Genomic DNA, 112,569 nt, shown 5'->3' with positions numbered 1-112,569 from the left:
CGCCGAGGGAAAGCTGCCGGTCTTCGTCGGCGGCACCGGTCTCTATTTCAAGGCGCTGACAGGCGGGCTCTCGGAGATGCCTGTCATCCCCGAGGCGATCCGCCAGCGGCTGCGGGGCCGACTGCTGCAGCAGGGGCCGGAAGCTCTCTATGCGGACCTTGCCAAGGCCGATCCCGCCGTCGCCGGAAGCCTCAATCCGCAGGACGGGCAGAGGATCGTGCGGGCGCTTGAAGTCTTCGAGGCGACGGGCCAGTCGATCGCCGAATTCCAGGGGCAGGCGGGGCCAGTCATCGTCGATCCCGAGACGGCGCGCAAGATCGTCGTGCTGCCGGATCGCGCCGTACTGCACCAGCGCATCAATGGCCGTTTCGAGAAGATGCTGGAGCAGGGAGCAGAGGAAGAGGTGAAGGCGCTGCTGGCGCTCGATCTTCCCGCCGAGATGCCTGTCATGAAAGCGATCGGTGTATCGCAGATCGCGGCGATGCTGCGCAGTGAGATGAGCCGCAGCGAGGTGATCGAGCGCGGGGCGGCCGCCACGCGGCAATATGCCAAGCGGCAGATGACATGGTTCCGCAACCAGATGGATGAAAGCTGGGAGCGGTTGACATGAAGTGTTCCAGGAATGCGTGAAATATATCTTGTTCGCCATGCAGAGACGATGCCCGATCCGGAGCGCCCTCCCGCCTCCTGGGCGTTGACCGAGGCTGGCCGTACCGTGGCTGCATCTCTCAAAGGCCTATTGCCCGAACTGGTCTTCAGCAGCCCCGAAGCAAAGGCAATGCAGACGGCAAGACAGTTGACGCACCTGGAGGTGACGGCTGTCGAGGAGTTTCGCGAGCATCGAGCCGACAAAGTGGCGTGGATATCAAGCGACGATTTCGCGATATCGGTCGAGCGCTATTTCAGCGATCGGGAGAACCGGGTCTGGGGCGATTCCCATGCCGAAACGGCAGCGCGATTCAGAGCCGGTCTGAGCCATATTGCCTCGCAGCTGGACGGAGCGACGCGATGCACCGTTGTTTCCCACGGCCGCATTCTCTGCAGCTTCCTCGGGAATCTCTCTGGGACGTCCGGTTACGAATTGTGGAAGCTCCTCACCATGCCAACCGTGATAAAGCTGGCGGTCGCAGACGAGACCATGCGGATCGAGGCAATCTCCTATTTTCACTGAGCCACCGCTCAATCCTTATTGTAGAGGCTGCTCAGCGGCTTCTTCAGGATGCTTTCGCGCAGTGACATGCCACCCTCGCGGCGTGGCTGTGACGTCTGTTCGCCGAAGGCCGGCTTCGGCTGCTCGTCGCGGCGCATTTCCCGGCGCAGCGCTTCCAGGCGCGCGTCGATGGAGGTTTGCGGCGAGAGCGGCGGAGGCTCGGGCAGTGGGGCCCGGGTCTGTGGCAGGAGTGCTGGCCGATAGGGCTCGAGCGGCGCCTCGGTTGCCGACGGAGCGGCGTAGGGCTGGGCGGCGTCCTCGTCCTCGAAATCCTCGTCCGGCTCGTAATCCGTCATCGCGGAGCTGTAGCTCTGCTGGAAGGTCGAAATATCGGGGCCTGATGTGATCGCCCGCATGCGGGTGACGATGCGGCGCAGGTCGACGGTGTCCGGGTCTTCCTCGGCATGTTTGCTGGTGGCACTGTGAGCCTTTGGCAGCAGGCTGTCATCGACGCGCAGGAAGCGCATGCGCATCGGCACGCGGATCGCCTCACCGAAGGCGATCGCCTCGCCATTTCCGATCGAGGAGATGAAGCTCGTCGTCGAGATCGAGGAATTGGGGATGGCCGAGCGGATGATTTCCTGGTCGCGGTCGTTGGCGAGGCGCATGGCAAAGAGTGTCGAGCACTGCGACAGGATCGTCTGGTCGAGCTCTCCCGGGCGCTGGGTGATGATGCCGAGCGAGACGCCGTATTTGCGGCCTTCCTTGGCAATGCGGGCAATCGCCTGGCGGGTCGGAACGAAGCCGAGGTTCGGATCCGAGGGTATATAGCGGTGCGCCTCTTCGCAGACGACCAGCATGTGAATGGCGCCTTCGCTCCAGAGCGCGATTTCGAAGGCCATGCGGCAGAGCACGGACGCGACCGAATTGACGACTTCGGAGGGGATGCCGGCGAGCTGGAAGGTGCAGATCGGCCTGTTGTCGCCGGGGATGCGGAAGATCTGCGCGATGGTCTCCGTGATCGTGTCGCTGATCGTGTTATTGGAGAACATGAAGTGGTAGCGCGGATCGTTGATCGCGGCGATGATGCGCATTTTCAGCGAGCGCAGGAACGGTTTTTCGGTGCGGCCTTCCAGCCGGCCGATGCGCTCGTCGATGAGAGCAAGCAGGTCGGCGATGCGGTACGGCACCGGCGTATCGGCAGTGATCGAGCTCTTTTCCGTCTGTCGGCGCACAAGCGAACTGTCGCTGCCGCGGAAGGCGCGCTTGGCCTCCGGCAGGATATCGCGCAGCATGTCGAGCTCTTCCGGTACCGGCGGGCGGCCGCGGAAGACCACTTCGGCGAATTCCTCGAGCCGCATCAGCCAGAAGGGCAGGTCGAGTGTATCGGTATCGATGGTAACGGCGTGTTTCGGGAAGGCGGCGGCAAATTCGTTGTGCGGATCGAGGATCAGCACGCGCAGCTTCGGATCGGCCTCAATCGCCTTGTGCAGGAGCAGCGAGACGGCAGTCGATTTGCCGACACCGGTCGAGCCGACCACGGCGAAGTGCTTCGACAGCATCGAGGGCACATGGATCGCCGCTTCGATGCTTTCATCCTGTGTCAGGTTGCCGATGACTGCGGTGGCGCCCTTGCCGGCATCATAGATGCGCATCAGGTCCGCGGCGCGGATACGATGGGCGATGGCGCCGAGATGGGGATAACACGAAATGCCGGTCGAGAATTCCTCGCGGCCGTCTTCGTCGACGCGGACTTCGCCGAGCAGTTCCGTCTCGATGCGGAAGACATTGTCCTGGCCTTCGCCCCAGCCCTGGTTGCCGGTATTCATGGAGAAGACGAGGGCGACGACACGATTCCTGCCGACGCTGATCGAAATCAGCCGACCGACGGACCATAGTTCGGTGAGATCGGTGCCACCGGCTTCCGCCACGGCGGCGATGGTGGCGCGCGAACCGCTGCACGCAACGACACGCCCGAGGAAACGGTTCCCCGGCGTAAGGCTATCGCGGCGATCCTGTTCGCCTGCCTTGCCTGTCGTCATCATGTCGTTGTTCAGCAAAGGGTTACTCCCCGCAGTAAAGGACAGGATATGACCGATCCTTTAATAAATCCTTCAGCCCCAGAATTGGACGGGCTATGGGAGAAGTGATCGGCTGACCGGCCGCGGATTTTTTATTGCGGAATGCGTTGACGCTGCGAAATTTTCTGTCTATCAATTCCGCCCATGACAATTTCGAACGTTCTTATCGTGGTGGGAAAGCGCATGGGCAGGATGGTGTAACCATCCGGCGGTAGCCACCCATGCGCAAGACGAAGGCTCCTCAGGGGCCTTTTTTTATGCCCGAAATCAGGGCTTCCGGCACGAACCTCAACTCCTCAGCATCAAACGGAACAGATACATGGCGAGCACGGACAATCAAGCGGACAGCAATCGAATGACGGGAGCGGAAATCGTTCTCCGCGCGCTGAAGGATAATGGTGTCGAGCACATCTTCGGCTATCCCGGCGGCGCGGTTCTTCCGATCTATGACGAGATCTTCCAGCAGGAAGAGATCAAGCATATCCTCGTGCGCCATGAGCAGGGTGCCGGCCATGCGGCCGAAGGTTATGCCCGCTCCACCGGCAAGGTCGGCGTCATGCTGGTCACGTCAGGTCCGGGTGCCACAAATGCCGTGACACCGCTGCAGGACGCCTTGATGGATTCGGTTCCGCTCGTCTGCCTCTCCGGCCAGGTTCCCACCTCGCTCATCGGTTCGGACGCCTTCCAGGAATGCGACACCGTCGGCATCACGCGCCCCTGCACCAAGCACAACTGGCTGGTCAAGGATGTCAACGAGCTCGCCGCCGTCATCCATGAAGCCTTCCGCATTGCGCAGTCCGGCCGCCCCGGTCCCGTCGTCGTCGATATTCCGAAGGATGTTCAGTTCGCCACCGGTACCTACACGCCGCCGGCCGATCACGCGATCCAGAAGAGCTACCAGCCGAAAGTTCAGGGCGACATTAACCAGATTCACGCAGCAATCGAGCTGATGGCGAATGCCCGCAGGCCGATCCTCTATACGGGCGGCGGCGTCGTCAATTCCGGCCCGGAAGCTTCCCGCATGCTGCGCGAACTCGTCGAGCTGACGGATTTCCCGATCACCTCGACTCTGATGGGCCTCGGCGCCTATCCGGCCTCAGGCAAGAACTGGCTGAAGATGCTCGGCATGCACGGCTCCTACGAAGCCAACATGGCGATGCATGATTGCGACGTCATGGTCTGCATCGGCGCACGCTTCGACGACCGCATCACCGGCCGCCTGAATGCCTTCTCGCCGAATTCCAAGAAGATCCATATCGACATCGATCCGTCTTCGATCAACAAGAACGTTCGCGTCGATCTCGGCATCCGCGGCGATGTCGGCAATGTCCTGGAAGACATGATCCGCCTGTGGCGGGCGCTGCCGAAGAAGCCGGAGAAGGGACGCCTGGACGCGTGGTGGGCCGATATCGCCCGCTGGCGCGCGCGCAATTCCTTCGCCTATACCAAGAGCAACGACGTGATCATGCCGCAATATGCGCTGGAACGTCTCTATGAACTGACCAAGGATCGCGACACCTACATCACGACCGAAGTCGGCCAGCACCAGATGTGGGCAGCCCAGTTCTACGGATTCGAGCATCCGAACCGCTGGATGACTTCGGGTGGCCTCGGCACGATGGGTTACGGCCTGCCGGCAGCCCTCGGCGTCCAGATCGCCCATCCGGAGAGCCTCGTCATCGACATTGCCGGCGATGCCTCGATCCAGATGTGCATCCAGGAAATGTCGGCGGCGATCCAGCACAATGCGCCGATCAAGATCTTCATCATGAACAACCAGTACATGGGCATGGTGCGCCAGTGGCAGCAGCTCTTGCATGGCAACCGCCTGTCCAACTCCTATACGGAAGCGATGCCCGACTTCGTGAAGCTCGCCGAAGCCTATGGCGCGGTCGGCCTGCGCTGCGAAAAGCCTGACGATCTCGATGCGACGATCCAGGAGATGATCGATGTCAAGAAGCCGGTCATCGTCGATTGCCGCGTTGCCAATCTCGCCAACTGCTTCCCGATGATCCCCTCGGGCAAGGCGCATAATGAAATGCTGCTGCCAGACGAAGCCACGGACGAGGCGGTCGCCAACGCGATCGACGCCAAGGGCCGTCAGCTCGTATAAGAACAGATAGGTAGGAACCCCAGGATTATGAACGCACACCTTCAACCCACCGGCTCTGCCTATTTCATCTCTCCGGAAACGGCGGCCGTCGAGAACCATACGCTCTCGGTGCTCGTCGATAACGAACCGGGCGTTCTCGCCCGCGTGATCGGCCTGTTTTCCGGCCGCGGCTACAATATCGAAAGCCTCACGGTTTCCGAGACGGAGCATGCAGCGCATCTGTCGCGCATCACCGTCGTGACGCGCGGCACGCCGCAGGTCCTGGAGCAGATCAAGGCGCAGCTGGAGCGTATCGTGCCTGTTCATCGTGTGGTGGACCTCACGGTGCGTGCCCGTGAACTCGGCCAGGACCGGCCGATCGAACGGGAAGTGGCGCTTCTGAAGTTGATTGGCAGCGGTGAGACCCGCGCCGAGACGCTACGGCTTGCCGATGCGTTCCACGCCAAGGTGGTGGATGCAACGATCGATCATTTCATCCTGGAGATCACCGGCAAGTCTTCGAAGATCGACCAGTTCATCGCGATCATGAAGCCGCTCGGCCTCATCGAAGTCTGCCGCACCGGCATTGCCGCGATGAACCGCGGCGCGCAGGGCATGTAGGACTACAGCCCGGGCATGTAGAAACTACAGCCGGGGCATGTAGAAACTGCAACACAATAGCAAAACGATTGCGCCGTTGGAGATCAGAGCATTTCCAGCGGCGTTTTCCTTGCCGGTGGCGGGAAGGCGGCATCGAGCGCCTCCCAGTCCTCGTCGGTGATGTCGAGGGAGACGCAGTCGCGGTTTTCGCGGGCGCGCTCGATGTTGGAGGTCTTGGGTATGACGAAGACGCCGTCGCGTTCGAGCACGAAGGCGAGCGCCAGCTGCGCCGGGGTGGCCTGATAGGCCTTGGCGATATGGATCAGGTCCGGATGGTGCAGGATGCGGCCCTGTTCGATCGGTGAATAGGCCATGATGGGGATGTTGCGGCTCTGGCACCAGGGCAGGAGATCGTATTCGATACCGCGACGGGCGATATTGTAGAGGACCTGATTGGCGGCGACGTTCTTTCCTCCGGGAACAGACAGCAGCTCCTGCATGTCGTCGGTATCGAAATTGGAGACGCCCCAGGCGCGGATCTTGCCCGAAGCCTTCAGCGTTTCGAAGGCCTCGACGGTCTCGGCGAGCGGATAGTTGCCGCGCCAGTGCAGCAGGTAAAGGTCGATGCGGTCAGTGCCGAGGCGGTCGAGGCTATTTTCGCAGGCGGTAATCGTGCCGGTGCGGCTGGCATTCCAGGGATAGACCTTGCTGACGATGAAGGTCTCCTCACGGCGGCCCTTGATTGCCTGTCCGACGATTTCTTCGGCGCCGCCGTCACCATACATTTCGGCGGTATCGATCATCGTCATGCCGAGATCGAGGCCGGCCTTGAGGCTTGCGATTTCTTGCCTCGCGTGGCCGGCATCCTCGCCCATGCCCCAAGTTCCCTGGCCGAGAGCGGGGACTTCGGTGCCATCGGGGAAACTGATGGTGGGGATCGGGTCATCCATGGCGGTTCTGGTCCTTTGCGTCTCCGGCAGACTATCAGGTAATCCTGTCACCGTGACAATCATGTTATGGTGACAAGGGTTTAGGACAGTTATGCTGACCTAAATCCAATAAGTCGGCCACATCATCGACACATGCTTTCCGGGAGGTTTCATGCCGCTGGATACGTTTCTGGCTCTGCTGCTCTTTGCCTTCACGACGTCAATCACGCCGGGGCCGAACAACATGATGCTGTTTGCCTCGGGCGTGAATTTCGGTTTCCGTCGCACCATCCCGCACATGTTCGGCATCGGGGCAGGTTTCCTGTCGCTGCTTCTTGGCGTCGGGCTTGGGCTCGGTGCGCTGCTGCATATGGTGCCGGCGGTCTATACCGCGCTGAAGTTCGCAGGCGGCGCCTATCTCGTCTGGATCGCCTGGAAGATCGGAACGTCGCGCTCGCTGGGCGAGGGCACGAGCGGCGTGAAGCCGATGTCGTTCCTTGGTGCTGCGGCCTTTCAGTGGGTCAATCCGAAGGCCTGGGTGATGGCGGTGACGGCCATGGCGACCTATACCAATCCTGAGCTTTATCTGGCCAGCGTGCTGCTCGTCGGTCTTGCTTTTGCGGCGGTCAACGTGCCTTCTGTGTCCACCTGGGCTGGCTTCGGCTCGGCGCTTCGGGAGTGGTTGTCCGATCCGGTGCGGCTGAAATGGTTCAATATCACCATGGCATTGCTGCTCGTTCTCAGCCTCTGGCCGATGCTAAAATAGCGTCGGCTTCGTGAGCATCAGCCAGAGAATGCCTGTTACCGCGAAGAAAGCCGGGAAGCCGAAAGCGAACCAGACGCGGTAAAGGCTGAAATAGGCCGATGGCAGGGCGGCGCCCGAAGCCGCTGCGGCCCGCGCCAGATTGCGCAGCCGGATCTGGATCCAGACGACCGGCAGCCAGAAGATGCCGGTCACGACGTAAAGCAACAGCGAGAGCGCAATCCAGCTTTCCGTCAGGTCCCAGCCGATGATGCGGGCGAGAAGATAGCCTGTCACGGGCTGCAGAATGGCGGCGGTGGCGGTAAAGATCGTGTCGGCGATGACGACGGTGCCGGCGACGTGTGCGATAAGCCCGGGATCACGGGTGCGATGGGCCATCACCATGAAGAAGGCGATGCCGGCGCCGGTGCCGAAGAGCACGGCGGCACCCACCACATGGGCAAGAAGCAGCAATTCGGCGAGCATCAGCGTTCATCCAGGATGGCGAGTGCCGCAAGCGTCAGCAGCAGCGATGGCAGCACCTTGACCAGCGGCCCGAGCGGATCGAGCCAGAGCGCCGGTTCCAGAATGGTGCCGCCGGCGAGATAGGCAAGCGAGACGATGAGCATGCCGCCAAGGGCGCGACGGGCGAAGGGGCGCACGAGGACTGCGGCGCCGAGCGCGATATCGATCAGGCAGGTGATGATTGTCATCGCCATGGCCGCATCGGCTGGCATGACGCGCAGGAAATGGGCGCTTGCCTGTTCAGGTGCCAGAAGCGGGATGAGGCCCGATAGCAGCCAGAAGAGCGACAGGCCGGCAATGATGGGCGCCTTCAGGAGATAGAGGCGGGCAAACCACAGATCCTGAACGCCGGAGGGGTTGGCGGCAAGCGTCTCTGCGGCCGAAAGCGTCGGCAGACGCTGCCGGGTGGGGCGGTCCATCCTGACGCCCTCGGACATGACGGTCATGGCGGTGGAGCGCAGCGGTGAGCGCCAGCCGAGATGGCCGACGAGATCGGCAAGCCATGAGGCGGGCCGTGCGAGTGCCGGCGGGATCGAGATAACAGGCGCATCCGGCAGGCCAAGCCAGGCACGATGCAGTTTGACGAGGCTTGTCAGCGTGTGCCGTTCGGTGGCAGCCAGTTCGATGTCGCTGCCGGAGGGAAGCGTGCCTGAAATCGCAGCCGAGACTGCAGAGGCGACATCTTCGGCGGCGACCGTTTCAACCGGGCTGTCGGCATGGATGAGCGGCAGGGCAAACGGGAAGGATGCGAGTGCGCGCAGAAGTGCGGTGCCGCCATGGGCATTGCGGCCGAGCACGAGGGACGGGCGAAGGATGACATAAGGCAGGCCGGATGCCGCAAGCGCGATATCGGCAGCGCGCTTGGTGGCGAGGAAGGGCAGGTCGCTGCCGGCGCCATCCGTTCGGGCGGATATCTGGACGATGAGCGTCACGCCGGCCGGTCGCGCCGCTTGCTGGAGCGCGATCATTGCGCGTTGCTGGGTGGCCGCGAGATTGTCAGAAAGACCGTCCTGGAGGGCGCCGGCACTGTTGACGACCACGTCCTGGCCCTCCAGCACGGAGGCCCAGTCGGCCACATTGGTCATCCTCTCCAGGTCGGCCCTGATCCAGCGGATAGCGGGCTGGCGAACCCGCGCCCGGTCGGGATTGCGGGCAAGCCCGGTCACTGTGCAGCCGTCCGCAAGCAGCCGTGCTGCGATCGCCGAGCCGATGAAGCCTGTGGCACCGAGAATCAGGATGTTCATGATGGGAGACTACCCAAAAACGGCATGTCGGGCAGGGCGGGCGGTATAACGCCTGCAAGAAATTGTCTGCCTTTCATGCCGGATAGCTCAAGCGATCAGGCGGGGATCGAGTCTCGCCATGGGAATAGCGCATTCGGTGACGATCCGGGCCGCCAGAGACGGGTCAAGCGGCGGCCTGACGTGGAAGAAGGCAAGTTCCAGCGCCAGGCCGATCGCGAAAGGTCGCCTGCTGAGGGGTACGCGATTTCGATCGAGAGCATCGGCCAACTTCGGCCACAGGCGGCGAACGTAGGCAACGGGCGTCTCGGCTGGACGGTTCTCATCCGTCAATCGCGGTATTCCGAATTGCGGATGTCCGATTGTTGAGACCACGTAACGAAGCGTTTCCATCGCCATCTCTTGCGAGATCAGAGCACCGGACCTTCTCGCGGCGCCGTATGTCAGGTTGAGCAGGGAATCGTGGCTTTCCAGAAGGAAGGCATTGGGCAGGTTGCCGGTATAATAGCGGGAGCCGTCTTCGGCTTCCATGGCGATGAGATCAGCGTCGTCGCTGAGATCTCCTGCGGAAGCAATATCAAAGGCGGTGAGGACGCACGAAAAACCGCCAACCGATCCCAGGGCTCCAAACAGATCGATCGGCTGAACATGGCCGTCCGTCGCCATTTCCTGAATCACATGATCCAGCAGGGCGCGTGCAACCAGCCCTGGGCTCTCGACAGTATCTTCGGTCTCCTGCCGGCGCGGATCGACAGAGGCCGAGCTATCGGCAAGGCTCTCCATCTCGTCTCGCGGAGGCGCGGACGGAGGCGCGGGTGATCTGGTGCTGCGGCCGAATGTCGGAAGTTTCATGTGTGCGATGTTGAGATGAAGCCGTTAACGTTTGGTTAGGATCACGGCGAAAAATAAGGAGTTGCTTAATTAGCTCCATCTTCAGTCATCCCCGACGGCATTCATTTGGGACACTTCTTGACGAGAAATGCGCTTGGCGCTCCTCCGATCGCCGCATAAGATCGAGCGCTCTAGCCTGGAGAGCGCGCCATGCGGCACAGAGACGACCACGCAGATCATGACCACGATCACCATGATCATCACCACGACAACCATTATTCGGACATGCAGGCGCGTGTGAAAGCGCTGGAATCGCTGCTGACGGAGAAGGGGCTGATCGATCCGGCGGCGATCGATGCGATTGTCGAAACCTATGAGACAAAGGTCGGGCCGCGCAATGGTGCGCGTGTCGTTGCGAAAGCCTGGAGCAATGCCGACTTTGCCGAATGGCTGAAGCGGGACGCGACGGCAGCGATTGCGAGCCTCGGTTATACTGGTCGGCAGGGCGAGCACATGCGCGCCGTCTTCAACACGGCTGACACGCATAACCTCGTCGTCTGCACGCTTTGCTCCTGCTATCCGTGGTCGGTTCTCGGCCTGCCGCCGGTTTGGTACAAGGCTCCCGCCTATCGCTCGCGTGCCGTCATCGATCCACGCGGCGTGCTGGCTGAATTCGGGGTGACGCTGCCTGAGAGCAAGAAGGTTCGCGTCTGGGATTCGACGGCGGAGCTGCGTTATCTCGTCATCCCCGAGCGACCCGAGGGAACGGAGGGCATGGATGAGGAGGCGCTTGCCGATCTCGTCAGCCGCGATGCGATGATCGGCACTGCAATTGCGGGAAGCGCGAAAATTTCGGGCGCCGGCAACCCGGAGGTGGCCCGATGAACGGCCCACACGATCTCGGGGGCCAGATGGGCTTCGGCCCCGTCGCGCCGGAAGTCAACGAACCCTATTTCCATGCCGAATGGGAGAAGCGGGCGCTCGGCATCACGCTCTCCTGTGGCGCTTTTGGTGCCTGGACTATTGACGAGAGCCGGCATGCGCGCGAAAGCATTCCGCCGGCCGATTATCTTGCGGCAAGCTATTACGAGATCTGGATCCGCGGCATTGACATGCTTCTGGAGCGCCATGGCTTTGCGAACCGCGAGGAATTGCTGTCCGGCTCGAAGCTGCAGGATGGCTCGGTGCCGAAGCGAGTGCTGAAGGCCGACATGGTCGCCGGCGTGCTCGCCAAGGGTGGGCCTTGCGACCGGCCTGTCGAGGCGGCGCCGCTCTTCGTCGTCGGCGAAACTGTAAAGACCAAGAATTTCAATCCGGCCACCCATACCCGGCTGCCGCGTTATGCCCGCGCCAAGACCGGCACCATCGAGGCGGTGCAGGGCTCATTCGTCTTCCCTGATGACAATGCGCATGGCAAGGGCGAGAACCCGCAATGGCTCTATACCGTGGTCTTCGATGGTGGTGAGATCTGGGGCGAGGGGGCAGACCCATCGCTGACGGTCTCGATCGATGCGTGGGAGAGCTATCTTGAGCGTGTGTGAGGTGCCCTCTCAACTGGCCCAATCGCCCAGCCTGCCGAAGTCACCGGAAGGTGATCCGGTTTTCCCGGAGCCCTGGGCTGCGGAGGCCTTCGCCATGACCGTGCATCTGCATGAGAAGGGGCTGTTTGCCTGGAACGAATGGGCTGAGGCCCTGTCGAAGGAGTTGCACAAACCCGGCCGCGCCGACGACGGCAGCGACTATTTCGACTGCTGGGTGGCTGCTCTTTCCGAACTGCTCGTCAGCCGCGGCGTTGCGGATGCCGCCGTGATCCTCGACCTGCAGAAGAGCTGGCAAAGGGCGGCGGAAGCAACGCCGCACGGCAAGCCGATCGAGCTTGCGAACGATCCGCTGCGCTGAGTTTCAGATGCAGTTCCCGTCTCAGGATGGGAACTGCCTATAACATTCCTCTGCCACCTTGCGCAGCATGTCGCGGGAGATTTCGCCCGTCACCGCATAGCCGAGTTCGCCGTCGATCCAGTAGAAGGTTTCCACATCCTTGGCCGAGGCGAAGCGGAAGCTCGTCGTCCTGTTTTCCTTGTTGCGGCCGACGATGACCGTCAGGCGCTCGCGGCCCTGATCCTCGTACATGAACATGGCGCCCGGCCTGTCATCGACGGGTAGCAGGCGACCACCGACAAGGTGGAAGCCGAGGGATTTCAGGTCCGGAACCTTGAGATCGGGGATCGCCAGACGCTTGCCGAGCCAGGTCGCCAGATGGGCTTCCTCATTGGCGAAGACTTCGACCGGGTGGCGCACTTCGCTCGCATAGACAAGGAAGGCGGTTTCGGCCTGCTTCGGCAGGGTCTCGGATTCGGCAAGCTGCAGCGGTGGGCGCTCAAAGAGCGGCGGGATGAAGCGGTCGCTGACGGCGCCAAGCGCAAAGAGGATCACGGCGGCTGCGGCGAATGCCGAGCGTATCTTCCAGGGGGAGGTTGGCTGAACTACTGATGTCACCATCCGGAGATCGGCATCGCGGCTCTTCTCATAACCTGCAAAAAGCGACTTGATGCCGGCATTCTGCGTCTGCCAAGCGGCGACCATGGCGGCCTCCTCCGGGTTTTCCGCGAGGTAGGCTTCGACGCGGGCGCGGGCAGCTTCCGGCAATTGCCCGTCGGCGTAGGCGTGCAGGTCCGCTTCGGTCACGGCTCGATTGGTTTCGTTCATTTCGGTCTCCGAAGCGTAATCACGTTGTCGGCTTTCATATGTTCGCTCATGCGCTGGCGTGCGCGCGACAGGCGCGACATGACTGTGCCGATCGGGATCTCCAGCATGGCGGCGACTTCGCTGTAGCTGTAGCCTTCGATGACCACGAGCATCAGTACGGAGCGGTAGTCCTCGGACAGGCTGTTGAGAGCCTGTTCCAGCCGCAGGCGCTCCAGCGGATCGGCCTGAGTATCGGAATTGGCGATATCCTCGGCGGCATCGAGTTCGACCAGCCGGTCGCGGGGGCTTGCGCGGCGGGCGTTGCGGTAAAGATTGGTCATCGTCGTCAGGACCCAGCCGCGCAGGTTGATGCCGCGCCACTGGCCGCGCCGGGCCAGGACCTTTTCCACGCAATCCTGAAGCAGATCCTCGCCTTCGGCATCCGAGCGGGTGAGGCTGCGGGAATAGCGGCGAAGCGAGGGGAGGAGGGCCAGGATCTGGCCCTCGAACGTATCGGGTGGGGGCGTCTTCACGCTGGCCTCATCAGGGCTTTGCGACATCCCAGGAACCGCCGACGCCATCGCCGGTGATATCGCCGGACTTCGTGTCCTTCACCCAGTAATAGAGCGGCATGCCGTCCTTGGCCCACTGCTTCTTTCCATCCTTGCGTTCGACGAGCGAGTATGCACCATCGGCTTTGGCGTCGCTAGCAGCGAGGAAGGGCGGCCAGTTGGTGGCGCACTTGTCGTAGCAGTTCGTGACGCCTTTTTCGTCCTTCTTGTAGGTGTAGAGCGTCATGCCCTTTTCGCCGGCGAGGACCTTGCCCTTGGCCGTTTCGACCTCGGTGATGGCGGGGGCGGCGAAGGCTGCAGTGGCGGTGGCAGCGACGACTGCAAGCACGGACAGGAATTTCACGGACTTCATGGTCTCTCTCCTCGGGTTAGGCACGCATTTTTGCGATACCTGACATGAGACACGTCAGGGCTTGGTTTTATTCCCGTCTGTTTTTCAAACGTCAGTTCGGATTGAAAACAACATGGCAGTCCCGTCCGGCCGCCTTGGCGCGATAGAGGGCGTTATCGACGTTACGCAGCAATTCGGCGCGGCGGCGGCCGCCCAGCGGAGCAAGTGCCGCACCGATGCTCAGGCGGGCGCGGATGATGTTTCCTTCGATGGTAAAGGGGCTGCGGAAGGTCGCGAGAAGACGTTCGGAGACGGCGACAAGCGCTTCGGTGTTCGGCGGGTTCGGAACGAAGATCGCGAATTCGTCGCCGCCCATGCGGATGACGATATCGCCGGAGCGGATGACCGAGCGAATACGGCTTGCCGCTTCGCGCAGCACTTCATCGCCGATATGATGGCCGAGCGTATCGTTGATCGACTTGAAGCCGTCCATGTCGAGATAGAGGGCGCCGAAGGTCTGGCCGGAGGCAAGGGCTGCTTCCAGCGCGCGGTCGACGATGGCATCGAGCGCTGATCGGTTGAGGAAGCCCGTCAGCGGATCGGTCATGGCGGCGGTGCGCAGGCTGTTTTCGGCAAGGCCCATGACGAAATTCGCCTTCTGCAGCCGCAGAAGCGCGCTGGCCACACGGGCGAAACGGCGAAGATTGGTGGCCTCCTGTTCGGTGAACAGCCGCGGCTTCTGATCAAGGATGCAGAACGCGCCGATTGCCAGGTCGCTTTCAAGTTCCAGAGGTGCACCGGCATAGAAACGGAAATGCGGCGGGCCTGTCACATAAGGTGCGGTGCTCAGTTCCGCATCCTGTTCCAAATCGGGAACGACGACCATGTCGTTGGCGAAGACGACGCGGGTGCAGAAGGAGAGGTCGCGCGGGCATTCGGAAAGCTGCATGCCCGCTTCGCCGGCAATGCGCAGCCAGTCCTCATCGACGATGTTGACGGCGGCATAGGGCATTGCGAATGCATTCTTGGCGAGCTCGGCAAGCGCTGCAAGCTCGGGCGTCGGGCTGCTGCTGATGGCGCTCAGCGAGCGCACGGCAAGCAGTCGCTGCGGTTCGTTGACTGGAATTCGGATAGTCTGCCCCACTCGGATCTCCGTCTCTGTCAAAGACAGGGGATAGAAATGGCCCTATTGAAAATCTCGGCAAGGGCTAAAATTCGCCAGCGTTAACTGGCAGTTGCCGTGGGCGGTGTCGCGGCCGGGCGCTGCCGATGACGCTAGCGAGGCTAGGCAGGGCGATGGAAAGGTTCTAGTGTCGGTTCGCCTGCGTGACTGGCGAGACAGATGGAGAACCATCGGGAAGCGCAGGCTGCCGCTGCCGCTCGCCTGGGCACCAAGATAGTAACTCCTGTAACCTGTGCCATGCCCCATGCAGAACCAGAATCCCCGCCTTATCGAAGCCCTTTCGCAACTTGATCAGCTCACCAATTGGGAACAACGCCCGCGCGGCGAAATGCGTGTCGGGCTTGAACCGATCCTCGATCTCTCGGCGCGTCTCGGCAATCCGCACCGCGCCTTCCGCTCGATCCATGTGGCAGGCACCAAGGGCAAGAGCTCGACCTGCGCACTGCTTGAAGCCGGATTGCGCCATGCCGGCATTTCCGTCGGGCGCTATGCCTCGCCGCATGTGGAGCATATTTCCGAGCGCGTCAGCGTCAACGGCCAGCCGGTCGAAGAGGCCGTGCTCGCCGAGGCGCTGTTCCTGGGCCTTGATGCGCTCAGGCAAGCAAGGACGGAAGGGACGGCAGCCGAGGCTGCAACATGGTTCGACATACTGACAGCGGCGGGTTTCCTGATTTTTCGCGATGCGGGCGTTCAATGGGCCGTTGTCGAGACAGGGCTCGGCGGCCGGCTGGATTCGACCAATATCGTCGACAGCGATGTTTCGATCGTCACCAATATCGGCCTCGAACATACGGAGATTTTGGGCAAGACGCGGGCGGCGATCGCCTTCGAAAAGGCCGGCATCATCAAGCCGCATACGACTGTCGTGACACCGCTTGAAGCGGATGACGAGGCGGGGGCGGTGATAGCCAGGCGGGCAGCCGAGATCGATGCGCGTCTGATCCGGCCGGATCTTTCGCAAGCGTCGACGATAGCCGGGCGCAATGCCGCAGTCGCGGGTGCCGCGCTCGATGTGCTCGGTGAACTCGGCGTCAGGGCGCGCGAGGGCAAGGCGGTCGGCGGATGGCTTGTTGATGCCGAGGCCGAGCGGGAATCGCAGCTGCCGGGGCGGCTGGAGCGATTTACCGTGCCTGTCCCGGGCCGTGCCGCGGCCAGCAATGTTGCCGTTGCGCTCGACGGCGCGCATGTGCCGTTCAATCTCGAAGCGGTGCTCGACGATCTCTCCGGCATGGAAGGATTTGCCGGATCGGGCATTGCTGTCGTGGCGATCGCGGCCGACAAGGATGCAGCGGGGCTTCTCGAGGTGATGGGCCGCCATGGCGTCTCGCCGATCTTCACCTCGGTCTCCGATCGTTTCCGTTCTCCTGCCGAATTGCAGAGGCTTGCCGGTCAGATCGGTCTCGCGAGCGACGTGATCGAGGATCCGCAGACTGCCTATGAAAAGGCGCTCGAACGGGCAGCCCGCTCCGGCGCCTGGGTGATCCTGACGGGATCGCTCTATCTCGTCGGCCTGCTGCGTGAACGGGTCATCAACGAGGCGGTGAAGAGCTAGCTCGCCTCAAGGAAAATTCCGCCTTGCCTATGCGAGGCGAATCCTGCCAAGTCGCTTCCATGCAATTCGCCCCGCAACAGGATGAAGCCCTGAAGGCCGTTTCGAACTGGCTGAAGGAGGGCAGGTCGCCGCTCTTCCGTCTGTTCGGCTATGCCGGAACGGGCAAGACGACGCTTGCCAAGCATTTTGCCGAGCATGTGGATGGCGATGTGCTGTTTGCCGCATTCACCGGCAAGGCTGCACAGGTACTGCGCTCGCGCGGGGCGTCGAACGCCAAGACCATCCACTCGCTGATCTATCGGCCGCGCGGCGAGGAAGAGGTGGAGGACGAGGAAACCGGCAAGACTTCGATCGCACCGATGTTTTCCATCAACCGCCAGAGTCCGGTCGCCAAGGCTGCGCTGATCATTGTCGACGAATGCTCGATGGTGGACGAGGCGCTCGGCAAGGACCTGATGAGCTTCGGCACGCCGATCCTGGTGCTCGGTGATCCCGGCCAGCTGCCGCCGGTCACGGGCGGCGGTTTCTTCACAAACCAGGAACCGGATTATCTGTTGACGGACATCCACCGGCAGGCGCGCGACAATCCGATCATCAAGCTCGCCATGCAGGTGCGTGAGGGCAACGAGATCATGTATGGCGACTACGGCAAGGCGCAGGTGATCTCGAAGAACGAGGTGACGCAGCCGCTGGTGATGGATGCCGATCAGGTGCTTGTCGGCACAAACAAGACGCGGCGGCGCTATAACCAGCGCCTGCGGGAACTCAAGGGTTTTACGACCGAACATCCACAAACCGGCGACAAGCTGGTCTGCCTGCGCAACGACCCGGCAAAGGGCCTGCTCAACGGCTCGCTCTGGCAGGTCATGACCTCATCCAAGGAAACGACCAAGCCGGGCATCAATCTGCTGGTGCGCCCCGAAGATGACGACATGGATCGGGGGGCTGCCAAGATCAAGCTCCTGAAACAGGCTTTCGAGAATGTGGAAGGCGAGATCCCCTGGAACACACGCAAGCGCTATGACGAGTTCGATTACGGCTATGCGCTGACGGTTCACAAGGCACAGGGTTCGCAGTGGAACAATGTCGTGCTGTTCGACGAAAGCTGGGCTTTCCGCGATACGCGCGAGCGCTGGCTTTACACCGCGATTACACGTGCAGCAGAAACGCTGACGATTGTCCGCTAAACTTGGCGTTCCCTAAAGTTTGGCGATCACGGTCGTGCGGGATGCGGTGGCGGCCGCAGCCGGCGTGGGGAGAATCAAGCCTGAACGATGCCGAGGAGAACCGCCTTGGCGATTGCCTGGAAGCGGTTGTTGGCATGGAATTTCAGAATGATGTTGGCTTCCAGTCCGCGCGCTTCCTCATGCTTGAGGTCGAGGGCGCGGGCAATGCGCTGCGTCGAATAGCCCTCTGACATCAGCTCCAGGCATTGGCGCTCCTGATCGGTCAGGCTTGCCGGATCCCTGTTGTCGTTGATCGGTGGCAAGTCGAGACTGCTGTCATATTCGAGAAGATCGCTCACCTGCTGCAACTGCCGGTGCAAGGTCGACATCTCGGCCGTCAGCTCGCGCTTGCGCTGGGAAAGGGCCTCGCGGAAGATCGACTCGGCCTCTTCCTGTGAGACTGCGCTGCGCAGGACCTCCATCAGCTCCTGTATGACCGCGATCGGCATGCCGGTTTCGCGGCAAACGGTGATGACCGCCATACGCATGACGTCATCCTGATCGTAAACGCGCATCAGGCCGATGCGGTTTGCGGAAATCAGGCCCTTCTCTTCGTAGAAATGCAATGTCCTGTGCGTGACGCCGAAAGCGTTCGCCATGTCGGCGATGGCAACGGGACCTTGTGGAATATCCGGCGGCAAAGCAGCCGAAGGCAGGAACCGGTATTTCGACCGGGCCTCCGAAGCAATACCGGCGGCAGCAAACAAACGTTTGGAACCGTCTGGCATGAACCCTCCTGGGGCAGGTAGTTGCACCTGATGCGGCTTTGCCAGTTGCTTCCGGAGCGCGGCGAGTGGGGTTTCCTCTAGCGTTCTTATCGTTGGAAGAAGCAGTACTCGGCGTACTTGACTCGTTTACGCAGCGCTCACTTTATGCGCGGACGGTTTCTTTTGTAAGTGCTAAAAATAACCGTTTTTAAATGGGATAGCAATGTCAGGGCATCCCGGTCCACCTCTTGCTCGGGTGTGTGGTATAGAGGAACCACAGTGTTTTCCGCCATTCACGAATGATCTTCGAAGGGAACGGAAATTACTGTTTCCGGTACGCTGATGATGCCGGTCGTCATGGGAGGCGTGGCCATCAAGGCCAGGCATGAATGCATACGCGAATCTGATTGGCCTTCGCTGCCGCCTTGGCTTAAAAGCAGGGCCAGTCCCCACCCCAGACGGATATCGCCATGCCCGCCAAACTCTCCGTGAACCTCAATGCAATCGCCATGCTGCGCAACCGGCGCGACCTGCCCTGGCCAAGCGTGGAAGGGCTCGGGCGCATCGCGTTGCAGGCCGGCGCTTCGGGCCTGACCGTGCATCCGCGGCCGGACCAGCGGCATATCCGCTTTTCCGACCTTCCCGTCATTCGCAACCTGATCGACGACGAATTTCCAGAGGCCGAATTCAATATAGAGGGCTATCCGACGGAGGAATTCCTGGAGCTTTGCGCCAAGGCCCAGCCCGAGCAGGTGACGCTCGTGCCTGACGATCCCTCGCAGGCGACCTCCGATCACGGCTGGGATTTCCGCAAGCATCAGGCATTCCTGACCGATGTCGTGGGACGGCTGAAGAAGATGGGATTCCGCGTTTCGCTTTTTGCCGATGGCGATGGCGACGCGGAGGCTGTGAAAGCCGCGAAAGCGACGGGTGCTGACCGGATCGAACTTTATACCGGCCCCTATGGCGGCTGCTACGATGCGCCTGAAAGGGCGGGGCCGATCCTCGAAGGGCTCGGCAAGACGGCGGATGCGGCGCTTGCCCTCGGCCTTGCTGTCAATGGCGGCCATGACCTGACGGTGGACAACCTGCCAGCGCTGGTGAAGCGCATTCCCGATCTCGCCGAGGTTTCGATCGGCCACGGGCTGACGGCCGATGCGCTGGAATATGGCATGGCGGAAACGGTGCGCCGCTTCTGCCGGGCATGCGGCCAGAAAATCTGACAAGAAAGGCCCGCCCTCTGTGGATGAAAGGGCGGGCATTCGAGCGGCGCGCGTCCATTCGGACGCACAAAGGCCGCTCTTACGAAAATCGATTCCGATCTTCGGGCCGATGCTGCGGGCCGGCTCAGGCGATGAGAGCGGCCTTGTTGGCGATGAAGTAATCCTTCAGCGACTGCGGTTCTTTGCCCGTCAGCTTGGTGAAGTCATCGGTGACGATGTCGAACTTGCCAGCGCGGATATTGGCGTCGGCAGAGACGAGCATGTCGGCAACGAAGCCCGGCAGGCCGGCGCCGCGGAGGCCCTGGCCGAGCTGCTCGTCGGTCACGGTGACGACGTCCAGCGGCTTGCCGGTGGCCTCGGTGGCGATGGCGGCGATCTCCTTTGATGTCAGCGACTGTTTGCCGGTCAGCGTGTAGATGGCGCTTGCCGAGATGCCGGCTGCAAGAGCCGAGGCAATGGCGAGCGCGCAGTCGTCACGCGAGATGGTCGAGATCTTGCCGTCACCCGCCGAGGTGAACCATTTTCCGGCCTGCAGATTGTGCGGCATGCTGTGCATGTAGTTGTCGTGATACCAGGCGTCGCGCACGATCGTGTAGGGGATGCCGCTTTCCTTGATGGCATTTTCGGTGCCGAGGTGGTCGGGCGCGAAGGTGATGAGCGAATTATCGGGGGCCGGCATCGAGGTGTAGGTAATGTGTTTCACCTTGGCCTTGACGGCGGCGGCGACGGCGGCCTTATGCTGGATCAGGCGCTTGCCGGGTGTGTCGAGCGCGTCAGTGCTGATGATCAGCAGGCGGTCGACGCCGGCAAAGGCGGCTTCGAGGCCGGCGGCATCATCGAAATCCGCCTTGCGGGTGACGACACCCTTGGCAGCGAGACCGGCGAGCTTTTCCGGGCTGCGGGTCGCGGCGATGATGTTTGCCGGAGCGACCTCGTAGCTTTCGATCAGGTGATGGACGACACGCTGGCCGAGCTGGCCTGCTGCGCCGGTGACGAGAATGGTTTCGCTCATGATATCCTCTATAGTGGTTGACAGGTGGTCTCAAAAAGAGAGTAACACTAGAATAGGAATTGACCCGATGCTGTAAAGAAGGCAGTTTTTCGGGAGTTCGTTACCAAAAGGGAACCAGCTCATGGCCGGAACCATCGTTAGCCTGAAGGAAAGAACGCGCCAGTCGGCAGTGCCCGCCGATGGGCAGGGCGGCGCGCGGCGCGAGATCGACCTAGCCAGTCTGGATTTTACCAATTGTCCGGTGCGGGACGTGTTGCAGCAGATCGGCGGCAAATGGTCGACCCTGCTTCTGGAGGCGCTCGCCAAGCAGCCCTATCGCTTCGGCGAGTTGCGCCGGATGATCCCGGATATTTCCCAGCGCATGCTCACCCAGTCGCTGCGCGACCTGCAGCGCGACGGCTATATCGAGCGGGAGGTTTTTCCGACGAAGCCGCCGAGCGTGGAATATCGTATGACCGATTTCGGCCGCTCGCTCTATACGGCGCTGTCGCAGCTTCTGAACTGGGCCGAAGCGAACCATGACGGAGTTCGGGCCGCCCGGCTTCGCTTCGACGCCGATGCTGTGTAGAGCGCAATTCCGGACGCAAAACCGCTGCACACTTTTGCTGGAATTGCTGTAGAGGATCAGGCGGACAAGCCGCCTGATCCTGAATGATTACTTCTCGCGGCCTTCCGTCAGGAAGAACAGGAAGGCGACTGCCGGGAAGCAGAAGCCGATCCAGGCCGCCATCGTCCAGCCACCCGTTGCATAGGCCCAGCCGCCGAGCGCCGAACCAATGGCGCCGCCGGTGAAGAAGGTCGCCATGAAGAGGCCGTTCAAGCGGCCACGATGTTCCGGGCTCAGCCCGTAGATGGCGCGCTGGCCGCAGACGAGATTGGTGGTCACGCCGAAATCCAGGAGGATCGCAGCAGCCGTCAGCAGGATGAGCGCCATCAGCGAGCCATCGGTGGCGAAGTGGCTGATGAGGAAGGAGCCCATGCCGAGCAGCATGGCGAGCGTGGATGCGACCTTCGTCATGCCGCGATCGGCCAGACGGCCGGCAATCGGCGAGGCAATGGCGCCGGCGGCACCGGCAAGCGCAAAGAGAGCGATGCCGCTCTGCGAGATGCCGAAGGCGGGGCTGGCGAGCAGCAGCGGCGCAGTCGTCCAGAACAGGCTGAAGGCGCCGAACATGCCGGCCTGATAGAGGGCGCGGCGCTGCAGCACGCGCGAGTTCACCGCAAGATGGCCCATGGAGGCCAGCAGTTCACCGTACCGCAGCTTGGTGTGGGGGACGCGGACCGGCAGGTTGGCGCGCAGCACGATGCCGAGGGCGATCATGACCGCTGCAGTGACATAGTAGACCATATGCCAGGACGAGGCTTGGGCAACGAGGCTCGCGAAGGGGCGGGCGAGCATGATGCCGCAGAGCAGGCCGCTCATGACATTGCCGACGACCTGGCCGCGCGTCGCGTCCGGCGCCATGCTGGCGGCGAAGGGGACGAGGACCTGCGCTGCGACCGAGGCGAGACCGATACAGAGCGAAGCCGTCAGGAACATGCCGGGCGTGGAGGAGAAGGCCGCGCCGACGAGGGCAAGGGCGGAGCCGACCGTCAGTGTCAGGATGAGACGGCGATTTTCGAAGAGGTCGGCAAGCGGCACCAGGAGCAGAAGGCCGAGACCGTAGCCTATCTGCGTGAGCGTGACGATGAGGCCAGTTGCGGCAGGCGAGAAACCGAGATCGGCGCTGATCAGGCCTGCCAGTGGCTGGCCGTAATAGAGGTTGGCGGCGACGAAGCCGCAGGAGGCTGCAAAAAGGAAGGTTAGCCAAGGGGATAGGGCGCGAGGCAAGGCCGCATCCTGAGTGGTGGCTGAAACGCTCATCAGAAACTCCAATAGGCAATGATTGGGAGGATTGAATGCAATTTTATCGTTTGCCGCCACCCGATCCCTGACCGGATGACGGTATTTCTGTCATCAAGTTACGAGACGCATTGCGGCCTCGGCCGCAGCCATCATCTCTTTCTCGCCGCGTCCCGTCCTCCCGATGACGCGAAAGCCCTTCGTCAGGCAGAGAAATGTGAGGGCGGTCGTATCGGCATCCACAGTTGACGGGATCGTGCCATCGGCCTGGCCGATGCGGATGAGATCGGCCATCAGCTTTTCATCAGCGGAAAAGGCGGCGGCCACATGTTCCGCAGTCTCCTCGTCGAGCAGCGAAATGTCGTTTGCGCCACCGACGACGAGGCAGCCCTTGAGGCCCGCTTCGCCGTGGGAAAGCTCGGCGTAATACAGGACCATCTGGAAGACCTTTTCGCGGCCCGTCTTTACGGATGCGATCTTCGCCTCCAGCCGGCCGCGGCCGAGCTGGCGATAGCGCCTGAAGGCGGCAAGAAAGATGCCGCGCTTATCCTTGAAAGCCTTGTAGACGCTGCCGGAGGCAAGGCCCATGGCCTCGGTCAATTCGCTGATGGAGGCGGCATGGTAGCCGCGCTCGGAGAAGACGCGCAAAGCCGCATCGAGTGCCGAGTCCATGTCGAACTCGCGCGGGCGGCCGCGGCTGCGGGTTTTCGGGTCAGGTGTGAGGGTGTCAACGGTCATGGCGCCTAATTAGGGAATGACCGTTTCCAAATCAAGTAAATTTTCTGCCAGGCAGCAAAATCAGAGGTCGAGCACCCAGGTCTGGCCGTTCGCTTCCGGGCCGAACATGCGATGTCTCTCTTCGGAGACAAGCCGGAAGCCGGCCTTCTGATAGATGGCACGGGCGGTGTGGAGGAAGTCGTTGGTCCAGAGCGAAATCTGCCGGTACCCCTTCCGGCGGGAGAAGGCGATGCACTCGTCGACGAGTTGCCTGCCAAGGCCGAGACCGCGGGCGGCCCTGTCGACATAGAGCAGGCGGAGCTTGGCAATGCCATCGCCACCATTGGTGATCAGCACCGAGCCGAGATTGATGCCGCCGCGCTCGGCGATCCAGCAATATTCCATCTCGGGATCGAAACTGGCGAGGAACTTGCCGGCGACGTCGGCGACCAGCCCCTCGAAGCGCAGGTCCCAGCCATATTCCTCGGCATAGAAACGTCCCTGGCTCTGGACGATCCAGCCGATATCGCCGGCGCGATGCGGGCGGATGACGGGGGCTGCCGGTTTTGCCTGAGGATCGAGGATCGCGCGGATCGTTCGCATGGCGGCAATGGCGGCCTGCGGCTCGCCATCGGCGAGCGTATTGAAGCGGGCGGCGATCTGGGCGTTGGAGCGGCTGCCGAGCTCTTCGAACTGGGCGCGACCCCTGGCGGTGACAGTCAGAATCTGGCTGCGCTGATCGGCCGGATCGGGCGTTGCCTCAATGAAGTGTTCTTCGCGAAAGCGCTTGAGGATGCGGCTGAGATAGGCGGGATCGAGCTGCAGGTCGCGGGCGAGGGCGCCGGCATTGACGCCATCATGGGCGCCGATCTCGAAGAGCACACGCGCATCGGTCAGCGTGAAGGGGGTATCGAGATAGGCCTTGTTCAGAAGGCCGAGGAAGTTCGTGTAGAAGCGATTGAATTCGCGGGCGGACTCGATGAGGGCAATATCGGTCATGGCAGGGTCTCCTACAGCACCGGCCCGAAAATCCGTTTCGATTTTCGGTAAGCCTGATGCGCAGATTCAAAGAGATAGAACACCGTGCGTCAGAATGGACGCACGGCGTTCTATCGAAACCCTGCTGCTTTTATTTGACTGAGTCAACTAAATTGATGGCTCAGGCCGCGTCTTCTTCTTCGTTTGGGAGCTCTCCCTCGAACGCGAAATCGACAGCGGCGCGGGCGTGGATTGTCGTCGTGTCGAAGCCGGGCAGGGGCAGATGATCGGGATCGAGGATCAGGCAGATCTCGGTGCAGCCGAGGATGATGCCATCGGCGCCCTTGGCGTGGGCGCGTTCGATCACGGCCATCAGTTTTTCCCGCGAGCTGTCGAGCACCTTGCCGGCGCAGAGCTCGTTGAAGATGATGTCATGGACGGTGGTGCGGTCGGCGGCATCAGGCACGACGATGTCGAGGCCGAGGCTCTTCATGCGCTCGGTATAGAAGCCGTGCTCCATCGTGTATCGCGTGGCGAGTAGCAGCGGGCGCTTGCAGCCTGCTGCGTGAATCGTCTTGGCGGTCTCGTCGATGATGTGGATCAGCGGCACGGAGATATGTGTCGCAACCTCGGGCGCGATCAGATGCATGGTGTTGGTGCAGATCAGCACGCAATCGGCACCGGCAATCTGCAGACGCAACGCAACATCGCCGAGGCGCGAGGCAGCCTTGTCCCAGGCGCCGGCCTTCTGCAGGGCAACGATCTCTTCGAAATTCACCGAATGCATGGTCAGTTCGGCAGAGGCTAGGCCGCCCAGGCGCTCACGCACCATTTCGTTGATGAGACGATAGTAAACTGCCGAACTTTCGAAGCTCATGCCGCCGATGAGGCCGATTGTTTTCATGGATGCTCGCTCCCTGGAGTGTTTTCTGATGTCCTGATGATGCTGCAGATCGGGCGCGATGTGTTTGCGTTGTTTGTTCTTTTGCATCGTTCTGTGCTATACTTTTGCACCATTTTCGATTTCTCTGCAAAATTTCAGCGTGGACTTTTCATGATCGACGATCGCGACAGGCGGATTCTCGATATCCTGCAAGAGAATGCAGGCATCTCCGTGACCGAGCTTGCCGAACAGGTGGCGCTTTCGGTTTCCGCCTGTTCGCGGCGCATCCAGCGGCTGGAAGAGACCGGCCATATCGCGCGGCGCATCGTCGTGCTCGATCGGGAGAAGATGGGCGTGCCGACGACCGTCTTCGCGCTTGTGAAGACCGCACATCATTCCGACGAGTGGACCGAGAGTTTTCGGCGGGCGATCAGCGATATCCCCGAGATCGTCGAGGCGCACCGGCTGACCGGCAACTACGATTACATCCTCAAGATCGTGCTGCCTCGCGTCGAGCACTACGACGTCATCTACAAGCGCATCGTACGCCGCATCGAGCTTTTCGATGTCTCTGCCTCGATCTCCATGGAACTGATGAAGAGCGGCAACTCCATACCTGTCTCCTATGCCTGAAGTCGTGGGCAGGCATGCTGAAACGGCGGTTGAATCCTTCCTGCGAAAGGCGACATTTGCTGCAGCGAAATGACGAAAGGGTAGGGTCATGAGCGAACATCATGTCGTCGTTGTCGGCGGCGGCTTCGGCGGGCTGCAGCTCGTCAACGGGTTGAAGGGGGCGGGCGTGAAGATCACGCTGATCGATCGGCGCAACCATCATCTCTTTCAGCCGCTTCTCTATCAGGTGGCAACCACGATCCTGTCCACTTCCGAGATCGCCTGGCCGATCCGCCACCTCTATGCCGACCGGCCCGAGGTGACGACGCTGCTCGGCGAGGTCAATGGCGTCGATGCACAAGCAAAGACCGTTACGCTGCGCAGCGGCATGGTGCTGAACTACGACACGCTGGTGCTGGCGACCGGCGCCACGCATGCCTATTTCGGCCATGACGAATGGGAACCGGTCGCACCCGGCCTGAAGACGCTGGAAGATGCGACGACGATCCGCCGCCGTGTGCTGCTTGCCTTCGAGCGGGCGGAAGTGGAAAGCGATCCCGCGGTGCGCGATGCGCTCCTGACCTTTTCCATCGTCGGCGCAGGCCCGACTGGTGTCGAGCTTGCCGGCATTATTGCAGAGCTCGCGCATTTCACGCTGCCCAAGGAATTCCGCAATATCGATACGCGCAAGACCCGTGTCGTGCTGATCGAGGCAGGACCGCGCGTGCTGCCTGCCTTTGCCGAGGATCTCTCGGCCTATGCGCGGAAGGCGCTCGAAAAACTCGGTGTCGAGGTGCTGACGGGAACGCCGGTGACACAGTGCACTGCCGGTGGCGTAACCATGGGTGAGGCCTTCATTCCGAGCCGGACCATCGTGTGGGCGGCGGGCGTGCAAGCCTCGCATGCGGCGCTCTGGCTTGGCGTGCCGGCCGACCGGGCAGGGCGCACCATCGTCGAAAAGGATCTGACGGCACCGGGCCTGCGGGATGTCTTCGTGATCGGTGACACGGCCTCCGTAACCCAGGAGAATGGCAAGCCGGTGCCGGGTATTGCGCCGGCTGCCAAGCAGCAGGGCGGTTATGTCGCGAAGGTGATCCGGGCGCGCATGTCCGGCAAACCCGCGCCTGCGCCATTCAAATATTTCCATCAGGGGAGCCTGGCAACGATCGGCAAGAGTGCGGCGATCATCGATTTCGGCCCTTTCAAGCTCAAGGGCTGGCTTGCCTGGTGGATCTGGGGTCTTGCCCATATTTACTTCCTGATCGGCACCCGCTCGCGTTTCAGCGTCGCTTGGAACTGGTTCTGGATCTATATGAGCGGCCAGCACAGCGCTCGGCTGATCACCCAGCGCGAGACGATGCGCGACGACGGCTAGCAAAAGGCGCACCCGGTCGCGACAGCCGGCGCTGACGAAATATCGTCCACTCCGGCCGGATACGGATGTTCCCGAGCTATCCGGAAATTGCGCGGCTGTAGGGGCATGACTGTACGTGTCGCGAGGGCGGGAATTCTATCCCGCCCGTTCATACCGGCTTATTGCCAGCTGCCGTTGGGCAGGCGGCCGTGATAAGGCGTGTCGCGGCAATGTCCCCACGGGCCGAGCCAGTAGCCGGGAGGGCAGGGGTTGGCTTCGACCGGCGGATAGTACGGAGGGGGATAGTAGGGCGCTGCATAGCCCGGACGGGCCGCCAGACCAAAGGCGGCGCCTGTCGCAAGGCCCAAGCCATACCAGCCGGCATTGTTCCAGCCGCGCCAATGATCGATGAAGACGGCGGCAGGTCCGGAGGAGCCGGCAAGGCTCCCTTCCAGCACTGAAACGTCGAAAGTCAGAGTCGTGCCCTCAAGCTTGGGCGATTTCAGCGTGACGACAGCATCGGCAATGTTTGAGCCACCGCCGAGGACTGAGACGGTGGCATTGGGTGGATCCGCATCGAAATTGTCAGGTCCGGTCCCCCATTGCTTGACGAGTTCGTCCGTTGCCAGATGGCCGGCTGCCCGGACGGGCCGGTCTGCGAAGATGATGGCGTTTGAGGAGACGCCCGTCTGGGTCAGCTTGTCTCCTTCAAGCTTCGCGCCATCCGAATTGACGACGATCAGCGATGCGACCGGTCCCTGGCGACTGACCTGGCCGATAGTCTTCTCGAGCGGAACATGCGGCTTCGGGGCTGCGTCCTGAGCGAGAGCGCTGCCGCCGAGCAACGCTAGAGTAGCTGCAAGCAACAGTTCGATCGTTGATGTGCGTGTCATCGATACCTTCCTTTTGGGGATGCTGATTGCCACTGGTCGATGCGGTAGCCGCCTAGCCGCCACCATGCTCGGCGGCATAGGCGATGCCTGCCTGCACTTCGGCCATGGCCTGCTCGATGAGGCCGACGGCCCGCTCCTTGTGCCCGCCCTTGTTGGGAGTGGCGCGACGCAAGGCAGCGAGGGCGTTTTCGAGGGCACGCATCGCCGCGTCCATATTGCCCTGGTTAGCCATGGCAGGTGAGGCCGCGAGCGTTGCCGCCGGTCCGGCAGCCAAGGCGACGCCCATTCCGGCAAGGAGATTTCGGCGTGCGAGAATGAGTTCAGGCATGTCATTTCCTTTCGCTGCGGTTGGGTTGTCTATTCGGAGGCGGTCAGTGTTACCCGGAGCACGCCGGTTGCGATGTTGATGCCGGTTTCGCCGTCAACGGAAAGCGGCTGCAGAGAGAAAGACTGATCATTGCCGCCGACGAGCGCATTGGCCCCGACGCCGACGCCCACGGATGCGCCTGCGCCGACGCCGACATATTTGCCGGCAAGCGCGCCTTTCGGGACGCCGCGCATTGCGGATGCGACACCCCAGATCAGATGGCCCTGATCCACCTTGCCAAGCTCGATGCCATATTCATCGATGCTGCCGGTGTAGTTTTCGGGCTGTCCGCCATCGGGCTTGAACTGACAATTGAGTGACTGCTTGCGGCTCAATATCTCTCCGACGCCCTTCGAGACGTCGCAGGAGAGGATGCCGATCTTTGCAAGATCGGCATGGCCCGGCCCTGCAGTCGCGGCCAGTATGGCCATGACAAGCATTATTCCAGCGGTGCTTTTCGAGATATTCATGATGAAGTCCCCTTTTCCATCAAGTTGCGACAAGGCAGGACGCGCAGCTACTGTCAGGCAGGCTGGCCGTCGTAGGGAGTGCTGCGGCAATGTCCCCACAGGCAATGCGAGAAAGTAAAGGTACGACGGAGGTCTAGATCGTCGTTTTGAGCATCGATCTTCTAAAGTTGCAGATATGCGAAATCGACGGCCCGACGTATGTACGCAGCCGGATGCTACTACGGATACTTCAATTATATCCGCCCATTACTGACTACTTTATGAGGCATCGCGAACATACATTGGCTTTGATATGCCGAAATATGCCTGAGCGACATAATGAGTCGTAAATAGAACATTTATCCAAGCAGTTACTTATTGCGCGCGCTGGATAGACTTGGGGAGTTCGGTCTTTGGGAAGGGTTGGTTGTGATCTTCCCATCGCTGCAGCCTCAGCGAGAATGCGTGGGGGAACGGGGAGAATCTCGCGTTCGGGAGCGGATGATCGGGCATTCGCTCATGCCGCCGCACCCAGCTCCACGGGCAGAGCCTGTCGGGCAGTTGCTCTGACGATGCTGTCGCCATCAGTGCAGGATACGGACATGAAAAGGGCGGCTCGAGAGCCGCCCTTTTGTTTCATCAGGCTGCCAGCGAGGCGATGTCGATGACGAAGCGGTAGCGCACATCGCTCTTCAGCACGCGCTCATAGGCCTCGTTGACCTGCTGGATGTTGATCTTCTCGATTTCGGAGACGATGTTGTGCTCGCCGCAGAAGTCGAGCATTTCCTGGGTTTCCTTGATCGAGCCGATCATCGAGCCGGAAATGCTCTTGCGGCCGGGGACCAGCGAGAAGGCGTGGACCGGGATCGCATTTTCGGGAACGCCGACCACGACGAAGGCGCCGTCAACCTTGACGAGACCGAGATAGGCGTTCCAGTCGATCTCGGCGCTGACAGTGCAGATGACGAGGTCGAAGGCGCCGCGGAGCTTGGTGAAGGTCTCCGGATCGTTGGTGGCGTAATATTCCTTGGCGCCGAGCTTCAGGCCGTCTTCCTTCTTGGACAGCGTCTGGGAGAGCACGGTGATATCGGCACCCATGGCCGCACCGAGCTTGACGCCCATATGGCCGAGGCCGCCCATGCCGACGATCGCGACCTTCTTGCCGGGGCCGGCATTCCAGTGGCGCAGCGGCGAATAGAGCGTGATGCCGGCGCAGAGAAGCGGTGCGGATGCATCGAGCGGAAGGTTGTCCGGGATGGACATGACATAGCCTTCCTTGACGACGATCGAGTCAGAATAGCCGCCCTGGGTGCGGGTCTTGCCGTCGGCTTCGAACTCGTTGTAGGTGCCGACGAGGCCCGGCATGTACTGTTCGCGGTCGACGTCGCGGGTGGCGCAGCCGACGCAGGAATCGACGAAGCAGCCGACGCCGACGCGGTCGCCGACCTTGAACTTCGTCACTTTGGAACCGACAGCCCTGACGATGCCGGCAATCTCATGGCCCGGAACGATCGGGTAGACAGCGTTCTTCCATTCGTTGCGGACAGTGTGTATGTCCGAATGGCAGATGCCGGCAAACTTGATGTCGATGACGACATCATCCTCGTTAGGATCGCGGCGTTCGAAGGTAAAAGGGGTCAGCGGCTTGGAAGCGTCAGTCGCGGCGTAACCTCTGGCAATAGGCATGGGTGCCTTCCTTTCCGATTTGGGAGGGTGGGGTGAAAGGGGTGGCTGAACTATTGCGCGGAACCTTGCAGCAGCGTTAGAGCGATACTCTCAGCTTTTTGCACGATCCTGCAAAAGTGAGCTGGCCACCTGTTTGCGAAATGGAAAAGCAGTCTTAAATTGGGATCAGATCGCAGGCCTGAGACAGAAAGAGTTGCCGCATGACATTGCCCTTCAGCCCCTATCGGGAAATCGTCGATATCGCGATGCGGTTTGCGCCTGGTGACGGTGAGTTTCGTACATCGATCGGCAATCTTCACATCAGCCGCCGCTCCAATCCCAGCGATCCGCTGCACAGCAGCTACAAGCCCTGCTTTGCCTTTGTGCTGCAGGGCGCCAAGAGCCTGCGCCTTGGCGATGAGTTCATCAGTTACGGAACCGGGGACTATCTGCTGACCTCGCTCGATCTGCCGGTTGCCTGGCGCATCGCCGAGGCCAGCCCCGAGGTGCCGCATCTCTGTCTCGGGCTCGCAATCGATTCCGAAAAGCTGCTGGAGCTCTTGAGCCGCATCGACATTCCGCGTCCGGCCGCCCATACCGACGGGCAGCGCGGCATGACGGTCAACGTCGCGCCGCCGGAGCTTCTGGATGCTGCCGTGCGCCTGCTGCGCTTGCTCGATCGTCCAGGCGAAATTCCAGCCATGGCGCCGTTGATCGAGCAGGAAATCCTTTATCGCATCCTGACCGGCCCCGATGGCGAACGGCTGATCAATATCGCGACGGCCGACAGCCACAGCAACCGGATCGCGCGCGCCGTTGCCTGGCTGAAGGAGAATTTCGCCCGGCCGCTGCGTATCGAGGAGTTGGCCGAGCATGTCAGCATGAGCGCGTCGTCGTTTCACCACCACTTCAAGTCGGTGACGGCGATGACGCCGATGCAGTATCAGAAGCAGCTTCGCCTGCACGAGGCGCGCCGGCTGATGCTGGTGGAACGGCTCGATGCCGGCACTGCCGGCCACCGCGTCGGCTATCAGAGCCCGTCGCAGTTCAGCCGTGAATATAGCCGTCTCTATGGCGCGTCGCCGTCGCGCGATGTCGACGGCGCGCGCGAGATCATGGCAGCAGCCGAGTAAGCCTCAGCCCGGAAATTTCAGCGCCTTGTCGTTGCGGCACTTGGCAAGTGGCAGCTGGCGGAAGGAGAGGATCTGCGTGATGCGTTCCTCGCCGTCGGTCTCCACACTCATGCAGGCGCAGGCATAGCCGTAATTGCCGTTGGTCTTGACATAATCATGCTCGGAGATGTCGGGGATGAGGTCCATGCCCTCGGGCTCATCGTTGCCGCCCTGCGTCATGATCGTCCAGGTGTTTTGCGCATCGTCCAGCCACCAGTTGCCGGGCGTCGGGTTCTGGATCCAGCCGCAGCGCGTCTCGGCGGCAAGGGTCGGAAGGGCAAGCGCAAGCGACAGGGCAACGGTGAGGGCTGTTATTTTCATGAGCGATTCTCCTTGGCTTTCAGGTTCAGCTATTTGCCTGCCTTCGAACAGCCGAATTCCGCTGTTTCATATGACATGAAAAATCTCCTGATGGCTCTTGACGAGGGCCTGCCATCTGGCGCATAAACGCCACGAACCGTACCGTACGGTACGTAAATTGGGAGTTGAAACCGTGTCAGTCGATGTCGCAGAGCCGAGCGAGTTTTCGCCACGCCAGAACGCTGTTCTGGAGCAGGCGCTGCAGCTTCTCGTCGATGGCGGGGAGAAAGCGCTGACGACCTCGGGTGTGGCGCGCGCCGCCAACTGCTCCAAGGAAAGCCTCTATAAATGGTTCGGCGACCGTGACGGTCTTCTGTCTGCAATGATCGCCTATCAGGCGAGCAAGGTGCGCACGTTCGAGCGCAGCGGCGAGCGGCTGACCTATACGAGCCTGCACGACCATCTCGTGATCTTCGCCCGCGACCTGCTCGAGGTTCTGGCCGGCGACGTGTCGCTGGCGCTCAACCGGCTGGCGATCGGCCATGCCAGTGCACATGATTCGCATCGCGACGGCTCCAAGCTCGGCAAGCTCTTGCTCGAACGCGGCCGCCGGCAGATCGACCGCCGCGCCATGGCACTGATCGATGCCGGCAAGAGGGCAGGGCTGCTGCGCTTCCATGATGCCGACGAAGCCTATCATACGTTATACGGCCTCATCGTTTCCGACCTGCATGTGCGCATGCTGCTCGGCGAGCCGGGCCTCAAGGATACCGCGCGTCAGGCGGAGAAGGCGGTCACCGCTTTCCTGCGCCTTTACGGCACGGAGAAAGTTCTGGCGGAGATGCCGATCCTCGGCTGAACCGCTTTCTGACAGTCAATAGGACAAGCAAAAGGGAAGGAATTTCAATGCGCGTCTATTACGATCGTGATGCCGATCTCAACCTCATCAAGTCGAAGAAGGTCGCCGTCATCGGCTACGGTTCGCAGGGTCGCGCCCATGCGCTGAACCTCAAGGATTCCGGCGCCCAGAACGTCGCTATCGCGCTCAAGGCCGGTTCGCCGACCGTCAAGAAGGCCGAAGCCGACGGCTTCAAGGTCATGACGGTGGCCGAAGCTGCCGCCTGGGCCGACCTGATGATGATGGCGACCCCGGACGAGTTGCAGGCCGATATCTACAAGGCCGAGATTGCTCCGAACATCCGTGACGGCGCAGCGATTGCCTTCGCCCACGGCCTCAACGTTCACTTCGGCCTCATCGAGCCGAAGGCTTCGGTCGACGTCGTCATGATCGCCCCGAAGGGCCCGGGCCATACGGTTCGCGGCGAATACCAGAAGGGCGGCGGCGTTCCCTGCCTCGTTGCCGTTCACCAGAACGCTTCCGGCAATGCGCTTGAACTCGCTCTCTCCTACGCCTGCGGCGTCGGCGGCGGCCGTTCGGGCATCATCGAAACCAACTTCCGTGAAGAGTGCGAAACCGACCTCTTCGGCGAACAGGTCGTTCTCTGCGGCGGTCTCGTCGAACTCATCCGCGCTGGTTTCGAAACGCTGACCGAAGCCGGCTACGCTCCGGAAATGGCCTATTTCGAATGCCTGCACGAAGTGAAGCTGATCGTCGACCTGATCTATGAAGGCGGCATCGCCAACATGAACTACTCGATCTCCAACACGGCCGAGTGGGGCGAATATGTCTCCGGTCCGCGCATCATCACCGCCGAGACGAAGGCCGAGATGAAGCGCGTCCTGACCGATATCCAGACCGGCAAGTTCACGTCGGATTGGATGCAGGAATACCGTGCCGGCGGCGCACGCTTCAAGGGCATCCGCCGTCTGAACGACAGCCACCAGATCGAGGAAGTCGGCACCAAGCTGCGCGCCATGATGCCCTGGATCGGCAAGAACAAGCTGGTCGACAAGTCGGTCAACTAAGCGGTTCTGAGATTGAGATTATGAGAGGCCGGGGCGAAAGCTCCGGCCTTTTCATTTGCGGGTGGCAAGATGCAGCCAGCGGGTCGGTTTACCGTCATAGCCGCTGCCATCGACCTCGATGATCGAGACATCCCTCCAGCCGCCCGCGTCGAGCAATGCCTGCAGCCATTCCATCGAAGGATAGTTGTAATAGCGCCCGAAGCTGTCATGGCCTTCGGTGGTACCGGCCTTGAAGCTCGCATGAAAGACGCCGTCCTGCTTCAGGGCGCTACGGATGAGAGTGAGGATGCCGGGCAGATCTGCGCGAGGTACGTGCAGGAGGCTCGCTTCGGCCCAGACGCCATTGAATTCCTCATGTGCGGACAGTTCCTCGAAACGCATGATTTTGACGGGCCTGCCGATCAGCTTCTCGGCCTGGCGAGCAAGCTCAGCCGAACCATCCGTTGGCGTGACGTCGAAGCCTTTGGACAGCATATGGGCGCAATCCTGCCCGCCACCGCAGCCGAGTTCGAGGATGCGAGCCTTCTCGGGCAGGGCGGCAAGGAATGCATCGAGCCTTGCGGTCGGCGGCTTGCGATCGCGGGCGGCGTAAGTTTCGGCGTTGTCGTCGTAGAAGGAAGTGGTCATGGATGCTTCCCGATATAGACCACGCGGTCCAGATCCTTGAAATGAGCGTCCAGTGTAAGGACATCGGCATCGTGCAATTCGGCCGTGGCGTAAATGATCGCATCGGCAAGCGCGAGCTTGCGCTTGGCCGACACTTCGGCGGCGCGGCGGCCGAGGGCCGTATCAAGGGGCGCGATGACGCAGGTGGCGGTATATAGGCGAAAAAGGAATCGACGGCGTCCTCACCGCGTTCGCGCTCCAGCCATTTGGCGAGCTCGAGCTGGACGATCGTGGGGACAATGCATTCTGTTCGCGCGGGCATTTCACCCTGCAGGCGATCCGCTGCAGGGCCCTGGGTCAGCCATTCGATCCAGGCCGAGCTATCGACGACGCGCATCAGAAACGGTCTTTCCTGTCGCGATAGTTGGCGGGGTCGGCGCCTTTGGCGATGCCTTTGAGATCGGCGAGTTCAGGGACGGGGATGAGCAGAACGCCTTTGCCCTTCGGGATGAACACGAATTCCTGGCCCGCGGACCAGTGCTGCTGCTCGCGCACTTCCTTTGGAATGGAGATCTGGAACTTTGCAGAGAGAGTTGCTGTTGCCATTCTTACCTTTGGGTAAGAACATGGTTCGCTGCCGTCAATGGTGGGTGGTTTTCCGCAATAAAAAAACCGGGCGACAAGCCCGGTTTCGAAGTTCTGTTTTACGTGAGAATCGCGATCGGGAACGCGGCAGCATTCCCGATATCCAGGATTGAGATCAGAGAACGCGGCGGGTCCAGCCGCGCTCGTCGTTGGTGACGCCCTTCTGCAGGCCGACGAGCTGCTGGCGCAGTTCTGATGTCAGCTTGCCGGTCTGGCCGTCGCCGACCTTGAACTCGCCGTCGGCATGACGGACCAGGCCGATGCCCGCGAGCACGGCTGCCGTGCCGCAAGCGAAGGCTTCGACGAGCTTGCCGCTCGCCGCATCGGCCTTCCATTCCTCGAAGGAATAGGGGCGTTCCTCGACGCGCAGGCCCTTTTCCTTGGCGAGCACGATGACCGAGGCGCGGGTGATGCCGGGAAGGATGGTGCCGCCGAGCGGCGGGGTGACGATCGAGCCGTCATTCATCGCGAAGAAGACGTTCATGCCGCCGAGCTCTTCGACCCAGCGATGTTCTGCCGCGTCGAGGAAGACGACCTGGTCGCAATCCTTCTTGGCCGCTTCAGCCTGGGCGACGAGGCTGGCTGCATAGTTGCCGCCGCATTTTGCAGCACCGGTGCCGCCGGCGGCTGCGCGGGTATAGGCGGTCTCGACCCAGAGGGAGACGGCCTTGGCGCCGCCCTTGAAATAGGCGCCGACCGGGGAGGCGATGATGCAGAAGATATATTCCTGGGCCGGGCGAACGCCGAGGAAAGCCTCATTGGCGAACATGAAGGGGCGCAGGTAGAGGCTGGCGTCACCGGAGGGTATCCAGTTCTTGTCGACACGAACAAGTTCTTCGACCGCCTTCAGGAAAAGTTCTTCCGGCACGGCGGGCATCGCCATGCGGGCGGCCGACTGCGCGAAACGGCGGGCGTTTCTCTTCGGGCCGGAAGAGCAGGATGCGGCCATCGTCCGCCTTGTAGGCCTTCATGCCTTCGAAGATTTCCTGGGCGTAGTGCAGGACGGCGCTTGCAGGATCGAGCTCCAGCGGGCGGCGCGCCGTCACCTTCGCATCGTGCCAGCCCTTGTCGGCGGTCCAGCGTGCCAGGACCATATGATCCGTGAAGATCTTGCCAAAGCCGGGTGTTTCCAGTGCCTTGATGCGGTCGGCGTCGGAGACGGGAGACTTGTGGAATTCGATTGTGATTTCATGAGAGGTCGACGTCGCGGTCATGCTGGCACCTTGATAGTCCATTGAATAATGGCCGGCACACTACTGCCGCCGGGCCGGTTTTGGAAAGGTCTGAATGAGCCGATTTTGCTCGTGATCGGACGAATAATTCAGCGATGTGGCGAATGTTGAGCCAATGACGCAGACCATCGGTTTGGCTGCGTGAAATCCTGGAGATCGGCGCCAAGGCGTCGGACTGCCGGATCACCGACTTGTCACAGTGACAAGAAAATAGGTCAGTATTGTTGACATAAATTGCGCGGCATGGTGATCTGCGAACAACATAAAAAAAGATGAGGAAACCCCATGCTGAACTGGGATTCAATGTTTGCGACGCGCTCGTCACGGATGCGCGCTTCGGAAATCCGCGAGCTTCTGAAACTTCTCGACCGGCCGGATATCATCTCCTTTGCCGGCGGCATTCCGGACCCGGCACTGTTTCCGGATCAGGAATTCAAGAAGGCCTATGCGGATATTTTCGACAGTGCGGCGGTGAACTCGGCGCTGCAATATTCGGTATCGGAAGGCTACAAGCCGCTGCGCGAATGGCTTGTCACGCAGATGGCCGACTTAGGCATTCCCTGCGAACTCGAGAATGTCTTCATCGTCTCAGGCTCGCAGCAGGGCCTCGATTATCTCGGCAAGCTGTTTCTCTCGCCCAACGACACGGCGCTCGTCACCTGGCCGACCTATCTCGGCGCGCTGCAGGCCTTCAATGCCTATGAGCCCGCCTACGACCAGCTGACACCAGGCGGTAATCGCACGCCGGGTTCCTATCGCGATGCGGCTGCCCAGAAGGGTGGCAAGGTGAAGTTCGCCTATCTCTCGGCCGAATTCTCCAACCCGACCGGCGAAACCGTCGATCGCGAGGGTCGCGAGAAAGTTCTCGATCTTGCCGAAGAGCTCGACATCGCCGTCATCGAAGATGCCGCCTATCAGTCGCTGCGGTATGACGGCGATCCGATCCCACCTATCCTGGCGCTGGAAATTGCGCGGAAGGGACATATCAACGATACGCGCACGATCTATTGCGGCAGCTTCTCCAAGACGCTGGCGCCGGGCCTTCGCGTCGGTTTCATCGTTGCCAATGCGCCCGTCATCCGCAAGCTGGTGCTGATGAAGCAAGCGGCGGACCTGCATTCGTCGACCATCAACCAGATGGCAATTTCGGAAGTTGCCGAGCGTGGTTTCGACGCGCAGGTCGCCAAGATCAGGGCCGCCTACAGCCAGCGGCGGAATTGCATGCTGGCGGCGCTTGAAAAATACATGCCATCAGGCACAAGCTGGACGAAGCCGGAAGGCGGCATGTTCATCTGGGTCACCCTGCCAGAGGGCATGGACGGCGCGAAGCTTCTCGCCAAATCGCTCGAAAGCGCCAAGGTCGCCTTCGTTCCCGGCCGGGCTTTCTTTGCCGACGGTTCGGGCGCCAACACGTTTCGTGTCAGCTTCTCCTGCGCCAACGAGAGGATGATCGAGGAGGGCATTAGCCGTCTCGGCCAGCTGATCGCCAGCGAGGTCGGCTGATATGTCGAGATGCATGGGCGGCGATCAGAAGATCGTCGTCCAGCCTTCGTTGGCGGTTTCGCTCTTGCCGTAGCCGACACGGTCGGCGACCGCTCCATCGGCATTGACGAGCATGATGTCGCCGCCCTTGTTGGCAAGCTGCGGGCCGCCATTTTCCGGGTCGAGCGTCACGGTACGGAATTCGCCCGATGCGAGAGAGCCCGAGAGTTTTTGGCGGCGGCCTTCGCCATCTTCCAGCGACCAGCCCTCGATCGACATGGCGACATCCGACCGGTTGATGATCGTCACCGTCTCGTCCTCGGTGCCGTCAGGGTGGTTCACCGGGTTGATCATGGCGGCGATGATGCGCAGCGACGAGGCGACGATCGGTTGCGGGCGGCGGGTGCCTTCGCCGCGGCCCTGACCGCCCCTGTTGTCGCCGACCGGATGGCCGGTATTGGCGTCCGTATTCCAGTTCTGCGACTGGAAGCCGAGGAAGATCGCCGCCCAGTGATCCTCATCGGAAAAATGGATCAGCAGCGCGCCGTCCTGATTGGGGGCGTTGGTGGCGCGGAAGCTGCCGCTGTCACCCTGGTTCATGTGGATGTCGTGGATGCCGTTGCCGGGCTCGAAGCCGAAATATTCGTCCGGCTTGTTGTTCTCAGGGCCCCAGGCTTCACCGAAGGCGTAGAAATGGATGGACTTGTCGGCGATGCCTTCCTGTACGATGGGTTCGATGAAATCGCGCAGGTCGTTCTTCGGTCCGTCGAGCTGAAAAGGCGCGACATCCATGTCCTCGCGCTCGATGATGCCGCCGCGCACATAGTCGATCGCCAGATCCTGCCGGTCGCCCCTGATATCCGTGAGGCCCATCGGCAAGGCGGCGAGCTCTGCCGTCAGCTCCGTGTGCTGGAAGTCCATGACATTCGCATAGAGCAGATCGTGCGGCGATTCCTTCGAGCGCACGTTCATGGCGATGCGATAGCTGATGTCGCCGGCCTCGAGGCGGATTTCGATGTGGGGATCGTTGTCGTCGTCAAGGGCGAGCGCCGAAGCCGTACCCTTCAGCACCTTGTAATTCCGGAGCATGATGAACCTCGTGGTGGGGGCGAGGTTCACGATAGCATGGCGGAATTGCATCTTTTGTGACGCCGGTTACCCGCCATGCAACGTTTTGGAGAGTTTACTTCTTCACATGCGGGGCGAAGAGTTCCATGTCGGCTTCGCTCAGCCGCTCATTGGCCGTGTTGAGCTGGTGCCAATAGGGATAGATGACCGGCGGCACGCTGACATCGTCGAGACGCTTGCGCTCGTCGGCAGACAGTTTCAGCTCGGCGGCGGCGAGATTGTCCTTGAACTGGGCTTCGGTGCGGCCGCCGATAATGACCGAGGTGACCGCCTTGCGGCCGATCAGCCAGGCGAGCGCCACCTGGGCTGCGGAAACGCCGCGTTCCTGGCCGATCGCGACAAGCGTCTCGACAATGTTCCAGAGGCGGTTTTCGTCGCGGATCGGCGGTTCGGTCCAGCCGGCGAACTGGCGGGTGCCTTCGGGAGCGGCGGCATTGCGGCGGTGCTTGCCGGAGAGAAGGCCGCCGGCGAGCGGGCTCCAGACGAGCACGCCGAGGCCCTGGTCGATCGAGACCGGCAGCAGTTCATATTCCGCGTCACGGGCTTCCAGCGTGTAGTGGATCTGCTGGCTGACGAAGCGCTGGTACTTGTTTTCATTGGCAACGCCGAGCGCCTTCATGATGTGCCAGCCGGAATAGTTCGAGCAGCCGACATAGCGCACCTTGCCCTGCTTGATCAGCGTGTCGAGCGCTTCCATCGTCTCTTCGAGCGGCGTCTGACCGTCCCATTCGTGGACCTGGTAGAGATCGATGACATCGGTCTTCATGCGCTGCAGGCTTGCCTCGCATTCGCGGATCAGATGATAGCGCGACAGGCCGCGATCGTTCGGGCCGTCGCCCATGCCGAAGCGGGCCTTGGTGGCGAGCAGCACGCCATCGGGACGCTTGCCGCCGAACACTTCACCGATGATGCGCTCGGATTCGCCGTTGGAATAGACATTGGCCGTATCGATCAGGTTGACGCCGGCATCGAGGCAGATATCGACCATGCGGCGGGCTTCCTGCACGCCGAGATCACCAACGGTCTTGGCCCAGCCGACGCCGCCGAAGGTCATCGTGCCCATGGTCACGGTGGAAACTTTAAGGCCGGAACGGCCGAGCAAACGATATTCCATTGAAATTCCTCCTCTTGAAAATGGCCTGATTGACGTACCGCAACGGACTGCCGAGGCAAGCGCGATGCTGTTCACGCCTGCGTGAATTTACGCCTTTGCCGACGCCTGTGCGAGCGTATTAGACAACGGGTTTCTATGCGAGCGCGAGGCATGTTGCCCGCAACCAGCGCTATTTCCTCGTCCTCACAGCGATGATCATATCCGCTGCAACGAGCGGTTCGCTGTGCTCCATCCGGCGCGACAATTCGCGGATGAAACCCGGTCTTTCATTTTTGCTGACGGCGTCGAGCAGGGCCTGACGTGCGGAACTGCAGGAGTTGGCAGCGATCAAGCCCAATTCCAATGGCGAGCCGTTCTGCGGTGCATAGGCAACTGCGCGCGACCACATGCAGTCCCTGTAGGCTAAAGCCTCAGGATAATCCTTCAAATCTTTGGACGTTTTACCGTCTGTCGTCTGACATGCGGTGAGACTCGCACAGGCAAGCAGGGTTACAATTCGGATCTTCATGCAGACTCCAGGCTGTTGAAAATGGCTTGGTTTTATAGAGATCTATATCGTGCAATCTTAAGTTTAGATTATTTTGCGGCGCTATCGACAAAGACAGCAAGTCTCTCATCGAAAATTGTGTGAGGATATCGGCTTCGTCGGCTGGAGCCGAGTTGCAGTCTCCTGTCACACCGCTGTAAAACACCCCCAATAAGGAGGGGCATCATCATTCGAGGATTCCTTCCATGAAAACTCTAGTTTCCGCCGCAGCACTTCTTGCCGCGAGCCTTCTCGCTATCCCGGCATCCGCTGCCAACCTCGTTCTCTACACCAGTCAGCCGAACGAAGACGCGCAGGCGACCGTCGATGGCTTCATGGCCGCCAATCCCGATATCAAGGTCGATTGGGTGCGCGATGGCACGCCGAAGATCATGGCGAAGCTGCAGGCTGAAATTCAAGCCGGCAATCCGGTTGCAGACGTCCTGCTGATCGCCGATGTCGTGACGCTGGAGCGCCTGAAGGAAGACGGCAAGCTGCTTGCCTACAAGTCGCCCGAAGCCGCCAATTACGATGCCGCGCTCTATGATGCCGACGGCTATTACTATTCCACCAAGCTGATCACGACGGGCATCATGTACAACACCTCGGCCGCCATGAAGCCGACGAGCTGGAAAGACCTTGCCAAGCCCGAAGCCAAGGGCCTCGTGACCATGCCGAGCCCGCTTGCCTCGGGTGCCGCTCTCATCCACGCCCAGACGCTCGCTGCCGTTCCGGGTCTCGGCTGGGACTTCTACAAGTCGCTCGCCGACAATGCAGCTGTCGCTTCCGGCGGCAACGGCGTGGTGCTGAAGTCCGTCGCTTCGGGCGAAAAGGCTTACGGCATGGTCGTCGATTATCTGCCGATCCGCGAAAAGGCCAAGGGCGCTCCGGTCGAGTTCGTCTTCCCGAGCGAAGGCGTTTCGGCCGTCACCGAGCCGGTCGGTATTCTCGCCAGCGCCAAGAATGCCGATGCCGCCAAGAAGTTCGTCGATTACGTTCTCTCGGAAAAGGGCCAGGAAGGTTTCCTCAAGCTCGGCTATATCCCGGCTCGCAACGGCATGAAGCTGCCTGACGGCTTCCCGGCACGCGATACGATCAAGGTTCTGCCCATCAATGCCGCCGAGGCTCTCAAGAATACCGACAAGGATCTGAAGACCTTTACGGATCTGTTCGGTTCGAAATAATAGACCCATGCAGGGCTATATACGTGCAGGAAGCAGCCAGCCCGTCTGGCTGTTTCCTTTTATTGTTTCGGTGGTTCTCTTCCTCAGCGTGCTGCCCTTGGCGCGGCTCGCGATCGTCGGCATTTCCGCCTTTGCCAATGGCGGCGTCATGGTGGTCCTTTCGGACCCGATGGTCTGGTCGGCGGTCTATTACACCATCGTCACGGCGGTCCTCGGCACGGTCATCTCGCTCGTTATTGGCTGCGCCTTCGCCTATCTCTTGACGCTCACCGATATCCCGGCCAAGGGGTCGCTCAGCTTCTTCTTCGTGCTGCCGATGATGATCCCGCCGCAGGTGACGGCGCTCGCCTGGGTGCAGATGTCGGGGCCGTCGAGCCCGCTTCTGAAGGCACTGCATATCGCGCCGCCGCTGGGGTCTCCGCAGCCGCTCTATTCTATCGGCGGCATTGCGCTGCTCTACGGCGTGCAGCATGCGCCGCTCATCTATCTGGCGCTGAGGGCAGGGCTGATGACCCTGCCGCGCGACGGGGTGGAGGCGGCGCGGCTGTCAGGCGCGTCGAGCCTCAGGGTCTTCCGCGATATCATCCTGCCGCTGTCGCTGCCGGGCGTGATTGCCGGGGCTGCGATCTCCTTCGTCTCCTGCACCGGCAATTTCGGCATCCCGGCCATTCTCGGCATCCCGGCCTCGATCTTCACGCTGCCGACGCTGATCTTCTCGAAATTCACTGCCTTTACCGGCCGCACCTTCGGCGATGTGGCGCTGCTGTCGGCCATTATCGCGCTGATCTCGGTTGCGGGCCTGGCGATCCAGGACCGGGCGCTGCGCGGGCGCGATTATCGTGTCATCGGGCTTTCAGGTGCGACGGCCACCTTCGAGCTTGGCGGGTGGAAGCTCCTCTTCACGCCGCTGCTCTGGGTCGTGTTGTTCTTCATGCTGGCCGCTCCCTTCTTCGCGCTGGTCGCGGGGGCTCTGGTGCCCGCCTATGGCGTGCCGCTCACCTTCAAGACGATGACCTTTCATGCATTCGAAGAGATTCTCTTCCGGCAGGCGGTAACGCGTACCGCCTTCGTCAACTCGCTCTCGCTCGCAAGCGGGGCGGCGGTCGGGCTGCTCTTCGTCACGGTGCTGGCGGCCTATGCACTGACGCGGCGCAGGGACGGGCTGTCGCGCATCGTCTCCAGCCTCGTGGAAATACCCTATTCGCTGCCGGGCATCGTCATGGCCGTGTGTTTCATCCTTGTTTTTGCCGCGCCGATTCCGGTGCTGAACGTGACACTTTACGGCACGGTCTGGATCATTCTCATCGCCTATTTCTCTTCCTTCTTTGCCGTCAGCCTGAAGCCTGTCGTCAGTGCCTTTCATCAGCTCGATCCGGCGCTCGAAGAGGCGGCACGGCTTTCCGGTGCCGGCTTCTTCCGACGGCTGAAGGATATTATCGTGCCGCTGATCGCGCCGGCGGCCGGCGCATCCGTCATCCTCGTTTTCCTGATTGCCTGCAACGAGCTGACGATCTCGGCGCTGCTCTGGTCGGCGGGCACGCAGACGCTCGGCGTCGCGATCTACAATCTCGATGACAGCGGCAGTTCCGATCTTGCCTCGGCTCTCTCCGTGCTCGTCGTCTTCATGGTCGTTGCCATGATGCTGCTTCTGGAGCTTCTGGCGAAACATCTGCCCAAGGGAGTGGTGCCGTGGCGAAGCTGATCCTCAATCAGGTGGCCAAGGATTTCGGAACGGGCAGGGCGGCGGTCAGCGGCTTTTCGCTCGATGTGCGCGAGGGCGGCTTTCTCGCGCTGCTCGGCCCCTCCGGCTGCGGCAAGACCACGGTGCTGCGCATGATCGCCGGTTTCGAGACGCCGAGCGACGGATCGATCTATCTCGGCGAACGGCTGCTGGCCGATGCCTCGCAATCGCTGCCGCCGGAAAAGCGCAACATGGCGATGGTGTTCCAGTCCTACGCGCTCTGGCCGCATATGAGTGTGGCCGACAATGTGGGCTATCCGCTGAAGGTGCGCGGCATCTCCGGCGAGTCCTACAAGGCCAGGGTGCGGGAAGCGCTGTCGACCGTGCGTCTTGTCGATTATGCCGAGCGGCGTCCGGCCGATCTCTCGGGTGGCCAGCGGCAACGCGTGGCGCTTGCCCGCTGCCTGGTGACTTCGCCCGATGTCGTGCTGCTTGACGAGCCGCTCGCCAATCTCGACCGGCATCTGAAGCAGGAGATGGAAGAGACGTTCCGTGAGTTCCACCAGCGCTCGGGCGCCACGATGATCTATGTGACGCATGACCAGAGCGAGGCGATGGCACTGGCCACCGACATCGCCGTCATGTCCGAAGGACGGCTGCTGCAGGTGGCACCGCCGGCGGAGATCTATGCGCGGCCGGAAGGACGCATGGTCGGCGGGCTGATCGGCCGGGGCGCGATTATCACGCTGCCGGTCATGGGCGGCGAACGTCAGCTCGAGTGGGACGAGCTCGAGGGGGCGCTGCATGCGGCCAATATCGATGGCGCGGATATTCTGGTGCGGCCGGAAGATGTCGTCATCGGCGGCGAGGGGGCTCCGGCAACCATCGAATCCGTGCTTTTCGAAGGCGAGCGTTATGCCGTGAAGCTCACGCTCGGCAACGGCCAGGCGCTGCGCGCCTACAGCCGCGTGGCGGTCGTGCCTGACGAAGCTGTGCACGTCGTCATCCGCGCCGGCTGGCGGCTCTGAAGACGAATGGCTTTGCGAAGCGCGCTTTCGGGTCTAGGTGTCTTCATGCAATTCCGGGCGTAAAACCGCTGCACATTTTTTCTGGAATTGCTTTAGTTGTATCCGTGATTCCAACCGGGAATGCCCGATGTCGCTTCGCCTTGCCACTTTCAATGTCGAAAACCTGATGACGCGCTTCGATTTCACAGGTTATCGCAACCAGCTCCGGCAGGACCGCGTCATCAAACTTTTCGAGGTCAACAACGAAGGCGTCTACCAGCAGCTGGAGCAGGCGCGGGTGATCGCATCCACCGACGACACCAGGCAGATGACGGCGCTCGCCATTGCCGATGCGGATGCCGATATTCTCTGCCTGCAGGAAATCGACAACATGGCGGCACTTCAGGCCTTCGAATATGGCTATCTCTACCGCATGGTCGGCAATGGCTACCGGCAGAAATACCTGGTCGAGGGCAATGACAGCCGCGGCATCGATGTAGCAGTGCTGATGCGCGAGGAAACGCGCGACGGGCAGAAGATCGAGCTCAGGGACATCAAGAGCCACGCGATGGCTACCTATCGTGATTTCGATCTCTTCGACGAGGAGATCGGCAAGACCAACCGGCTCGACGACAAGATCTTCAAGCGCGACTGCCTGGAACTGGATTTGAGGATCGGCGGTGTGCCGATTACGCTCTATGTCGTGCATTTCAAGTCGATGGGCAATCCGCGCGACGGGCTGGACGGGCGGCAATCGACCCTGCCGATCCGCCGGGCGGAGGCGCGCGCCGTTCGCCGTATCATCGAGGACAGATTCGGCGCAGGCCATACGGCGAAAAAGAACTTCGTCATCTGCGGCGACATGAACGACTATCAGGAGCGGGTTGATGTCATCGGCCGGCGCGGGACAGGGTACCGGTTCGAGCATCGGGACGAGGCCGAGAGCGCGCTTGATGTCTTCAGCCAGGATGGATTTGCCGAAAATGTCGTGCGCCGCCGCGAGCCGCTCGACCGCTGGACACTCTATCATTCGCGCGGGCCGGAGGAGCAGTGGCTCTGCCAGCTCGATTATCTCTGGCTGTCGCCGGCACTTGCTGCCGCCAATGCGAAGCGCATCCCCGAAATCATTCGCCACGGACAGCCCTACCGCACCATCTTCCCGCCGGGGCAGGAGGTGGAGCGCTACCCGCGCGCCGGGTGGGACAGGCCGAAGGCGTCCGACCATTGCCCCGTCGTCATGACACTGGACCTCATATGACACCAATTTTTTCAGAAGACCTTTCAGCCTTTCCGCCGGAACAGACGGTTTTTCTGATCGCCGGCACCAATCTGCGTGTGCTCGACGGCGATCATCCGCTGCTTATTGCCAACAGGTCGGCGATCCGCGAGAACTGGGAGCGGGAAATTGCCGCCAATCCGGCGCTCTTCGATGGCCGCATGGTGCTGCAGCACCGGCTGAAGCTCTCCGAAGAAGGAATTTCGAGCGAGGCTCATACCGTTCCTTTCTCGACCTTCATGTGGTGGCGCAGGCAGCCGGATCGGAAGGGGGCCATCCATCTCTTCGCCTATCCCGTGCTGGAATCATCCGACGGCGCGCTGGTCGCGATTCGCATGGGGGCGCATACGGCCAATCCCGGCCAGGTCTATTTTGCAGCCGGTTCGCTGGAGCCCGAAGATATCGTCGACGGGCGCTGTGATATCGACAGCAACATGGCCCGCGAGGTGATGGAGGAGACGGGTCTCGATCTCTCGGATGCGGTTGCGGGCGAGGGGCTCTATGCCGGTCACGTCAGACGCTCGGTCTCGATTTTCAAGCTGTTTCGCTTCGACATGACGGCCGACGAGATGGTCGATTTCATTGGCAGGCATATGCTGGTCGCCGATGACAAGGAAATATCCGGCGCTGTCGCAATTCGTTCCGCCGATCCGGCAGCGCAGCCTTACAACGTCGCCATGCTTCCAATCATCGACTGGTATTTCAACAGGTAATCTTGCACTCAGGCGTGCGGTCGGGCAGGTTGGCGCTTCGATGACCATCCAGGGAGGCCGATGTGGCGTTAAGCTACAGCGTCTATGACGTGTTCACCGACACCAAGCTTGCCGGCAATCCGCTGGCCGTGATCTTTGATGGAGGGGGACTCGGGGACGAGGCGATGCAGGCTATCGCCCGCGAAACCAATCTCTCCGAGACGGTGTTCGTGCAGCCTGCGGACAATCCCGCCTATACGGCGCGCATCCGCATCTTCACGCCCGGCCGCGAACTGCCCTTTGCCGGCCATCCCACCGTTGGCACGGCGATCGCGCTGGCGGAGCGGGCACACGGGGCCGCCGCCCTCGACCTCGTTTCGGTGCTCGAAGAAAATGTCGGCCCGGTGCGCTGTGCCGTCAGGCTCAGGGACGGCGAGGCGAGCTTTGCCGAATTCGACCTGCCGCGCAAATCCCAGCAGATACCGCTGCCGCTCGACAGGCTCGGCATTGCTGACGCGCTGTCCTTGAAGACCACCGAGATCGGCTTCGAGAATCACGTGCCGTCGATCTGGAGCGCCGGCGTTCCCTTCCTGATGGTGCCGGTCCACGACGTCGGCGCAGCGGAGCGGCTGGAGTTCGATCCGCAGCTTTGGGAAAAGACCGTGCCCTTCGTCGATGGCGCTCTCGCCTCGGCCTATATTTATTGCCGCGGCGGCGTGAACCATGTCGCCAAGTTCCATGCCCGCATGTTTGCAAGCGGCATGGGTATTTCAGAGGACCCGGCCACCGGTTCGGCAGCGGCCGCTCTCTCCGGCGCGATCAACCATTTCGACCGGCTGACGGACGGGCATCATCCGATCCTCATCGAGCAGGGCGTGGAGATGGGCCGCCCCTCCTTCATCCACCTGCATATGGATATCGAAGGCGGGACGATTTCGAACGCCCGGATCGGCGGTCAGGCAGTGCGGATTGCAACCGGCACTCTCGACCTTTGATTTCATTGGATTTCCGGCCCCTGACAAAAAAACTTTGCAATTAACCAAAGAATTTTCGACAGGGCGCTAGACAAGCCGGACGATCCTATTTATATGCCCCGTCACACCGCGCAGCCAAGCACGGTACGGGTGATTAGCTCAGTTGGTAGAGCAGCTGACTCTTAATCAGCGGGTCGTAGGTTCGAGCCCTACATCACCCACCAAATTCTCCTTCAAAGAGAACAGAGTAGAGAAGCACAGCCTTTTATTTCAAAGGCTTGCTGGCTTTTTCTGTTTTTTTGATTCCGCCGCCTCCGCTGGCGGGAATCGGCAGCTTCCGTTTTCCAGACATTCTGCTCTTGCCCGACGACGCCCCCGGTATTTAACTCGCTGGAGCGAGGTCGCCGCTGCGGTATCCAGCCTCGCAGGCCTATCTCCGGGAGGAATGCCAATGAGCGATGACAAGCAGAGCAATGTCGGCGAACATCGGCCGGATCAGAAGGTGCTCGAAGTGCTCGGTGCCTATCACCAGCGGATCGACGAGGAGCGCGGCACGCTGCGCCAGGAGGCGCCGGGCGGACGCGACGGCGGGCAGGATCAGCGGATGCGGGCGGTGGGGCCGGAGACGGGGCGGTTTCTCAATATTCTCGTCAGAAGCCTGACGGCGCCGACCATTCTCGAACTCGGCACCTCCTTCGGCTATTCCGGCATCTGGCTTGCCGAGGCCGCGCGGGCGACCGGCGGTCGGCTGATCACCATGGAAGTGCATGGCTACAAATCCGCCTACGCGCAGACGATGGCCGAGAAGGCCGGGCTCGCCGAACATATCGATTTCCGGGTGGGCGATGCGGTCGCGATGATCCGCGAATTACGGGGCAAAGTGGATTTCGTGCTCGTCGATCTCTGGAAGGATCTCTACCTGCCGTGCCTCGAAGCCTTCTATCCGAAGCTCAATGCGGGCGCGACCATCGTTGCCGACAACATGATTTATCCGGTGACTGAAGATGTGAAGATCTATGCCCGGGCCATCAGGACCAAGCCGGGGATCACCAGCGTGCTGCTGCCGGTCGGATCGGGGCTGGAGGTCAGCCGCTATGAGCCCTGAGTCTCAGGCGGATTTTCACCAGAGGCCGGGAAACAGCCGGTACTTCACCTTGCGGCAATAATCTTCATAACCGGGCAGATCCCGGCGCAGATGCTTTTCTTCGTCCAGGAGCCGCAGGATCAGGCCGATAAAGATCAATGGCACGATAACGAGCCCCCACAGGGAGGAGAGGGCCAACGGAATGCCGGATGCGAGCGGCAGGACGGCGGCATACATCGGGTGGCGCACGAGGGCGTAAGGGCCGGTGGAGATGACCTTCTGGTCCTCCGATACCTGGATCGTGGCGGAGGCAAAGGTATTTTCCCTGAGGACGAACACGACGAACAGGAAGCCTGCCGAGATCAGCAGATTGCCGAGGATAACTGCCCAAGCCGGAACGCTCGACCAGCCGAAGCGGTAGTCGAGCGCTGAAACCACGATGAGGGCGATCATCACGACGCTGGTGAAGAGCTGGATGCGCTTCTGCACCGGTTCCGTCTCGGCGGCAGGGCCTGCGCGCATGCGCTTTTCCAGGAGTGCCGGGTCCCGATAATAGAAATAGGCCGATGAGCCGGCTGACCAGGCGGCGAAATTGAAGAAGAAAAGCCAGCCCTGCCAATAGGCGAGCGTGCCTGCCGCCAGGAAGACCATGACGGCGAGGGCGACGAGAAACTTGGCATTGGCTTCGGCGGCCCTGCGGCCGAGATCAGGTGCTGCATCCTGCATGACGCCTCCTTGCGCTTATGCCGCGCAATTCACTTTGTGGCTCTGCCTTTAGAATCTGCAAAGCAGACGCATGATATCAAGCCATTGCCGGAGGCGCAGGTTGCGACCATCAGGCCAGGGCGCGCTGCCTCTGTGCCTTCAGGTGATTGGTCATGCTGCCCTGCGGGGAGCAAGGAGGTTCGGTGGATATGGGCAAATCCGTTGATGGTGCCGAGACGAAGACGAAGCTTTCCATCGTGGCACCCTGCTACAACGAAGCCGAGGGACTGAAAGAGTTCTGCCGGCGGGCGAGGGCGGCTGCGCAGGCTGTTGCCGGCCAATCCTTCGAGATCATCCTCGTCGACGACGGCTCCAGCGACGATACCTGGGGCGTGATATCGCAGCTTGCGGCAGGCATTCCGCAGGTGCTCGGCGTCAAGCTCCTGCGCAATCACGGCCATCAGCTCGCGGCGACCTCGGGCCTTGCGGTGGCGCGCGGCGAGCGCGTGCTGCTTATCGATGCCGATCTGCAGGATCCGCCGGAACTGCTTTCCCAGATGATGGCGATCATGGATCAGGGCGCCGACGTCGTTTACGGGCAGCGTAGCGAGCGCAAGGGCGAGACGAAGTTCAAGCTCATCACCGCCTCCGTCTTCTACCGGCTGCTGACGCGGCTTACCTCCATCTCGATCCCGCAGGACACCGGCGATTTCCGGCTGATGAAGGCGCGCATCGTGCATATCCTCCTCAACATGCCGGAGCGGCACCGCTTCATCCGGGGAATGGTGAGCTGGATCGGCGGCAGGCAGGTGGCGCTGCGGTATACGCGCGATGCCCGCTATGCCGGCTCGACGAAATATCCGCTGAAGAAGATGATCCGCTTCGCCATCGATGCGATCACCAGCTTCTCGATCATTCCGCTGCGCATCAGCGCGTGGATGGGGCTGATTTCGGCGGTGTTTGCGGTCGGACTTCTGGTCTATACGCTCGTGCAATGGTTCGAGGGCAATGTCATCACCGGCTGGTCGAGCATCATGGCGGCCATTTCGGCCCTGAGCGCCATCCAGCTGATCGCGCTCGGCACGCTCGGCGAATATGTCGGCCGCCTCGTGCAGGAGCACAAGCGCCGGCCGATGTTCATGATCGACTGCGTGGTGCAGGGCGAAGTAACGTCTGAATTGGCCGACAACTTTTCCGAACTCGACACGGCCAGCCGCAGGTCCGAACTCGGCAAGCTTCCGGCAGCAAGCGTGACTGCAAAGCCGATTGAAACTGCCGTCGGTCGCTGATCCCGAATTGTTGCCGCACCGGGCGACAAAAATATTGGCCCTCGCGGCATTTTTCCTTTCCGATCCCGGATAAGGGGCGTATCCAGATCGGGTATCCCTCCGCGCGGCCTGCCTTTCGGTTTCCCGCCTTTTCTCCCGTAATCCGGAATTCGCACAGATCGATGACTGCAGTTCAGACGAGTGAGAAGACAGATGAGGCGTTCGGCGCCCGTCAGGCCAAGATCGTAGCGCTGGTCGTTGCCGTTTCATTCTTCATGCAGATTCTCGACGGCACGATCGTCACCACTTCGCTGCCGCAGATGGCGGCGAGTTTCGGCGTACAGCCGGTCGCTATGAGCATCGGCATAACCGTCTATATGCTGACGACGGCGGCCTTCATTCCGCTTTCAGGCTGGCTGGGCGACCGGTTTGGGGCGCGACGCGTCTTTCTCACGTCCATTGCCGTTTTTACTGTGGCATCGCTGTTCTGCGGCCTGTCGGGAAGCCTCACCGAATTCGTCATTGCGCGTGCGGTGCAGGGCGTAGGCAGTGCGCTGATGACGCCGGTGGGGCGTATCATCGTGCTCAAGAACGCCCGCAAGTCCGAGCTGGTGCAGGCGATCGCGCTGATCACCTGGCCGGCGCTGACGGCGCCCGTCGTCGGCCCGGTACTCGGCAGCTTCATCACCACCTATGCCAGCTGGCACTGGAACTTCCTGATCAATATCCCGATCGGCATGATCGGCATCGCGCTGGTGCTGCGCTTCGTACCGGAGCAGCGCGAGGAGAGGGTCGGACCGCTCGATGTAAAGGGCTTTTTCCTGAGTGCGGCCGGCCTGACCCTACTGCTTGCCGGGCTCGAACTATCGGTCAAATGGGAGGGCGGCTTACTGCCGCTCGTCGTGCTGCTTGGCGCCGGTATCGTGTTTTCCGTCATGGCGACGCGGCATTTCCGGCGGGTCGACAATCCGCTGCTCGATCTCGCCGCTTTCAGGGTGCAGACCTTCTCGATGACGACGCTTTCGGCGGGCACGGCCTGCCGCACGGCGATCAATGCGACGCCGTTCCTGCTGCCGCTGCTCTTCCAGCTGGGTTTTGGCCTGAGCTCGATTGCTGCCGGCACCTATCTCCTGGTCTATTTCCTCGGCAATCTCGGCATGAAGACGGTGACGACGCCGCTCTTGCGGCTTTTCGGCTTCCGTAACGTGCTCTTCTTCAACGGCGTCATTGCAGCTGGCTCGATCATTGGCTGCGGCTTTCTCACGCCTGATACTCCTGAGGTCGTCATTTCGGCGCTGCTCCTCGTTGCCGGGCTTTCCCGGTCGATGGAGTTTACGGCGCTCAACACGCTGTCCTTTGCCGATATCGGCCCGTCGCAGAGAAGTTCGGCTTCGACACTGTCGAGCATGCTGCAGCAGATTTCCATGCTGCTCGGTGTTGCCGTTGCGGCCGCCGTGCTCAACACTTCCTCCGGGCTTCGCGGTGCCGCCGGCCCTGAACTTGGCGATTTCCGCTGGGCGTTCTTCGTGGTCGGCATGATCGGCTTTTTGTCTTGTCTGCGATTCCTGCAGCTTTCTGCCGACGCGGGTGCCGAAGTTTCGCACCACCGCCGCTTTCAAAAAAGCTGATCTGTGGGCGGAACCATTTGCCTCTCCTTGCGTTTAGAACCTGGTTTTCAGTATTCGTGTTCGCAATTTTTTTAGAGGGGCTTCCGGCTGCAGCCGGGGCAGGGGTCGACATTTCCGATGGCATTTTCCTTCGATTCGTCTGGCATCAGGCGTCACATCATACCAAAGGCTAGGTGCTGTTTACGCGCGCCTGTCGATGCAATACGACAGTCACATGCAGAACGACTCGGCGGCCTCACAGCCGGTATTGCTGCGGGAAAACGCCCGGAGGCAGAATGAGCGAGTCCAATACGGATGCTGCAATCCGTATCCTTTATATCGATGATGACGAGGCGCTGGCGCTGCTGATGCAGAAGAACCTCGGCCGTCGCGGCTTTACGCTCGAATGGGCAAGCGACGGGACAACGGGCCTTGAGCGGCTCGCCAAGGGGGGCATCGATGCAGTCGTTCTCGACCATTTCCTGAAAGCCGAAACCGGCCTCGAAATCCTGCCGCGCATCATGGCGCTGCCCGATCATCCGCCTGTCATCTACGCCACCGGCTCCGGCGATACGAGCATTGCGGTTGCAGCCCTGAAGGCTGGCGCGGACGACTATGTGCTGAAAGGCATTTCGCCCGATTATTTCGATCTTCTGGCTGCGGCGCTGGAACAGGGGCTGGAGCGGGCGCGCTTCCGCCGCGATACGGCGCAGGCGCAGGAGGTGATCCGCCAGCAGCGCGATCATGCCGAAATGCTGCTTGCCGAAGTCAATCACCGCATTGCCAACAGTCTCGGCCTCGTCGGCGCCCTGATCCGGATGCAGTCCTCCATGACCAAGGATCAGGTGGCGGTCGATGCGCTACAGGAAACGCAGATGCGCATCAACGCAATCGCCAGCGTTCACCGCCGCCTCTACACCAACCGGCAGGTCGGCACCGTGCAGGTGGATGAATATCTGAGCAGCCTTCTGACCGAGCTCGAGACCTCGATCCGCGACGACAAGCGGCCGCACCGCGTGGTGCTGACCGCCCAGCCGGTCAATCTCTCAACCGACAAGGTCATCACGCTCGGCCTGATCGTCAGCGAACTCGTCACCAATGCCTTTAAATATGCCTATCCGGATGGCAGTTCGGGCGAGATCAATGTTATCGTCGAGCAGGATAGCGATGTGCTGAAAGTGACCGTCGAGGATGGCGGCCAGGGCTTTGATCCCTCCGGCCCGGCGAAGGGAACCGGCCTCGGCTCGAAAATCCTGACCGCAATGGCCGGCAGCCTGAAATCCGAACTTGTCTACGATCCGGAGCATCGCGGCACGAGGGCGATACTGGTCTTTTCCATAGGCTGACCTGACGCCTGGGGAGGCATCATGAACACGGATATCGTCTGCACGCCTGACGAAGTCTACGATTTCTGGTTCGTTCGCTGTAGCCGGAAGGAATGGTTCGGCTCGACCGCAGAACTGGACGAGGAGATCCGGGCCCGGTTCCGCGCAACCCACCTGTCGCTTGCCCGCAGCGTTACCGAGGAATGGCGCTCCACCCCGGAAAGCCGGCTTGCGGCCGTGATCGTGCTCGACCAGTTTCCGCGCAACATCTACCGGGCGACACCGCTTGCCTTTTCGACCGACGGACTGGCGTTGCGCGAGGCGAAGATGGCGCTTGCCGTCGGCGCCGACCACGCCGTCGAGGGCATCCGGCGGACGTTCTTCTACATGCCGTTCGAACATGCGGAAGACCTCGTCGAGCAGGATCGTTCGGTCGTGCTTTTCACCGCACTCGGCGACGAGGAGTTCCGCGATTATGCGCTTCGCCACCGGGACGTGATCGCGACGTATGGGCGTTTTCCGCATCGCAACGCTATCGTCGGACGGGAGTCGAGCGAGGCCGAACTGGCGTATCTGGCGCTTCCCGGTTCCGGTTTCTGAGCCATTACCTTGGAATTCCGCCTTTCTGTCGCCTTTCTTTCCTATAAGAAGCGGTCAATTACCTCTGATACGAATCCACCCGGGGGCTTCTTGCGCTTGACACACTGGCTGTTTCGCACCGTTCTTCTGCTGTCGCTGGCTGTTGCCGGCCTGCACCTCGATGGGCAGGCCGTCTTCGCGCAGGCCCCTCAGCCTGCGGCCGAGGCACAGACGCAGTCCGCTCCGGCCCAGGCAGCTCCAAGCCAGGCAGCTCCGGGCCAGGCGCCGCCAGCTCCGGCGGCTGCAACAGAGCCGCCCCTTGCCAACGGCGCACTCGATCAGGCGCTGAAGGATATCGACAAGGCGAAGAACCAGCTTGTCTCGCTGCAGGACCGCGTCAAGCAGAATGCCGACAATGACGATGCTCTCGTGGAGCTTGCCGGCCAGACGGATGAACTCGGCCGCGGCGTTATCGCGACATCCGTCAGCCTGCGCCCGCGTTTCGACCAGATCAAGAGCCGCCTGACCGAACTTGGCGAGCCGCCGAAGGACGGCCAGCCGCCGGAAGCGCAGATCGTCACCGACGAGCGCAATGCGCTGACGGCGGAACGCTCGCAGATCAATGCCGTCACGGGTGACGCGGAGAATCTGTCGATCGCGATCACCAAGCTTTCCAACGTGATCACGGCGACGCGGCGCCAGCTCTTTGCCGATACGCTGTTCCGGCGCACCGAAATTTCCGCCTCCGTCATCGACGATGCGGTCGGTGCGTTCGTTGATGAGGCGGGCGAGTTTTTGCAGACGCTTTCGAGCTGGATTACCTTCGTCTGGAAATTCAAGAGCCTGCAGCTGTTTGCAGCGATCTTCCTGTCGCTCGCGACGGCCCTTATCCTGCTTTCCGGCGGCTACCGGCTTTTCGGCCAGTATCTGCGGCGTGATCTCCATGTCGAGGAACCCTCCTATATCAGCCGCCTTTCCTTTGCCTTCTGGTCGACGCTGATCCGCACGGCTTCGCTGGATGTGCTGCTGGTGACGTCGCTGATCTTCCTCGACGGCTTCAATGTGCTGAGAAGCGATATCACGCCTGTGATCGGCGCGCTTTTCGGCTCGATCGGCCTCGTCTATTTCGTCGGCCGTTTCGTCAACGCGGTCTTTGCGCCGAATGATCCGTCCTGGCGTCTGGTGCGCCTTTCCAATCTCGGCGCCCGCTCGGTCGGCTACTGCCTGATCGCCATGGCCGTCGTCAACGCGCTCGATTATCTCTTCGGCGCCATCGGCGAGGCGATGGGATCGCCGTTGGTTCTGACGGTCGTACGCAGCCTGCTTGCGGCGCTGATCATCGGCCTCATCCTGATTGCCGTTTCCTTCGGCAAGCCGATGCTGGCGAAGAATGGCGATCCCGATGCGCCGGGCCGTCACTGGCCGCGCGGCATGGCGATCCTGCTGCGTGTTTTCGGTGCAGGCCTCATCCTTGCAGCGCTCTCGGGCTATGTGGGCTTGGCGCGATTCGTCGCCACGCAGCTCATCATCACCAGTGCCATCATCGTCACCACCTATATCGGCCTGCTGCTCGGCAAGGCGATCTCGCGGCAGGACAATTTCGCCGATACGTTCCTCGGGCGCTTCCTGCAGACCCGCTTCAAGCTTGGCGACGTTGCGATCGATCAGGTGGGGCTGGTTGTCGGCCTCCTGATCTACGCCGTGGCACTCCTGACAGGCATTCCGCTCATCCTGCTGCTCTGGGGCTTCCATGTGCAGGATCTGCAGCTGCTTGCCTACCGGCTATTCACAGAGGTGCGGCTCGGCGGCATCAGCATTTCGCTGCTCGGCATCTTCACGGGCATCCTGCTCTTTGCCGGCGGTTATCTCGCGACGCGCTGGGTGCAGAAATGGCTCGACAGCAATGTCATGGCGCGCAGCCATGTCGATCTGGGCGTGCGCAATTCCGTCAAGACCGGCATCGGCTATCTCGGCGTAGGCCTGGCGGCGATCTTCGGCGTTTCGGCTGCCGGCATCGACCTTTCGAACCTTGCGCTCGTTGCTTCGGCACTCTCGGTCGGTATCGGTTTCGGCCTGCAGAATATCGTGTCGAACTTCGTTTCAGGCCTGATCCTGCTGGTCGAGCGCCCCTTCAAGGTGGGCGACCATGTCGTTTCGGGCACCGCCGAAGGCATCGTCAAGCGCATCTCGGTGCGCGCCACCGAAATCGAGACCTTCCGCAAGCAGTCGATCATCGTGCCGAACTCGGATCTGATCAACGGGCTCGTCGGCAACTGGACGCATCGCAACAAGCTCGGCCGTTCGGAAATCCCGGTTTCCGTGAGCTACGAGGCCGATCCGCGCAAGGTGATGGATATTCTGCTGGAGCTGACAGCCGCCGTGCCGTTGATCCTGCGCAATCCCGAGCCCCATGTGGAGTTCCTGCGCTTTGGACCTTATTCGCTGGATTTCGAGCTGCGCTTCTTCCTGGCCGATATGGGCGACGGCCTGACCGTGCGCAACAATCTGAGGATCGAGATCCTCAGGCGCTTCAAGGCGGAGGGCATCGAGATCCCGTTGCCGCAGAGCGATCTGACCATTCACCGGCAGGCAAATGCGGAGGCGGAGAAGGTGCTCGTCCAAAAGCCGGATGAGCCCGAAGAGGCCGCGGCTGAAGACGAGGTCAAGGATATAGAAACGGTAGAAGACGAGCGGCCGGTGCGCCAATTGCGCAGCAAGACGGCAGACGGCAAGCTCAAAGGCTGAACGGGTCATTCAGCGCTCATTCACGGGTTTTGCGCTATAACCTCAGGCAATCGATCGCTGCAGGCGCAGCGACGAGCGCTCCAGGGGAGGGCGTAAAGCCTATGTCGCATACCGTGACACGATCCGCAGTCGCATTTCTTCTTCTCCTTTCCACGACATCTTTCGCACTGGCGGCCTCCGTTACCAACAAGGACGGGGCCCCGGTTGTGCTGACCGTCACCGAGGGCGGCAACCGCGTCGAAGTCGTCGTCGACGCCGGCGCTTCCGAACGGTTCTGTCCTTCCGGTTGCTTCATGACGACGCCCGATGGCGACCGTATCGGGCTTTCCGGCGACGAGACGATCGAGATCGTCAAGGGTTCCGCCGTCATCAAATGACGGCGGCTTGCGCCTGGCCACCATCGATTTTTATGAATTTTTGAGCCTCGTGGCTTTTGACGCTTGTCTATTTGCGCATCGTCGCGGCAAGCTTTTCCCATGTCGTAAACAGGCCTCTCATGACGCAGGCCTCGCTGCATAGTTCGCGAAGATGGTTCGTCCGGCTCGAACAGCCGGATATTGGGAGTTCATCCGGTATGGGCTGCCGGATATCAGGTAGAAGAGGGTATTTTCTCCATGAAGTCACATGCGCGGGCAGTGGTCATCGGCGGCGGCGTCGTCGGCGTTTCGACGCTCTATCACCTTGCGAAGAAGGGATGGGGCGACAGCGTGCTCATCGAGCGCAAGGAGCTGACATCAGGCTCGACCTGGCATGCAGCCGGCCTGCTGCCGCTCTTCAACATGAGCTACTCGGTCGGCCAGATCCACAAATATTCCGTGCGCTTCTATCAGGAACTGCAAGAGGAAACCGGCATGAATGTCGGTTTCAGCAAGGTTTCCAACATCCGTCTCGCTCGCACCAGGGATCGCTGGGACGAATTCATGTACTATGCCGGCATTGCCGAGACGATTGGCGTGAAGGTCAATATCCTGACGCCGGAGCAGGTGAAGGAAATCTGGCCGCTCTGTGAGACCGATGGGTTGCTCGGCGCGATCCAGCATCCCGATGACGGCTATATCCAGCCGGCGGACCTGACACAGGCGCTTGCAAAGGGCGCGCGCGACCGTGGTGCCACGATCTACCGCAACACGACGGTCACCGCCATCGAGCAGCAGGCTGACGGCCTCTGGAAGGTGACGACCGACAAGGGCGAGATCACCTGCGAACACATCATCTCCTGCACCGGCAACTTCGCCCGCAAGACCGGCGATATGGTCGGCATCAACATTCCCGTCATCCCGGTCGAGCACCAGTATATCGTCACCGAGCCGCATCCCGATATTCTGGCCCGCAAGGCCAAGGGCCTGCCGGAAATGGGCGTGCTGCGTGAGGCCGACAGCGCCTGGTACATGCGCGAGGAAAATGGCGGGCTGCTGCTCGGCCCTTACGAGCAGGGCGCACCGGTCTGTTATGTCAACGGTCCCTCCGATGACAGCGAGTATGAGCTCTTCCAGGAAGAACTCGAGCGCCTGATGCCGCATATCGAAACCGCGATCGCCCGCGTGCCGGCCTTTGGCGAAGTCGGCATCAAGAAGGTCTATAACGGCGCCATCGCCTATACGCCTGACGGCAACCCGATCGTCGGCCCGGCGCCGGGCCTCAAGAACTTCTGGCTGAACGAAGGCCATTCCTTCGGCATCACCGCGGCCGGTGGCGCCGGCTGGCAGCTTGCCGAATGGATCGTCGATGGCGAGCCGACGGTCGACATGATGGGTGTCGACCCGCGCCGCTTCGGCCCCTATGCGAAGGAAGGCTACCTCATCGCCAAGAACGAGGAGGCCTATGCCAACGTCTTCACCATGCATTATCCGGACGAGGAGCGCGCCGCCGCCCGTCCGCTGAAGACGACGCCGGTCTACGATCGCCTGAAGGCGCTCGGCGCCGTGTTCGGTTCCGTCTATGGCTGGGAGCGGGCCAACTGGTTTGCGCCCGAGGGCTATGACCTGCCGAAGGACCAGATCGGCGTTGGCGCTGATGTTCTCACCAACCACAATCATTCCGACCCGACCGAAGACGGCCGTATCCTGGAAAAGTGGTCGTTCCGCCGCTCGAACTATTTCGAGCATGTCGGCAACGAAGTCATGAACGTCAACAAGAATGTCGGCGTGCTCGACATGTCGGCTTTCGCCAAGGCGCTGGTCTCCGGTCCCGGCGCGCGCGCATGGCTGGAATCGATCTTCGCCAATGCGATCCCGAAGAAGCGCGGCCGCATCGCGCTCTGCCACATGCTGACCAAGGAAGGCGGCGTGCGCGCAGAATTCACCGTTTATGAAAGCGCGCCCGGCACTTTCTATCTCGTCTCGGCGGGCGCCTATGAGGCGCATGACCACGACTATATGCGCAAGCTCCTGCCGGCAGACGGCAGCGTCAAGTTCACGCCGATCACCCAGGGCTGGGGCGTGCTCGTTCTCGCCGGTCCGAAGTCGCGCGATGTGCTGAAGAAGCTGACGCGCACAAGCCTCGACAACAAGGATTTCCCCTGGCTTTCGGGCAAGGAGATCTCGGTCGGTGCGGCGAGCGCCCATGCGCTGCGCGTCAACTTCGTCGGCGAACTCGGTTGGGAGCTGCATCATCCGATCGAGATGCAGAACTACATCTTCGACAAGCTGATGGAAGCCGGCGCCGAATTCGGCATCAAGCCCTTCGGCATCCGCGCCATGCTTTCCATGTCGGTCGAAAAATCCTACCGCCTGATCCCGCGCGAAATGTCGATCGAGTACAATGCCTATGAATCCGGCCTCGACCGCTTCATCAAGCCGGAGAAGGAATTCCTCGGCCGCGAGGGCCTGCTCTCCTACAAGGACAAGGGCCTGAAGTGGAATTTTGCGACGCTGATCGTGGAGACCGGCAACGACGTCGACGCTCGGGGCTCGGAAGCGATCTACAACGAGGCGGGCGAGCTCGTCGGGCGCGCCACCAACGGTACGTTCGGCTTCCGCATCAACCGGTCGCTCGCGCTTGCCATGCTGCGGCCCGATTATGCCAAGGAAGGCACGAAGCTGAAGATCAAGATCCTCGGCACCACCTACAACGCCACCGTCGTCGGCGAGAGCCCGTTCGATACGGAGAACGCGGCACTTCGCGCCTGACCGCCTTGTAACCTGTTCTAGTTTCTTAAGCATATGAAGAAGAAAAAAGGCGGCCGCACCATCGGCCGCCTTTTTCATCGCTGGCCATGGCAGCTCGATTAATAATTATTCAAATGAATTCATGTAACCGTTTCGTTCGGGGACACAATTTCCACTTTAAAGGTTTGCCATGGCGTTTCTAGGTATTTCGGGAATGCAATATTCCGGAGAAATGTTTGCCGGCGCGCGTATTATCCTCGCTGAAGATTCCAATGTCTTCACTTCGATGATCGGAAAGCGCCTGAAGGAGCTCTTCGACATCGACGTCGAGATCTGCCGCAGCTTCGAAGAGCTGCAGCTTTCCTATGACAAGTCTTCAGACCCGATCACGCTGGCGATTTCCAACATCAACCTGCCGGGCGCCGAAAACGGTGAGGCGCTGGAATATCTGGTCGATCTGTCGATCCCGACGATCGTCTTTACCGGTACTTTCCAGGAAGGCATGCGCGACAAGCTGCTCGCCAAGGATATCGTCGACTATATCCTCAAGGACAATATCTTTGCCGTCGATCTGCTGGCGGAGTCGATCTGCCGGTTCCTGACCAATCACCGTCATCACGTGCTGATCGTCGACGACAGCGCCACGGCCCGCGCGCTGCTGTCCAGCCGCCTGAAGCGCTATAATTTCCGCGTCAGCACCGCCGAGAGCGGCGCCAAGGCGCTCGAGATCCTCAAGGCCAACCGCGATATCGGCCTGATGGTCACCGACTACAACATGCCCGATATTGACGGCTTCGAGCTGACGCGCCGCATCCGCGCCACGATCGGCTCGCACGAGCTGCGCATCATCGGCGTTTCCTCCTCATCGAACCGGCTGCTTTCGGCGCGGTTCCTGAAGGCCGGCGGTAATGATTTCATGCTGCGCCCGTTCATCGACGAGGAATTCTACTGCCGCGTCAACCAGAACCTGGATACGCTTCTGCAGATCCAGTCGATGCGCAGGGAACGCGCAGTTGCCTGACCCGGCCGCGAAGATCAGCGACAGGGAAGCGGCCCGATGATCGGTCTTCATCGGGGTGGCGCAAAGGCGGCGCATATTCTTGCAATCACAGGTATTGCGACCGCCATTTGTCCCCTTCACGGAGGAGGGGCTCTCGGTTATCGTCCAGCGCGTTATGAGAGAGGGCGAGTCGAGCCCTCCGGGCGCGTCGGGGGATAGGCAGCTGTGGCATTCCAGGGGGAGTTTCAGCGAGATGGTTCGGGTCCTCGGTTCGGAGGAGTTCGCGTACTACTGGTTGAAGATTCCCGGATGTTTTCGGCCGTGCTCCGCCATCGCTTCCAGACCGAGCTCAATCTCAATGTCAAATGCTGTTCGTCGCTGAAGGCGCTGCGAGAGGAGCTCTCCCAGGAAGGCCATGACTACGGCATGGCCGTGGTTGACCTGAACCTGCCTGACGCGCCCTATGGCGAGGCGCTCGACTGCATGATCGAGCACAATATTCCGGCCATCGTTTTCACGGCGACTTTCGATCTCAATACGCGTGCGCGCATCCTGGAACGCAATGTCATCGACTATGTGCTGAAGGATAACGAGTTCGCGCTCGACAATCTGGTCGCGACGGTGCGCCGGGCGATCATGAACCGCAAGACGCGCGTGCTCGTCGTCGATGACGTGCCATCGGCGCGCCAGGTGCTGGTCGATCTGCTGAGGGCGCAGCAATATATGGTGGTGGAGGCCAGTTCCGGCCTCGCGGCGCTCGCGGCACTCGAAGCCTTCGGCGACATCGAACTCGTCGTGACAGACCATCATATGCCAGATATGAGCGGCTATGAGCTGACGCGGCGCATCCGCCACCGGTTCGGCTCGGACAAGATGCGCGTCATCGGCGTTTCCTCGTCGAACGACCGCATGCTGTCGGCAAGTTTCCTGAAGGCGGGCGCCAGCGATTTCGTCTACCGGCCCTTCGTCGTCGAAGAGCTGCAGTGCCGCATCGCCAACAATGTCGAGACGCTGACGCAGATGAAGCAGCTGCGCGCGGCGGCCGCCTGCGATTACCTGACCGGCCTCTATAACCGGCGCTATTTCTACGACAATGGCCCGAAGCTGGTGAACGAATGCCTGCGCCTGAAAATGTCGAGCGCGGTCGCCATTCTCGATATCGACCATTTCAAACGTCTCAACGACACCTATGGCCACGAGATCGGCGACAAGGTGCTGAAGGCCGTCGCAGACAGGCTACAGACGATCTTCGAAGGAAGCGATAATCTTCTCTCGCGTCTCGGCGGCGAGGAATTCGCGATCCTCTTCCCGCAAATGGATTCGCTTGCGGCCACCAAGCTCTGCGACGAAATCCGCTCGGATATTTCCCGTCTCAAGGTGACCGCCGACGATGAGGAACTGTCGGTGACGGTCTCGATCGGCGTGGCCGAAATCGCCGGCTATGAGACCTTCGAAAACTATCTGAACGCGGCAGACCAGTTTCTTTACATGGCCAAGCACAAGGGGCGTAACCTTGTCTATTCCGATGCCAAGATGACGGAAGAGGCGGCGCAGTAAGGGCGCAATTCGCTTGCGCCGTCCTCCTCGGGACAGGCGCAACCATGACGGTGGCAGTGCCGCCGCAAATCAAAAAAGGCGGCCACCGAGCCGCCTTTCATGTTCCATCATCCTGCCGTCACTGCCTCAAGCCGCGACTGCCTGCTGGCGGGCCGTTGCCATGGTCATCTTGCGGTCGGCGCGCTCCTGTTGCGGGGAGCGCTGGTAGAGTTCGCGATAACACTTGGAAAAGTGCGAGGCGGAGACGAAGCCGCAGGCGACGGCGACTTCGACGACCGGCATGGAGGACTGCACCAGCAGGTGGCGGGCGCGGTCGAGACGGATTTCCAGATAGTAGCGGGCAGGGGACCGGCCCATTTCCTGGCGGAAGAGGCGCTCGATCTGGCGGCGCGACAGGCCGGCGCCCTCGGCGATTTCGAGCAGAGACAGGGGCTCGGCGAGATTGCCTTCCATCAGCTCGATGATCGACAGCACCTTGGCATTCTGGACACCGAGGCGGGCGCGCAGCGGCAGGCGCTGACGGTCATGCGGGTTGCGCACGCGATCGGTCAGGTGCTGTTCGCAGATGCGGTTGACCAGGCTTTCGCCGAAATCCTCGCCGACGAGGTTCAGCATCATGTCGAGCGAGGCCGTGCCGCCGGCGCAGGTATAAAGATTATTGTCGACCTCGTAGAGGTCGGCATAGACCTCGGCCTGCGGAAACGCCTCGGAGAAGCCCGGAAGGTTTTCCCAGTGGATCGCGCAGCGCTTGCCATTCAGGAGACCCGCCTGGGCAAGCACATGCGCGCCCGTACAGAGCGAACCGACGGCAACGCCGCGATTGTAGGATTCGCGCAGCCAGGCATTGACGGATTTATTGTTGAAGGTCTCGACATCGATGCCGGAACAGACGAGCACCATGCCCGGCCGGTTTTCCCCGCCGAGATGGCGGCGCTCTTCGGCGAGCGAGGAATTGGCCTCCACGCCGATGCCGCAGGAGGAATAGACCTTTTCGCCGTCGACCGAAGTCAGGCGCCACGTATAGGCCTGATAGCCGAGCATGCGGTTTGCGATGCGCAGTGTATCCACCGCCGCCGAAAAGGGCAGCATGGTGAATTGAGGGACCATGAAGAAGACTACGGAACGTTTCTTGAGCTGCATCTTGTTCATTGGAAAATCCATGCTCGAGGGCGACTGCATATTGGTCGCGTGGAATGCGTCGCTCCGATGTTCTAAAAGCGACACTGGCATGGAAAAATGCGGCTAGGAAGAGCAAATCTGCGACATGGCAGGAGATTTGCGGCGCGAGCGAAGCAAAAAGCGTCGCTGCAGCATAGCGGTTCTATGAAATTCACCGGGGAAAGGCAGGCGACGGACATGAAAAAGGCGGTGCTGCTTGGGACAGGCACCGCCTCTAGCTTGGGAGGTATGTCGCATTCATTGCATGATCTTGCATTCACGAGCCCTGTCGTTAGTGAGCTCGGTTCTTGCCAGTCTCATCGGCGCTCGGCCAGCCGATATCCTTGCGGATGTCTAGGGGCATGGATTCGATCTGACGTTCCGTCTGCCAGCGGCGCCATGCGCGCACGAGCTTTTCAGCATAGGAACCGAACGAAGAATGTGTGCGGTAGGATGACAGGCTCTTGCCGCCATCTCTGTAAGTGATCGAGGACATTGCCGTTTCCTTTCCTTGCGAGACACGGGATCGCCGTATCCTTGAGATGAAATATGCGCTTGCGGTACTCATCATTCAAACGAATAGATTTTATAAGTACCATAAGCGATTTTGAACTATCGCTGCTGCTCGTCCAGGGTGGGCAGGGCGCAGATATCGGCCGCGAGATGCGGCGGATAATGCTTCAATTCCTGCCTGATCCGTTCGCGTGCCGCCACCCGAAACATGCGGGCCCGAAACGCGAAGAAAGCCTGGAGAATGTTGAAGCCTGCCAGTTGCGACATGATCGGCCTCCTTTTCTTCAGCCTCATCGTCACAACTAAAATATAGGTACTCGGGCTGGTTCAAACAAATGAGATGAACTGGCCTTAAGGTTCAGCGAAATTGAAAGATAATAACCGCGCGCCATAGGCTGGCTTAAGCCCCGGCCGACGCCTTCTCGGTCGACATGTCGACGGAAGGGATGAGCTATGCGGCGGCCGTCAGATGACCATCTGCTCGCCAAGCTCCACCACGCGGTTGCTGGGGAGCTGGAAATAGTCCGAGGGGTCGATTGCGAAGCCGGCCATGGCGATGAAGAGCCGGTCCTGCCAGGCCGGCAGGCCGGTGTTCGGATCACCGACGAGCTTGCGTCTTCCGACATAGAACGAAGTCGACATGATCTCGAAATCGAAGCCGGCCTTGCGGCACAGCGGCAAGGCCCTGGAAACGTCCTGGTCTTCCATGAAGCCGAAGAGGAGCTGGATCTTGATGAAGCGGTCCGAGAGCCTCTCGATCGTTACCCGCTCCGCCTCCGGCACATAGGGGCGGGGAGCGGTCTTGATGTTCAGGATCGCGTTGCGGGCGTGCAGGACGCGATTGTGCTTCAGATTGTGCAGCAGCACCCCCGGAGCCATGTCGGTGAGGCTTGTCAGGAAGATCGCGGTTCCCGGCACCTGGACGGGAGAGTGGTCCGACTTGCGTTCGATCGAGGCGATGAACGGCACCAAGGGTATCTCGTTCCTTGCCGCCTTCTCGCGAACCAGCATGGTGCCCTTCTTCCAGGTCCACATCATGATCATCAGCGCACCGGCGATCAGCACCGGAACATAGCCGCCGTCGTGGATCTTCAGGAGGTTGGCGCCCAGGAAGATGCTTTCGAGCAGGAAGAGCGGCAGCAGAACGGCAGCGGCAGCGAGCACCGTCCACCCCCAGACGACACGGAGAAACTGGAAGGAGAGGATCGTCGTGACGACCATCGCGCCGGTGACGGAAATTCCGTAGGCCGTGGCTAGCGCCTCGGAGGAGCCGAAGGCGAAGATCAGGGCAAGGACACCGAGCAGGAGCGCGATATTGACGGCCGGCACATAGATCTGGCCCGTATTGGAAGCCGAGGTAAAGCAGATCTCAAGCCTGGGCAGGAAGCCGAGATGGATTGCCTGGCGTGCCAGCGAAAAGGCGCCGGTGATCACCGCCTGGCTGGCGATGATGGTGGCAGCGGTCGCAAGAATGACCACGGGAAGCAGCGCCCATTCCGGAAACATCAGGAAGAACGGATCGGAGACGGCTTGAGGATTGGCCAGGACGAGCCCGCCCTGGCCGAGATAGTTCAGCGCAAGCGACGGGAAGACCACGGCAAACCACGCAGCCTGGATCGGTTTCCTGCCGAAATGGCCGAGGTCGGCATAGAGCGCTTCGGCTCCCGTCACTGTCAGGAAGACGGCGCCGAGGACAATGAGGCCGACGAGACCGGCATGAGTGATGAAGTCGAAGGCATAGAGCGGATTGAGCGCTGCGAAGATCGCGGGATCGTCAGCGAGATGGATGAGGCCGCCGAGCCCCATCACGACGAACCAGAGCAGCGTTATCGGGCCGAAGAGTTTCGAGACGGAGGCGGTGCCGACCGATTGCACAAGGAAAAGCAGCAGCATGATCGCGATGGCGACCGGCAGGATGTAGGGCGTGAAGACCGGAGTCACGAGCTTCAATCCCTCGAGCGCCGAGAGGACCGACAGGGCAGGCGTAATCATGGCGTCGCCGATGAAGAGTGCTGCGCCGATGATGCCGGCGAAGAAGAAGATCGTCGCATGCCGGCTGGTCTTCTTCATCAGCAGCGCCAGCAGCGAAAGGGTTCCGCCTTCGCCCTCGTTATCGGCCCGCAGGAGAAACAACACGTATTTGAAGGTGACGATGATCGTCAGCGTCCAGATCATCAGCGAGATCAGCCCGATGACCTCGTTCGGGGTCACGCCGTCATGCGCGAAGGGCCGGAGCGCTTCACGGAAAGCGTAGAGCGGGCTCGTGCCGATATCGCCATAGACCACCCCGACAGCTCCAAGCAGAAGCGCGGCAAACTTCTGCTGGCCGTGATGAGGCCGGTCTGCTTCGTGCGTCGTCGTGGCGGACATTGAGCTTCCCTTGATTTGCAGGAATAGATATGGGGCGGCACGATGAGAAAGGCATGTCAAACGCGCGCCAAGCTGCGCGCGAATGCATCATGCAGACTGCGTCCGGACTGGCGACGCGCGGGTCATATCTCCGCCCGTGCCTCATCCTTTGCAAGCGCGCTCACGAGAACCTTGTCGACGCGCCTTCCATCGAGGTCGATCACCTCGAATTTCCAGTCGTTCTTGACGAAGGTCTCTCCGAGTTCGGGAAGATGCTTCAGTTCTTCCAGAACGAGACCGGCGACGGTCTGATATTCGACGTCTTCGTCGAGCGGGAAGTTCATGAATTCCGAGAATTCGTCGATCGGCGTCCATCCGGACACGAGGTAGGAGCCGTCATCGCGCCGCTTGATCGCTGGCTCTTCGCCGGAGGCCGCATCGCCGAAGACGCCCATGATCGATTCCAGGATGTCGCCCGAGGTGATCACACCCTCGAAGTGGCCATATTCGTCAAAAACCAGCACCATATGCTGCGACGACCTTCTGATCGCCTCGATCACCGAGGAGGCGGGAGCGAGGTCCGAGATGATCGGAACGTCCCGCACCAGCGTCATGATGTCGACCGACCTGCTGGCCTCGAGCGCGTCGTAATAATCCTTGACGGCGAGAACGCCGATAACCTCGTCGGAACTGCCCTTGCGGGCCGGCAGTCGCGTGCGCGACGTCGACTGGATGGTCTTGCGGATTTCCTCGGCGGAATCTTCGATATCGATCAGCTCGACGTCGCGACGCGGCGTCATCAACGCGCGGGCCTGCCGGTCGGCAAGGCGCATGACGCCGGTGATCATCGCGGATTCGCCGATCTCGATCACGCCGGCGCTCTGTGCTTCGGCGAGAACGGTCTTGATCTCCTCGTCGGTGACGCCATCGGCGTTCTTTCCGGACTGGCCGAGCAGGGCGAGAACGAGCTTGCCCGAGCCGTCGAGCAGCCAGACGAGGGGCAGAGCCGCCTTCGACAGGTAGGTCATCGTCGGTGCGACCCTGGCTGCCACGGCTTCCGGCGCACGAAGGGCCATCTGCTTGGGCACCAGCTCACCGATGATGAGGGAAAGATAGGTGATCGCCACGACGACGGTACCGACGCCGAGCCCGTCCGCCCAGGCATCGGGAAGGCCCTGCGCCAGGAGCCAGGTGGAGAATCGTGCGCCCAGTGTCGCGCCCGAGAAGGCGCCCGACAGCACGCCGACGAGGGTGATGCCGATCTGGACCGTCGACAGGAAACGCCCGGGATTTTCAGCCAGGCGCAGAGCCAGTCGTGCTCCTCTGCTTCCCTGGTCCGCCAGGACCTTGAGGCGTGCCGGGCGGGCGGAGACGATTGCGAGCTCCGACATTGCAAGGACGCCATTGAGAATGGTGAGAAGAATGACGATGGCTATTTCGGTATACAAACTTTGGCCTGTTTTGATGATAACGATCCGTCGAAACTATGCGATCTCGCATCGCTTTGCGAGAGTTCCGAGCGAAGATCATGGGCACTTGGCAAGATAATTATGGCGGACTTCTCGCTTCCGGCGCCGCCTCGGAAACGCAGGATGGCATCTGCCTGAAACCGAGCGTCGTATAATCGGCGGCTCATAAACCCCCTCTTAAGGATCTGTTGACCATAATGAAGGCTTAACGCCGCCCGCGTGTGCGGTGCCTGTGATGTTTTCGTGTCTCGCACCAAGGACGAAGCCTGTGTCCCTTCATCAAGCCATCGCCGCCATTCCGACGACCGCCTGTGCGTGGTTTCTGTCTGTCGTCGCCCATCGGTTGGCGGTCGTGGCGGCCTTTGTCTTTGCCGTCATAGCCGGAGCGGGCGAGGCAGCGGCCGAGGACAGGGCACTGAAACTGTACTTCACGCATACGGGCGAGCGGGCGACTATCGTCTTCAAGCGCAACGGCAAGTATGACCAGCGCGGCCTCAACCAGATCAACCGCTTCCTGCGTGACTGGCGGCGCAACGAGCCGGCCAAAATGGACCCGCGGCTGCTCGATCTCGTCTGGGAAGTCTATCGCAAGAGCGGGGCAAAGGAGACGATCCACGTCGTTTCCGCCTACCGCTCGCCGGCGACCAACAACATGCTGCGCAACCGCTCGCGCAATACCGGCGTCGCCAAGCGCAGCCAGCACATGCTCGGCAAGGCGATGGATTTCTATATTCCGGGCGTCAAGCTTGCGACGCTGCGCGGGCTCGCCATGCAGATGCAGGTCGGCGGCGTCGGCTATTACCCGACCTCGGGTTCGCCCTTCGTGCATCTCGATGTCGGCAACGTGCGCGCCTGGCCGCGCATGTCGCGCCAGGAGCTGGCGCGGCTCTTCCCGGACGGGCGCACGATCCACCTGCCGGCGGACGGCCGTCCGCTGCCGGGCTATCAGGTAGCCCTTGCCGAGCGCAAGAAGGGCATCCGCTCCGCGCCGATCGAGATCGTGGCGAGCGAGGATGAGGATGACGATGCGCCGGTAACGCCAAAGGCAGCGGCACCGACCCTGCTGACGGCGCGTGCGACAGCACCTGCCAAGGCACCCGATCCCGTCGTGACCGGAAGCCTTGTCACCGCCATGCTGCCGACGCCGCAAAAGCGGGCCGATATCGGACTTGCGTCGCAGCTTGCCAAGCCCGGGGACCGGGCGATTGCCGACCGCGCATTTGCCGATCTCGCCTCGCTCACCGTTCCGCTGCCGATGCTGCGCCCGGTCGAGGTCGAGGCCGTCGAGAGCGAGGCGCCGGTGCCGGTGCCTGCGCCGCCTGTGGCCACGCTTGCGCCGGTGTTCGCATCCGTCCAGCCGGCTGCGGCCGACTTCACGCGCTTCGTCGTTGGCCGCAAGCCCGCCAACACATCTGTCGTCGCCGACCGGCTGACCCATCCCGCACCGACGGCGGAGCAGATCGCGGTATTGCCGGTCTCCGCGTCTGAGCATGTTTCGGGCGGCGTCGGAGAAATGTCCGCACGGGCGCTGATTGCCTGGGCGGTGCGGTCTCCGGAAACGTCGGTTGAACTCACCGCGCCTTCCTTGATCGGCAACACCTATCCGAAGGGCGAGGGCAGGACGGTTGCTTCGGGTGCTGCTGGGGCCAGCTTCAAGACCAGCCGTTTCGGCACCGAGGGCTGAACTCTGATCGGCTCATGGCGATCGCCCTCAAAATAGGGGGCAGATTGACTTTCAATCAAATAGAATGATACACCTCGGTCATTCAGAAAAATTGAAAGATGTGACGATGACTATCCCATTTCGCCGTCCCATTCCTCTGCTCGATAATGACGTGTTGCGCACGTTCGTCGCCATCGCAGAGACCGGTAATTTTTCGACAGCGGCCGAAACCGTGTTTCGCACGCCATCGGCTGTTTCCATGCAGATCAAGAAGCTCGAAGAGCAGCTAGGCGTCACGCTGTTTCGCCGCGATGCGCGCTCGGTGACGCTGACGCAGCATGGTGAAATGCTGCTGTCTTACGCGCGCAACATCCTGGCACTCTCCAACGAGGCGGTATCGCGCTTCATCATGCCCGAGCTTAGCGGCGTGGTGCGGCTCGGCGCGCCCGAGGATATCGGCGAGCGCCTGCTGCCGCAGATCCTGAAGAGCTTTGCGCAGATCTATCCTGGCATCATGGTCGACGTGACGATCGACATGAGCATCTGCCTGAAAAAGCGGATGGAGGAGCAACGCCTCGATCTCGCGCTCATCAACTGCGCAACGCGGCCGTTCCCGACCAATGGCGAGGTTGTCTACCGCGAGCGCCTTGTCTGGGCGGGCGCCAAATGCGGTTCGGCGCATCGGCGCGATCCGCTGCCGATCTCGATCTGGGAAGACGGCTGCATCTGGCGGCAGGAGGCGATCACCCAGCTCGAGCGCAACAAGCGGCCCTATCGCGTCGCCTATCTCAGTGCCCACACGATGGCGCAGCGCGCCGCCGTGGTTTCCGATCTCGCCATCGCGCCGCTGCCGCTCTCCTATGTCAGTGAGGACATGGCGATCCTGGGCATCCAGGAAGGCTTGCCCGAACTCGGCTCTTTCGACATCCAGCTCCTGACCGCATCACAGACGACAGGGCCGATCGAGACGGTGGCCGACAGTATCCGCGCATCCTTCGCCGAAAAGTCCAAGGCGGCGGCAGCCTGATTATCCGGGAGAGCCGGGAACGGACGCACTGCGACCCTGGGTAGGGAACGATGAGCGCCTGCGAATGCAGGCTTACTAACCTGTTGCAGGGGGAGGTCAGGCCATGGATCAGCAAATCCGGCTTTTTGGCGCTGTCGCAGTCCGGCCGGCCGTGCTTGCCGTCATCCCCCGCTTCGAGACGGTCACGGGATACAAGGTCGCGGCCAGGTGGGAGCTCAATCCCGCCGTCAGGACGCAGATCGAAGCCGGTGAGCCTTTTGATCTCGTCATTACCAATCCGAACCTTATCGAGGAACTCGTCTCCCTTGGAAAGATCAGGACGGGAAGCCAGGTCACGTTCGGCCGGATAGCAATGGGCGTGGCGGCGAGGGAAGGCAGCCGGGCCCTCGGTATCGGCTCCGTCGAAGCTTTCAAACAGACCCTGAAGGGCGCGCGATCAATCGCCTATGCCAGTGATGGAACCAGCGGCGGCTACTTCTCGGGTTTGCTGGAGCGCCTGGGAATAGCCGATGAGGTGAAGCCGAAGCTGGTGCCGGTATCGGGAGGGCAGACGGCGGCGGCCGTCGGCCGTGGAGAGGCAGATCTGGGTGTCGTTCCCGTGACGTCCATCCTTGCCGCCGCGCCCGAGGCCATGCTGGTCGGCAGGTTTCCGGCAGAACTGCAAAGTTACATCGATTTTGCCATTGGCGTCAGCGCCGATTCAACAGATGCGGAGGCTGCGAGCCAGCTATCGGCGTTCCTGCTATCGGCAGACATTGACGAGACCCTGTCGGCAAGGGGCATCGAGCGCAGCTGAGATGCGCTTGAGGAGCGGCGATATCGAGGATGTCGGCCTTGTCTGGAGAAAGGCTCTTAGCCGGTGAACTTTTCGCTCACGAATGCGTTATCCCGCCCGGACGGCATCGGCCGTTCGGGGTTGAATTCACAAAGGGATTTCGCAAATGACGACCACGGGTAAAATCGCATCCGCCTTGATGATCCTTCTCGCGCTCTCTTCCTGCGCCAACACGATCCGTGGCGTGGGCAGGGATACGGCCAATGCCGTCAATGCCACGCAGGATGCCGGCCGCAGTGTCGATCGCGCAGCTAAGAGATAGTTATTTTCAGATTTTTGAAGTCGGATAGGCTTTTTCGAGGCCACCGGATCGGGTCAGCCCGGTCCGGAATGCGGCATAGGCCGGGTGCTGGCTCGAGCGCGCCGCTTCCATGAGCCTGATCTGCAGCCGGTCGGGCGCAGCTTCGCCGATCCACTTGCCGAGGGCTTCGAGCTTCAGCGAGTTTAGAAGACGCGAGGACGAGGCGACATCGAGATGCCGATGCAGGCCCCCGAGCAGGTTGTCGTCCTGCTGCGGATTTTCCATCAGCAGCGACAGGTAGGATTTGTCGGTTTCCGAGAGCGCCGCAAGTTTTTCCGCGACGGTATCGCGATCGGGGAAGGGCACCGTGCCAGTCATAACGAATCGTCCAATCCTTGTTGCCAGGAAGATTTATAGACTGGCCTTGACCTTCTCGGCTACATCGGCCGGAACCCAGCGGCTCCACAGTTCCTCATAATTCTCAAGGAAATAGAGGGCGGCATTCTCGTTGTCTTCGCCGTTCTCATCCTGCCAGGCCAGTACCTGGCTGATTGTTTCGTTGTCCCAGCTGCGGGCCTTCAGATAGTTCATGACGGGGCCGGCGCGATCGGCAAAAGCGCTGGTAATCAGCGTGAAAGCCTGGGACACGGGATAGGCGTTCAGCCTGGGATTGGCGCAGTGGGGCACTGAGGTACAGGCGTCCCATTCAGCCTGATCGTGAGGCACGCCGAAACCCAGCTGTTTCATGTCGTATTTGCCGAGAACCGATGTCGGCGACCAGTAATAACCGAGCCAGCCGACCTTGTTTTTGAAGGCGCGGGCGATCGAATTGTCGAAATCGGCCGGGGTCGGGCTGTCGATCAGCGCAAAGCCGAGCTTATCGGCACCGAGCGCCTTGAAGAGATTGCTGGTCGAGATTTCGCAGGCCCAGGCTTCGGGGCAATTATAGATCGCAGCAAGCGAGGGATGGTAGATATCGGGAAAGAGTTCCGGATGCTTCAGCGCATCCTGCACGGACAGGATGTCCGGATTTGCATCGGCGATGAATTTCGGAATGTACCAGCCTTCGACGGCCCCATCCGCCAGAATTTCGGCGCCCTTGACCAGGCGGCCGGCACTGATGGCGGTATCGAGCTGCGGTTTGACCGCTTTCACCCAGAATTCCGAGGCGATATCGGGCGTGCCGCTGCCATCCATGGAAGCGAAGGTCGGCAGGGTGTCACCATCGACAATGGTGACGGAGCAGCCGTAGCCCTTTTCCAGGATGAACTTGTCGAAGCTCGCAGCGATTGCAGCAGAGCCCCATCTCATCTCGGCGATCGAGACCTTGCCGCAGCCGGCGGCTTGCGCAATTCCCGCGTAAAAACAGACGGCAAGAATGAATGACGTGAAAAATGTCTTCATGAAAGTTCCCCGGATCTTTATGTGATCGAACGCGCATGCGCCGGGTCATTAGCCGACAAATCTCTCCGCCGCTTCAGGGTGCCAATGCCCGGCCGGAATAGGATTTCGCCAGGCTTTCCCGTCTGCGGCGCCGTTCGTCTCGTTTTCCGGCGGCTCGTCGCTGGCCATTTCTATCGATGGCTCATTATTAGCAAACCTACGGATTTGCGGCAGGAAATCAACTCTCTTTTGCGCGTTGCAATCTTACTAAATAATTGAATCCGAAGAATTTATGCGGCCGAGCGCGAAAGCGAGAAGTTTGACGCCGATCAGCAGGCTTGCGGGGGCCGCAGATAGGGCTAAATTCGAAAAAGTTCAAAAAAAGTCAAAATTCCCTTCAAGAGCCGTCTTCAATAACCATCCGGTAAGGATGTGCCGTTATCTGTTGTGACGCGGCGGGGGACAACCGCTGCTTTTCCGGATCAGGTAGTGCGTCCCGGAAAAAGCGAGCTTCATTGCGTAATGATGATGGCGTCAGCGTTTTATGGCAAACCGCGTAGGGTCCATGGCCCGATCGCGGTTTTCGCATTTCTGGGCCTTTGTCGGCTTTTCAACCGTCTGTTGACCTGACGTCTGCCCGCATTGTAGGCCTGCCGGAAACGCTTCACGGACAGGCACCAATGACCAGAGCCATCATGCTGCAGGGAACCGGCTCCGATGTCGGCAAGACAGTGCTGGTGGCCGGGCTTTGCCGGCTGGCTGCCAATCGCGGTCTGAAGGTGCGACCGTTCAAGCCGCAAAATATGTCGAACAATGCCGCGGTTTCCGACGACGGCGGCGAGATCGGCCGGGCGCAATGGCTGCAGTCGCTCGCTGCGCGGGTACCGTCATCCGTGCATATGAACCCGGTGCTCCTGAAGCCGCAATCGGAAAACGGCAGCCAGATCATCGTGCAGGGCAGGGTATTCGGCCAGGCAAAGGGGCGCGACTACCAGCGGCTGAAGCCGCAGCTGCTTTCGTCGGTTCTGGAGAGTTTCGCCAAGGTGTCCGAGGGGGCTGACCTCGTGATCGTCGAGGGGGCGGGCTCGCCGGCCGAAATCAACCTGAGGGCGGGCGATATCGCCAATATGGGCTTTGCGACACGGGCGAACGTCCCTGTCGTCCTCGTTGGAGATATCGATCGCGGCGGCGTCATCGCCTCGCTCGTCGGCACGCATGCGATCCTCAGCGAAGAGGATCGCGGCATGATTTCGGGTTACATCATCAACAAGTTCCGCGGCGATGTCTCGCTGTTCGACGACGGTGTCCGGGCCATCGAAGGTTTCACCGGCTGGCCGTGCTTCGGCGTCGTGCCGTGGCTGCCGGGTGCCACACGCCTTCCGGCGGAGGATTCGGTCGTGCTCGAACGGCTGGCGCGGGGCAGGCAGGGTGCGCTGAAGATTGCCGTGCCGGTGCTGCCGCGCATTGCCAATTTCGACGATCTCGATCCGCTGCGGACAGAGCCCGATGTCGAACTCGTCTTCATCAGGTCCGGTGACCGGCTGCCCGACGATGCCGCGCTCGTCATCCTTCCCGGTTCGAAATCGACGATATCGGATCTCGCGGACCTGCGTGCGGCCGGCTGGGATCGCGATCTCCTGGCGCATGTCAGGCGCGGCGGCCGGGTGATCGGCATCTGCGGCGGTTACCAGATGCTTGGCTGCAAGGTGCATGACCCGCTCGGCATCGAAGGCGGGACGGCCGAGACGCAGGGGCTTTCGCTTCTCGATGTCGAGACCGAGATGGCGCCGGAAAAGACCGTGCGCAACAGCACCGCCCGCTCGACCGAATACGACGCGCCGCTTGCCGGCTACCAGATCCATCTCGGCATTACTCGCGGGCCGGATTGCGTCAGGCCCTCTGCTATCGTCGACGGCGCACCCGACGGAGCGCTTTCGCCAGACGGCCGCATCATGGGCACCTATCTGCACGGCCTCTTCAGCAGCGACGCCTACCGCGCCCGGCTGCTTCAGAGCTTTGGCCTGTCAGGCGAAGCGAGCAACTACCGCGAAAACGTCGACCGGGCACTCGACGAGGTCGCAGGCGGCCTGGAACAGTATCTCGACCCGCGCTGGCTTGCCGGTCTGTTCGGCTAGACCGGATGTCGCTTGCCTGCCTCACGGTCCGGCAGAGTGGGCAGACGCAATCAGGGCATCGTTTGCTATTGCCAAATTAGTTGACTGAGTCCATTAGTTGTTTCAATGCACCCGGTCGAGGGCAATGAAAACCATGACCATACTGGATAGATTTTCGCTGACGGGCCAGGTGGCGCTCGTAACCGGCGGCGGCCGTGGCCTCGGATTCGAGATGGCGCGCGCACTTGCCGAGGCCGGTGCGCATGTCATCGTCACCGGGCGTACGGCGACGACGCTTGAAGATGCCGTAGGGACGATCCGCAGTAGCGGCGGCACGGCGCAGGCTGCCGCCTTCGACATCGTCGACCGGGAGGCGCAGCGTGCGCTGATGGCCGACATCGAAAAGATCCATGGCCGACTCGATATTCTGATCAACAATGTCGGCGCCCGCGACAGGCGACCGCTGGCTGAATTCGATGACGATGCCATTATCGAGCTGTTGCGCACCGATCTGGCGGCCGCGATGACGCTCTCGCGGGATGCCGCCGCGTTGATGAAGCGGCATAATCATGGCCGCCTGATCGCGGTCACCTCGATCAGCGGCCATGTCGTCATGCCCGGCGATTGCGTCTATCCGGCGGCCAAGCAGGGCCTGACCGGCCTGATGCGCGGCATGGCGGTCGAATTCGGCCCATACGGCATCACCAGCAACGCGATTGCACCCGGCTGGTTCGCCACCGAGACGAACGCGGCGATGGCTGCGAGCGAGGAGTTGATGCCCTTCGTGCGCCAGCGCATCCCGGTCCAGCGCTGGGGCCGCCCGGATGAGATCGCTGGTGCCGCGCTGTTTCTTGCGAGCGGCGCCGCCTCCTTCGTCAATGGCCATGTGCTGACCGTGGACGGCGGCATGACCGTCAGGATGTAAGCGGAAACCGGCGTTTCCCGCCGCTCCTCAAGGGGCGGAGGTGCGCTCGGGAAGCGGTTCTTCCGGTGCTGTTGATGAGGTCCGGGCGAGGACATTGCCGATATCGGTGAGGAAGGTCAGCAGCAGATTGAACTCGGCCTCGCTGTAGGTCTCCAGCAGTGCGGCCATCGCCTCGCCATGCTCCTCGTAGAGCGAGCTGGCGCGTGCCGAGGCCTCGGGACAGGCAACCAGGACAAGGCGGCGCTTGTCCGTCTCATCACGCTGCCTGACGACGAAACCGGTGGCCTCCAGCTTGTCGATCAATCCGCTGACCGTTCCGACCTTCAACCCGACCTCGCGCGACAGGGCCGTCATGGACAGCGGACCGAGCTGCTCCAGCAGCCGGAAACACTTGAATTCGGTGCCGGTCAGACCAACTTTCTCGGCCATCTTCTGATGGAACAGCACGAGCCTGGCTGAAAACAGCTGGACCGTCGGGATGTAGCGCGCGAGGCGGCCGGTTGACTTTTGCGGCAAAACGTTTAGATCCCCGAACTAATAATTGTTTCGATATTCTAAGGAACTGTCGGCGTCATGTCGATACTCTCGCATGGCTGCCCGGTCCTTGTCGGAGGCAGCGATCGATGAGCGCTTATTTCATTCTCGAAATCCATCCCGATATCGAAGATCAGACGATCGATGATTATCTCGCATGCATATCGCCCGACGTGACGTTCCATGGAGGCAATGTGCGATCCTGTGGCGGCGCGGTCCATCCGGTTCAGGGAGAGCGGCAGATGAACAGGCTGATCATCATCGAATTCCGCACTGCCTCGGTCGCCCGTGAATGGCATGACGAGGTGAAGCAGGCGATTGATGATGCCAGGTATCACTCTCTCCGTGCCTGCCCGGCGGTTGTCGTCGCCGGGCGCGATGGCTAGGAACCCCGGCTGGCGCGACGATTGCCGGATTTTGTGGCGGCACGGTCCGGCCTTGCCGCCCATTCGCCGGATTTCCCGATCATAGAACGGTTTCAACCATCTGGAGATTCCGAAATTAACGATCATATTCAGTGGCTTATAGAGCAGGGAATCGCGAGCGACAATATTGGCGACCTCGTTGGAGGCCTGTGCGACCGGCTGGTCGCTGACGGGTTTCCGATCTGGCGGGCCAGTATCATGATGCCATCCCTTCATCCGATGTACCGCGGCATCTCCGCCAATTTCGTGCGAGGCGGGGTAACGACCCTCGAAAATTCCGAGCACGGCGGCGTGGACGAGCGCAACTTCGAGAAAACGCCGACATTTCATCTGCTGAGCCGCGGTGAGAGAGCGGGGCGCTGGATCTTAGCCAAGGGAGAGGGTCTCGAGTACCCGCGGCTCAAGGAATTCGCCCTTGCCGGAGCGACCGATCACGTGGTCAGCATTTTCGAGTTTCCGAAGGAGGTCGCGTTGCGCGGCTTCAGCCTCGCGCTGACCAGCGACGCATCGGGTGGATTTTCCGACGAGCAACTGAGGACGGTCGCAGAGCTTATTCCGGCTCTGGGGCTCGCCTGCTACCGCATGGCCGCATCGAAAACCGCTGCCGATATTCTGGCCGTCTACACGGGCGCCAGGACAAGCGCACGCATCCTTGCGGGCGAGGCTCAGAGAGGCAAGGGCGGATCCATCAGTGCTGCGGTCCTGCTTGCAGATCTCAGGAATTTCACGGCATTGACCGACGTTTATGAGCCGGGCGAAATCGCCGGGTTTCTGGATGCGCATTTCGAGCTGATCGGCAGGCATGTCGAGGAAAATTCCGGGGAGATCCTCAAGTTCATGGGCGACAGCGTGCTGGCGATCTTTCCGACCGGCAGCGAAGAGGGGGATGATCCCGAAAAGGCTTGCCGCGCAGCACTCGCCTCGGCCCGGAACATGCTGAAGGCCAACGAGGCGCTGAACCGAGAGCGGGCAGGCAGGGGTGGCCCCGACATCGGCGTCGACGTCGTCCTGCATCTCGGAGAAGTGTTCTACGGAAATATCGGCGCCCGCGGCAGGCTCGACTTCACCGTGATCGGCAGGGCCGTCAACGAGGCCTCGCGGATCGAGAAACTCTGCGGCGAACTCGGCCAGTCGCTTCTGATGTCGGAAACCTTCGCGGCTGCCTGCGGTGTCGCCTGCGAACGCCTGGGATCGTTCGAGTTGCGCGGCGTTTCGAGGAAGGCCGACGTGTTCAAGCCTGCGGATTCGATTGTGGCATCGGCTCGAAAATCGTCGGCAAAGGCCTCAGATCTCGCCTGACACCTCGCGGCGCCGGCGGTCGAGTTCTTCGCTGTAGCGGCGCAGCGTGTGGCTTTCGCTGAGCTGGCCGATCACCTTGCGCTCGATGAGGTTGTTGACGACGGCAAGCGCTTCGCTTTCCGTCTTGTCGAAGATCGCGGCCGCCTGTTTGGCATTCATCTGCGGCTGCAGGAAATCGTTTTTATAGCGGATGAAATCACCGAGATTCTGGGCTTCGTCCTGCGCGCTGGTGGGGTTGGCGTAGATTTCCGGCACGAGCACGAGGCCGGCATATTTGTCGCCCTCATCGACGAGGATGACACGCTGCGTCGAGCCGATGGGGAAGGCCTCCTTGAATGCGTCCAGCGTTATTCCGAGTTTTGCGGTCTTCACGTCTGAACGCATCAGCTTGTCGACGGTGAGATTGCGGATCCAGCCGACATCATGGGCGCTGCGGATGCTTTCGCCGCGCAAGTGAAAGCGCCATGTGGCGAAGGAGTAGCCGAAGGTCGTGCGCACCACGAGCGAGGAGGTGATGACGGCGGCGAGCACCAGTGCGGTGATCGGAAAGTCACCGGTGATCTCCAGCGCCAGGAAGGTCATGGTCAGCGGCCCGCCGATGACGGCGACGGCGAGCGAGCTCATGCCGACCACGGCATAGATCACGGGCGTCAGCGTCGCATCGGCGAAATAGGGGGCGGAATAGGCAAAGAGCTTGCCGAGCAGCGCGCCCATGAAAAGCGAGGCGAAGAACAGGCCGCCCCTGAAGCCGGAGCCGATGGAGACGGCGGATGCCACCGACTTCAGAAGGAAGAGACCGATCAGCGCGGGGATCGTGATCTCGTGGGAGAGGTTCAGATGCAGCGCGCCGTGGCCAGCGGCCAGCACCTGCGGCGATACCAGCGCCAGCAGGCCGACGACGATGCCGCCGAGCGCCGGGCGGAAGGGCAGTGCGATGGCGCTCTTGCGCGCCAGTTCCTCTACGAAGGAGACGCCCTGCATGATGAGGATGCCGACGCCGGCGCAGAAGGCTCCGAGCGCGATGGCCGGCACGTAGTCTGCCGGCTGTACAGCGCCGAAACTGCCGACATCGATGATGAAATCGCTGCCGGCAAGAAGGCGCGCAACAAGAGTTGCGACAAGTGCTGAGACCACGACAGGCGTCAGCGACATAATGGTGTAGGTGCCGATGATCAGCTCGAAGGCGTAGAAGGCGCCGGTCAGCGGCGCATTGAAGGCGGCGGCGATGGCGCCGGCTGCGCCGCAGCCGACGAGCACACGCAGGTCCGCGCGGCGCAGCTGCAGCTTCAGGCCGAATTTCGAGGCGATGCCGGCCGCAAGCTGCGTATAACCGGCTTCCAGGCCGACGGATGCGCCGAAGCCATTGGAAACGAGGTTCTGGATCGCGACAAGGATGCTGTCCGTCAGCGACAGGCGGCCGCCATGCAGCGCATTGGCCTCGATCGGGTCGACCATCGGCTTTTTGCGCCATTTGGCGAGAATGAAGAGCAAGAGCCCGAGAAGCATGCCGCCGGCTACCGGGGCCGTCATCAGCAAAAACTTGCTGTCGATCTGCGAGGCGCTGAGCCTCGTCGTGCCGTCTATGCCGAAGATCAGGCTGTGCATCTCTTCCGAGGCATAGCTCATGGCTGAGACCGCAAGCCCCGATACGATGCCGACAAGCGCGCCGGCAAAGACCATGCCCATTTCGCTGTGGCGAATAAGCGCGCGCAGGCGCCCCGGATCGAAGGCGGTGCCTAGAGGGCCGAGGCGGCGAATGTGCATTCGGGAGAGCATCATGGGGAAATTAGGCGGCAAGAATAGGGGTCAAGGGCGGAGCCGGCATCCGCATGAGCGGCAATTGCGGCAAAAAACCGGCCGGGCCGTAAAGTTTTTGTGACGTAAGCCTTTGATTAAAGACGATAATATCGGTAGTGTAAGTCGAGATGAACATGAGCGGGATGCTGCGCGGCAATTGACATGGGGGTTGCACGCGCCTAACCATGAATCCACATAATGGATGGTTCCGGATTGGCAAACGCCTTCCGGATTAAAAGGGAATGTGACGGGGCGGACCCAAGCCGGGCGCCTTCATCACAGCCGACCCCGCGACTGTAGAGCAGTCAGGGTCTTCCATCCGGCATTTGGATTGCGGCGCCGACGGTCTTGCATTCTGCAAGCGGGCAAGGCGGACAAGTGCCGGAAAAGCCACTGGAAATGCATCGTGATCAGCCGGGGCAGGACGCCTCTAATTCTACGAATCGTCCGCCTTTTCACGAGATGCAGCCGGGAAGGCGAGGCAGATCCGCTGGCACGATAAGGGGCGACCGAGCGGTCGCCCCTGTCGCGGCCGATAACTGCGAGCCAGGAGACCTGCTATCCGTGCCGGGCATAATGCCCAATTTGGGCGCTTTGCCCGCTGCCAGCACGGAGGTTGTCTTGGCTGAAGGATGTTATTCAGCGTTGCCTCTGGTGGTGCGATATGGGCGCGGTGTTCCGCCGCCCCTTTGTGATGAGCTTCTGGCGCAGGCCGTTTTCTCTTCCCCGATTCCTGTGCTTGTCACAGGAAACCAGCCACGGCGCGTCTGCGCCGTGAATGAATCAACGTTATCGCGGAATGAGTCTCTCCTGCCCAAGGACTTGGTCAGGCTGGATTCCTGTGACAAGCACAGGAATGAGGGGTGTGGCGAAGGCTGTGCCCATCCTCTACGGACGGTGCTGTCATGACCGCCACCTTCATCCTCGGCGGCGCTCGCTCCGGCAAATCCCGCTTCGCCGAAAACCTCATCACCACGAGCGGTCTCGAGCGCCATTACATCGCCACCGGCCGGGCCTGGGACGACGAGATGCAGGCGCGCATCGACCAGCACAGGGCCGATCGCGGCCCCTCCTGGACCACGCATGAGGAAACCGCTCGATCTCACCGAGCGCCTGACCGCCATCGACGCGGAGGGCAGGGCCATCCTCGTCGATTGCCTGACGCTGTGGCTCACCAATCTGATGATGGAGGGGCGCGGTATCGCCGCCCAGTCCCGCCGCCCTTGCCGCCTTTCTGCCTCACGCAAAGGCGCGGCTCGTCATCGTTTCCAATGAAGTCGGCCTCGGCATCGTGCCCGAGAACCGCATGGCGCGGGAATTTCGCGACCATGCAGGCCGGCTGCACCAGATGATCGCGGCTTCGGCCGCGGATGTTTATTTTATCGCAGCGGGTCTGCCGCTGAAAATGAAGGGTTAGTTCCATGCAGCAGAAAATCCCCGCAACCGTCATCACCGGCTTTCTCGGCGCCGGCAAGACGACGATGATCCGCAACCTGCTCACCAATGCCGGCGGCAAGAAGATCGCGCTCATCATCAACGAGTTCGGCGATCTCGGCGTCGATGGCGACGTGCTGAAGGGCTGCGGTGCGGAAAACTGCACCGAGGACGACATCATCGAGCTCACCAATGGCTGCATCTGCTGCACCGTTGCCGACGATTTCATTCCGACCATGACCAAGCTTCTGGAGCGCGAGCAGCGCCCTGACCATATCGTCATCGAAACCTCGGGCCTTGCATTGCCGCAGCCGCTTGTCGCCGCCTTCAACTGGCCGGATATCCGCAGCGAAGTCACCGTCGATGGCGTCATCACCGTGGTCGATAGTGCGGCCGTTGCTGCCGGTCGTTTTGCTGATGACCACGATGCCGTCGATGCGCGCCGTGTCGAGGATGAATCGCTCGATCATGAAAGCCCGATCGAGGAACTGTTCGAGGACCAGCTGACCTGCGCGGATCTGATCGTGCTCAACAAGACCGATCTGATTGACGCGGACGGGCTCGGCCGCGTGAAGAGCGAAGTCGCCTCGCGCATTGCCCGCAAGCCTGTCATGATCGAAGCGAAGAACGGCGAGGTGCCGGCAAGCGTGCTGCTCGGCCTCGGCATCGGCACGGAAGACGATATCGTCAACCGCAAGTCCCATCACGAGCTGGAGCACGAGGATGGCGAGCCGCACGACCACGATGAATTCGACAGTTTCGTCGTCGAACTCGGCGCTGTCTCGGATACGGCAGGTTTCGTCGAGAAGCTGAAGGGCATCATCGCCGAGCATGACGTGCTGCGCCTGAAAGGCTTCATCGATGTCTCCGGCAAGCCGATGCGCCTGCAGCTACAGGCCGTGGGTGCCCGCATCGACCAGTATTTCGACCGTGCCTGGGCGCCGGGTGAGGTCCGCAATACGCGCCTCGTCGTCATCGGTCTGCACGAGATGGATCAGGACGCAGTGCGCAAGGCGATCGAAGCGCTCGTCTGAGGACATAACGAATGCATCTGCTTCTCGCTCAACAGGGGACGATCAGCGACGGGGACGAGGCGATCGACCTCGGCCAGTCGCCGGGCGATATCCTGTTCCTGTCTGCTGCCGATACCGAGCTTGCGGCGATTGCCGCGGCCCATAGCGGCGGAGAAGGAGGCTATTCGCTGAGGCTTGCGAGCCTGATGAGCCTGAAGCACCCGATGTCGGTCGATGCCTATGTGGAGCGGACGGCGCGGCATGCGAAGCTGATCATCGTGCGGGCGCTCGGCGGGGCGAGCTATTTTCCACTATGCGCTGGAGGCGCTGCATGCGGTCGCGGCGCGCAGCGGTGCGCTGATTGCGGTGCTGCCGGGGGATTCGAAGCCGGATGCCGGGCTGACGCCGTTTTCCAATGTGGTTCTGGATGATCTGAATGCGCTATGGGCCTATCTGATCGAGGGTGGCGATGCCAATGCGCGAGGCTTTCTTGCCTATGCGGCGGCGATGCTTTCGGGAGAAGAGAAGCCGGCGCCGGCCGCGCCGTTGATGAAGGCCGGGATCTGGTGGCCGGGGCGGGGGCTTGTTGGGGTCGAGGAGTGGCGGAAGCTCACCGGTTCTGTCGTCTCCCCAGCGGGGAGAAGATGCCCGGCAGGGCAGATGAGGGGGGCGAGCGACGGAGAGAGCGAGCAACAGGAGCACGATTTCGAGGTTTGTGGAGTGGCCCCCTCATCCGACCCTTCGGGCCACCGACCGGGGTCGAGCCACGGGTCTCGACCCGTCCTCCGGACCCCCGCTGGGGAGAAGGGACAGGCAGCACCCGTCGTTGCCATCGCCTTCTACCGCGCACTCGTGCAGAGCGGCGAAACCCGGCCTGTCGAGGCACTGATCGAAACCCTGGAGGCGCAGGGTCTTCGCCCATTGCCGGTCTTTGCCTACAGCCTCAAGGACCCGGTTTCCAAGGGCATCCTCGAAGCCATCTTCGCCGATCTCCAACCCGACGTGGTCATCAACACGACAGGTTTTGCCGTGTCCGCACCCGGCGCCGATCGCGAGCCGACGGTGCTGGAGGCCAACGACGCGATCGTGCTGCAGGCGATCTTTTCCGCCTCGTCGCGGGAGGCCTGGGCCGCCTCATCGCAAGGCTTGTCGGCCCGCGATCTCGGCATGAACGTCGCGCTGCCGGAGGTGGATGGCCGCGTGCTTTCGCGCGCCGTCTCCTTCAAGGCTGCCGCTCGCTACGATGCCGCGGTCGAGGCTAATATCGTTTCCAGCGAGCCGGATGCCGGACGCATGGCCTATGTCGCGGCCCTTGCCGCCAATTGGGCGCGGCTGCGGCAGCGACCGGTTTCAGAGCGGCGTGTCGCGCTGGTCATGGCGAACTATCCGAACCGGGACGGACGGCTCGGCAACGGCGTCGGGCTCGATACGCCCGCCGGGACGATCGAGGTGATGCGGGCGATGGCGGAGGCTGGTTATCCGCTCGCCGATATTCCCGATGATGGCGATGCGCTCATGCGGCATCTGATGGCCGGGCCGACCAATTCCGGTTTCGACGGCAAGGTCGTGCGCGAGCGGCTTTCCTTGAGTCGATACAAGGATTTCTTCGCCTCTCTTCCCAATCAGATTCAGGATGAAGTGAGCGCGCGATGGGGCGATCCGAAGGCCGATCCCTATATGCGCGAGGGTGCTTTTGCGCTCCCCTTTGCACGCTTTGGCGGGCTGCTTGTCGGCATCCAGCCGGCACGCGGCTACAATATCGATCCGAAGGAAAGCTATCACTCGCCCGATCTCGTGCCGCCGCATGGCTATTTCGCCTTCTATGCCTTCCTGCGCGAAGAGTTCGGCGCCGATGCGGTGATCCACATGGGCAAGCATGGCAATCTGGAATGGCTGCCGGGCAAGGCGCTGGCGCTGTCGGAAGCCTGTTATCCCGAAGCGATCCTCGGACCGCTGCCGCATCTCTATCCCTTCATCGTCAACGATCCGGGCGAGGGCACTCAGGCGAAGCGCCGCACGGCCGCCGTCATCATCGATCATCTGACGCCGCCGCTGACGCGGGCCGAAAGCTACGGGCCGCTCAAGGATCTGGAGGCGCTGGTCGATGAATATTACGAGGCCTCGGGCGTCGATCCCCGGCGTATCCGGCTGCTGTCCCGGCAGATCCTCGAGCTTGTTGCCGACATCGGGCTGGATCGGGACGCGGGGATTGCAAAGGGTGAGAGCGAAGGCGAGGCTTTGAAGAAGCTCGACGCCTATTTGTGCGATCTCAAGGAAATGCAGATCCGCGACGGGTTACATGTGTTTGGCGTGTCGCCCGAGGGCCGGCTGCTGACTGATCTCACCGTGGCGCTGGCGCGGGTGCCGCGTGGGCTGGGTGAGGGCGGGGATGCGAGTTTGCAGCGGGCGATTGCGGGGGATGTGTTGACTTTCCCCCTTCTCCCCAGCGGGGAGAAGATGTCCGTCAGGACAGATGAGGGGGCAAGCGACGTGAGGAGCGAGCGGCTGAGCGAAGGCGAGGCCGAGCCTATGGCCCCCTCATCCGACCCTTCGGGCCACCTTCTCCCCGCTGGGGAGAAGGGGAGTCGCGTGCTTCAGCGTTCCTTCGATCCACTTGATTGTGACATGGCCGGCAATTGGGTCGGCTCACGTCCGGCAATCCTGGCAGAAATCACCGATGCCCCCTGGCGCACGAACGGCGACACAGTCGAGCGCATCGAACTGCTCGCCGCCAAGCTCGTTTCCGGCGAACTCGCTTGCCCAACTGTCTGGTCCCAAACCAGATGCGTACTCGACGAGATCGCGGCCCGCCTCAAACCTTCCATCCTCGCCTGCGGTCCGGCCGAAATCACCAGTCTGCTGCGCGGCCTCGACGGTCGTTTCGTCCCGCCCGGTCCATCCGGTGCACCGACGCGCGGGCGGCCTGACGTGTTGCCGACCGGGCGGAATTTCTACTCCGTGGACAGCCGCGCGGTGCCCACACCGGCCGCTTACGAACTCGGCAAGAAATCGGCCGAATTGCTGATCCGCCGCTACGTTCAGGATCACGGCGAATGGCCTGTCTCCTTCGGGCTGACGGCCTGGGGCACGTCCAATATGCGCACCGGCGGCGACGATATCGCGCAAGCGCTGGCGCTGATCGGCGTGAAGCCGGTCTGGGACATGGCGTCCCGCCGCGTCACCGGCTACGAGATCATTCCGCCAGCCATGCTGCGGCGGCCGCGGGTGGATGTGACGTTGCGCATTTCCGGTTTCTTTCGCGATGCCTTTCCCGAGCAGATCGCGCTCTTCGACAAGGCGATCCGCGCTGTCGGCGCACTCGACGAGGATGTGGCCGACAATCCGATAGCCGGGCGCATGCGCGGCGAGGCGGCGCGGCTTGTCGCTGCCGGACTTGATGAGAAGACGGCGGCGAAGCGGGCGGGATATCGCATTTTTGGCTCCAAGCCGGGTGCATATGGCGCCGGGCTGCAGGCACTGATCGACGAGAAGGGCTGGGAGCGGCGGGCTGATCTTGCCGAAGCCTATCTCGTCTGGGGCAGCTATGCCTATGGTGCTGGTGAAGAAGGCAAGGCCGAGCGCGGCGTCTTCGAGGAGCGGCTGCGCTCCATCCAGGCTGTTGTGCAGAACCAGGACAATCGCGAGCACGACCTGCTCGACAGCGACGATTATTACCAGTTCGAAGGCGGCATGGCGGCGGCGGCCGAGGCGTTGGGCGGAGTGCGGCCGGCGATCTATCACAACGATCATTCACGGCCGGAAAAGCCTGTGATCCGTTCGCTCGAAGAGGAGATCGGGCGGGTGGTGCGCGGGCGCGTCGTCAATCCGAAATGGATCGAGGGCGTGATGCGCCATGGCTACAAGGGTGCTTTCGAGATTGCTGCGACGGTCGACTATCTCTTCGCCTTTGCGGCGACGACGGGGGCTGTCGGCAACCATCATTTCGAGGCGGTCTATCAGGCCTTCGTCGCTGATCCCAAAGTGCGCGATTTCATGGAGGAGAAGAACCCGGCGGCGCTCTCCGAAATGAAGGAGCGGCTGCTGGAGGCGATCGAGCGCAGGCTCTGGACGCCGCGCAGCAACTCGGCGCAATTCGATCTTACAGACATCAACGAAACCAAGAAAAAAGCAGGCAGCCAATCATGAGCGAAGAGCCAGTCGTACCAGCCGAAAAGGACGATGCCCGTCACAACGAGAAGATGGCGAAGAAGAAGGCCGCGCGTGACAAGATCATGGCGACCAAGACGGATGAGAAGGGCCTCATCATCGTCCATACCGGCAAGGGCAAGGGCAAGTCGTCGTCCGCCTTCGGCATGATCTTCCGCCACATCGCCCACGGCAAGCCTTCGGCCGTCGTGCAGTTCATCAAGGGCGCGATGTGGACAGGCGAGCGGGATCTGATCGAGAAGCACTTCTCCGATCTCTGCCAGTTCCACACGATGGGTGAAGGTTTTACCTGGGAGACGCAGGACCGGGCGCGGGATGTGGCGGCGGCAGGGGCCGCCTGGGAAAAGGCCAAGGAGCTGATCCGCGACGAGCGCAATTCCATGGTGCTGCTCGACGAGATCAATATCGCGCTGCGCTACGACTATCTCGACATCAACGAAGTCGTCGAATTCCTGAAGAACGAGAAGCCCTACATGACGCATGTCGTGCTGACAGGGCGCAATGCCAAGGACGAACTGATCGAGATTGCCGATCTGGTGACCGAGATGGAGCTCGTCAAGCATCCCTTCCGCTCCGGCATCAAGGGGCAGCCGGGGGTCGAATTCTAAAGCATTGCCAGCAAATATGTCCGCGGTTTTGCGTCCGGAATTGCGCGGAAAAGGTTTAATTGACCAGATGGCTGCGCAGGATCGCGGCCGTCTCCTCATCGGCGGGGAAGAGCGTTTCGATCGCGAGTTCTGACAGGGTGATATCGACGGGCGTGCCGAAGACTGTTGTCGTCGAGATGAAGGAGAGAAGGCCGGCTTTGGTCGAAAGCTGCAGGGGCACGGCGATGCCGGCGAGGTCGGTGTGGGGCTCGGCCGCCTCTTTGGGCGCGGGGTAGGAGAGCAGTTCCTTCAAGAGCTTTTCCAGCACGGGATCGCCCGAGACAGATATCTGTTGGCGCAGCCTATCGAGCAGGTGGGCACGCCATTCGGCGAGATTGGCGATTTGCGGTGCCAGGCCCTGCGGGTGCAGGCTGAGGCGGAGCACGTTGACGGGTGGTTCCAGCAATGTGGGATCGGCAATGGTTTCGAGCAGCGGTGTCAGGGCTGCGTTGGCGGCGATCAACGTCCAGTGGCGGTCGATCGCGATGGCAGGATAGGGCTCATGGCCTTTCAGCACCCTGTCGATGGCGCGGCGTGCAGGAAGAAGGGCGGGATCGTCCAGTTTGCGTTCGGCAAAGACGGGGGCGAAACCCGCTGCGAGAAGCAGCGGGTTGCGATCACGCAAGGGCACGCCGAGACGCTCGGCCAGATGCAGCAGCATTTCGCGGCTCGGGGTCGAGCGCCCGCTCTCGATGAAGCTCAGGTGCCGTTGGGAAATATCGGCTTCCAGCGCGAGGTCCAGCTGGCTCATGCGGCGGCGCTGGCGCCATTCGCGCAGATGATCTCCGAGAGAGCGGGCGGTCGGGCTCATCAGGCGGCTTCCGGCAGTTGGTCGATGAAGCCGCGGACGGATTTCAGCTTGCCGTCTTCGAGTTCGGCGAAATCCGTGCCCTTGATCAGCGCTTCGCCATTGTCGGGGCCGAGGCCCCAGGAGAAGCGCAGGTTGTCGCCGTAGCCATCGGCGGTGCCGATCAGTTCGAAGCGGAAGCCGGGGAAGCGGCTCTGCACGGCCTCGACCAGCGAATTGATCTGCTCATGGCCTTCGCCGCGCATCAGCGGGTCGATATAGGTTGCGGCTTCCGTCCAGCTCTCGGCGATCAGCGCACGGCGGCGGGTGGCATCCGTCTCGTTCCAGATCGCGAGATAGCGCTCGGCGTTGGTCCTTGCCTTGTTCATCTGGGTGTCGTTCATCGGGTCGTCTCCTTTTGATCGCCTGCCATGTTCAGGCAGGGCGATCATCGGCGAAAGCGGTGCAGCCTATCAATTACGCCTGACGTAATGGAAGCCTGATTGCCGGAATCAAATCCAGGTCGCGGCTTGGTGATTTGACAGGTGAGGAGCGAGCCCGAAGATTTGCGGCAACTCTTTTGCCCCGGGAGGAGAAACCCCATGAAAACCCGTTCCTGCAAGGCTTTAGCCGCCTTCGCCATCGCACTTCTCGGCGCTTCGGCCACGCAAGCGAATGTGATCGACGACTGGAATACGATCAAGGTGCCCGCTGCACCGGTGCTGAGGCCGGTCAATGTGAATTTATCGGATACGGCGCTGCTGCTGCTCGATTTCAACGGCGCGCAGGACCCATCGAAAGGCCCGTGCAACACGAAGACCAAGCCGCGTTGCATCGCCTCGCTGCCGAAGGTGGAAAAGCTCTTGAACGAGGCACGCAAGAGCGGCGTGCCCGTCATCTACAGCATCACCGGCGGCGCCACGAAGGGCGATATCGCCAGCGTATTGGCGCCGAGAGAGGGCGATCCGGTGGTGAAGGGCGGCGCCAACAAGTTCATCAACACCGATCTCGAAAAGATCCTGACCGAAAAGCATATCAAGACCATCATCGTGGCCGGAACGGCATCCGAAGGCGCGGTGCTGAATACGGCGGCCTATGCGGCGCTGACCGGCATGAACATCATCCTGCCGGTCGACGGCATGTCGTCGACCGATCCCTATGCCGAGCAATATGTCGCCTGGCATTTCGCCAATGCGCCGGGTGTTTCGGCCAAGACGGTGTTGACGACCATCGACGAGATCAAATTCTAGACGCCAAGCCAGACACGCAGCGGGTTTGCGGGGTCGGAGAGCAGCTTTATCGCAAAGGCGATGCAGACGATGACGAGCAGCGGCTTGATGAGCCTTGCGCCGATGCGCATGGCTAGCCGCGAGCCGAGCTGCGCGCCGAGGAACTGGCAGGCACCCATCAGCAGGCCGATCTTCCACAGCGTGGCGCCGAAGCTTGCGAAGACGACGAGCGCGCCGAAATTCGAGCCGAGATTGAGAAGCTTGGTATGGGCGGTTGCCTTCAGCATGCCGAAGCCGGCAAGCGTGACGAAGGCCAGCATGAAGAAGGAGCCGGTGCCGGGGCCGAAGACGCCATCGTAGAAGCCGATGACCGGCACCAGCGTGAGGCCGAAGAGGAAGGGCGTCATGCGGCGGTGCGTGTCGGAATCATTCAGGTTCGGCTTGACGGCGAAGAAGATGGCGATCGCCACCAGGAGCACCGGCATCACGGCCTGCAGAACCTGGCCGGGCACGAGCGTGGCAAGGGCCGCGCCCAGCGAGCCACCCATGACGGCCATCAGCGCCATCGGCAATTGTTCCGAAAGCTTCACATGGCCCTTGCGGGCATAGGCGATGGTTGCAGAGGCGGCGCCGAAGAGGGATTGCACCTTGTTGGTGCCGAGGGTCTGCAGCGGTGGAATGCCTGCAATCAGCATGGCGGGGACGGTGATGAGGCCGCCGCCGCCGGCGATGGAATCGACGAAACCGGCAAAGAAGGCAGCCGCGCAGAGCAGCAGAAGCAGATGGATGGCGATGTCAGGCAAGAGATTATTCCGGGAGGGGCTTTCGGGCGGCCTTGTTGCATTTCCGGCCATGAGCTGCAATGGCATGGCGGACACAGCGGGGCGCAATCGGCTGATGGGAATGAGCGACATCACCATTGATGAGACAAGGCGGCATGTGCTCGGGCTCGGCTGCGAGCGCGGGACTTCGCCTGCCGAGGTGATGGCCTTAGCAGCCCAGGCGCTGGACGCGGCCGGTATCGCGGGGACGGCGCTGGCTGCGGTTGCCTCGATCGACAGCCGCAGGCAAGAGCCGGCGATCCTTGCCGTTGCCGCGCATTTTTTCGTGCCTGCCGTGTTCTTCGATGCGGCGCGGCTGGAAGCGGAGACGCCGCGGCTGAAAAATCCCTCCGAGATCGTCTTTGCCCGCGTCGGCTGCCATGGGGTGGCGGAAGCGGCGGCCCTTGCGGCCCTGGGCGCGGATGCTGAACTCGTGCTCGGCAAGATCAAATCTCGACATGCGACAGCGGCCGTCGCCCGCATCGGGTTGCACAAAGCCTGACGGGCGCTATGGTGGCGGCACTTCGCGGCGCCATCCGGCTGCCGGCGACTCGCATCCGGAGCACTTCCGATCCTGATTCACGGATTTGCTCTATCCCTTTGTTTTTATGCAGTTTCGAGTACAAGGCCGCCGCACGGTTTTGCTGGAATTGTTCTGGAGGATACACATGCACAAGGTCATTTATGACACTGATCCCGGCGTTGATGACGCAATGGCGCTGCTTTTCCTGCACCGTCATCCGGAGATCGATCTGATCGGCATCACCACTGTCTTCGGCAATGCCTCGATCGAGACGACGACGCGCAATGCGCTGTTCCTGAAGCGGGAATGGGATATCGCGGCCCCCGTTGCCAAGGGTGCAAGCGTCACCGTCGATCCCAAGCGTCACGAGCGCCCCTGGCCGACCATGGTGCATGGCGAAAATGGGCTTGGCGACATGCCGGTGCCCGAGACGATCGACCTGCCGCTCGATCCACGTCCGGCATATCGCTTCATCATCGAGACCGTGCGGGCCAATCCGGGCGAGGTGACGCTGGTTGCCGTCGGGCGCATGACGAACCTCGCGCTGGCGCTGAAGGAAGATCCCGGCATTGCAGGCCTCGTGAAGGAAGTCGTCATCATGGGCGGCAATTTCTATGTGCCGGGCAATGTCTCGCCGGTTGCCGAAGCCAATATTCATGGCGATCCGGAAGCGGCCGATATCGTGCTGACCGCGCCGTGGAAGGTCGTCGTCATCGGTCTCGATGTGACCGCGATCACGACGATGAGCAGGGCCTATCTGCGCGACATGGCTGACAAGGGCGACAAGGCGGTCAAGCAGCTCGACGAGCTCTCGCAATCCTATATCGACTTCTACAAGCATGCGGTCGAGGACGGAATGATGGTGCATGACAGCTGTGCTGCCGTCTATGTCGTGGCGCCGGACCTGTTCAAGACGATTACCGGCGCGCTGCGCGTCGTCTGCGGCGGCATTGCCGATGGCCAGACGGTGATCAAGCCGGACGGACGTCGGTTCCCGCCGGGCGACTGGGATGGCCTGCCGAGCCAGGTGGTTGCAACCGGTATCGAGTCGGAAAAGGTGCTCTCCCTGATCCGCGATACACTGCTGCGCGTCTGATTGCCTCAGACGGGCCGGATGCGCGATCTGCTGCCGGCCCGTTTCTGATTCCGGAATCCAATCAATCGTTTATCTGGATTGCTTGCGAGCTTGATTCCGGTTCTTGCGGAGTTGATTCAATCGCGTTTTGTCAACTTCCAGTGCGCGGCCCTCGACGCCGTTGACCTCGTCATCCGGCGGGCCTAGATCAGCTGGATGATCGATGGTGCATTCTCACATCTGCCGGCGCTGGAGCCGGGCAGCGTCTGGCTTGTCGGTGCCGGTCCGGGCGACCCGGGCCTGCTGACGCTGCTAGCTGCGAAGGGATTGGCGGAAGCCGATGTTGTCGTCCACGACGCGCTGGTCAACGAAGACTGTCTGAAGCTCGCACGACGGGGTGCGGAGCTCGAATATGCTGGTAAACGCGGCGGCAAGCCCTCGGCCAAACAGCGGGATATTTCCCTGCGGTTGGTGGAATTGGCGCGGGCGGGCAAACGCGTGCTGCGGCTGAAAGGCGGCGATCCCTTCGTTTTCGGCCGTGGCGGGGAAGAGGCGCTGACGCTGGTCGAGCACAATATCCCGTTCCGCATCGTGCCGGGCATCACGGCAGGCATCGGCGGGCTGGCCTATGCCGGCATTCCGGTCACGCATCGCGAGATCAACCATGCCGTGACGTTCCTGACCGGCCATGATTCCTCCGGCATCGTGCCCGATGCGATAAACTGGGGCGCGATCGGCAAGGGTTCGCCCGTCATCGTCATGTATATGGCGATGAAACATATCGCCCAGATCAGCGCCAATCTGATCGCATCGGGCCGTTCGGCGTCCGAGCCTGTCGCCTTCGTCTGCAATGCTGCGACCGGTGAGCAGCAGGTGCTGGAGACCACGCTTGGAGAAGCGCCTGCAGCGGTTGCCGCTTCCGGGCTGGAGCCGCCGGCAGTCGTCGTCGTTGGCGAGGTGGTACGGCTTCGCGCTTCGCTTGACTGGCTCGGCGCGCTCGGCGGACGCCGTCTGCAGCCCGATCCCTTTCGTCATGCCGGCGGGCAGGGAAAGGAGACGGCATGAGCGGATTGCTGATCGCTGCGCCATCGTCCGGCTCCGGCAAGACCACGGTAACACTTGGGCTGCTCCGGGCGCTACGCAATCGCGGCGTCGCCGTTGCGCCCGGCAAGGCCGGCCCCGACTATATCGATCCGGCCTTCCATGCCGCGGCGAGTGGCTCGCTCTGCCTGAATTTCGATCCCTGGGGCATGCGGCAGGAGCTGATTTCGGCCAACGCGACACTGCATCGTTCCGGCGACCGCGTGTTGCTCATCGAGGGCATGATGGGCCTGTTCGACGGGGCGGCCGACGGGCGCGGTACGGCGGCGGAACTTGCGGCGCAGCTTGGGCTTTCCGTGGTGCTCGTCGTCGATGCCTCGCGGCTGTCGCAATCGGTGGCGCCCCTCGTCAGCGGAAATCCTTCAATCTCCTCATATCTCCAATCCTTCTACACCATCCCACTGACTTCCCTCTACCTTCCATCTAATCATCATCTCCCTTCCCCTATCCTTCCTCACCTCCATCCCCACTACCTCATACCACCTCCATTCATCTCATATTCCCGTCCCTATCTTCCACACTTTCATTATCCTTCTTCTCTCCATTTTCTCCCCCACTCTTTCCAACACTTCAAAATCTTTCCCCATCCTAAACCTCCTCTATCCCAAACCCTCTAACCCATCATCCCTCCCACCTTCCTTCCTTTTCATTAACCCTTCCCCAACCTTCATCCCCCCACACTCCCTCATAATCCACCCAACCTTTCCTTCCCACTCCCTAATCCTTCTCTCCTCCAAAATCCCAACATCACATATCCCCCCTTCCACTCACCCACCCGTCCGATGCAGAACTCGCCTCTACTTGCTGCCAGTCAAAACCCCAAAATCTCGCCTCATCCTAATACCTCACCTTGCAGCCGACCTCGCTTCCAACATTTCCCCTTCCTTCCATATCGTAGTGCATTCATGCACATCTGGGCCTGCCCTCCTCATAATTTTTGCCAGGTGCGATGAGGGCCGCGGCGGCCCGCGGCCTGCGCATCTACGGCGAATGCGGCGGCTACATGGTGCTCGGCGACGGACTGATCGATGGGGAAGGCGTGCGCCACGAAATGCTCGGCCTGCTGCCGGTCGTCACCAGCTATGAGACGCGCCAGCGGCACCTCGGCTATCGGCAGGTGACGCCGCTTGCGGGCGCCTTCTTCGACAAGGCGATGACGGCGCATGAATTCCACTATTCCACCATCGTCTCCGAAGGCGAGGGCGACCGGCTGTTTGCGACGCAGGATGCGCTTGGAAACGATCTCGGTGCGGCGGGCCTCAGGCGCGGGCAGGTGGCCGGCTCCTACATGCACCTGATCGATCTTGCCGGGACAGCCGCATGAACGCGCCCATCGTGCATGGCGGCGGCATTACCGCGGCGGCGGCAAGCTTCGGCGGCCGGCTGGAGGACTGGCTCGATCTTTCGACCGGCATCAATCCCATTCCGGCGGCCTTGCCGGAAATCCCTGCAAGGGCCTGGCATCGCCTGCCGGATCGGCATCTCATCGAGACGGCGCGGCATGCGGCGCGGGATCACTATCGCAGCGGCGGAATCCTTCCCTTGCCGGTTCCGGGCACGCAGTCCGTCATCCAGCTTCTGCCGCGCCTGGTTGCGGTCGACGGGCTTTCCGCCGAGGGCCGGCGCGTGGCGATCCTCTCCCCGACATATGGAGAGTATGCGCGAGCTTTTACGGCGGCCGGTTTCGTCGTCGATGCGGTTGATCATATCGATGATATCGGCGCGCAGCATGGACTGGCCGTCGTGGTCAATCCGAACAACCCGGATGGCCGGATCCATGCTGCCGACAGGCTGGAAGCGCTGCATGAACGGCTGAAGGTGGGCGGCGGTTTCCTTGTTGTCGACGAGGCTTTCGGGGACACAAGCCCGGACACGAGCCTTGCGCCGCGTGCAGCGAGGCTTTCGAACCTGATCATCTTCCGCTCCTTCGGAAAATTCTTCGGGCTGGCGGGGCTGCGGCTCGGCTTTGCCATTGCGCGGGGCGATATTCTCGCGCGTTTCGAGGACTGGCTCGGCCCCTGGGCCGTATCGGGGCCGGCGCTTTCGATTGCCGGTTCGCTGTTGAATTCTGATGTCTCCGGGATCGCCACCTCGATTGCCGAGCGGCAGGCGGGCCTGCATGCGGTGCTGGCCGGGGCCGGCCTCGTCATTGCCGGTGGTACACCGCTTTTTACGCTTGTTGCCGACGCCAGGGCCGGTGACATTTACACGACTCTCTGCCGCCATCATATTCTCGTCCGCCGGTTCGATTATGCGCCGGACTGGCTGCGCTTCGGCCTTGCCCCCGACGCTGCCGATGATGCAAGACTTGCCGCGGCCCTTCGGAGCATTGACCGATGAATTTCGATGAACATTTTCTGGTGCTGGTTCTGGCGCTGCTGCTCGACCGCATCATCGGCGATCCGCAATGGCTGTGGATGCGCGTGCCGCATCCCGTCGCGATCTTCGGCAAGGCGATCGGTTATTTCGACCAGCATTTCAACCGCGAGATCCTGAGCAAGGCACAACGCCGGCAGAATGGTGTTGTGGTGATCCTGGCGCTGTCGGTGCTCGCCGTCGTCACCGGGCTGGTGCTGCACTGGTTTCTCATGCTCTTCGGCCCCGTCGGCATCCTGCTCGAGGTTTTCTGCGTGGCGATATTCCTGGCGCAGAAGAGCCTGTCGGATCACGTCGCGGCTGTCGCAACCGCGCTCAGGGCCGAAGGTCTCGTCGGCGGGCGCAAGGCGGTGTCGCGCATCGTCGGGCGCGATCCGGAAACGCTGGACGAGCCAGGTGTCTGCCGTGCGGCGATCGAGAGCCTCGCCGAGAATTTCTCCGATGGCGTCGTCGCACCGGCGCTCTGGTATGCGATCTTCGGCCTGCCGGGCCTGTTCTTCTACAAGATGCTGAATACGGCGGATTCGATGATCGGCCACCGCTCGGAGAAATATGTCGATTTCGGCTGGGCGTCGGCCCGGCTCGACGATATCGCCAACTGGCCGGCTGCGCGCCTCTCCATCCTGTTGATCGCCGTCGGCGCCGGCATTCGCCGCGGCACAACCGCCTTCAGCCATGCCTTCCGCGTGGGTGTCCGCGACGGCAAGCTGCACCGTTCGCCGAATTCCGGCCGCCCGGAGGCGGCCATGGCCGGCGCGCTCGATCTCCAGCTTGCCGGCCCACGCGTCTATTCGGGCGTGGTCGTACGCGAGCCGATGATCAACGGAACCGGCCGGGACGTGGCGACCGCGGGCGATGTGGAGGACGGGATTTCGGTCTTCCAGGCCAGCTGCATGGCGCTGACGCTGCTTACCTTCGTGGCCTTCGTCTGCCTGCTGTGAGCCAGGAATGTCCTATCCGGAAGAACAGCTGTGGGAGAAGATCAATGATGGCTGGACTTCCATGTCCTTCCGGCAGCGGCGTTTCTGGGATGCGATCCGCCGGCCGCCCGAGGAATGGGAATTGCCTGGCCACGACCGGTGCTGGGTCGTGGCGCTGATCGGTTCGACGGTGATCTATTACAATCAGTTCGAACATGGCTTCAATCGATCGGCATGGACGCAATATGGTGTGATCGATCACTTCCAATCCCTGCAGGATGGGCTGGACGAGGCTGTCCAGCGGCAGCTCGATGTGCTGGATACCGGAAGTGATGTCGGCCCCTGGGGGAGCCCGCCGATCCCAGGCAAATATCCGAATTCCTAGGAACTTTGGGGGGCACGCCGTCCCTTAATCATCAGCAACATCACCAGCACTCCGCTCAACAGGCCGAGCGACAATGGCAGGCCTTGGTGGCCTGCCAGTTGCATCGCCATGCCCGTCGCGGGCGAGCCGACGATGCCGCCGAGGCCCCAGACGAGGGCGAAGGCGGCGTTGCCGGCGATCAGGGACTGGCCGGTGAAGCGCTCGCCGAGCTGGATCAGCGACAGCGTGTAGATGCCGAAGGAGACGCCGCCCCAGGCGAAAAACAGCGGCCAGATGAGCCATGTGTCGAACAGCACGGGCAGGAACAGGCAGCCGGCGAGCGACGTCAGCACGCAGGCGAAAAGTGTGCGGCGCGAGCCGAATAATTCGGCGAGGCGGCCGAGCACGATCTGCAGTGCCGCATTGCCTGCGATGAAACAGGTGATCAGCGCGGCGATGCGCTGCTCGGGGCTGCCGAGGGCGGCGCCATAGACGGCGAAGAGGGCGAGCAGAACCTGTTCGAAACCGGCGGCGACGAAAACGGCAAGGAGCAGGAGCGGCGCAAGCCGGAAAAAACCGGCAACCGATGTTGCTTCGCCCTCCTGGGGCATGGCGGGCAGGCGCCTTGCGACGGCAAAGACGATCAGGCCGCAGAGGAGGAAGGCCACGATACCGATCAGGAAGGGTGGCCAGCCTTCCGTGCCGGCAAGGCCGAGGGATAGCGGGCCGAGGGCGAATCCGCCTGATACGACCGAGGAATAGAGACCCAGGATGCGGCCGCGGCGCGCGGCGGGCGTGATGGCGAGCAGCCAGGTTTCGCTGATGACGTAGAGTGGATTGGCGAAGACGCCGAGCAGGAAGCGCAGCGGCATCCAGGCCCAGACGTCTTGGATCGCGGCAATGGCGATCAGGCTCAGGGCTGCGAGGACCGAGCAGAGGATGGCAAGCCTGATGGCGCCGAAGCGGCGCGACAGAGCAGGAATGAAGGGGGCCGAGACGATGAAGCCTGTCGGTGTCATCGCTGCCGACAAGCCGATCAGGCCGGATCGTGTATCCTGCCGCTCAAGGATGAAGCTCAGGAGCGGATAGGTCAGGCCTTGCGCCATGGCGAAGACCGTGACGGTGACGATGATGCCTGTCATCGCGGCCCATGGGAGGCGCGCAGCTTGCGGCGGTGTCGCTGCCGACCCGTCGATTGTTGCTGCCAGCGAAAACTGGCGATCGTCCGTCATCGCGACATTCCTCACACGTGCCAGAAGAACCCAGAGGCCTCGAACCCTGCCTGTTGCGGCGTCAGGCCGATATCGTCGAGCAGAGCGGGGCTGATCTTCGACCTTTGTTTCCATTGCCGGCGGATGAGGATCTGCCGGAACCAGCGTGCGATCACGCCTGCCGGGATGAACGGACCCTGATACCGACGCGACGATCTGCGATGCGGGGCGCATGCAAGGGTGCAGCAATCGCTCATGATTACCTCCATTGGCATTGAAGGTTCGCAACCTTCGCCTTCGAACGAGCCTGGAGTCTGGACGATGCGGCGGGCCCCGTAATTAAGCGCTTCCAAAAAGTTCTCAAAAATTTCCAAACCGTCGAAAGGTTGCCATTTGGCTACCTATATTGACAGCGAGGCCGCCCCATGCTTAGGTAGCCATATGGCTACGTATCAACCAGACTTGCCCCGTATCTTTGGCGCTCTCTCCGATCCCACGCGGCTCGCGGTCGTCGAAAGGCTCGTGAGGGGCCCTGCGTCGGTCTCCGAACTGTCCGAACCCTTTGATCTCGCACGCCCTTCCTTTCTCAAGCACCTGCGGGTTCTCGAAGAGGCCGAGCTTGTAACATCCGTCAAATCGGGCAGGGTTCGGACCGTCAGTCTTTCGCCGGATGCACTGGGTTGGGTCGAGTCATGGGTGCACACACATCGCCGGGCCTTGGAGGATCGCTTCGATCGCCTGGCCACGTTTCTTAATCAGGAGCAATGAAATGACGAGTCCGGAACAAGTTCACGAAACGATAGTAATCGAGCGCGTCCTGCCGAATTGCCGCGACCATGTCTGGTCCGCCTGGGCGCTGATCGAGAAGAAGAAAGCGTGGTTCGGCAACGGGATGACCAAACTGGAATTCTGGCCCGGCGGGGCCGAGCATCTCACGCATGTCTCGGATATGGGCACGCACACCAACGAAACGCGGTATTTCGAGATCAAGGACCGTGAACGGATCGTCTTTGCCTATTCGATGGCGCTGAATGGGAGGGTTCACACGGTGTCGCTTGCCACAGTCATATTTGCAGATCACGGCGGCGGCACCCGGATGACATATACCGAACAGATGTGTGTCATTCCTCCGAGTGACGGCGCAGACGGCCGCAAACACGGATGGACGTCGCTGCTGAAATCGCTGGAGGACTTCCTGGCAACGGATACGAGACTATCGGCATGACGCATCAGGACATCAGGACATGACGGCCCCATCTTCCTTTCTTGGTCTTCCCGATCGCTTCGCCGATGGCCGCACGCCGCATGCGGTGATCTTCTCGGCCGCGCACGGCAGCACCTATCCCGGCAAGGACAGCAGCGGCTATGCGCTCGCGGCCGCCGCCATCCGCGCCGCGAGCCGGGAGGATGCCGGTCTCGTCGAGCACTGGGATTTCGATCTCGGCGGTCCGCTCTTTGGCGGCGGGCCGGTCTCCTGCGTGGACGCCGGCAACATCGAGACCATCATGCATGACAATGCCGGCAACCGGGGACGGATCGAGGCGAAGACGCGTGAGATCCTGGCATTGCCGGCCGTGCCGATCCTGCTCGGCGGCGATGATTCCGTGCCCATTCCCTTCCTTGCGGGCTTTGCGGATCACGGGCCTGTCTGGGTCTTGCAGATCGATGCCCATATCGATTGGCGCGACGAACTTCATGGCGAGCGCCATGGCTATTCGAACCCGATGCGACGGGTCAGCGAGATGCCGCATGTCGCCGGCATCGTCCAGGTCGGCATGCGTGGCGTCGGCAGTGCGCGGCCGAGCGAGATCGAAGCCGCACTAAGCTATGGCAGCCGTTTCGTCACGGCGCGCGAGGTTCATGCCGGCGGTGTCGAAGCTGCCTTGCAGCATATTCCCGAGGGCGCGCGGGTCGTCGTCACTCTCGATTGCGATGGCCTTGATCCTGGCATCATGCCGGGAGTAGCGGCGCGCAGCCCGGGTGGGCTCACCTATACGCAGGCGATCGACCTGATTGCCGGGCTCGGCAGGCGGGCGCGCATCGCCGGTTTCGACCTCGTGGAGCTTTATCCTCCGGCCGATATTGACGGCCTGTCAGCGCTCACCGCATCGCGCCTGCTCGTCAACGCGATCGGCGCCATCGTCAGGCAGGGCTGAAGCACTGCCTGCTGTCGTCGCATCGGCATCAGGCAGAGCGGTTCCAACCTGGCATGAAAGCCTCTAGGATGCGCGCCATGCAGGGAGCGCGTTTTGCCTTTGGTCCGTTCGTGCTTGATCCGGAGGCGGGAACGCTTCTGCGGAACGAAGATCCCGTTGCGGTCGGGCATCGCGGGGTAAGGCTGCTTGCCGCATTTGTCGGGAGGCCCGGCGAAATCCTGGCCAAGAACGAGCTGATGGACGCGGCCTGGCCTGACACGGCGGTCGAGGAGGGCAATCTCACCGTCCAGATCGCGCAGCTACGCAAGCTTCTGGGGCCTGCCGCGGATGGCGGCGAATGGATCTCGACGGTTCCGCGCATCGGCTACCGCTTCACCGGCAGTATAAGACAGCTTGGCGGCGAGAAGCGGAAGCATTTGGCGCTGCCGGACAAACCCTCGATTGCCGTTCTGCCCTTTGTCACCGTCAGCGGCGATCCGGAGCAGGAAGATTTTGCGGATGGGCTGACCGAAGACCTGATCACTGATCTTTCCCGGACTTCCGATCTCTTCGTCATCGCCCGCAATTCGAGCTTCGCCTACAAGGGAAGGGCGATGGATGTGCGTGATATCGCAGGCGAACTCGGCGTGCGCTATCTGCTCGACGGAAGCGCCAGACGGGCCGCCGGGCGCGTGCGTATCAATGCCCGGCTCGTCGATGCCGAAAGCGGCGATCATCTCTGGGCGGAGCGTTTCGATCGCAGCCTTGAGGATATATTTGCAGTTCAGGACGAAGTCACCGGCAAGATCGTCGAAGCGCTGCTTGGCAGGCTGCGCCCTCTGCCGCCACGCAATCGGCCGAAGAATCTGGAGGCCTATGATCTCTGCGTGCGGGCGCGCACGCTGATGGACGATGCGCCGCAAACTGCGCGGGAAACGCAGCTGATGCTGACGCGGGCGATTGCGCTCGATCCTGATTATGCCGAGGCGCATCGCTGGCTTGCGCTGAACCACTGGATGGGATGGGTGCATAGCGGCGGTCCGACCAAGGCCGATCGCGGCAGGGCGCTGGAACTGGCGCGCAAGGCGGTGGCGCTCGATGCCAACGATGCCGGCTGCCGCTGGGTGCTTGCCTATCTCCTTGCCTATGAGCGGAGTTTTACGGAGGCGGATGCGGAGTTCGAAAAGGCGATCGAACTCGACCCGAACGAGGCCGACACATGGGCGGCGCTGTCGGACATTTCCGTTCTCGCCGGGCGGATCGAGGAAGGTCTCGAACAGATCGGCAAGGCCTTCCGGCTGAACCCGTTTCCGGCCAGCTGGTATTATCTGACGCTCGGTCAGGCGCAATATGCCGCCCGCGACTATGAAGCAGTGGTCGAGACGCTGCGGCGCGACGAGACCTATCGCACGAGCTCACGCCGTTTCCTGGCTGCAGGCCTTGCGCAGCTCGGCCGGCTGGACGAAGCGCGCAGCGAAGCAGAACTCTTCCTCGTTGCAAACCCGCAATTTTCGATCAGCCATTGGGCGGCGACGGAACCGTTCCGGGACGCGGCGACCCTGGCGCATTTCGTCGATGGATACCGCAAGGCCGGGTTTCCGGAGTAAGGCGGAGTGCCGCCAAATAGCCATCCTTGTTAAAAATGTGATTACCATTCGAGTTAAAGCAAAATAGGAAGTATTGTCGTAGTCTCTCCCTCGTTAGGCAGAAAAAAGCCTTTAAAGGTTCGATAGAGGGACGACCATGAAGACGTTTTTGGCGGCGGCGACCGCAGTATTGTTATTGCAATTTTCTCCCGTTGCGGCTGAGGCAGCAACGCTGGTTGCCAATGTCAGCCTCAGCAAGCAGACGATGACCGTTACCGAGAATGGTTGGGTGAAGTATCGCTGGAAGGTTTCCACCGCGCGCAAGGGTTATTCCACGCCGACGGGTTCGTGGAGCGCCAAGTGGCTGTCGCGCGATCACCGCTCGAAGAAATACGACAATGCGCCGATGCCGTTCGCCGTGTTCTTCAACGGCGGTTATGCCGTTCACGCCACCTTCGAGCGCAAGCGGCTTGGCACACCGGCCTCGCATGGCTGCGTGCGCCTCGATCCTGCCAATGCGGCCGAGTTCTTCTCGATGACGCGGGAAAACGGTCTCGCCAATACGCGCGTGGTCATCACGCGGTAATCACATCACGCAGTGATCAGACGCTCCAGCTCGTCCATATCGGGAACGGTGATATGCCGGTTGTTTTCGATGCGGATGACGCCCTGCTTGCGCAGCTTCGTCATCTGGCGGCTGACGGTTTCGATCGTCAGCCCCAGGAAATCGGCGATTTCGGCGCGTGAGAGCGGCAGATCGAAAGCCGTGCTGCAGGTCGTTTCCGGCTCCGCATGCGTGGCGATGAGATAGAGAAGGCTTGCGACCTTTTCCTGGGCCGTGCGGCGGCCGAGTGTCAGCATCCATTCCCGCGCAGCATCGAGCTCCTTCAGCGCCTGGGCGTGCAGGTTATGCTGCAGTTCCGGCGTATCCGTGATCATGCGATCGAGCAGGCGGCGGGGAAAGACGCAGATTTCCGCCGGCGTGGCCGCTTCGGCTGACAGCGTGCTTTCCGGCAGGAAGGGGCGACCGATGAAATCGGGCGCGAATTGCAGGCCGACGATCTGCTGGCGGCCATCGGGCATCACCTTGCAGAGCTTCACCACGCCATTCATGATGTTGGAATAGGACGAAACTTCCTCACCTTGGGCGACGATCTCGCTGCCTGCATCGATCTTGCGGCGCATCGAATGCTTGCAGAGTTCGCGAAGCTGTGCGGTCGTCAGCGCGCTGCAGACGACGCCGTGGCGTGCCTCGCAGACGCGGCACGCTGCGGGAATGCTTATGTCTGGATCTTCACTGCGCGCGATATCCATGTCGATGCCCCGATCCGACCATTCGGCCTGCGTTCGTGATACGCCTTGGCCCGCTGGTCATCTATCCCGATTTCTTGCGGTTACGTCTTGATCTTTATCAATTCCGCCACGGATCCGATTTGATCCATGTCAAAGTTTCCTTTTTCAGCAGGTTTATTTGAAGGGGAACATCCGTGAAGGAAATTCCGGCCTTGAAAACAGATCTGCTGAAGAAATATTCCGGTCCTGTTCCGCGCTATACGAGCTATCCGACAGCGCCGCAATTGAACGCAAGTATAGGAGCCGGCGAATATGCGCTGTGGCTGGACGAGATTGCGCCCGGCACCGCGGTTTCGCTCTACGTGCATATTCCCTATTGCGACCGGCTCTGCTGGTTCTGCGCCTGCCATACGAAGCAGACGCTGCGCTACGAGCCGATTGCCGCCTATCTGCGCTCGCTGAAGAGCGAGATCGACATGGTGGCGCAACTGATCCCCGAGGCGCGCATCACCGCGCTGCATCTGGGCGGCGGCTCGCCCACCATGCTGAAGCCCGAGGATATGATCGACCTCGTCGGCCATCTGAAGGCACGCTTCCGGTTCGACGCGGATGCTTCCATCAGCGTGGAGATGGACCCGAACGATCTCGACGAGGCGCGCTACGAGGCGCTCTCGGAGGTCGGCCTGACGCGGGCAAGCCTCGGCGTGCAGGATTTCGATCCCGTCGTGCAGCAGGCGGTCAACCGGCTGCAGACATTCGAGCAGACCAAGGATGTCGTCGATGCCGTTAGGGCGAGGGGCGTTCGCTCCGTCAATTGCGACCTGCTCTACGGGTTGCCGCACCAGACGCTCAAAAGCCTTGAGCGCACCGTCTCCGATATCCTGACACTCGACCCGGACCGGATCGCGCTCTTCGGCTATGCCCATGTACCGTGGATGAAGAAGCACCAGACGATGATCGCAGAGGAGGCCTTGCCCGATGCGGCCGAACGCTTCCGGCAGATGTCGCATGCCGCCGCAATGCTACGCGCGGCAGGCTACCAGCCCGTCGGCATCGACCATTTCGCCAAGATTGACGACGGGCTGGCGGTTGCAGCCCGGCAGGGGCGCCTGCACCGCAATTTTCAGGGTTATACGGAGGACAAGGCGCCGGTATTGATCGGGCTCGGCGCATCCTCGATCGGGCGATTGCCGCAGGGTTACGTGCAGAACATACCCGCGACGGGCGAGTATCAGCGCATGGCCGACGCCGGCGGGCTTGCCGTGGTGCGCGGCATTGCGCTTTCCGACGATGACCGGCTGCGGGGCCATGTGATTGAGCGGCTGATGTGTGATTTCCGCTTTTCCTTCCGTGATCTCAGGCAGAAATTCGGTGCTGCGGCCGAGCCGCTGATATCGAAGGCGCGGCGCGTTGCAGCCATGGATCAGGACGGTCTTTGTGCCGTCGAGACGGACTGCTTTTGCATCACGGAGAGCGGAAAAGTCCTTAGCCGGGTGGTCGCTTCATGGTTCGATGCCTATCTCGCCGAGGGCAAAGGGCGCCATTCCATTGCTGTTTAAGCAACACCTGTTCGTCAAATTGGCTTGCAACCGGGACGAAAGCATTGGCTTTTGAAATGGATTTGCCTATGAGGAGGGGAATCTTCATTTCCCAAGAGGTAGAGCGAGTGACCGCTACATTCGATAAAGTTGCCGACATCATTGCTGAAACCAGCGAGATCGACCGCGCAACGATCACGCCGGAGAGCCACACGATCGACGACCTCGGTATCGACAGCCTCGACTTCCTCGATATCGTTTTCGCCATCGACAAGGAATTCGGCATCAAGATTCCGCTCGAGAAGTGGACGCAGGAAGTCAATGAAGGCAAGGTTTCCACCGAAGAATACTTCGTGCTGAAGAACCTCTGTGCCAAGATCGACGAACTGCGCGCCGCCAAGGCTTGACGCCAAGTCATCAGGTTTTTTTTCACGCCCTGCCGCCATTGATATGGCGGCCGGGCGATTTTGTTCCTAAGTAGGCCTTCCGACGGGCTTTTGCGCGTCGCGCCGGAGAAGTCTGATGCTGCTGGAATATTTCCAGATGATTGACCGCGTCGAGGCGGTGGACCTTGAGAAGCGCACGCTCGTTGCGCGCTCGGTCGTGCCGGCCAAGAGCCCCGTTTTCGAAGGGCATTTCCCGGGCATGCCGCTCGTTCCCGGTGTGCTTCTCATCGAAACCATGGCGCAGGCTTCCGGCATGCTGGTGCTTGCCGCCACCGATTTTACGTCCATGCCCTTCCTGATGTCGGTCGATGGCGCCAAGATGCGCACCTTCGTCGAGCCGGAAGCGGTGCTCGACATCGAGGCTTTCCTCGAACATGACGGCTCCGGTTTTGCCGTCACCAAGGCAAAGATCACCAGCGGCGGCAAGAAGGTCTGCGACGCGCAGCTCAAGCTGCGCACCATGCCGTTCAGCGAAATTCCGCTCGGTGATATCGTCAAGAAACGTGCCGGCGAAGTGGGCCTGATGGACGCCATCGCTGCGCAGCGGGCGAAAGCCCAGGGGAGTGAATAGATGAGCAAGGCCGCCAATGACGTCGTCATCACCGGTGTCGGCATCGTAACCTGTCAAGGCGTCGGCAAGGATGCGCATATTGCGCTGCTGACGGCCGATGCCGCGCCCGCGACCATTGTCGAAACCGAGAAGTTCAAGCCTTATCCGGTCCATCCGCTGCCTGAGATCGACTGGTCGCAGCAGATCGCCAAGCGCGGCGACCAGCGCCAGATGGAAAACTGGCAGCGCATCGGCGTTTTTGCGGCCGGTCTGGCGCTCGACGATGCGGGCTTCAAGGATGATCTCGAAGCCTGCGGCACGATGGACATGATCGTTGCAGCCGGCGGCGGCGAACGCGACATCAATGTCGATACGCTGATCGTCGACGAGGGCCTGAAGCGCAACGACCGCGAGCTGCTGCTCAACGAGAAGCTGACGACGGAGCTGCGCCCGACGCTGTTCCTGGCGCAGCTTTCCAACCTGCTGGCGGGCAATATTTCCATCGTTCACAAGGTCACCGGCTCCTCGCGCACCTTCATGGGTGAGGAAGCATCCGGCGTTTCCGCCGTCGAGACGGCCTTCTGGCGCATCAAGTCGGGCGAATCCACCCATGCGCTCGTCGGCGCCGCCTTTGCTGCCGAGCGTCAGGACATGATCCTGCTGACCGAATCGATCGGCGCCAATACGCGCGGCGACTGGGCGCCGCTCTGGTCGCGCACCGGCCTTGAGGGCGGTGGCATAATCCTGGGTTCCGCCGGCGCCTTCCTGGTGCTGGAATCGCGCAAACATGCAGAAGAGCGCGGCGCGCATATCTATGCAGCGATTGGTGCCGTCGAAGGCGATCGCGGCAATCGCGCCGGGGGCAATTTCGAAGTGCGCATGGAGCGGCTGCTGAAGCCTGCCGCTGATCTGCCGGCCGAGAGCACGGCGGTTTTCTCCGGCTCGACCGGCATGCATGAGCTTGCTGCCCGCGAAAAGGCAGTGCTCGAGCATCAGCTTCCGGGCGCCGCGATCCGCGGCTTCGGCGGCGTTTCCGGTCACACGCTCGAGGCGCAGTTCACGCTCGGTCTGGGACTCGCAGCGCTTGCCATCGATGCCAAGGCCAAGGTTCCGCCTTTCGATGCCGCGCACGAGGCACCGATGAAATCAGCTACGAAGGCTGCCGTCGTAACGACAGTTGGACATCAGCGCGGCGAAGGCGTCGCCGTTCTCTCGGCAGAAGCGTGAGGAGTGACTGAAATGACAGCATCCGCTTATAAGGATCATCTCGGCCGTCCGATCGTCGCGGTCACCGGCATGGGCATCATCACTTCGCTCGGCCAGGGTTTGAAGGACAATTGGGCAGCCCTTTCGTCAGGCACATCGGGCATTCACGATATCACCCGCTTCCCGACCGACGGTCTTTCGACACGCATTGCCGGCACGGTCGATTTCATAGGCATCCCGGTGCCGAACGCTGTCGAGCGCTCCTATGCCTTTGCGCGCGAGACGACGATCGAAGCGCTTGCCGATGCCGGTCTTTCCGGCGATTTCAACGGTCCGCTGTTCCTGGCCGCGCCGCCGATCGAGCCGGAATGGAGCGCCCGTTTCGAGCTTGCCGACCGTTCGCCGGCCGCCGATCATCCCGGCGATGCCTATGAGCGATTTTTAGCCGCCATGCGCCAGCGTCCCGATCCGGCCTTCCATGAGGCAGCGCTGTTCGGCGCGATCTCCGAGCGCCTGTCCGACCGCTTCGGCACGCGCGGCCTGCCGGTGACGCTGTCGACGGCCTGTGCATCGGGTGTGACGGCGATCCAGCTCGGTATCGAGGCGATCCGCCAGGGCCGCACGGAGCGCGCGCTGACGGTTGCGACCGACGGTTCGCTGAGTGCGGAAGCGCTGATCCGCTTCTCGCTGCTTTCGGCCCTTTCCACGCAGAACGATCCGCCGACCAAGGCCTCAAAGCCCTTCAGCAAGGATCGCGACGGCTTCGTCATTGCCGAGGGTGCGGCGACGCTGGTGCTGGAATCGCTTGAATCCGCCATCGCACGCGGCGCCAGGGTGCTCGGCATCATGAAGGGCGCCGGCGACAAGGCCGACAGCTTCCACCGCACGCGCTCTTCGCCCGATGGCGGTCCGGCGATTGCCACGATCCGCGCAGCGCTTGCCGATGCCGGCATGAGCGAGAACGATATCGGCTATATCAATGCGCACGGCACTTCGACGCCCGAAAACGACAAGATGGAATACGGCTCCATGTCCGCCGTCTTCGGCGAAAGGCTGGTCGGCATTCCGGTATCCTCGAACAAATCGATGATCGGACACACGCTGACGGCGGCAGGAGCGGTCGAGGCGGTGTTCTCGCTGCAGACGATGCTATCCGGCACGCTGCCGCCGACGATCAACTACAACAATCCGGATCCGTCGATCGTTCTCGATGTCGTGCCGAACAAGAAGCGGGAAGCCCAGGTTTCGGCCGTGCTTTCCAACTCTTTCGGCTTCGGCGGGCAGAACGCAAGCCTTGTCATGGCGCTCGAACCGGCATAAGCGGTTCCCGACAAATCAACCGATAAAAAAAACGCCCCAGAGGCGAGAGGTTTTGCCATGCGCGCTTTGCAACTGATCGATGACCGCAAGCTTGAGATCACCGACCTGCCGGAACCGGATGCACCGTCGGCCGGCGAAGTGACGCTGCGCGTCAAGGCAGTTGCCCTGAACCATATCGATGTCTGGGGCTGGCGCGGCATGGCTTTTGCCAAACGCAAGATGCCGCTCGTCATCGGCGCGGAAGCCTCTGGCGTCGTCGAGGCGATCGGTCCGGGCGTAGCGAACGTGCTGCCTGGCCAGCTCGTGTCGATCTATGGCGCGCGCACCTGCGGGCTCTGCCGCCCGTGCCGCGAAGGCCGCGACAATCTCTGCGAACATGTCTCCGGCGTGCATGGCTTCCATCTCGATGGTTTTGCGCAGGAGAAGGTGAACCTGCCGGCGCGTCTGCTGGTTCCCGCACCTCCCGGCGTCGATGCGATCGGCGCAGCCCTTGCACCGGTCACCTTCGGCACGGTCGAGCATATGCTGTTCGACAATGCCAAGCTCGAACCGGGTGAGACGATCCTCGTTCATGCCGGCGGCTCCGGCATCGGCACGGCGGCGATCCAGCTTGCCAAGAAGATCGGCTGCACCGTCATCACCACCGTCGGCTCCGACGACAAGATCGAGAAGGCCAAGGCGCTCGGCGCCGATCACGTCATCAATTACCGCACCGACCGTTTCGAGGGCGTCGTGCGCAAGCTCACCAAGAAGAAGGGCGTCGATGTCGTCTTCGAACATGTGGGCAAGGATACCTGGGCAGGCTCCATGCTCTGCATGAAGCGCGGCGGGCGTCTCGTCACCTGCGGCTCGACCTCTGGTGTTTCGACCGAGATGAACCTGATGATGCTCTTCCAGCAGCAGCTGAAGCTCTTGGGCTCCTTCGGCTGCCGCATGGAAAACATGGCCGACGCTATGCAGAAGATGGGCCGTGGCCTCGTTCATCCCGTCATCGATACCGAAGTCGGCTTCGACGATATCGACCGCGCGCTGGAGCGCATGGAAGGCCGCCAGATCTTCGGCAAGATCATCCTGAAGATGGACTGATCCGCGTGAAGCTTTTCATCACGAGGATCGTTCTGGCGCTCAGGCACTTCCAGCAATGGCTGGTGGCGCAGCTGATGTTCGGCTTCCTGAACTTCCTCAAGCTTTTCCCGGCTGACGGCGCCATGCGCTTTGCCGATTGGCTGACGCGCCGGGTCGGCAAGCGGCTGAAGCGCCACAAGCTGATGCTCTACAATCTGCGCCGGGCCTTCCCGGAAAAGAGCGATGCCGAGCTGGAAGAGATCGCGCTCGAAAGCTGGGGCAATATGGGCCGGCTCGCGGCCGAATATGTTTTTCTCGACCAGCTATTCGATTTCGATCCAACGAGCGACAAGCCGGGCAGAGTGGAAGTCTCGGGCATTCCGATCTTCCTGGAACTGCGCGACAATCCGCGTCCCTTCATCGTCTTTACCGGCCATACCGGCAATTTCGAGCTCTTGCCGGTCGCCGGTAACGCTTTCGGTCTCAGTGTGACCGTGCTCTTTCGCCCGCCGAACAATCCTTATGTGGCGCAGAAGGTGTTTGATTTCCGCAGCGGCCGCATGGGTAAGCTGGTGCCTTCGCATGCCGGCTCTTCCTTTGCGCTTGCCCGTCAGCTCGAGGCAGGGCAGGGCGTTGGGGTGCTCGTCGACCAGAAATTCAGCCGCGGGTTGAAGACGACGTTCTTCGGCCTGGAAACCAAGACCAATCCGCTGCTGCCGAAACTGGTGCGCCAGTTCAATTGCGAGGTCTATCCTGCCCGCTGCATCCGTCTTCCGGGCAATCGCTACCGGCTTGAAATCGAGCCGAAGATGGAAATGCCGCGCGACGAGAAGGGCAACCTGGACCTTCCCGCCACGGCGCAGATGATGAATGACAAGGTGGAAAGCTGGGTGCGCGAATACCCGGCCCAATGGCTGTGGTATCACGACCGGTGGGATATCAAACGTTCCGTCAGCCTGTAAGATTCTGCCTGTAAGTTTTTGCTCCCGATTTATAATCGGTGAAAAGCGACAGGTTTGCGTCAGTTGAAAATGAGCACGGTTCATGTTACGCGTCTCTACTAGGGCGCGTAAAGTGCCTACCGTAAGGCGTAATCTTGCATGAAGCATAGGCCTCGACCGGTGTTCGGAACGTTTCTCAGGAAATGGATATTGGGGGTATCTTGCTTGAGTTGTTCAGGGCCTTTTCCTTGCGCTGCGCGCAGATCGAGGAAGCGATAAGGCTAGGGGATGATGGGCGCGTGGAGGCGCTCGACCGTGATATCCAGCCGCTTGTCGAGGCGATCCTCGCATGCAGGGCATCCAATCTCATCGAAGTCTACATGCAACTTCAGTTTGTAAGCTACCTCATCGCTCAAGACGCCGATGACGGTGCTTTCGTGACGCAATATGCCGCCGTGCTCTCCTATCTGCTCGACCGCTATTTCGGCGCCCATGCGCCGGACTGGCGGGTGCCGTTGCCGGTGGAAATGAAACTCAGGCCGCCGCCCGCCTACGTTCCCGACACCGACAATGGCCAGTTCCTCAATGCGGCGATCCTGCAGACGCTGCCGGACCGCGTGGCGGTGCTGACGAAGGACTACCGCTACCTCTATTCCAATCCCGTCAACTGTGCCCATCTCGGCAAGAATGCCATGCAGCTCATCGGCCGGCATATCCTCGAATTCATCGGCGAAGAACGCTTTGCCAGCGAGGTGAAGGAAAAGCTCGACGCCTGCTTCGACGGCGCGACGGTCGACTACATCTACGAGCGCTCGGCGCGGCGCAGCCGCTGCCGCATGTTGCCGCTGCATGATGCTGCGAGGAAGGTGATCGGCGCGCTGATCACCATCCAGAACATGAACGGCCCCGTATCCGCGGATGTTTAATCCTTGCTCCAGACGGCGAGTTCGTAGCCGTCCTTGTCGAGAAAATGAAAGCGCCGGCCGCCGGGGAAGGGCGTGATCGGTTTGGCTATGGTGCCGCCGGCCTTTTCGACGCTTGCCAGCACGTCTTCCAGCTTCTCGGCAAAGAGAATGACGAGCGGGCCGCCTGCGGCTCGCACCGGGCCGAGATTGGTAAAGCCGCCTTTCAATCTTCCGTCGTCGAACTCGCAATAGTTCTCGCCGTAATCGGTGAAGCGCCAGCCGAAGGCCGCACCGTAAAAGGCTTTTGAAGCGCCGATATCTTTCACGTTGAACTCGACATAGTCGATGCGGCGGTCATTTCGAGTATCGTTCTCAGCCATCTAACTTCTCCATCATCGATTTCAGGGACGCCAGATCCTTCTGGATATGGGCGGCGTCGGCCGCGAATTGTTCGTCGGTCATGCCCGGCAGGCGCAGCAGCGTGAATATCACCTCGCAGCCGTCGCCATTCGGCACGATGCGCAGCGCGTTATAGACGCGCAGGCCGGATTCGATGGTGACGGTATGGTCGATGACGCCGAATTCGTTGGGTGGCACGAAGCTCACCCGGACGCTGCCGAGCGGGCCATGGGCGATCCAGTCCTCGCCATCGGGTTCCAGGCCGCTCGCAAGGCCGGAGGCCCAGAGCGGCATGTTCTCCGGCCTGCCGGCGAAATCATAGACATCGCGCCAGTCTCTTTTGATCGTGATGTGGACGATGCGTGCGGGCATTGTGTTCATCGGTCTGTCCTTTTGCTTTGCTTCAGACTAGCAGGCCGGCACGGACCGTCTTGAACAAAACGGTCAGCGGGCCGTCAATTGAGCCAGCATGGCTGATGGCGTCAGTGTCGTCAGGTCGCCGATCTCGCGGGTCATATGGGCCTGGTCGGAAAAGCCGGCTTCGAGGGCGAGGGCGGCCAGGGACAGGGTTTCGCCAGCGCGGCACAAGGTCATGAAACGCTGCAGCCGGCGGACGCGTTCCAGCGTCTTGATACCGTAGCCGAAATGATGGTGGGCGCGGCGGCGCAATTGCCGTTCGCCGATATCGAGCCTCTGCTGCAGCTCGCCGATGCGGCCGGGCCCATGGTCGGCGGCGGCAAAGATCAGGCGCGCCTCGGGGTCCGACTCCGCTTCTTCCCCTGCCAGTTCGCTCAAGAGCGTGGCGAAGAGCGAGAGGGTGGCAGCTCCATCCGGACAGTCGGAAAGGCGTGGTTCGAGGAGGGCAGCCTTTTTGGGCGCGAGATCGCTGAGGGGAATGGAGAGGCCGGTGATCTCCGACAGGGGCAGCTTCAGCCATGCGGCGCCGGCGCCTGGTGCAAAACGTGCGCCGATAATGCGCATGCCCGGCGTCATCGGCGGGAAGGCGGCGGTGCGGTCCGGCCCGACAGCGAAGAGGCGGCCATCCGCGAAAAGCAGATCGCAATAACCATCGGGCACAATGGCGACCGGGCCTGCGGTTCGAATCTCGTGCGACCAGAGGCAGCGGAAATGCGGCGCAAGGGCAGGCGAGGGCGCATATTCGCGGTAGCGCCCGGCGCTCTTTGCGAGCAGCGGCCCGATATCGACTTGCCTTGCAGCAACAGTCATTTCAGCCTCCCAAACCCATGCATATGGTGCTTCCCCGGTCATTCGAAAAGCCTGTTCCGACAGCCTTTTTTCGACCCGAATCGCCGTCTTCGACCTTGCCGTTTGGCCGAGAGAGTGCCACAACATCGCACCATTTCACTCATCGGAGGTTTGTCGTGGAAAAGGCAGAAATCGGACTGATCGGCCTTGCCGT

111 protein-coding genes, 1 tRNA gene, 5 pseudogenes and 1 riboswitch (2 of these 118 running past the window's edge) are annotated in these 112,569 nt (G+C 61.6%); of the genes and pseudogenes, 71 read left to right on the top strand and 46 right to left on the bottom strand.

Features of this window, described 5'->3' with window-relative positions:
- Together miaA and LVY75_24855 are read left to right on the top strand one after the other, a co-directional pair.
- Nucleotides 1-610, top strand: the 3' portion of a protein-coding gene (gene miaA, locus LVY75_24860; GenBank protein XAZ22032.1) for a tRNA (adenosine(37)-N6)-dimethylallyltransferase MiaA. The gene continues 284 nt to the left of window position 1, outside the view; the window shows 610 of its 894 coding nt (coding positions 285-894); its start codon lies beyond the left edge, outside the window; the stop codon is at nt 608-610.
- Nucleotides 611-622: 12 nt separating this feature from the next.
- Nucleotides 623-1,171, top strand: a complete 549-nt coding sequence (locus tag LVY75_24855) for a phosphoglycerate mutase family protein (protein XAZ22031.1) — start codon at nt 623-625, stop codon at nt 1,169-1,171.
- A gap of 8 nt (nt 1,172-1,179) precedes the next feature.
- Here LVY75_24855 and LVY75_24850 read toward each other — a convergent pair whose 3' ends face one another.
- Nucleotides 1,180-3,210 carry a DUF87 domain-containing protein gene (locus LVY75_24850; GenBank protein ID XAZ22030.1) on the bottom strand — a complete coding sequence of 677 codons (2,031 nt, stop codon included), beginning with the start codon at nt 3,208-3,210 and terminating at the stop codon, nt 1,180-1,182.
- 340 nt (nt 3,211-3,550) lie between these two features.
- On the opposite strand from LVY75_24850, the gene LVY75_24845 reads away from it, so the two are divergent.
- A complete protein-coding gene (locus tag LVY75_24845; protein ID XAZ22029.1) occupies nt 3,551-5,344 on the top strand; it encodes an acetolactate synthase 3 large subunit in 1,794 nt (597 codons plus the stop codon).
- A 27-nt stretch (nt 5,345-5,371) separates the two neighbouring features.
- Nucleotides 5,372-5,944 carry an acetolactate synthase small subunit gene (gene ilvN, locus LVY75_24840; GenBank protein XAZ22028.1) on the top strand — a complete coding sequence of 191 codons (573 nt, stop codon included), beginning with the start codon at nt 5,372-5,374 and terminating at the stop codon, nt 5,942-5,944.
- A gap of 83 nt (nt 5,945-6,027) precedes the next feature.
- Here ilvN and LVY75_24835 read toward each other — a convergent pair whose 3' ends face one another.
- A complete protein-coding gene (locus LVY75_24835) occupies nt 6,028-6,873 on the bottom strand; it encodes an aldo/keto reductase (protein XAZ22027.1) in 846 nt (281 codons plus the stop codon).
- A gap of 151 nt (nt 6,874-7,024) precedes the next feature.
- On the opposite strand from LVY75_24835, the gene LVY75_24830 reads away from it, so the two are divergent.
- Nucleotides 7,025-7,618, top strand: a complete 594-nt coding sequence (locus LVY75_24830; GenBank protein XAZ22026.1) for a LysE family translocator — start codon at nt 7,025-7,027, stop codon at nt 7,616-7,618.
- On the opposite strand, the gene LVY75_24825 is transcribed toward LVY75_24830, so the two are convergent.
- The 3 genes from LVY75_24825 to LVY75_24815 all read right to left on the bottom strand — a co-directional run bounded on the left by LVY75_24825 (nt 7,610) and on the right by LVY75_24815 (nt 10,143).
- Complete coding sequence (locus LVY75_24825) at nt 7,610-8,080, bottom strand: DUF2269 domain-containing protein (GenBank protein XAZ22025.1); 471 nt, start codon at nt 8,078-8,080, stop codon at nt 7,610-7,612. The genes LVY75_24830 and LVY75_24825 overlap by 9 nt on opposite strands.
- The gene (locus LVY75_24820) at nt 8,080-9,363 is read right to left on the bottom strand and encodes an SDR family oxidoreductase (GenBank protein ID XAZ22024.1); all 1,284 of its coding nucleotides are present in this window, start codon (nt 9,361-9,363) and stop codon (nt 8,080-8,082) included. The genes LVY75_24825 and LVY75_24820 overlap by 1 nt, the downstream gene beginning before the upstream one ends.
- A gap of 87 nt (nt 9,364-9,450) precedes the next feature.
- Nucleotides 9,451-10,143 (bottom strand): hypothetical protein, encoded by a 693-nt coding sequence (locus LVY75_24815; protein XAZ22023.1) that lies wholly within the window; start codon nt 10,141-10,143, stop codon nt 9,451-9,453.
- Nucleotides 10,144-10,401: 258 nt separating this feature from the next.
- Between LVY75_24815 and nthA the strand changes: the two genes are divergently transcribed.
- The 3 genes from nthA to LVY75_24800 are packed head-to-tail and all read left to right on the top strand — an operon-like array spanning nt 10,402 to nt 12,090.
- Nucleotides 10,402-11,076, top strand: a complete 675-nt coding sequence (nthA, locus tag LVY75_24810) for a nitrile hydratase subunit alpha (protein ID XAZ22022.1) — start codon at nt 10,402-10,404, stop codon at nt 11,074-11,076.
- Nucleotides 11,073-11,732, top strand: a complete 660-nt coding sequence (gene nthB, locus LVY75_24805) for a nitrile hydratase subunit beta (protein ID XAZ22021.1) — start codon at nt 11,073-11,075, stop codon at nt 11,730-11,732. The genes nthA and nthB overlap by 4 nt, the downstream gene beginning before the upstream one ends.
- Nucleotides 11,719-12,090, top strand: coding sequence for a nitrile hydratase accessory protein (locus LVY75_24800; protein XAZ22020.1), 372 nt, complete (start codon nt 11,719-11,721; stop codon nt 12,088-12,090). Before nthB ends, LVY75_24800 begins: the two co-directional genes overlap by 14 nt.
- 21 nt (nt 12,091-12,111) lie before the next feature.
- Here LVY75_24800 and LVY75_24795 read toward each other — a convergent pair whose 3' ends face one another.
- From LVY75_24795 to LVY75_24780, 4 genes are all read right to left on the bottom strand, one after another.
- The gene (locus LVY75_24795; GenBank protein ID XAZ22019.1) at nt 12,112-12,897 is read right to left on the bottom strand and encodes an anti-sigma factor; all 786 of its coding nucleotides are present in this window, start codon (nt 12,895-12,897) and stop codon (nt 12,112-12,114) included.
- Nucleotides 12,894-13,409: an RNA polymerase sigma factor gene (locus LVY75_24790; protein ID XAZ22018.1), complete on the bottom strand. Its 516-nt coding sequence runs from the start codon at nt 13,407-13,409 to the stop codon at nt 12,894-12,896. The genes LVY75_24795 and LVY75_24790 overlap by 4 nt, the downstream gene beginning before the upstream one ends.
- Nucleotides 13,410-13,419: 10 nt before the next feature.
- On the bottom strand, nt 13,420-13,800 hold the full coding sequence (locus LVY75_24785; protein ID XAZ22017.1) for a hypothetical protein: 381 nt from the start codon (nt 13,798-13,800) through the stop codon (nt 13,420-13,422).
- Between the two features lie 91 nt (nt 13,801-13,891).
- Nucleotides 13,892-14,923, bottom strand: coding sequence for a sensor domain-containing diguanylate cyclase (locus LVY75_24780; protein XAZ22016.1), 1,032 nt, complete (start codon nt 14,921-14,923; stop codon nt 13,892-13,894).
- Between the two features lie 283 nt (nt 14,924-15,206).
- Here LVY75_24780 and LVY75_24775 point away from each other — a divergent pair, with 283 nt between their 5' ends.
- Together LVY75_24775 and LVY75_24770 are read left to right on the top strand one after the other, a co-directional pair.
- Nucleotides 15,207-16,514, top strand: a complete 1,308-nt coding sequence (locus tag LVY75_24775; protein ID XAZ22015.1) for a bifunctional folylpolyglutamate synthase/dihydrofolate synthase — start codon at nt 15,207-15,209, stop codon at nt 16,512-16,514.
- 59 nt (nt 16,515-16,573) lie between these two features.
- A complete protein-coding gene (locus LVY75_24770) occupies nt 16,574-17,701 on the top strand; it encodes an ATP-dependent RecD-like DNA helicase (protein XAZ22014.1) in 1,128 nt (375 codons plus the stop codon).
- A 74-nt stretch (nt 17,702-17,775) separates the two neighbouring features.
- Here the strand turns inward: LVY75_24770 and LVY75_24765 are convergent, their stop codons facing one another.
- A complete protein-coding gene (locus LVY75_24765) occupies nt 17,776-18,468 on the bottom strand; it encodes a MerR family transcriptional regulator (GenBank protein ID XAZ22013.1) in 693 nt (230 codons plus the stop codon).
- Nucleotides 18,469-18,917: 449 nt separating this feature from the next.
- Here LVY75_24765 and LVY75_24760 point away from each other — a divergent pair, with 449 nt between their 5' ends.
- Nucleotides 18,918-19,670 carry a pyridoxine 5'-phosphate synthase gene (locus LVY75_24760; protein ID XAZ22012.1) on the top strand — a complete coding sequence of 251 codons (753 nt, stop codon included), beginning with the start codon at nt 18,918-18,920 and terminating at the stop codon, nt 19,668-19,670.
- Between the two features lie 124 nt (nt 19,671-19,794).
- Here the strand turns inward: LVY75_24760 and LVY75_24755 are convergent, their stop codons facing one another.
- Nucleotides 19,795-20,682: an SDR family oxidoreductase gene (locus LVY75_24755; protein XAZ22011.1), complete on the bottom strand. Its 888-nt coding sequence runs from the start codon at nt 20,680-20,682 to the stop codon at nt 19,795-19,797.
- Nucleotides 20,683-20,803: 121 nt separating this feature from the next.
- On the opposite strand from LVY75_24755, the gene LVY75_24750 reads away from it, so the two are divergent.
- Nucleotides 20,804-21,250 (top strand): helix-turn-helix transcriptional regulator, encoded by a 447-nt coding sequence (locus LVY75_24750; protein XAZ22010.1) that lies wholly within the window; start codon nt 20,804-20,806, stop codon nt 21,248-21,250.
- An 87-nt stretch (nt 21,251-21,337) separates the two neighbouring features.
- Here LVY75_24750 and LVY75_24745 read toward each other — a convergent pair whose 3' ends face one another.
- The 4 genes from LVY75_24745 to LVY75_24730 all read right to left on the bottom strand — a co-directional run bounded on the left by LVY75_24745 (nt 21,338) and on the right by LVY75_24730 (nt 25,124).
- Nucleotides 21,338-22,546 carry an MFS transporter gene (locus LVY75_24745; GenBank protein ID XAZ22009.1) on the bottom strand — a complete coding sequence of 403 codons (1,209 nt, stop codon included), beginning with the start codon at nt 22,544-22,546 and terminating at the stop codon, nt 21,338-21,340.
- A gap of 93 nt (nt 22,547-22,639) precedes the next feature.
- Nucleotides 22,640-23,263 (bottom strand): TetR/AcrR family transcriptional regulator, encoded by a 624-nt coding sequence (locus LVY75_24740; protein ID XAZ22008.1) that lies wholly within the window; start codon nt 23,261-23,263, stop codon nt 22,640-22,642.
- A 60-nt stretch (nt 23,264-23,323) separates the two neighbouring features.
- The gene (locus LVY75_24735; GenBank protein ID XAZ22007.1) at nt 23,324-24,241 is read right to left on the bottom strand and encodes a bifunctional helix-turn-helix transcriptional regulator/GNAT family N-acetyltransferase; all 918 of its coding nucleotides are present in this window, start codon (nt 24,239-24,241) and stop codon (nt 23,324-23,326) included.
- A gap of 160 nt (nt 24,242-24,401) precedes the next feature.
- A complete protein-coding gene (locus LVY75_24730; GenBank protein XAZ22006.1) occupies nt 24,402-25,124 on the bottom strand; it encodes an aspartate/glutamate racemase family protein in 723 nt (240 codons plus the stop codon).
- A 150-nt stretch (nt 25,125-25,274) separates the two neighbouring features.
- Between LVY75_24730 and LVY75_24725 the strand changes: the two genes are divergently transcribed.
- Nucleotides 25,275-25,736 carry an Lrp/AsnC family transcriptional regulator gene (locus LVY75_24725; protein XAZ22005.1) on the top strand — a complete coding sequence of 154 codons (462 nt, stop codon included), beginning with the start codon at nt 25,275-25,277 and terminating at the stop codon, nt 25,734-25,736.
- Between the two features lie 88 nt (nt 25,737-25,824).
- Nucleotides 25,825-27,090, top strand: coding sequence for an NAD(P)/FAD-dependent oxidoreductase (locus tag LVY75_24720; GenBank protein ID XAZ22004.1), 1,266 nt, complete (start codon nt 25,825-25,827; stop codon nt 27,088-27,090).
- Nucleotides 27,091-27,248: 158 nt separating this feature from the next.
- Here LVY75_24720 and LVY75_24715 read toward each other — a convergent pair whose 3' ends face one another.
- From LVY75_24715 to LVY75_24700, 4 genes are all read right to left on the bottom strand, one after another.
- The gene (locus LVY75_24715; protein ID XAZ22003.1) at nt 27,249-27,962 is read right to left on the bottom strand and encodes a hypothetical protein; all 714 of its coding nucleotides are present in this window, start codon (nt 27,960-27,962) and stop codon (nt 27,249-27,251) included.
- Between the two features lie 52 nt (nt 27,963-28,014).
- Nucleotides 28,015-28,290 (bottom strand): hypothetical protein, encoded by a 276-nt coding sequence (locus LVY75_24710; protein XAZ22002.1) that lies wholly within the window; start codon nt 28,288-28,290, stop codon nt 28,015-28,017.
- 29 nt (nt 28,291-28,319) lie between these two features.
- Nucleotides 28,320-28,799, bottom strand: a complete 480-nt coding sequence (locus tag LVY75_24705; protein XAZ22001.1) for a DUF992 domain-containing protein — start codon at nt 28,797-28,799, stop codon at nt 28,320-28,322.
- A gap of 618 nt (nt 28,800-29,417) precedes the next feature.
- Nucleotides 29,418-30,464, bottom strand: a complete 1,047-nt coding sequence (locus tag LVY75_24700) for an NAD(P)-dependent alcohol dehydrogenase (GenBank protein XAZ22000.1) — start codon at nt 30,462-30,464, stop codon at nt 29,418-29,420.
- A gap of 200 nt (nt 30,465-30,664) precedes the next feature.
- Here LVY75_24700 and LVY75_24695 point away from each other — a divergent pair, with 200 nt between their 5' ends.
- Nucleotides 30,665-31,576 carry an AraC family transcriptional regulator gene (locus tag LVY75_24695; GenBank protein ID XAZ21999.1) on the top strand — a complete coding sequence of 304 codons (912 nt, stop codon included), beginning with the start codon at nt 30,665-30,667 and terminating at the stop codon, nt 31,574-31,576.
- A 3-nt stretch (nt 31,577-31,579) separates the two neighbouring features.
- Here the strand turns inward: LVY75_24695 and LVY75_24690 are convergent, their stop codons facing one another.
- A complete protein-coding gene (locus LVY75_24690; GenBank protein ID XAZ21998.1) occupies nt 31,580-31,936 on the bottom strand; it encodes a DUF4087 domain-containing protein in 357 nt (118 codons plus the stop codon).
- Between the two features lie 157 nt (nt 31,937-32,093).
- Between LVY75_24690 and LVY75_24685 the strand changes: the two genes are divergently transcribed.
- Together LVY75_24685 and ilvC are read left to right on the top strand one after the other, a co-directional pair.
- A complete protein-coding gene (locus tag LVY75_24685) occupies nt 32,094-32,774 on the top strand; it encodes a TetR/AcrR family transcriptional regulator C-terminal domain-containing protein (GenBank protein XAZ21997.1) in 681 nt (226 codons plus the stop codon).
- Nucleotides 32,775-32,821: 47 nt separating this feature from the next.
- The gene (ilvC, locus tag LVY75_24680) at nt 32,822-33,841 is read left to right on the top strand and encodes a ketol-acid reductoisomerase (protein ID XAZ21996.1); all 1,020 of its coding nucleotides are present in this window, start codon (nt 32,822-32,824) and stop codon (nt 33,839-33,841) included.
- A gap of 51 nt (nt 33,842-33,892) precedes the next feature.
- Here ilvC and LVY75_24675 read toward each other — a convergent pair whose 3' ends face one another.
- The 4 genes and pseudogenes from LVY75_24675 to LVY75_24660 form a co-directional block, all read right to left on the bottom strand.
- The gene (locus LVY75_24675; protein ID XAZ21995.1) at nt 33,893-34,468 is read right to left on the bottom strand and encodes a class I SAM-dependent methyltransferase; all 576 of its coding nucleotides are present in this window, start codon (nt 34,466-34,468) and stop codon (nt 33,893-33,895) included.
- Nucleotides 34,465-34,844: pseudogene (locus LVY75_24670) on the bottom strand (type II toxin-antitoxin system VapC family toxin). The gene LVY75_24675 and the pseudogene LVY75_24670 overlap by 4 nt, the downstream one beginning before the upstream one ends.
- Complete coding sequence (locus LVY75_24665) at nt 34,844-35,053, bottom strand: AbrB/MazE/SpoVT family DNA-binding domain-containing protein (GenBank protein ID XAZ21994.1); 210 nt, start codon at nt 35,051-35,053, stop codon at nt 34,844-34,846. Before LVY75_24665 ends, LVY75_24670 begins: the two are co-directional and overlap by 1 nt.
- 154 nt (nt 35,054-35,207) lie before the next feature.
- Nucleotides 35,208-36,306, bottom strand: a pseudogene (locus tag LVY75_24660) (branched-chain amino acid aminotransferase).
- Nucleotides 36,307-36,609: 303 nt separating this feature from the next.
- Between LVY75_24660 and LVY75_24655 the strand changes: the two are divergent.
- A complete protein-coding gene (locus tag LVY75_24655) occupies nt 36,610-37,827 on the top strand; it encodes a PLP-dependent aminotransferase family protein (protein XAZ21993.1) in 1,218 nt (405 codons plus the stop codon).
- Between the two features lie 24 nt (nt 37,828-37,851).
- Here LVY75_24655 and LVY75_24650 read toward each other — a convergent pair whose 3' ends face one another.
- From LVY75_24650 to LVY75_24640, 3 genes are all read right to left on the bottom strand, one after another.
- On the bottom strand, nt 37,852-38,895 hold the full coding sequence (locus LVY75_24650) for a DUF2278 family protein (GenBank protein ID XAZ21992.1): 1,044 nt from the start codon (nt 38,893-38,895) through the stop codon (nt 37,852-37,854).
- A gap of 94 nt (nt 38,896-38,989) precedes the next feature.
- The gene (locus tag LVY75_24645; protein XAZ21991.1) at nt 38,990-40,048 is read right to left on the bottom strand and encodes an aldo/keto reductase; all 1,059 of its coding nucleotides are present in this window, start codon (nt 40,046-40,048) and stop codon (nt 38,990-38,992) included.
- 169 nt (nt 40,049-40,217) lie between these two features.
- Entirely contained in the window at nt 40,218-40,556 is a 339-nt protein-coding gene (locus tag LVY75_24640; protein ID XAZ21990.1) for a hypothetical protein, read from the bottom strand.
- A 224-nt stretch (nt 40,557-40,780) separates the two neighbouring features.
- Here LVY75_24640 and LVY75_24635 point away from each other — a divergent pair, with 224 nt between their 5' ends.
- From LVY75_24635 to LVY75_24600, 8 genes are all read left to right on the top strand, one after another.
- Nucleotides 40,781-41,758 (top strand): ABC transporter substrate-binding protein, encoded by a 978-nt coding sequence (locus LVY75_24635; protein ID XAZ21989.1) that lies wholly within the window; start codon nt 40,781-40,783, stop codon nt 41,756-41,758.
- A 7-nt stretch (nt 41,759-41,765) separates the two neighbouring features.
- Nucleotides 41,766-43,460, top strand: a complete 1,695-nt coding sequence (locus LVY75_24630; protein ID XAZ21988.1) for an iron ABC transporter permease — start codon at nt 41,766-41,768, stop codon at nt 43,458-43,460.
- Complete coding sequence (locus LVY75_24625) at nt 43,448-44,467, top strand: ABC transporter ATP-binding protein (protein ID XAZ21987.1); 1,020 nt, start codon at nt 43,448-43,450, stop codon at nt 44,465-44,467. The genes LVY75_24630 and LVY75_24625 overlap by 13 nt, the downstream gene beginning before the upstream one ends.
- A 127-nt stretch (nt 44,468-44,594) precedes the next feature.
- Nucleotides 44,595-45,704, top strand: coding sequence for an endonuclease/exonuclease/phosphatase family protein (locus LVY75_24620; protein XAZ21986.1), 1,110 nt, complete (start codon nt 44,595-44,597; stop codon nt 45,702-45,704).
- Entirely contained in the window at nt 45,701-46,435 is a 735-nt protein-coding gene (locus LVY75_24615; protein XAZ21985.1) for an NUDIX hydrolase, read from the top strand. The genes LVY75_24620 and LVY75_24615 overlap by 4 nt, the downstream gene beginning before the upstream one ends.
- Nucleotides 46,436-46,497: 62 nt before the next feature.
- On the top strand, nt 46,498-47,409 hold the full coding sequence (locus tag LVY75_24610) for a PhzF family phenazine biosynthesis protein (protein XAZ21984.1): 912 nt from the start codon (nt 46,498-46,500) through the stop codon (nt 47,407-47,409).
- A 127-nt stretch (nt 47,410-47,536) separates the two neighbouring features.
- Nucleotides 47,537-47,612, top strand: a tRNA-Lys gene (locus LVY75_24605).
- 227 nt (nt 47,613-47,839) lie between these two features.
- Nucleotides 47,840-48,493, top strand: a complete 654-nt coding sequence (locus tag LVY75_24600) for a DUF1442 domain-containing protein (GenBank protein ID XAZ21983.1) — start codon at nt 47,840-47,842, stop codon at nt 48,491-48,493.
- A gap of 15 nt (nt 48,494-48,508) precedes the next feature.
- Here the strand turns inward: LVY75_24600 and LVY75_24595 are convergent, their stop codons facing one another.
- Nucleotides 48,509-49,198: an isoprenylcysteine carboxylmethyltransferase family protein gene (locus LVY75_24595; protein XAZ21982.1), complete on the bottom strand. Its 690-nt coding sequence runs from the start codon at nt 49,196-49,198 to the stop codon at nt 48,509-48,511.
- Between the two features lie 188 nt (nt 49,199-49,386).
- Between LVY75_24595 and LVY75_24590 the strand changes: the two genes are divergently transcribed.
- The 9 genes from LVY75_24590 (at nt 49,387) to LVY75_24550 (ending at nt 62,365) form a co-directional block, all read left to right on the top strand.
- Nucleotides 49,387-50,466 (top strand): glycosyltransferase family 2 protein, encoded by a 1,080-nt coding sequence (locus tag LVY75_24590; GenBank protein XAZ21981.1) that lies wholly within the window; start codon nt 49,387-49,389, stop codon nt 50,464-50,466.
- A 161-nt stretch (nt 50,467-50,627) separates the two neighbouring features.
- A complete protein-coding gene (locus tag LVY75_24585) occupies nt 50,628-52,073 on the top strand; it encodes an MFS transporter (protein ID XAZ21980.1) in 1,446 nt (481 codons plus the stop codon).
- A 275-nt stretch (nt 52,074-52,348) separates the two neighbouring features.
- Nucleotides 52,349-53,398 (top strand): response regulator, encoded by a 1,050-nt coding sequence (locus tag LVY75_24580; GenBank protein ID XAZ21979.1) that lies wholly within the window; start codon nt 52,349-52,351, stop codon nt 53,396-53,398.
- A gap of 21 nt (nt 53,399-53,419) precedes the next feature.
- Entirely contained in the window at nt 53,420-53,977 is a 558-nt protein-coding gene (locus LVY75_24575; protein XAZ21978.1) for a DUF924 domain-containing protein, read from the top strand.
- A 90-nt stretch (nt 53,978-54,067) separates the two neighbouring features.
- The gene (locus tag LVY75_24570; GenBank protein XAZ21977.1) at nt 54,068-56,701 is read left to right on the top strand and encodes a mechanosensitive ion channel family protein; all 2,634 of its coding nucleotides are present in this window, start codon (nt 54,068-54,070) and stop codon (nt 56,699-56,701) included.
- A 101-nt stretch (nt 56,702-56,802) separates the two neighbouring features.
- Nucleotides 56,803-57,078: a hypothetical protein gene (locus LVY75_24565; GenBank protein XAZ21976.1), complete on the top strand. Its 276-nt coding sequence runs from the start codon at nt 56,803-56,805 to the stop codon at nt 57,076-57,078.
- Nucleotides 57,079-57,315: 237 nt separating this feature from the next.
- On the top strand, nt 57,316-59,829 hold the full coding sequence (locus tag LVY75_24560; protein XAZ21975.1) for an FAD-dependent oxidoreductase: 2,514 nt from the start codon (nt 57,316-57,318) through the stop codon (nt 59,827-59,829).
- A 169-nt stretch (nt 59,830-59,998) separates the two neighbouring features.
- Entirely contained in the window at nt 59,999-60,829 is an 831-nt protein-coding gene (locus tag LVY75_24555) for a response regulator (GenBank protein ID XAZ21974.1), read from the top strand.
- Nucleotides 60,830-61,033: 204 nt separating this feature from the next.
- Complete coding sequence (locus LVY75_24550; GenBank protein ID XAZ21973.1) at nt 61,034-62,365, top strand: diguanylate cyclase; 1,332 nt, start codon at nt 61,034-61,036, stop codon at nt 62,363-62,365.
- Between the two features lie 126 nt (nt 62,366-62,491).
- Here the strand turns inward: LVY75_24550 and LVY75_24545 are convergent, their stop codons facing one another.
- The 5 genes from LVY75_24545 to LVY75_24525 form a co-directional block, all read right to left on the bottom strand.
- On the bottom strand, nt 62,492-63,514 hold the full coding sequence (locus LVY75_24545) for a GlxA family transcriptional regulator (GenBank protein XAZ21972.1): 1,023 nt from the start codon (nt 63,512-63,514) through the stop codon (nt 62,492-62,494).
- Between the two features lie 301 nt (nt 63,515-63,815).
- Nucleotides 63,816-64,019 carry a hypothetical protein gene (locus LVY75_24540; protein XAZ21971.1) on the bottom strand — a complete coding sequence of 68 codons (204 nt, stop codon included), beginning with the start codon at nt 64,017-64,019 and terminating at the stop codon, nt 63,816-63,818.
- 116 nt (nt 64,020-64,135) lie between these two features.
- Nucleotides 64,136-64,303 carry an ACBP60 family protein gene (locus tag LVY75_24535; GenBank protein XAZ21970.1) on the bottom strand — a complete coding sequence of 56 codons (168 nt, stop codon included), beginning with the start codon at nt 64,301-64,303 and terminating at the stop codon, nt 64,136-64,138.
- Between the two features lie 198 nt (nt 64,304-64,501).
- Complete coding sequence (locus LVY75_24530) at nt 64,502-66,406, bottom strand: potassium transporter Kup (protein ID XAZ21969.1); 1,905 nt, start codon at nt 66,404-66,406, stop codon at nt 64,502-64,504.
- 122 nt (nt 66,407-66,528) lie between these two features.
- Nucleotides 66,529-67,833 (bottom strand): hemolysin family protein, encoded by a 1,305-nt coding sequence (locus LVY75_24525; protein XAZ21968.1) that lies wholly within the window; start codon nt 67,831-67,833, stop codon nt 66,529-66,531.
- A 289-nt stretch (nt 67,834-68,122) separates the two neighbouring features.
- Here LVY75_24525 and LVY75_24520 point away from each other — a divergent pair, with 289 nt between their 5' ends.
- From LVY75_24520 to LVY75_24505, 4 genes are all read left to right on the top strand, one after another.
- On the top strand, nt 68,123-69,538 hold the full coding sequence (locus LVY75_24520) for a DUF882 domain-containing protein (GenBank protein ID XAZ21967.1): 1,416 nt from the start codon (nt 68,123-68,125) through the stop codon (nt 69,536-69,538).
- Between the two features lie 106 nt (nt 69,539-69,644).
- Nucleotides 69,645-70,544: a LysR family transcriptional regulator gene (locus LVY75_24515; protein ID XAZ21966.1), complete on the top strand. Its 900-nt coding sequence runs from the start codon at nt 69,645-69,647 to the stop codon at nt 70,542-70,544.
- 103 nt (nt 70,545-70,647) lie between these two features.
- Nucleotides 70,648-71,340: a substrate-binding domain-containing protein gene (locus LVY75_24510; GenBank protein ID XAZ21965.1), complete on the top strand. Its 693-nt coding sequence runs from the start codon at nt 70,648-70,650 to the stop codon at nt 71,338-71,340.
- A gap of 145 nt (nt 71,341-71,485) precedes the next feature.
- Entirely contained in the window at nt 71,486-71,641 is a 156-nt protein-coding gene (locus LVY75_24505; GenBank protein ID XAZ21964.1) for an entericidin A/B family lipoprotein, read from the top strand.
- A gap of 6 nt (nt 71,642-71,647) precedes the next feature.
- On the opposite strand, the gene LVY75_24500 is transcribed toward LVY75_24505, so the two are convergent.
- Nucleotides 71,648-71,998, bottom strand: a complete 351-nt coding sequence (locus LVY75_24500) for a hypothetical protein (GenBank protein XAZ21963.1) — start codon at nt 71,996-71,998, stop codon at nt 71,648-71,650.
- Between the two features lie 33 nt (nt 71,999-72,031).
- The gene (locus LVY75_24495; protein ID XAZ21962.1) at nt 72,032-73,024 is read right to left on the bottom strand and encodes an ABC transporter substrate-binding protein; all 993 of its coding nucleotides are present in this window, start codon (nt 73,022-73,024) and stop codon (nt 72,032-72,034) included.
- A gap of 659 nt (nt 73,025-73,683) precedes the next feature.
- On the opposite strand from LVY75_24495, the gene LVY75_24490 reads away from it, so the two are divergent.
- Nucleotides 73,684-75,138 (top strand): cobyric acid synthase, encoded by a 1,455-nt coding sequence (locus tag LVY75_24490; GenBank protein XAZ21961.1) that lies wholly within the window; start codon nt 73,684-73,686, stop codon nt 75,136-75,138.
- 133 nt (nt 75,139-75,271) lie between these two features.
- Entirely contained in the window at nt 75,272-76,042 is a 771-nt protein-coding gene (locus LVY75_24485) for an SDR family oxidoreductase (protein ID XAZ21960.1), read from the top strand.
- A gap of 27 nt (nt 76,043-76,069) precedes the next feature.
- Here LVY75_24485 and LVY75_24480 read toward each other — a convergent pair whose 3' ends face one another.
- Nucleotides 76,070-76,558 carry a MarR family transcriptional regulator gene (locus LVY75_24480; protein ID XAZ21959.1) on the bottom strand — a complete coding sequence of 163 codons (489 nt, stop codon included), beginning with the start codon at nt 76,556-76,558 and terminating at the stop codon, nt 76,070-76,072.
- Nucleotides 76,559-76,665: 107 nt separating this feature from the next.
- Between LVY75_24480 and LVY75_24475 the strand changes: the two genes are divergently transcribed.
- Together LVY75_24475 and LVY75_24470 are read left to right on the top strand one after the other, a co-directional pair.
- Nucleotides 76,666-76,962 carry a DUF1330 domain-containing protein gene (locus LVY75_24475; protein ID XAZ21958.1) on the top strand — a complete coding sequence of 99 codons (297 nt, stop codon included), beginning with the start codon at nt 76,666-76,668 and terminating at the stop codon, nt 76,960-76,962.
- Between the two features lie 237 nt (nt 76,963-77,199).
- Nucleotides 77,200-78,300, top strand: coding sequence for an adenylate/guanylate cyclase domain-containing protein (locus tag LVY75_24470; GenBank protein XAZ21957.1), 1,101 nt, complete (start codon nt 77,200-77,202; stop codon nt 78,298-78,300).
- On the opposite strand, the gene LVY75_24465 is transcribed toward LVY75_24470, so the two are convergent.
- Complete coding sequence (locus tag LVY75_24465; GenBank protein XAZ25821.1) at nt 78,286-80,076, bottom strand: chloride channel protein; 1,791 nt, start codon at nt 80,074-80,076, stop codon at nt 78,286-78,288. The two genes, LVY75_24470 and LVY75_24465, sit on opposite strands and share 15 nt — an antisense overlap.
- A 207-nt stretch (nt 80,077-80,283) precedes the next feature.
- Nucleotides 80,284-80,675, top strand: a riboswitch (cobalamin riboswitch).
- A gap of 327 nt (nt 80,676-81,002) precedes the next feature.
- Here LVY75_24465 and cobU point away from each other — a divergent pair.
- The 5 genes and pseudogenes from cobU to cobO all read left to right on the top strand — a co-directional run bounded on the left by cobU (nt 81,003) and on the right by cobO (nt 87,319).
- A pseudogene (cobU, locus tag LVY75_24460) lies at nt 81,003-81,514 on the top strand (bifunctional adenosylcobinamide kinase/adenosylcobinamide-phosphate guanylyltransferase).
- Between the two features lie 4 nt (nt 81,515-81,518).
- Nucleotides 81,519-82,565 (top strand): cobalamin biosynthesis protein CobW, encoded by a 1,047-nt coding sequence (gene cobW, locus LVY75_24455; GenBank protein XAZ21956.1) that lies wholly within the window; start codon nt 81,519-81,521, stop codon nt 82,563-82,565.
- A gap of 11 nt (nt 82,566-82,576) precedes the next feature.
- The gene (locus LVY75_24450) at nt 82,577-82,975 is read left to right on the top strand and encodes a hypothetical protein (GenBank protein XAZ21955.1); all 399 of its coding nucleotides are present in this window, start codon (nt 82,577-82,579) and stop codon (nt 82,973-82,975) included.
- Nucleotides 82,911-86,690, top strand: coding sequence for a cobaltochelatase subunit CobN (gene cobN / locus LVY75_24445; protein XAZ21954.1), 3,780 nt, complete (start codon nt 82,911-82,913; stop codon nt 86,688-86,690). Before LVY75_24450 ends, cobN begins: the two co-directional genes overlap by 65 nt.
- Entirely contained in the window at nt 86,687-87,319 is a 633-nt protein-coding gene (cobO, locus tag LVY75_24440) for a cob(I)yrinic acid a,c-diamide adenosyltransferase (GenBank protein ID XAZ21953.1), read from the top strand. The genes cobN and cobO overlap by 4 nt, the downstream gene beginning before the upstream one ends.
- A gap of 55 nt (nt 87,320-87,374) precedes the next feature.
- Here cobO and LVY75_24435 read toward each other — a convergent pair whose 3' ends face one another.
- Both LVY75_24435 and LVY75_24430 read right to left on the bottom strand, forming a co-directional pair.
- Entirely contained in the window at nt 87,375-88,169 is a 795-nt protein-coding gene (locus LVY75_24435; GenBank protein XAZ21952.1) for a helix-turn-helix transcriptional regulator, read from the bottom strand.
- Complete coding sequence (locus LVY75_24430; GenBank protein XAZ25820.1) at nt 88,169-88,534, bottom strand: nuclear transport factor 2 family protein; 366 nt, start codon at nt 88,532-88,534, stop codon at nt 88,169-88,171. Before LVY75_24430 ends, LVY75_24435 begins: the two co-directional genes overlap by 1 nt.
- A 213-nt stretch (nt 88,535-88,747) precedes the next feature.
- On the opposite strand from LVY75_24430, the gene LVY75_24425 reads away from it, so the two are divergent.
- Nucleotides 88,748-89,395, top strand: a complete 648-nt coding sequence (locus LVY75_24425) for a cysteine hydrolase (protein XAZ21951.1) — start codon at nt 88,748-88,750, stop codon at nt 89,393-89,395.
- On the opposite strand, the gene LVY75_24420 is transcribed toward LVY75_24425, so the two are convergent.
- Nucleotides 89,392-90,177, bottom strand: coding sequence for a TSUP family transporter (locus LVY75_24420; protein ID XAZ21950.1), 786 nt, complete (start codon nt 90,175-90,177; stop codon nt 89,392-89,394). The two genes, LVY75_24425 and LVY75_24420, sit on opposite strands and share 4 nt — an antisense overlap.
- Nucleotides 90,178-90,277: 100 nt before the next feature.
- Between LVY75_24420 and LVY75_24415 the strand changes: the two genes are divergently transcribed.
- The 8 genes and pseudogenes from LVY75_24415 to LVY75_24380 all read left to right on the top strand — a co-directional run bounded on the left by LVY75_24415 (nt 90,278) and on the right by LVY75_24380 (nt 96,575).
- Nucleotides 90,278-90,697, top strand: coding sequence for a cobalamin biosynthesis protein (locus LVY75_24415; GenBank protein XAZ25819.1), 420 nt, complete (start codon nt 90,278-90,280; stop codon nt 90,695-90,697).
- A 166-nt stretch (nt 90,698-90,863) separates the two neighbouring features.
- On the top strand, nt 90,864-91,814 hold the full coding sequence (locus LVY75_24410) for a nucleoside hydrolase (GenBank protein XAZ21949.1): 951 nt from the start codon (nt 90,864-90,866) through the stop codon (nt 91,812-91,814).
- 195 nt (nt 91,815-92,009) lie between these two features.
- Nucleotides 92,010-92,858, top strand: coding sequence for a uroporphyrinogen-III C-methyltransferase (gene cobA, locus LVY75_24405; protein ID XAZ21948.1), 849 nt, complete (start codon nt 92,010-92,012; stop codon nt 92,856-92,858).
- Nucleotides 92,855-93,250, top strand: a pseudogene (locus tag LVY75_24400) (cobyrinic acid a,c-diamide synthase). The gene cobA and the pseudogene LVY75_24400 overlap by 4 nt, the downstream one beginning before the upstream one ends.
- Nucleotides 93,251-93,852: 602 nt before the next feature.
- A pseudogene (locus tag LVY75_24395) lies at nt 93,853-94,218 on the top strand (cobyrinic acid a,c-diamide synthase).
- Nucleotides 94,215-95,234, top strand: a complete 1,020-nt coding sequence (gene cobD, locus LVY75_24390; protein ID XAZ21947.1) for a threonine-phosphate decarboxylase CobD — start codon at nt 94,215-94,217, stop codon at nt 95,232-95,234. The pseudogene LVY75_24395 and the gene cobD overlap by 4 nt, the downstream one beginning before the upstream one ends.
- A complete protein-coding gene (gene cbiB, locus LVY75_24385) occupies nt 95,231-96,211 on the top strand; it encodes an adenosylcobinamide-phosphate synthase CbiB (GenBank protein XAZ21946.1) in 981 nt (326 codons plus the stop codon). Before cobD ends, cbiB begins: the two co-directional genes overlap by 4 nt.
- Nucleotides 96,212-96,218: 7 nt before the next feature.
- Nucleotides 96,219-96,575: a hypothetical protein gene (locus tag LVY75_24380; protein XAZ21945.1), complete on the top strand. Its 357-nt coding sequence runs from the start codon at nt 96,219-96,221 to the stop codon at nt 96,573-96,575.
- Here LVY75_24380 and LVY75_24375 read toward each other — a convergent pair.
- Nucleotides 96,572-97,696: an MFS transporter gene (locus tag LVY75_24375; protein XAZ25818.1), complete on the bottom strand. Its 1,125-nt coding sequence runs from the start codon at nt 97,694-97,696 to the stop codon at nt 96,572-96,574. The two genes, LVY75_24380 and LVY75_24375, sit on opposite strands and share 4 nt — an antisense overlap.
- A gap of 101 nt (nt 97,697-97,797) precedes the next feature.
- Nucleotides 97,798-98,022 carry a hypothetical protein gene (locus LVY75_24370; protein ID XAZ21944.1) on the bottom strand — a complete coding sequence of 75 codons (225 nt, stop codon included), beginning with the start codon at nt 98,020-98,022 and terminating at the stop codon, nt 97,798-97,800.
- A 184-nt stretch (nt 98,023-98,206) separates the two neighbouring features.
- On the opposite strand from LVY75_24370, the gene LVY75_24365 reads away from it, so the two are divergent.
- The 5 genes from LVY75_24365 to LVY75_24345 all read left to right on the top strand — a co-directional run bounded on the left by LVY75_24365 (nt 98,207) and on the right by LVY75_24345 (nt 102,072).
- Entirely contained in the window at nt 98,207-98,533 is a 327-nt protein-coding gene (locus LVY75_24365; GenBank protein XAZ21943.1) for a metalloregulator ArsR/SmtB family transcription factor, read from the top strand.
- A gap of 1 nt (nt 98,534) precedes the next feature.
- A complete protein-coding gene (locus LVY75_24360) occupies nt 98,535-98,990 on the top strand; it encodes an SRPBCC domain-containing protein (GenBank protein ID XAZ21942.1) in 456 nt (151 codons plus the stop codon).
- Nucleotides 98,991-99,009: 19 nt separating this feature from the next.
- Nucleotides 99,010-99,921 carry an agmatinase gene (locus LVY75_24355; protein ID XAZ21941.1) on the top strand — a complete coding sequence of 304 codons (912 nt, stop codon included), beginning with the start codon at nt 99,010-99,012 and terminating at the stop codon, nt 99,919-99,921.
- Between the two features lie 77 nt (nt 99,922-99,998).
- A complete protein-coding gene (locus tag LVY75_24350; GenBank protein ID XAZ21940.1) occupies nt 99,999-101,507 on the top strand; it encodes a winged helix-turn-helix domain-containing protein in 1,509 nt (502 codons plus the stop codon).
- 136 nt (nt 101,508-101,643) lie between these two features.
- Complete coding sequence (locus LVY75_24345; protein XAZ21939.1) at nt 101,644-102,072, top strand: L,D-transpeptidase; 429 nt, start codon at nt 101,644-101,646, stop codon at nt 102,070-102,072.
- 5 nt (nt 102,073-102,077) lie between these two features.
- Here LVY75_24345 and LVY75_24340 read toward each other — a convergent pair whose 3' ends face one another.
- Complete coding sequence (locus LVY75_24340) at nt 102,078-102,800, bottom strand: Crp/Fnr family transcriptional regulator (GenBank protein XAZ21938.1); 723 nt, start codon at nt 102,798-102,800, stop codon at nt 102,078-102,080.
- Between the two features lie 191 nt (nt 102,801-102,991).
- Here LVY75_24340 and hemN point away from each other — a divergent pair, with 191 nt between their 5' ends.
- From hemN to LVY75_24300, 8 genes are all read left to right on the top strand, one after another.
- On the top strand, nt 102,992-104,338 hold the full coding sequence (gene hemN / locus LVY75_24335; protein XAZ21937.1) for an oxygen-independent coproporphyrinogen III oxidase: 1,347 nt from the start codon (nt 102,992-102,994) through the stop codon (nt 104,336-104,338).
- A gap of 68 nt (nt 104,339-104,406) precedes the next feature.
- On the top strand, nt 104,407-104,724 hold the full coding sequence (locus LVY75_24330; protein XAZ21936.1) for an acyl carrier protein: 318 nt from the start codon (nt 104,407-104,409) through the stop codon (nt 104,722-104,724).
- Nucleotides 104,725-104,839: 115 nt separating this feature from the next.
- The gene (locus LVY75_24325; protein ID XAZ21935.1) at nt 104,840-105,334 is read left to right on the top strand and encodes a beta-hydroxyacyl-ACP dehydratase; all 495 of its coding nucleotides are present in this window, start codon (nt 104,840-104,842) and stop codon (nt 105,332-105,334) included.
- Nucleotides 105,335-106,540, top strand: coding sequence for a beta-ketoacyl-ACP synthase (locus LVY75_24320; protein XAZ21934.1), 1,206 nt, complete (start codon nt 105,335-105,337; stop codon nt 106,538-106,540).
- 12 nt (nt 106,541-106,552) lie between these two features.
- Nucleotides 106,553-107,839: a beta-ketoacyl-ACP synthase gene (locus LVY75_24315; GenBank protein ID XAZ21933.1), complete on the top strand. Its 1,287-nt coding sequence runs from the start codon at nt 106,553-106,555 to the stop codon at nt 107,837-107,839.
- Nucleotides 107,840-107,896: 57 nt separating this feature from the next.
- The gene (locus LVY75_24310) at nt 107,897-108,925 is read left to right on the top strand and encodes a zinc-binding dehydrogenase (GenBank protein ID XAZ21932.1); all 1,029 of its coding nucleotides are present in this window, start codon (nt 107,897-107,899) and stop codon (nt 108,923-108,925) included.
- Nucleotides 108,926-108,930: 5 nt separating this feature from the next.
- Complete coding sequence (locus tag LVY75_24305; GenBank protein XAZ21931.1) at nt 108,931-109,866, top strand: lipid A biosynthesis lauroyl acyltransferase; 936 nt, start codon at nt 108,931-108,933, stop codon at nt 109,864-109,866.
- A 200-nt stretch (nt 109,867-110,066) separates the two neighbouring features.
- Nucleotides 110,067-110,771, top strand: a complete 705-nt coding sequence (locus LVY75_24300) for a PAS domain-containing protein (GenBank protein XAZ21930.1) — start codon at nt 110,067-110,069, stop codon at nt 110,769-110,771.
- Here LVY75_24300 and LVY75_24295 read toward each other — a convergent pair.
- The 3 genes from LVY75_24295 to LVY75_24285 all read right to left on the bottom strand — a co-directional run bounded on the left by LVY75_24295 (nt 110,768) and on the right by LVY75_24285 (nt 112,376).
- Nucleotides 110,768-111,130 (bottom strand): VOC family protein, encoded by a 363-nt coding sequence (locus LVY75_24295; protein ID XAZ21929.1) that lies wholly within the window; start codon nt 111,128-111,130, stop codon nt 110,768-110,770. The genes LVY75_24300 and LVY75_24295 overlap by 4 nt on opposite strands.
- A complete protein-coding gene (locus tag LVY75_24290) occupies nt 111,123-111,530 on the bottom strand; it encodes an SRPBCC family protein (protein XAZ21928.1) in 408 nt (135 codons plus the stop codon). The genes LVY75_24295 and LVY75_24290 overlap by 8 nt, the downstream gene beginning before the upstream one ends.
- A gap of 63 nt (nt 111,531-111,593) precedes the next feature.
- Nucleotides 111,594-112,376 (bottom strand): helix-turn-helix domain-containing protein, encoded by a 783-nt coding sequence (locus LVY75_24285; protein XAZ21927.1) that lies wholly within the window; start codon nt 112,374-112,376, stop codon nt 111,594-111,596.
- 155 nt (nt 112,377-112,531) lie between these two features.
- Here LVY75_24285 and gndA point away from each other — a divergent pair, with 155 nt between their 5' ends.
- Nucleotides 112,532-112,569 carry the 5' end (the start) of an NADP-dependent phosphogluconate dehydrogenase gene (gene gndA, locus LVY75_24280; protein XAZ21926.1) on the top strand. Its footprint extends 1,393 nt past the window's final position, so the window shows 38 of its 1,431 coding nt (coding positions 1-38); it begins with the start codon at nt 112,532-112,534; the stop codon falls past the right edge of the window.

It is taken from the genome of Sinorhizobium sp. B11 (genome assembly GCA_039725955.1).
GTDB lineage: Bacteria > Pseudomonadota > Alphaproteobacteria > Rhizobiales > Rhizobiaceae > Rhizobium.
The sequence above is the reverse complement of the archived record's forward strand: the minus strand, read 5'-3'. Positions and strand labels throughout refer to the sequence as shown.

Excerpts from the sequence above, each read along its gene's own strand:
- LVY75_24855 (XAZ22031.1), top strand. The coding sequence starts at position 623 with ATGCGTGAAATATATCTTGTTCGCCATGCAGAGACGATGCCCGATCCG.
- LVY75_24845 (XAZ22029.1), top strand. The coding sequence starts at position 3,551 with ATGGCGAGCACGGACAATCAAGCGGACAGCAATCGAATGACGGGAGCG.
- ilvN (XAZ22028.1), top strand. The coding sequence starts at position 5,372 with ATGAACGCACACCTTCAACCCACCGGCTCTGCCTATTTCATCTCTCCG.
- LVY75_24835 (XAZ22027.1), bottom strand. The coding sequence starts at position 6,873 with ATGGATGACCCGATCCCCACCATCAGTTTCCCCGATGGCACCGAAGTC.
- LVY75_24830 (XAZ22026.1), top strand. The coding sequence starts at position 7,025 with ATGCCGCTGGATACGTTTCTGGCTCTGCTGCTCTTTGCCTTCACGACG.
- LVY75_24825 (XAZ22025.1), bottom strand. The coding sequence starts at position 8,080 with ATGCTCGCCGAATTGCTGCTTCTTGCCCATGTGGTGGGTGCCGCCGTG.
- LVY75_24820 (XAZ22024.1), bottom strand. The coding sequence starts at position 9,363 with ATGAACATCCTGATTCTCGGTGCCACAGGCTTCATCGGCTCGGCGATC.
- LVY75_24815 (XAZ22023.1), bottom strand. The coding sequence starts at position 10,143 with ATGGAGAGCCTTGCCGATAGCTCGGCCTCTGTCGATCCGCGCCGGCAG.
- nthA (XAZ22022.1), top strand. The coding sequence starts at position 10,402 with ATGCGGCACAGAGACGACCACGCAGATCATGACCACGATCACCATGAT.
- nthB (XAZ22021.1), top strand. The coding sequence starts at position 11,073 with ATGAACGGCCCACACGATCTCGGGGGCCAGATGGGCTTCGGCCCCGTC.
- LVY75_24795 (XAZ22019.1), bottom strand. The coding sequence starts at position 12,897 with ATGAACGAAACCAATCGAGCCGTGACCGAAGCGGACCTGCACGCCTAC.
- LVY75_24785 (XAZ22017.1), bottom strand. The coding sequence starts at position 13,800 with ATGAAGTCCGTGAAATTCCTGTCCGTGCTTGCAGTCGTCGCTGCCACC.
- LVY75_24775 (XAZ22015.1), top strand. The coding sequence starts at position 15,207 with ATGCAGAACCAGAATCCCCGCCTTATCGAAGCCCTTTCGCAACTTGAT.
- LVY75_24770 (XAZ22014.1), top strand. The coding sequence starts at position 16,574 with ATGCAATTCGCCCCGCAACAGGATGAAGCCCTGAAGGCCGTTTCGAAC.
- LVY75_24765 (XAZ22013.1), bottom strand. The coding sequence starts at position 18,468 with ATGCCAGACGGTTCCAAACGTTTGTTTGCTGCCGCCGGTATTGCTTCG.
- LVY75_24760 (XAZ22012.1), top strand. The coding sequence starts at position 18,918 with ATGCCCGCCAAACTCTCCGTGAACCTCAATGCAATCGCCATGCTGCGC.
- LVY75_24755 (XAZ22011.1), bottom strand. The coding sequence starts at position 20,682 with ATGAGCGAAACCATTCTCGTCACCGGCGCAGCAGGCCAGCTCGGCCAG.
- LVY75_24750 (XAZ22010.1), top strand. The coding sequence starts at position 20,804 with ATGGCCGGAACCATCGTTAGCCTGAAGGAAAGAACGCGCCAGTCGGCA.
- LVY75_24745 (XAZ22009.1), bottom strand. The coding sequence starts at position 22,546 with ATGAGCGTTTCAGCCACCACTCAGGATGCGGCCTTGCCTCGCGCCCTA.
- LVY75_24740 (XAZ22008.1), bottom strand. The coding sequence starts at position 23,263 with ATGACCGTTGACACCCTCACACCTGACCCGAAAACCCGCAGCCGCGGC.
- LVY75_24735 (XAZ22007.1), bottom strand. The coding sequence starts at position 24,241 with ATGACCGATATTGCCCTCATCGAGTCCGCCCGCGAATTCAATCGCTTC.
- LVY75_24730 (XAZ22006.1), bottom strand. The coding sequence starts at position 25,124 with ATGAAAACAATCGGCCTCATCGGCGGCATGAGCTTCGAAAGTTCGGCA.
- LVY75_24725 (XAZ22005.1), top strand. The coding sequence starts at position 25,275 with ATGATCGACGATCGCGACAGGCGGATTCTCGATATCCTGCAAGAGAAT.
- LVY75_24720 (XAZ22004.1), top strand. The coding sequence starts at position 25,825 with ATGAGCGAACATCATGTCGTCGTTGTCGGCGGCGGCTTCGGCGGGCTG.
- LVY75_24715 (XAZ22003.1), bottom strand. The coding sequence starts at position 27,962 with ATGACACGCACATCAACGATCGAACTGTTGCTTGCAGCTACTCTAGCG.
- LVY75_24710 (XAZ22002.1), bottom strand. The coding sequence starts at position 28,290 with ATGCCTGAACTCATTCTCGCACGCCGAAATCTCCTTGCCGGAATGGGC.
- LVY75_24705 (XAZ22001.1), bottom strand. The coding sequence starts at position 28,799 with ATGAATATCTCGAAAAGCACCGCTGGAATAATGCTTGTCATGGCCATA.
- LVY75_24700 (XAZ22000.1), bottom strand. The coding sequence starts at position 30,464 with ATGCCTATTGCCAGAGGTTACGCCGCGACTGACGCTTCCAAGCCGCTG.
- LVY75_24695 (XAZ21999.1), top strand. The coding sequence starts at position 30,665 with ATGACATTGCCCTTCAGCCCCTATCGGGAAATCGTCGATATCGCGATG.
- LVY75_24690 (XAZ21998.1), bottom strand. The coding sequence starts at position 31,936 with ATGAAAATAACAGCCCTCACCGTTGCCCTGTCGCTTGCGCTTGCCCTT.
- ilvC (XAZ21996.1), top strand. The coding sequence starts at position 32,822 with ATGCGCGTCTATTACGATCGTGATGCCGATCTCAACCTCATCAAGTCG.
- LVY75_24675 (XAZ21995.1), bottom strand. The coding sequence starts at position 34,468 with ATGACCACTTCCTTCTACGACGACAACGCCGAAACTTACGCCGCCCGC.
- LVY75_24665 (XAZ21994.1), bottom strand. The coding sequence starts at position 35,053 with ATGGCAACAGCAACTCTCTCTGCAAAGTTCCAGATCTCCATTCCAAAG.
- LVY75_24655 (XAZ21993.1), top strand. The coding sequence starts at position 36,610 with ATGCTGAACTGGGATTCAATGTTTGCGACGCGCTCGTCACGGATGCGC.
- LVY75_24650 (XAZ21992.1), bottom strand. The coding sequence starts at position 38,895 with ATGCTCCGGAATTACAAGGTGCTGAAGGGTACGGCTTCGGCGCTCGCC.
- LVY75_24645 (XAZ21991.1), bottom strand. The coding sequence starts at position 40,048 with ATGGAATATCGTTTGCTCGGCCGTTCCGGCCTTAAAGTTTCCACCGTG.
- LVY75_24640 (XAZ21990.1), bottom strand. The coding sequence starts at position 40,556 with ATGAAGATCCGAATTGTAACCCTGCTTGCCTGTGCGAGTCTCACCGCA.
- LVY75_24635 (XAZ21989.1), top strand. The coding sequence starts at position 40,781 with ATGAAAACTCTAGTTTCCGCCGCAGCACTTCTTGCCGCGAGCCTTCTC.
- LVY75_24630 (XAZ21988.1), top strand. The coding sequence starts at position 41,766 with ATGCAGGGCTATATACGTGCAGGAAGCAGCCAGCCCGTCTGGCTGTTT.
- LVY75_24620 (XAZ21986.1), top strand. The coding sequence starts at position 44,595 with ATGTCGCTTCGCCTTGCCACTTTCAATGTCGAAAACCTGATGACGCGC.
- LVY75_24615 (XAZ21985.1), top strand. The coding sequence starts at position 45,701 with ATGACACCAATTTTTTCAGAAGACCTTTCAGCCTTTCCGCCGGAACAG.
- LVY75_24600 (XAZ21983.1), top strand. The coding sequence starts at position 47,840 with ATGAGCGATGACAAGCAGAGCAATGTCGGCGAACATCGGCCGGATCAG.
- LVY75_24595 (XAZ21982.1), bottom strand. The coding sequence starts at position 49,198 with ATGCAGGATGCAGCACCTGATCTCGGCCGCAGGGCCGCCGAAGCCAAT.
- LVY75_24590 (XAZ21981.1), top strand. The coding sequence starts at position 49,387 with ATGGGCAAATCCGTTGATGGTGCCGAGACGAAGACGAAGCTTTCCATC.
- LVY75_24585 (XAZ21980.1), top strand. The coding sequence starts at position 50,628 with ATGACTGCAGTTCAGACGAGTGAGAAGACAGATGAGGCGTTCGGCGCC.
- LVY75_24580 (XAZ21979.1), top strand. The coding sequence starts at position 52,349 with ATGAGCGAGTCCAATACGGATGCTGCAATCCGTATCCTTTATATCGAT.
- LVY75_24575 (XAZ21978.1), top strand. The coding sequence starts at position 53,420 with ATGAACACGGATATCGTCTGCACGCCTGACGAAGTCTACGATTTCTGG.
- LVY75_24565 (XAZ21976.1), top strand. The coding sequence starts at position 56,803 with ATGTCGCATACCGTGACACGATCCGCAGTCGCATTTCTTCTTCTCCTT.
- LVY75_24560 (XAZ21975.1), top strand. The coding sequence starts at position 57,316 with ATGAAGTCACATGCGCGGGCAGTGGTCATCGGCGGCGGCGTCGTCGGC.
- LVY75_24555 (XAZ21974.1), top strand. The coding sequence starts at position 59,999 with ATGGCGTTTCTAGGTATTTCGGGAATGCAATATTCCGGAGAAATGTTT.
- LVY75_24545 (XAZ21972.1), bottom strand. The coding sequence starts at position 63,514 with ATGAACAAGATGCAGCTCAAGAAACGTTCCGTAGTCTTCTTCATGGTC.
- LVY75_24540 (XAZ21971.1), bottom strand. The coding sequence starts at position 64,019 with ATGTCCTCGATCACTTACAGAGATGGCGGCAAGAGCCTGTCATCCTAC.
- LVY75_24535 (XAZ21970.1), bottom strand. The coding sequence starts at position 64,303 with ATGTCGCAACTGGCAGGCTTCAACATTCTCCAGGCTTTCTTCGCGTTT.
- LVY75_24530 (XAZ21969.1), bottom strand. The coding sequence starts at position 66,406 with ATGTCCGCCACGACGACGCACGAAGCAGACCGGCCTCATCACGGCCAG.
- LVY75_24515 (XAZ21966.1), top strand. The coding sequence starts at position 69,645 with ATGACTATCCCATTTCGCCGTCCCATTCCTCTGCTCGATAATGACGTG.
- LVY75_24510 (XAZ21965.1), top strand. The coding sequence starts at position 70,648 with ATGGATCAGCAAATCCGGCTTTTTGGCGCTGTCGCAGTCCGGCCGGCC.
- LVY75_24505 (XAZ21964.1), top strand. The coding sequence starts at position 71,486 with ATGACGACCACGGGTAAAATCGCATCCGCCTTGATGATCCTTCTCGCG.
- LVY75_24500 (XAZ21963.1), bottom strand. The coding sequence starts at position 71,998 with ATGACTGGCACGGTGCCCTTCCCCGATCGCGATACCGTCGCGGAAAAA.
- LVY75_24495 (XAZ21962.1), bottom strand. The coding sequence starts at position 73,024 with ATGAAGACATTTTTCACGTCATTCATTCTTGCCGTCTGTTTTTACGCG.
- LVY75_24490 (XAZ21961.1), top strand. The coding sequence starts at position 73,684 with ATGACCAGAGCCATCATGCTGCAGGGAACCGGCTCCGATGTCGGCAAG.
- LVY75_24485 (XAZ21960.1), top strand. The coding sequence starts at position 75,272 with ATGACCATACTGGATAGATTTTCGCTGACGGGCCAGGTGGCGCTCGTA.
- LVY75_24475 (XAZ21958.1), top strand. The coding sequence starts at position 76,666 with ATGAGCGCTTATTTCATTCTCGAAATCCATCCCGATATCGAAGATCAG.
- LVY75_24470 (XAZ21957.1), top strand. The coding sequence starts at position 77,200 with ATGATGCCATCCCTTCATCCGATGTACCGCGGCATCTCCGCCAATTTC.
- LVY75_24465 (XAZ25821.1), bottom strand. The coding sequence starts at position 80,076 with ATGCTCTCCCGAATGCACATTCGCCGCCTCGGCCCTCTAGGCACCGCC.
- cobW (XAZ21956.1), top strand. The coding sequence starts at position 81,519 with ATGCAGCAGAAAATCCCCGCAACCGTCATCACCGGCTTTCTCGGCGCC.
- LVY75_24450 (XAZ21955.1), top strand. The coding sequence starts at position 82,577 with ATGCATCTGCTTCTCGCTCAACAGGGGACGATCAGCGACGGGGACGAG.
- cobO (XAZ21953.1), top strand. The coding sequence starts at position 86,687 with ATGAGCGAAGAGCCAGTCGTACCAGCCGAAAAGGACGATGCCCGTCAC.
- LVY75_24435 (XAZ21952.1), bottom strand. The coding sequence starts at position 88,169 with ATGAGCCCGACCGCCCGCTCTCTCGGAGATCATCTGCGCGAATGGCGC.
- LVY75_24430 (XAZ25820.1), bottom strand. The coding sequence starts at position 88,534 with ATGAACAAGGCAAGGACCAACGCCGAGCGCTATCTCGCGATCTGGAAC.
- LVY75_24425 (XAZ21951.1), top strand. The coding sequence starts at position 88,748 with ATGAAAACCCGTTCCTGCAAGGCTTTAGCCGCCTTCGCCATCGCACTT.
- LVY75_24415 (XAZ25819.1), top strand. The coding sequence starts at position 90,278 with ATGAGCGACATCACCATTGATGAGACAAGGCGGCATGTGCTCGGGCTC.
- LVY75_24410 (XAZ21949.1), top strand. The coding sequence starts at position 90,864 with ATGCACAAGGTCATTTATGACACTGATCCCGGCGTTGATGACGCAATG.
- cobA (XAZ21948.1), top strand. The coding sequence starts at position 92,010 with ATGATCGATGGTGCATTCTCACATCTGCCGGCGCTGGAGCCGGGCAGC.
- cobD (XAZ21947.1), top strand. The coding sequence starts at position 94,215 with ATGAACGCGCCCATCGTGCATGGCGGCGGCATTACCGCGGCGGCGGCA.
- cbiB (XAZ21946.1), top strand. The coding sequence starts at position 95,231 with ATGAATTTCGATGAACATTTTCTGGTGCTGGTTCTGGCGCTGCTGCTC.
- LVY75_24380 (XAZ21945.1), top strand. The coding sequence starts at position 96,219 with ATGTCCTATCCGGAAGAACAGCTGTGGGAGAAGATCAATGATGGCTGG.
- LVY75_24375 (XAZ25818.1), bottom strand. The coding sequence starts at position 97,696 with ATGACAGGCATCATCGTCACCGTCACGGTCTTCGCCATGGCGCAAGGC.
- LVY75_24370 (XAZ21944.1), bottom strand. The coding sequence starts at position 98,022 with ATGAGCGATTGCTGCACCCTTGCATGCGCCCCGCATCGCAGATCGTCG.
- LVY75_24365 (XAZ21943.1), top strand. The coding sequence starts at position 98,207 with ATGGCTACGTATCAACCAGACTTGCCCCGTATCTTTGGCGCTCTCTCC.
- LVY75_24360 (XAZ21942.1), top strand. The coding sequence starts at position 98,535 with ATGACGAGTCCGGAACAAGTTCACGAAACGATAGTAATCGAGCGCGTC.
- LVY75_24355 (XAZ21941.1), top strand. The coding sequence starts at position 99,010 with ATGACGGCCCCATCTTCCTTTCTTGGTCTTCCCGATCGCTTCGCCGAT.
- LVY75_24350 (XAZ21940.1), top strand. The coding sequence starts at position 99,999 with ATGCAGGGAGCGCGTTTTGCCTTTGGTCCGTTCGTGCTTGATCCGGAG.
- LVY75_24345 (XAZ21939.1), top strand. The coding sequence starts at position 101,644 with ATGAAGACGTTTTTGGCGGCGGCGACCGCAGTATTGTTATTGCAATTT.
- LVY75_24340 (XAZ21938.1), bottom strand. The coding sequence starts at position 102,800 with ATGGATATCGCGCGCAGTGAAGATCCAGACATAAGCATTCCCGCAGCG.
- LVY75_24330 (XAZ21936.1), top strand. The coding sequence starts at position 104,407 with ATGAGGAGGGGAATCTTCATTTCCCAAGAGGTAGAGCGAGTGACCGCT.
- LVY75_24325 (XAZ21935.1), top strand. The coding sequence starts at position 104,840 with ATGCTGCTGGAATATTTCCAGATGATTGACCGCGTCGAGGCGGTGGAC.
- LVY75_24320 (XAZ21934.1), top strand. The coding sequence starts at position 105,335 with ATGAGCAAGGCCGCCAATGACGTCGTCATCACCGGTGTCGGCATCGTA.
- LVY75_24315 (XAZ21933.1), top strand. The coding sequence starts at position 106,553 with ATGACAGCATCCGCTTATAAGGATCATCTCGGCCGTCCGATCGTCGCG.
- LVY75_24310 (XAZ21932.1), top strand. The coding sequence starts at position 107,897 with ATGCGCGCTTTGCAACTGATCGATGACCGCAAGCTTGAGATCACCGAC.
- LVY75_24295 (XAZ21929.1), bottom strand. The coding sequence starts at position 111,130 with ATGGCTGAGAACGATACTCGAAATGACCGCCGCATCGACTATGTCGAG.
- LVY75_24290 (XAZ21928.1), bottom strand. The coding sequence starts at position 111,530 with ATGAACACAATGCCCGCACGCATCGTCCACATCACGATCAAAAGAGAC.
- LVY75_24285 (XAZ21927.1), bottom strand. The coding sequence starts at position 112,376 with ATGACTGTTGCTGCAAGGCAAGTCGATATCGGGCCGCTGCTCGCAAAG.